This window comes from Hymenobacter terrigena (assembly GCF_054776515.1).
In genome coordinates this window covers 1031562-1146904 of sequence record NZ_BAAHBU010000002.1, presented here as the reverse complement: position 1 = coordinate 1146904, position 115343 = coordinate 1031562, and the positions used below count along the sequence as shown (strand labels likewise).

The following is a 115343-nucleotide window of genomic DNA, read 5'->3' as shown; positions in this document are numbered from 1 at the left end:
AATAATAATTAATTAACAGATAATCAGATGATTGAATCCCGACAGGGGGTTCATTTGGTACCTGATGTAAATCATGGTTTTTCGCCCGAAACCGGTGCAGTTTTACATCCTTGCTGCCCACCAATGCTGCACCGGCGCAGCCTCGGTAGCGCTCCGCACATCGGCCTTTTGCCCGCTTGCAATCTGGTTTTTAATACCGGCCGGCCTTAGCCATTTTCCCTGCCCCTATGCAACCCACGTTCGTCGTAATGACCGATTTTTCGGCGGCGGCGGAAGTCGCCCTGGCCTACACCACCCGCCTGGCCAAGCTGGTGGGTGGGCAGGTGCTGCTGCTGCATGTTTTTGAAGACCATGAGCTTGGCCCCACAAATTACCCCCCGGGACCAGCCTTCGGCCAGCCCGGGATGCACGCCCGGCCCCATGCCAGCCGTGAGGCCGTGCTGACCGAGCTGGCCCGGGAGGCCCGGGAGCTGCCCGTGCCCGCCGAGGCCGAGCTGATGGAAGCCCCGATGGGCGAGGCGCTCCACCACCTGCTGGCCCACCGCTACCCGCAGCTGCTGGTGCTGGGCCGGGCGCACGCCCACGCCTGGTTTGCGCATTTGCTCACGCAGTCGCATAAGGCCGCGACCCTGGAGGCCACCCACATTCCGGTGCTGCTGGTGCCCGAGGACTGGCCCCGGCTAGAGCTTCCTCGCCACCTGGTGGTAGCGGCCGATGGCGCGCCCCTGGCCCTGACCGCCGCCACCCAGGACCTGGCCCCGCTGCTAACCAAGCTGCGGCCCACCACCACGGTGGTACACATCGCGGCCCATGCCCACGGCCCTTCCCTCGCCGCCGAAGCCCTGCAGGCCGTGCAGGAAACCGGCCTGTTTGGGCCGCTGGACGGCAACAGCGTGTACGACCTGCGCGAAATGGCCCCGGTGGCAGGCCTGCTGCACGCCGTGAATGAGCTGGCCGCCGACCTGCTCGTGGTCATGCCCCGGCCCCATTTCTTCCCCGGCAGCCTGTTTCACCACGACGTGACGGCGGAGCTGCTGCGCACCAGCCAGGTGCCCGTGCTGGTGCTGCCCGCCGTGGCGTAGCGCCCGTGGGGCCCTGTCAGCACCGCCCACGGGCGCGGCTTTCTGACCCCCTTTTCTCCCACTTTTCAATCTTTCAACCATGAAAACGACCCTGATTGCTGTACTGCTGTCCGGTGCTTCGCTGAGCGCCGCCTGGGCCCAGGAGCCCACCGAAGCCGAAGCCGTGACCATTATCCACGTCAAGAAAGGCGAAGAGCCGCAGAAGGTGATGTCGGCCCTCCAGAAGGATTTTCCCGGCTCCATCGTCAAGGACGTGTCCACCATTCCGGGCACGCTATACGGCCAGGAATGGTCGATAAATGAGGAAAAACCTGCCGCCGGCCAGGCCAACGCAACGTATTACCAGGTAAATGCCAGCAGCAAGGGCATGGCCTACACGGCCGTCTACGACAAGAACGGCAACCTGCTCAGCTCGCGCAAAGTCCTCAAAAACACAGCGCTGCCCATCGATGCCGCGAAAAACGTGGCCACCCAGTTTCCCGGCTGGCTGATAGTGGGCGACCAGGAAAAGCTCACCGTGCACAACCAGCACGACAAGGTGGCTTACCGGGTGATAATCAAAAAAGGCCAGGAAGAGAAGAAGGTGTTTCTCGACGGCGACGGCCACATCACCCGCGTGGTGAAGAAAAACCGGATTCGGGTGTAACGTACTTCTTTGGGTAGCCCGCGCTACTTCCGGCTGATGGCTGCACTTCCCCCTCCGGCGCTGGCTGACGACGGGCTTTCGGCCTACTGGGCGCAGCCCGCCGCCGAGGTGCTGGCCCGGCTGCATACCCGCGAAACCGGCCTGAGCGAGGCCCAGGCGCAGCAAATCCGACAAACAACGGGCCCCAATACCCTCAAGCCCCACGCGGCCCCCTCGGCGTGGGGCTTGTTTTTTCGGCAGTTTCAGAGCCCGATTTCGCTCATTTTGATTGGGGCAGCGGGGCTGTCGTTGTTTCTGCGCGACGTAGTGGACGCCAGCATCATCCTGGGTATCATTTTGGTGAGTGGCCTGCTCAGCTTCAGCCAGGAATACGGGGCATCCACCGCCATGCAGCAGCTGCTGGCCCTCGTGCGGGTGACGACGACCGTGTGGCGCGACGGCCGCCCCCAGCCGCTGCCCGAGGAGGCGCTGGTGCCCGGCGACGTGCTCACGCTCAGCGCAGGCGATTTGGTGCCGGCCGACTGCCTGCTGCTCACCAGCAACGAGCTGTTCCTCAACGAGGCCACGCTCACCGGCGAAACCTTTCCGGTGGCCAAGCTGCCCGGCGTGCTGCCCGCCGAGGCCCCGCTGGCCGCCCGCCCCAACACGCTGCTGATGGGCGCCAGCGTGGTGAGCGGCAGCGGCACGGCCGTGGTGGTGCGCACCGGCCGCGCCACCGAGCTGGGCCACCTGGCTGCCCGCATCGAAATGGCCCCGCCGGAAACCGATTTCGAGCGCGGCATCCGCCGGTTTGGCTACCTGCTGCTGGAGCTGACGCTGGTGCTCGTGCTGCTCATCTTTGCCAGCAACGTGCTGCTGCACAAGCCCGCGCTGGAAGCATTTTTGTTTTCGCTGGCCATTGCCGTGGGGCTCACGCCGCAGCTGCTGCCGGCCATCATCAGCATCAACCTGGCCCAGGGGGCGCGCCGCATGGCCCGGCAGCAGGTGGTGGTGAAACGGCTTTCCTCGATTGAAAACCTGGGCAGCATGACCGTGCTCTGCACCGACAAAACCGGCACCCTCACCGACGGCACCGTGCGCGTGGCCCGCATCGTCGACCTGCACGGGCAGCCCGCGCCGGCGGTGCAGCGGCTGGCCAAAATCAACGCCCAACTGCAACAGGGCTTCCACAATCCGCTCGATGCCGCCATCCTGGCCTTTGCGCCCGACGACGTGGCCGCCTGCCCGCGCCTCGACGAAATTCCCTACGATTTCCTCCGCAAGCGCCTCACCATCCTCACCGAGCTCGACGGCCAGCCCCTGATGATAACCAAGGGCGCACTGCCCAACGTGCTGGCCGTGTGCGCGTGGGCCGATGCCGGCGGCCCCGCCCCCGAGCCGCTGGCCAAGTACGCCGACGAGATTCAGCGCCTGTTTCAGGAGCTGAGCACACAGGGGTTTCGCACGCTGGGGCTGGCCACCAAGGCCCCCGACGGCCGGCGCGACATTACCGCGGCCGACGAAGCAGGCATGACTTTCCGGGGCTTCATCACCCTGTTTGATTCGCCCAAGGCGGGCATCCGCCACACCCTCGACCAACTGGAGGAGCTGGGCATTCAGCTGAAAATGATAACCGGCGACAACGCCCTGGTGGCCGCCGCCGTGGCCAAAACCGTGGACATCAACGGGGCCGGCGAGGTGCTGACCGGTGCGGCCCTGCGCCAGCTGAGCCCGGAGGCGCTGCGCCATCAGGTGGCCCGCGTGCATCTGTTTGCCGAAATCGAGCCCAACCAGAAGGAAACCCTGATTCGGGCCCTGCAACAGGCCGGCTACGTGGTGGGCTATCTCGGCGACGGCATCAACGACGCCAGCGCGCTGCACGCGGCCGACGTGGGCATTTCTGTCGATTCGGCCGTGAACGTAGCCAAGGAATCGGCCGATATCGTGCTGCTGGAGCACGACCTGCGCGTGCTGGTGCAGGGCGTGCGCGAGGGCCGCCGCACCTTTGCCAATACCATGAAATACCTCTTCATGGCCACCAGCGCCAATTTCGGCAACATGCTGAGCATGGCCGGGGCCTCGCTGTTTCTGGCGTTTCTGCCGCTGCTGCCGGGCCAGATTCTGCTCACCAACCTATTCACCGACCTGCCGGAAATGACGATTTCGTCGGACAACGTGGAGCCGGCCGCCGTGTGCGCCCCCGCGCGGTGGGATTTGGCCTTCATCCGGCGCTTCATGCTTACGTTTGGCGTACTCAGCTCGGTGTTTGATTTCGTGAGCTTCGGGCTGCTGCTGTGGGGGTTCGGGGCCGGGCCGGTGCTGTTTCGCACGGGCTGGTTTGTCGAGTCGGTGCTCTCGGCTTCCGTCATCGTGCTAGTGGTGCGCACGCGCCGCGTGTTTTTCCGCAGCCCGCCGGGCAAGTGGTTGGTGCTGAGCACGGCGGCTGTCGGGCTGGTGGTGCTACTGCTGCCGCTGAGCCCGCTGGCGCGGGTGCTGGGCTTTGCGCCGCTGCCGCTGGCTTTGTACGGGGCCATTCTCGGCATTGTGGCCACCTACGTGCTGGCCGCCGAAACGCTGAAGCAGTGGTTTTATCGCCGCTATTCCCACCGGCCAGCCCATGCGGCACGAGCTACCGCATCCACGCTGCTTCCCGCGGCAGACGAAAAGCCAGCAGGTACCGCCCCACTGCCCAGCCAACCAGCCAGCACATCGCTCGGATAGGGCGCCCCGGAATATACCGTCCAAAATGGCCTAAATACCGCAACTGGGGTTAATCAATGCCCAGAATGGTGCTTATCTGCACGGTCAGCAAATCGAGCACGAAGACGACGAGCGATGCCACGACCACGGCAGAATTGGCCGCCCGGCCCACGCCTTCGGTGCCCTCCGTCGCATGGTAGCCTTTGTAGCAGCCTATCAGGCCAATGGCGAAGCCGAAGCAGACGCATTTTACCAGGGACTCCACCACCGCGGCCAGGGTGAGCTTGTTCAGAATGTCGTTGATAAACAGGGGCACGGAGGTGTCGCCGTGCAGCCGGACTCCCAGATAAGCCCCGCTCAGGCTGATGGCATCGGCCAGGATGGAGAGCACCGGCACCATGAGCGTGGCAGCCACCACCCGCGTCACCACCAGGTACTTAAACGGGTTGGTGCCCGAAACTTCCATGGCGTCAATCTGCTCGGTCACGCGCATCGAGCCCAGCTCGGCCCCAATGTTGGAGCTGACCTTGCCGGCCACCATCAGGCCCGTGATGATGGGCCCCATCTCGCGAATGATGGTGATGCCCACCATGGTCGGAATCCACGACTCGGCCCCGAACTGCACCATGGTCGGCCGCAGCCGCATGGTGATGACCAGGCCCATAATAAAGCCCGTGACGCCCACCAGCAGCAGCGACTGATACCCGACCGCGAAGCACTGGCGCACCAGCTCGGCCCACTCGAAATGCGGCCGGAACAGCTCGCGGAAGAACCGCCCGGCAAAGCGGGTCAACAAGCCGGTCTGGTTCAGCAACGAGTCTTCATTCACGGCTAACTGCACGCGGCGTGCCGGCTAGTACACAAGGGAAAGGGCTTTGCCCCAACCCTGGTTTTACGGGCGCGCGCCGGGGTTGTTCGGCTAGAACCGCTTGCTTATAAGCTCGTTTGCTCGTTTTTTAGGTCGAATACATCACCGCCGGCATAGCGCGGGTCTTCGGCAGCATAGGCGGCGTGAAGCTTGGCTTCGGGGCCGCCCTCCGCGATGAGGGCGGCGGCGGCATCGCGGGCCGGGTCGGTGGTTGTCGCTGGTTTATCGGTCTCCTTGCCGAAGGTGGCGTAGTGGGGAGTGCCGACATGGGGTTTGGTGGCCGGCTCACTGGTGGCGGGCTTGACGAATTTGCGTTTCGTTTTCATGATAGATAGAAATAACAAGAGGGTGGATAATGCAGGCTAAATCAATTGGAAATAAGGTCGGGGGCTAGTCCGATTCCTCGGCGGGGAGCAGCAGCACCGGTTTCTGGCTGCGGCTGATGACCTGGGCCGTAACGCTGCGGTGAAACAGCCGCCCCAAAAAGCTGCGCGGCCGGGCAATGAGCACCACCAAATCGGCCTGGGTATCGAAGCTGGCTTGCAGAATGCCGTCGGCGGGCGACTGGTGCGCTATCTGGTACAGCTCGACCGGGGCGTTTTCGGGCAGGAGCATGCTGGCCCTCAGTTCGGCCCGCACCAGCTGGTTGGAGAATTCGAGCGGCTCGTCCTCTTCGGCCAGGTGCGCGAGGGTGTAGGTGGCCGGGCAAGCGGCCAGCAGCGGGGCCAGGTGCCGGGCGGCCGCATTGGGCGTGAAGGGGTCGGCATCGAGCGCTACCAGCACGCGCCGGGGCAGAGTGGGGGGCGGTGCGGCCTCGGGCACCAGCAGCAGGGGCAGGTGCGTGGCGCGCAGCACGGGCAAAATCTGGTTGTGCAGCAGGTGGTCGAGCAGGCCGTGCTCGGCGCTCAGGCCCATCACCAGCAGCTGGGCCTGGTGCTGGCGCACGGCCGTCGTCACGGCATCAAACATGGGGCCGGCTGCTTCCTCTACCACGGCCAGGCCGGGCAACTGCCGCGCAATCGACCACAGTCCCTCAAGCCGCTCATTTCGTTCCTGGACGGCTTCGCGGGTTTCTATTTCGGCCAGCTCCGGCGTTAGTAATACCGGATAGGTGTTGAGCGTGAGTAGGTTGAGTAATACGATGTTGGCGTGCAGGGGCGCGCCCAGCTTGGCGGCGTAGCGGGCTGCCCGCTCGGCGGTGGCCGATACGTTGGCGAGTACCAGAATGGAGGGTGCCATGGGAGGAAATCAACAGAAAAAAGGTGAGGGTAGGAGTAGGCGTAAAAAGCTTCGGCTCAGTCTTCGGCGGGCAGCACCAGCACCGGAATAGGGCTTTCCTGAATGAGCTGGGCCGTGACGCTGCGATGAAACAGGCCGCTCATGAAGCTGTGGTGCCGGGCCACCACCACCAGGATATCGGCTTCCAGCTGGGCGGCTTCGGCCAGCGCGCCGCTGGCCACGCGGGCGTGGTGCCGCTCGTGCAGGTGCAGGGGCGCCTCCGTGGGGTCTTCCACGAGGTCGTTCTGGGTCACGGTTTCGAGGAGGGCGCTGGCGGTGGGGCGCGGGTGCTCATCGTCGGTGATGTGCACCACTTCCAGGGTGCCCCGCAGGGCGCGCAGCAGGCGGTAGATGGTGCGGTGCTGCGGGCCGAGGTTGAACGGGGCGCCATCGACGGCCAGCAGCAGGCGGCGGGGCGGAAACTGGTCCCAGCCCATGGCCGGCACCACCAGCAGCGGGCAAGCCGCCTGGCGCAGCAGCCCCATGGCCGTGCGGGCCACCAGCCCGCGCGGTGCCCCATCGAAACCGGGCTGGCCCAGCACCACCGCCAGCAGCTCCCGCTCGCCCATGACTTCGCGCACGGTTTCGGAAATGGAGTCGTCGGAAAACTCTACTTCGGTGGGCACGGCCTGGGCGGCGGCCATCTTCCGCAGCTCGTGAAGCGTTTTTTCTTTGCCGGCCCAGGTGTAGAAGGCCCCGAATGCGTCGGGGGCCAGCAGGCGGTGGTGCTGGGCGTGCAGCAGCAGCAGATGCGCTTTCAGGGGCACCGCCAGCCCCGCCGCGTACGACAGCGCCCGGTTAGAAACAGCGAAAAAATCGGTGAGAACAACCAGGCAAGGCGACATGGCAAGGGGGGGAAAGAAGCGTGAAAACCCGGGGCTACCCGTGCACGGCCGTGCGCACCTGCAGCTCGTTGTTCACGAAGCGGGCGCCCGCCTCGTAGGCCTCAAAGCCGGCCTGCTCGCGGTCGAACCAGGTATCGACCGTGCCGGAGAGGGTGGCCACGCCGTTTTCCACCTTCACTTTCACATCTTGGTGGTAAAGGCCGGCCGACCAGTAGTGGCGCCGCCGGATGCGCTCAGCCAGGGCGTGGTCGGGGTCGGCGAGGGGGGAGTGGTGCAGGCCGGTGGCCGGGTGGCCGTAGGGCCGCACCCCGGTGGCGCAGGTGGTGCCGGTTACTTCGAGGCGGTTGGCCACCTCGGCCACGCCGGTGATGCCGGCGGCCACGTCGGCGGCGTGCGCCTGCTCGAAGTGGTTGCCCACGCGCCCATCCAGGTACACTTTGCCGTTGTAAACCATCACCATAAAGTCGAAATCGCCCACGTAGGGGTCGCGGGCCAGCGCATCCTTCACGTTTTGCCGGATTACCGCATCGGGCAGGGGATGGGGCGGGCGCACTTTCAGACGGTTCTGCACGTCCCATACGCCCACCACGTGGCGGGCGTCCTCTTCGGCGTCGAGCTTGGCGCGCAGGTTGCTCACGGTGCCGGTGAGGGTGACGTAGCCGTGGTGCACGGTTACAGTGGGCTCGTAGGACAGCACGCGCGGGTCGTAGCGGAAGGTGTCGTGCACGGCTTTGGCAATGTCCTCGTCGGGCCGGTGGGCAAACTTCTCGCGCCGCAAATCGCCCACCACGGCCCAGTAGGCCACAAACAGGTCGTGCGCATCCACGCGGGCGGCCCCGGCCTGGTAAGCCACGTCGATGATGCGCTCCTTCTCGGCCGCCGAGCCCACCGTGCCCGACAGGTGCACCACTTTATCGGTGGTGTGCACTTCCACCAGCGCACTATTTACCCGAACGTCCCAGTCGAGCACCTCCCGGATTTCGGTGGAGATTTCCTCGTCGGAGTTCATGATTTCACCGCCGCGCACCTTTAGGTTGTCGGTTTCGATGCGGCGCACGCCGCGCACGCCGCGCAGCACGCGCAGCACCAGCTGCTTTTCCTGCCAGGTTTGCACCACGCCGCTCACCGTCACGGTGCCGTTGGCTACGGCGCAGCTCAGCTTGTAGTCGTTGGTGGCGGGGTCGTGGGCCAGAGCGCGCTCCACGTCGCGGCGCAGCTCAGCATCGGACAGCTCCGGCGTGCGGATTTCCAACTCGTCCACCACGCTGCGCACGCCCCGCACGGCCAGGGCAATGTCCTTGGCGCGCTGCTTGGAAAGCAGGCTGTCGGTGAAGCCGGTCAGCTCCACCACGCCGTGCAGGGTGGTCACATCGATGAGGTGCGGCGTGACTCCGCGGCTGCTGAGAAACAGCGTTTCGATGGCCGCCGTGATGTCGGCGTCCGCTACGTTTTCCTGCGTGCTGGCTGGGGTCGGGTGTTCGATGGTTTCCATGAGCTTACGGGAATTAGAAGAAGAGAAAAACGCCGGCCCGGGCGGCGGGCGGCCGGGCCGGAATGTCCGGCGCGCCGCAGCTTGGACGAGCAGGGCCGGCGCGGCCGTGCGCGGCAAGCGCTTCGTAAAGTTCCGTCCCTACAGCGGGCAGGGCATTGAATACAATCAGCTTACTGTTTGATTTTTATCACATCATCGGGCACGGCGGAAGAAAGACCCGCCCGGTTCAGGCGGCCTCCACCACCTGCACCAGCTGCGCTACCTGGGCCGGCTTGCCGAAAACGTAAAGCGTGTCGTGCAGCAGAATGACCGTTTCGTTCGTCACCGGTTCCAGCATCGCGCCGCCGCGCCGGATGGCCAGCAGGCACAGGCCGAAGCGCCGCCGCAACGCGGCCTCCGACAGGACCTGGCCGGCCAGGCAGGTTTGCGGGTCGGCCTCGACGGGCACGGCGGCCAGTTCGGCCCCCGTCAGCCCCAGGTGAATGCCGGCCCAGGCCGCCCGGGTGAGCGAGTGGGGCCGCAGCATGGCGTGGCTGCCGTGCCGCAGCTCGCCGATGAGCTTTTCGATGTCGGCCTGAGGCACCAGAAAGCGGGCCAGCACGTGGGCCAGCACCTCCATGCTGGTTTCCTGCTCCTGCGCAATGACCTCGGTAGCGCCCACGTGGTAGAGGTTTTTGCGCTCGTACACGTACAGGGTGCGCACCAGAATGCACCCCACGGGGTTGAGCCGCCGGATGGCGGCCACGGCCCGCAGCGCGGCGGCCGGGTCCGAAATGGCCACCACCACCACCCGGGCCCGCACCACGCCCAGGTGCTCCAGCACGTGCTCGTGGGTCACGTCGCCGTACATGATGCGCTCGCCGCGTTTCAGGCCCCGGTGCACCTTGTCGGCATCGGCTTCGAGGATGATGTAGGGGAGCTTGGCAAATTTGGCGGCCCGTACGAGGTTGCGCCCGTTCAGGCCGTACCCCACGATGACGAGGTGGTCGGTGAGGGCGGGCCCGGCCGTGGCCACGGCCGGCGGGGGCGGGTCTTTGCTCACGTGCAGGCGCTGTTCCAGCTCCAGGGGCCAGGGCAGGCGCATCACCCACGCCACCACGGGGTGCGCCAGGGCCATCACGCCGGGCGTGCAACACATGGTGAGCACCGAAATGGCCAGAAAAACCTGGTAGCTGTCGGGCTTGATGAGGCCGGCCCGCAGCCCCTCCCGCGAGAGCACAAACGCGAACTCGCCCACCTGCGCGAGGGCCAGGCCGGTAAACAGGATTTCGCCCACCGGCGCGCGCAAAAAGGCCGTAGCCACCGGCGTCAGCAACATTTTTAGCAAGATGACCCCGATGGTGAGCAGCACGATTTCAATCGGGTGGGCCAGCAGCACGTGCACGTCGAACAGCATGCCGATGGACACGAAAAAGAAGCTCGCAAACACCTCCCGAAACGGCAGCACGCTGCTCACGGCCTCGTAGCTGTATTCGGATTCCGAGATTATCAGCCCCGCCAAAAAAGCCCCCAGCGCCAACGACAGCCCCGCCTGCTCCGTGAGCACGGCCACGCCCAGGCAGGTGCCGATGATGGTGAGCAGAAACAGCTCGCGGCTGCGGGTGCGCGCTACGGCCAGCAGCAGGCGCGGCATGAGGTAGCGCGCGCCCAGCCCCACCAGGGCCACCACGCCCAGGATTTTGACCACCATCAGGCCCAGCACCAGCAATTGGTTGCCGCCGTTCTGCCCGCTCAGCAGCGGAATGAGCAGCATCATGGGCACCACCGCCAGGTCCTGAAACAGCAGGATGGCCAGCACAATCTGCCCGTGCACCGACTCTACTTCCATGCGCTCCTGCATCAGCTTGAGCACGATGGCCGTGCTGCTGAGCGACAGCAGAAAGCCCCAGAACACGGCCGTGCCCAGCGAGCTGCCCATGGCCATGCTCAGCACCGCCACGGCCGTCACCGTGAGGCCCACCTGCAGGGTGCCCCCCAGAAAAACCGCCCGCCGAATCCGGCCCAGATTCTGCACCGAAAAATCCAGCCCGATGGTGAACATGAGCATGATAATGCCCATTTCGGCCACCTGGTCCACCTTGGCCGGCAGCTTCACCAGGCCCAGCGCGTAGGGGCCGGCCAGCATGCCCGTCACCAGAAACCCGATGATGGACGGCAGCCGGATGCGGTTGAACAGCAGCGTCACGCCCACCGACAGCAGCAGGATAACCAGCAAATCGTAGAGTAGGGAGTGGTTCATGGCGCGCAGCAGGGCGGCGTGCGCCACCACGGCAGGCGCGCCCACATCTGGGTGAGTCAGGCCATTGCCAGGTACCCATTAAACTACCCACCGCTTGCACCTCCGAAGCGGTAATCAACAGCCCACCCGGTTTTATCTGATAACTGGAATCATACTCAGCAATATTTTTACGTTACCGGCCTTTGTGGTCAGGCCGGGCACGGGGCCGGGCCCGCCCCGAGGCGCTCGAAGGATTTATACAGCCGCTTTACCAGAAACCGGGCCGCCTCGCGGGTAGCCTTGCGGGTGGATTTATTGTTCTTGTCCAGTAGCTTGCTGAGCTTGCGGTTGAGCTTCATCAAGGTGTTTGCCAAGGGCTTTTCCAGCTTGCGGGCGTATCTGGCACTCGGCCCGGCCAGGTTGGCCGGAGCATTCCCGGCCAGGTTGTGCGGTAGTTGGTGCGCGGCGGTTTTCATCGGGAAGCTGGCGTTGAAAGAAGGTGGAAATCTGCCGCTACGCAAGGGCCTGCCGGAGGGCCCGCCAGCAGCTTCTTAAAAGTAGAAAAACCGTTCGACCCGGAGTATGAGAAGAATCAGGCCCGGGGCTGATTTCAGTCTTGGTCTTTCCAGGAGGCACGACAACAGCCGAAAGTTCAGCTGATTAAGGTTATTCTTTGAGGCGCAGCGCCGGGAGAAATTGCCGCCCAACCACGGCACCCAGCGGGGCCGGCCGCATCCGCAACGGCCTCAGTAGGTGATGGTGCGGGCCAGCTTTGCGAGGTTGAGACTGCGGGCCGAGGCATCGAAAATGCGGCGGTAGGCCCCGTTCTGGTCGTACAGCTCCTGGTGAACGCCGGTTTCCACCACGCGGCCCTGTTCGAGGACGTAGGTGCGGTCGGCTTCCACAATCTGGGCGAGGCTGTGCGAGATGATGACCACCGTGCGGCCCCGCTTCAGGGCATCGAGGCTGGCTTTGATTTGCTCAGTGGTCACGGCGTCGAGGCTGGCGGTGGGCTCGTCGAGGAAGATGATGGGCGGGTTTTTGAGGAAGAGCCGGGCAATGGCGATGCGCTGCTGCTGCCCGCCCGAGAGCTGCTGGGCATCGGTTTCGTAGCCGCCGGGCAGCTGCATTAGCTGGTCGTGCAGGTGGGCCTGGCGGGCGGCGGCCTGCACCTGGGCCGGGGTGGCCTGCAGGTTGCCGTAGCGAATGTTTTCGTCCACGGTGCCCTTGAAAATGTGGTTTTTCTGGAGCACCAGGCCAATGTGCTGGCGCAGGGCGTGGGTATCGTAGTCGGCCAGGGGGCGGCCGTCGAGCAGGATTTCGCCGCTTTGGGGCTCGTAGAACTTGCAGAGCAAGTTCACCACCGTGCTCTTGCCGGCCCCGCTCAGGCCCATGAGGGCGGTGGTGCGGCCGGCTTCAATGGTCAGGCTCACGTCGCGCAGGGCCTGGGTGCCGCTGGGGTAGGTGAAATCGACGTGGCGCAGCTCAAACGTGCCGCGCAGGTTGGTGGGCGGCACCGCGCCGGTGGGCTCCACGGCATTGTCGGCATCCAGCATCTCGAAGAAGGCTTCGGAATAGGTGTGCACCTCGTTCAGCTCGTCGTACATCTGGTGGAGCTGCCGAATGGGCGCCGACACGTTGTGGAACAGCATGCTGTTGAACATGATGGTGCCGATGGACAGCTCGTGCGAGAGCACCAGGTAAGCCGTAAACACGATGATGGCCACCAGCCCCACCTGCTCGACCAGCGACTTCAGGCCGTTGAAGAAGAAGTTGGTCTTGCGCATCCGCAGCTGGGTTTCGCGCAGCTCGTGCTGGAGGCGGCCCTGCTTTTCTTCCTCGTACGGCTCGCGCACGAAGCTTTTGATGACCACGGCCGAGTCCATGAGGTTGAGCAAGCCGTGGTTTTTGTCTTCCTTGAGCTGGCGCATGCCGCGCCGCACGCCGCTCAGGCGCACGGCCTGCCGGTAGCTCAGCCAGAAATACACCGGCAGCACGGCCAGCGCCACCAGCCCAATGCGCCAGCTGGCCGCAAACATGACCACCAGCGACACCGCCGCGGCCGCCAGCAGCGGCAGGATGTCGATGAACAAGTCCTGCACCAGCTTCATGAGGGCGTCCACGCCCTTGTCGAGGCGGGTTTGCAGCTTGCCCGTCTGGTTGCTGCCGGCCGCGTAAAACCCTAGCCGATAAGACAGGATGCGCCGCACTGCGTCCTGGCTCAGCGCGCTGGATACGTACACCCGGATTTCCTCCCCGAAGTAGCTCTGGCCAAAATCCAGGGCCGCGTTCAGTACCTCTTTGCCCAGCAAAATGCCGCTGATGCCCAGCAGCAGCGGCATTCCTACTTTCAGGCTTTGCCCGTGGTGCAGCAGCGCCTGTACCTTGTCGACGGTGTAGCGCAGCACGAAGGGGTTGACCTGCGCCGTGAGCGAGCCAATAAGCGTGAGCCCCAGCGTGCTGACCACCAAAAACCGGTAGGGCCGCACATACGGAACCAAGCGCTTAATAATCTGCCAGATGCTCATGGCAGGCGGGCCGGGGGAGTTCATGCTGGCATGAGGCAGAAAAAATGACACTGACTAACCCGCCCAACCGCGCTAGCGGCTCGGCAGCAGCCGGGGCACCGTGCGCAGCAACAGCAGCGCCATCAGCCCGCTCACGGCCACCAGCGGCACCACCGAGCGCCGGATGGGCCGGAAGCGGCTGCGTCCCTTTTTCAATTCGATGAAGCCCACCGGCTTGAGGCGCACGCCCCCGCCGCCTCCCGTGCCGCCCTGCGCGTTGGGGCCGGTGCCGGTGCCCCCGCCAAAGCCATAGGCCGCCTGCGCCACGGGAATCACCGTCACGCCGTCGCGCTCCACGGGGGTGCCGTAGATGGTCGAGGCGTGGACCGAGGTGCTCAGGAGCTGCGCCAGCCGCTCGGCCACCGAAGACGTGAGCGCCGGAGCGGGTGAGGCGGCCGTCGATTCGGCTATCGCCATCGTGGGGGCGGATGTTGTGATTGATTCCATTTTTTAAGGTGTTTAATATCAGGGTGCTAATTGCTTTGCTGCGAATCTTAAATCAGAAAGCCGTTGTCCAGCGGGGTAGGCCGTTTGGGGCCCCGGCTGCGGGCCGCCTGGGAGGGCACCACCAGCACCGGCACCGGGCTCCAGAGCAGCATGCGCTTCGTGATGCTGTGGTGCAGCAGCTGGTCGAGGTAGCGGCGCGGGTGGGCCAGCAGCACCAGCCAGTCGGCCTGCGTCGTGGCAATGGCGTGCAACAGGCCCTGTTCGGTTTGGGTGGCATAAAACCCTTCCACGGTGGGAACGGGGCCCGGGGTAGGCAGCAGGCCGCTGGTGCGCACGTGGTGTAGGGCGGCGGCGCACACATTGTCGTCCTGCAAGGGCGAAGCGGCCACCACCGTTACCTGGCCGGGCATTAGCTGCCGCAGCAGGAGCCGCGCGGCCTCGGCACCGGCGTGCAGGGCAAAGGGCTCGTCGTCGGCGGCCACGGCCAGGTGCTGGGGCAGGTCGGGGCCGGCGTACACTTCGGGTACTAGCAGCAGGGGCAGGCGGGCGGTGCGCAGCTCGGCCGCTATTGCCTGGCTCAACTCGAAATCGGCCTGCTCGTCGGCGGGGCGGCCCAGAACGAACAGCGCCGGGGCGTGGCGGTGGGCCGCGTCGGTCAGCACACGGCTCAACATCCCGCTGGCCAACTCGATGGTGGCCGGCCGGTGCAGCTCATCGGCAAGCTGCTGCAAGTCGTGCCGCAGCTCGCGGCTGTCGGCGGGCGCGGTTTCCATCGGCACGTTGGGGTATTGCGCGGCCATCGCGTCGATGTGCAGCAGCACCAGCGGGGCTGCCAGCGCGCCGGCCAGCTCGGCGGCAAACCGCAGGGCCCGGCGGCTCTCCGGAAAGAAGCTGGTCAGGACAATGAGCGTGGGAGCCGGGGCTTTCGCCCCGGGCGACGCCGTGGGCTGCGGCTGATGGTGGGAGGGCGTTACGGGCGTAAGCATGAGGCAAAGCGAAACGTTAGGGTGGCACGGCGTCAGGCCAGGGTGGGCAGCACCAGCACGGGCACCGAGCTGCGGCCCAGCACCTGCGCCGTCACGCTGCGATGAAAAACCCCGCCGAGGAAGGTGTGGGGCCGGGCCAGCATCACAATCAACTGGCTGTTAAGCTCAGCCGCCGCGTGCAGAATGCCGTCGGCCGGGGCTTCCTCGCGCACCTCGTACAAGCTATTATTGGTGATGGGCCCGAATAGCTGCGTGCTCTGCACCGATTTTAAGGCTACATCGCCGTGCGAGGGGCCGTGCGTTTCGTGGGCTACGTGGGCCACGGCGGTGGTGGGCTGCAAGGCCAGTAGCAGCTCTCGCAGGGCCAGGGCCGGGGTGGCCAGGGCGAAGGCCCGCCCATCGGCGGCCACGAGTACGCGCTGCGGCAGCTCGGTTTCGGCCCAGCCCTCGGGCACCACCAGCAGGGGGTAGTGCGCGGCCTGGAGCACGGGCTCCACCTCGTGGGGCAGCAGGCGCGCGAGCCGGCCGGGATGCGCGGCGCGGCCCATGGCCAGCAGCAGCGGCTGGTGGCGGCGCACCGCATCGGCCACGGCCGAGGCCAGTGGGTCGAACGAGAGCTCCGCCTCGGCGGGCACGGGCAGCTGGCGCACCTGCTGCTGCAAGTCGGCCTGGATTTTTTGGCGGCCGGCCAGCTCCGCGGCGGTGGTCAGCACCAGTTCCTCGGGGTCGCGCAGCGGGTCCAGGCTCAGGTACACGTGCAGCAGCACCAGCCGGCCGTGCAAGCGGGCCGCCAGGCGGGCGGTGTAAGCCTGCGCATTTCCGGCGGCAGCCGACAAATCGGTGAGAACAACAAAAGCCGGTTTCATGGCAATGGAGCGTTGGGCCGGGAATGGGCGGCGGGTGAAGAGTTTTTTAATGCACTGATTTAAAGCTGGTACTAAACCAGTATGGCTTGATTCAGCGCTTCCCGAGCCCGTTCCAGTTCGGCAGCGGTGCCGTGGGCCATCAGCAGAAACTTGCCGGCTTTGAGCTCCACTTCGTAGCGCAGGGCGTCGTGCTCGGGCACGCCCATGCTCACCAGCGCCGCGCCCAGGGCACTCACGCCGCCCACCACCACGGCCCCTTCCAGCGCGCCCACCAGGGCACTCACCACCGGGCCCGCCAGCAGCAGCGGCCCGATGCCGGGCAGCATAAACATGGCCGAGCCCAGCAGCAGCCCCCAGATGCCGCCCCAGAAGGCCCCGATTCCGCCCCAGGTTTTCATGCGCTCGCCGGTGGTATAAAAGCCCAGCACCTTCTCTTCAACTTCATAGTCGGCCCCGACGATGGACAGCTTGCGCATGTCGTAGCCGGCTTGCTGGAGCTCTTTCACGGCCGCTTCGGCGGCCTGATGGGTGTCGTATACGGCCACCACGGTTTCGTTGCGTTTCATAATACAAGCGCGTTAAATGCAGAAAAGAGGGAGAAAAGCCAAGGGCTTATTTGCCGAAAGCCAGGGAGGACCGGGAGGGTGTGACGGCCCTTTGGCGCACCGGCGCTGCGGTAATTGCCGGAGGGCGGGCAGCCATCGCAGACTGCCCGTCCATTCCGGATTAGTGGCCGTTGTGGCCGCTTTAAAATCGATAGAAAGAGGGTAGACGGCAGAAGTAGAATATCGGGATACCGGGCGCAGCCAGGTTTCAATCCTCCGTCAGCAAGCGGTTGGGCTGCATGGAGAGGTCGGGGGCGGGGCGCGGAACGTTGGACATGCGGTGCCGGGTGGGCCGGGCCGGGGGCCAGGGCTGCCACAGGCTCCAGCGGCTGGCCAAGCTGCGCGACCAGTCCCGGAAGCGGGCCGCCAGCCGGCCCCGCGAGTACTGCCCCGGAGCCGGAGCCCACAGCACCCCCGCCGTGAGCCCGGCCAGAAGGCTCGTCCCAAAGGCCGACCATTGCGTGAGGGCCGGCTTTCGCATTCGCAACGGTTTGGTGGTCGTTTTCATAACGGCTGAGAAAAGGGGGAGTGGGTGAAAGCCATTGCGCATCAGCTGGGCTGTGCCCGGCGGGTGCTGATGCCCAGCAGCCCATAGAGGGGGCTGTATCCGAAGGCGCCGGTGCCCACCAGCGCCGCTGCCGTCAGCAGCCAGCGCAGCAGCGGCGGCCCGATTACTTGCCGCTGCAACAGCACGCCCACAATGATGGCCGCCAGCAGAAGGCGCAGGGCCCGGTCGAAAGAACCAATATTCTGTCGCATGATTGACAGGTGCTTACGTAAAGGATGACCTCGGTTCTGCCAGCGTCGGGCGGCCCGCTATGCTCCGTTCAAGTTGCCACTATGCTGCCGCGCCACCAACCTTAGCACCACCCGGCTTGCCGACTATCGCAGGTATGCCAAAGTTCCTGTTATAGCCGGTTGGCGGGCATGATGCCAATCAGTTTAACCCCCTGATTCTGGTCATGGAACCCGGCGACGGACCGGGCGTGCTGCTTCAGCTGATGCAGGGTGCGCGCAGGTCGACGAACACCAGGTACCAGCGCCCGCCTGCGCCCGGCGCCTGGGCAAAATGAAACCGCCAGCCGCTGCGCGTATGGAGCACCGTGCGCTGCACCTGCGCCTGCGCCGCCCGTCCCTGGGTCGCGGTGCCGCCCGTTAGCCGGGCGCGGGGCCACATATCCAGGGCCTGAAAATCGGTGGCCGGGCCGGCAAAGCAGCCATCCCGCGCAAAGCCGGAGCGCCCGTGGCCGTAATCGCCGCAGTCAATTTCCGGAAACTGGGCCACGGCCAGCAGCGCCGTGCACGCCTGGAGCTGCTGCTCCAGGCGCAACAGCGGTTCGCGGGCGTTGGCCTTCCGAAGGGCCGCCCCCGCCGCCACCCGCGTGATAGCCAGGCCCGTGTTGCCATCCTCCACCACCCACAGGCCCAGCGCGGGGTCGATGAGTTGGTTGAGCTGTGCGGCATCGTGCCGCCGCAGGGCACTTTGCAGGCGCGTCCAGGCACTGGCCACCTCCGTGTCGAGGGGCAGCGCCGGCGGGAGCGGGCGGCGGGCCCGGCCGCTCGTATCAGGGGGCAGCGGGGTGGCCACGGGCACGGCTCGGCTGGGGGCATCGGTTTCTTCACCACTCCGAGGGCTTTCGCAGCCGGTGCAGAATAGGGCGGCGACCAGCAACCAGGATAACCAAATTTGCGCGCGCATGGCAGGAGGAAAATAAGGCGGGTTAAGAACCAAAACGCAGGCCTTCCGGCGGCTCCGGGTTTGGGGCGAGCCAGTTCACGCCGGGGTGCAGCCACAGTTGGGTCTGGGCTTCGGTGGAGGTGGGGCCGATGTGCAGCTGGGCGGGCCATTCGGCCTGGGGCGGCAGGCTCAGCAGGATGCTTTCGAGCGGAACGCCGGTGGCCAGCCCGAGGCGGGTATCGCGGTCGAGCAGGAGGCTGAATTCGGCGCAATGGCCCCAGCGCACCACTTGCCAGCTTTTGTTGTGCGGGTGATAGGGCCGGTCGGCATTTTGGTGCATCAGCACGCCATATAGCCGGGGGTAGGTGAGGCCCAGCTGCCGCACAAACGTGAAGAGCTGGGCAAAAGAACCGTCTTTATCCACCATGAGGTGGTCGAAATACAGGCCGCCAATGCCCAGCGTTGCCTGCCGGTGGGGCAGGTAGAAATAGTTATCGGCCGCGGCCTTGAACCGGGCGTAATAGCCGGCATTGTGGGCCTGGCACAGGGCCGCCAGCTGGGCATGAAACCAGTGGGCCTGCGCCCGGTCCACATATACGGGCGTCAAATCCAGGCTGCCGCCAAACCAGGCTTCCCCGTTTTCCGCCTCCACATAGTGCATGCTCAAATGCGCAATGGGCACCCACGGGTTGCGCGGAAACTGCACCGCGTGCATGCGCACCAGGAAGTAAGCGGTGGGCAGGCTCAGTTGCCGCGCGGTTGCCGCCTCCAGCTCGTTCCGAACCGCCGAAAAGGCCACCCCACCTTTCTCCAGCACATCGCCGTGCTGAAGCACCCGGATGCAGCCGTGCCCGTTGGCCTGCTGCCAGTCCTGCCGCTCAAATGCCTGACCACTCCCATCCAGCAGGGCTAGTTGACGGCAAACTTCGTCCTGTAGCTGCTGCATCCAGCGTTCGGCAACCACCCGTGGCGGGGCACTGAGCAGGAAATCGGGGGCGGCCATGGACTGAAGCAGTGAACAGAAACCAGCAGGCAGGCGGATGGGTGGCGGGTGCGGTAACTTCTTTGCCAATCAAAAACCGGCGACCAAAATGCCTCACCGAATCACCACGGGCAGCAACGGAATGCCATCAGCCCGGCAGGCTAAAATTCACTGCCAGCCTCTTCTGTTAAAATGACCAGTATCATGGCGTGGCATGATGTAATTCATGTCCGTGAGATAGTTAGCTTAAGCGCTGCACCGTAATCGGGCAGTGGGGTGTTGGCGTACAAGGCGGCCCATTTCCACTGCGCTACTTTTCATCTCCTAAAAGTCCGCGCTACATCAGCCGCCGGCTACGGGCGGGATAAGGGCAATTTCGTCCACCGTGTGCAGTGGCTGGTCATCGGCGGCGTACTCGTTGTTCACGGCTACAGCGCAGCTGCGCAGGTCGCCCAGGGCGGGGTACTGGCGGCGCATTTCGGCCAGCAGCTCGCCCACGGTGGCGGGGGCGGGGGCCGGCAGTTCGATTACGGATGTGCCCACGATGTCGCGGGTGATGCCAAAGAGGGAGACTTTTAATGACATATCTTTCGACGTAAATTTTGGGGCGAAACCCAGCCGCAGGCCGCGCTTGAGGCTGTGGCCTGAACACCTTTCTGCCGTCCGGGGTTTACCACAAGCCGGCTGTCTTACGTACAGCCGGGCAAAATTGGTGATAAACGTGCTTCCATCTGTCCTTGCCCCGGCCGCGCCGGCCGTCACGCCCCTTTTCGACCAGCATGGCCGCCCGCTGGAATACCTGCGCCTGGCCGTGACGGACCGCTGCAACCTGCGCTGCTTCTACTGCATGCCCGAAGAAGGCATCAAATACATGCCCAAGCACGAACTGCTGAGCTACGAGGAAATGCTGCGCCTCACGGGCCTGCTTGCTGGCTTGGGCGTGCGCAAAGTTCGCCTGACGGGTGGTGAGCCCTTCGTGCGGCGCGACCTGGTGCCTTTCATGGAGCAGCTGGCCCAACTGCCGGGTATTGAGGACATCAGCCTGACTACTAACGGCGTGCTCACCGCGCCGCACGTGCCTGCCCTGGCCCGCCTGGGCGTGAAGGCCGTAAATCTCAGCCTCGATACGCTGGACCGGGAGCGGTTCTTCCAAATCACCCGCCGCGATGAGCTGCCCAAGGTGATGGCAACCTTTCACGCCTTGCTCGATGCCGGCATTCAGGTGAAAATCAACGCCGTGGTAATGGACGGCCAGAACATCGACGACCTCATTCCACTCGCCGGCCTCAGCCGCGACCTGCCCGTGGACGTGCGCTTCATCGAAGAAATGCCCTTCAACGGCGGCAGCCACGAAGCCGGCCCCGCCTCCCTGCCCTGGAACCACGTCCGCATCCGCCAGCACCTGGAGGACCATTTTGGCGCGCTCACGCCGGTAAGCATGGCGGCCGGCGCTACTGCCTCGGAATACACCATAGCGGGGCACCGGGGCACAGTGGGCATCATCGCGGCCTACTCGCGCACCTTCTGCGGCACCTGCAACCGCCTGCGCCTCACCGCCGAGGGCGGCATCAAAACCTGCCTCTACGACCAGGGCGTGCTCGATACCCGCGCCCTGCTGCGCGGCGGCAAATCGGATGAGGAAATTGTAGCGGCGCTGTCGGCCGCTTTCCGCCACCGGGCCGCCAATGGCTTCGAGGCCGAGCGGCAGCGGCCCTTGCACCAGCTTAGTTTCGAGAGCATGGCCACGATTGGGGGTTAGCCGGATGGGAAGAACTGGGTCAGGCGGAAACAGCTAGCGGCTACCGGCCGATTGATGCCGCGCCAATTCCCCGGCCCAGGCCGGTGCAAAGCGTCGTTGCACGTAGCGCGGCACCGGTTGGCCCTGTTCGAGTCGATGCACTACCGCCTCTTCGTGGGCGTGGTTGAACCGCACCCAATCAATAATACTCATAGCAAGGCCGGCGGAACTGGCACTGATGCCCAGTGCCGCAATTGGCTTACGAAGTCCTTCACCTGAATTTATGTGCGAGGCATTGGTGCCGAGTAAGAAAACAAAGAGCGCCGTGCTGAACTGCTCGGTTTTCCGGCAGTGGTGAAACAGGTGCCGGAGTACGGCTACGCTATCGGCACGGGAGGCCGTCGTCAGGTGCTGGTCGGGGCTGCTTTGCGCAAAAACCGGACTAAAGCCAAAGAGCAGCACCAAGCCAGCTAGCAGAAGTGTTTTCATGCGGGATGAGGGTTGAGCGTAGTTGATTATAAAGGTGTTGAACGACAAACCAAGATGCAATCTCCAAAGTGAATCTCTTGTGAAATTCAAGTGCTTGGTGCCGGCTGCTCCCTTCGGGGCGGGGCTGGCACGGCCCGAAGGGAGCCCTAACGGTATCGCCGACACCCCGCAGCCCTGCCCGGAACAGACGAAAGTATTGAAGTTGCATTTACTCCGGTGGGATGGCTATTGGATGCGTGAGGCATAATTATGGTAATCAGGGAGTTTTGCTTTGTCGTTAGGGCGTAATGAAGGTGGAAACGTTTGTTGACGGAGAAGTACTGCTTTTGCAAACCGGGCAACTTCGCGGCGCTGGCCGGCGTTGGCAAAGCTTGTAATTTGCCGAAACCGGAACCCCGGTGCCGGCTGATTGCCGACTAGTTTTTGGATTATGGACATGATTTCGCTGCCGCCGGCCGCCGGCTATATTTCTCGCAAAACCCACCGCCTGGCCGTGGGGGCGCTGTTTTTTCTGTTGGGTTTGTGCTTTGCCAGCTGGGCCTCGCGCATTCCGAGCGTGCAGCAAAAGATGGGCATTTCGGAAGCCGCGCTGGGCGGCGTGCTGCTGACCATTCCGCTGGGGCAATTGCTGTCGCTGCCATTGGCAGGGTGGCTGGTGGCCAAGTATGGCAGCCGCCGGGTGGTGCTGTGGGCGGTGGCGCTCTACGCCACCGCCCTGCTGGGGCTGGGCTGGGCCAGCAGCCTCTGGCAGCTGCTCCCGTGTCTGATTATATTCGGCGTGGGCGGCAACCTCACCAATATTTCGGTGAACACCCAGGCTGTGGGCGTGGAGCGGCTGTATCAGCACAAGCCCATTATGGCTTCGTTTCACGGGTTGTGGAGCCTGGCGGGGTTTGTGGCGGCGGCCGTGGGCTCGTTCATGATTGGACACGCGGTGCCGCCGGGCATCCATTTCATTTTCATTTCCCTGTTTATCCTGACCGGGTTGGCCGTGAGCGCGGGCTCCACCGTGCGCGAAGATTCGGGCGTCGACCCCGACCAGCCCATCTTCGTGAAGCCCGACAAGGAATTGCTGGGGCTGGGGGCCATTGCCTTTTGTGCGCTCATCTGCGAGGGGGCCATGTTCGACTGGAGCGGGGTGTATTTCAGGAAAGTCATTCAGGCCGATAAGGACTGGGTGGGGGCGGGCTACACGGCTTTTATGAGTACGATGGCGGCCGGGCGTTTCGGGGCCGACTGGCTGGCGCACCGCCTCGGTTCGAAACGCGTGATTCAGCTTAGCGGCCTGCTCACCGCTACTGGCCTGAGCATTGCCGTGGCCTGGCCCATGCTGCCCACGGCAATGCTGGGGTTTCTGCTGGTGGGGTTTGGCACGTCGGCGGTGGTGCCGCTGGTGTACTCAGCGGCGGGGAAATCCACGCATATGTCGGCCGGGATGGCGCTGGCGGCGGTGTCCACCATTGGCTTCTTCGGGTTTCTGCTGGGGCCGCCGATTATTGGCTTCATCGCCGGGGCCACGAGTTTGCGGGTGTCGTTTGCGCTGATTGCCGTTATGGGGTTGTGCGTGTCGGCGGTGGCAAGCCGGGTGCGGGTGTAAGTTTTAGGGGAGTGGTAAGCTAGGAGTAAGCAGAGGAAAACAGAACGTCATGCAGAGCGCAGCGAAGCATCTTTACTGCAGCAGTAATCCTAACATTTGGGTTAGTTATTCGGTAAAGATGCTTCGCTGCGCTCTGCATGACGTGCCATGTAAAAACCGCTCAACCCAAAAACCACCAAATGGAAAACCCCACCGCCACCAAATACACCTGGGATGCCATGCCCGTCGAACAGGTGACCGACCAGCTCTCGCGTCGCCTCATCACCGGCGACAAGATGATGCTGGCCCACGTCTACCTCAAAAAAGGCTGCATCGTGCCCCTGCACCAGCACCACAACGAGCAGATTACCTACATTCTGGAAGGTGCGCTGCGCTTCTGGATTGGCTCCGAAGACGCCGAGCCCATCGTGGTGGGTGTGGGCGAGGTGCTGCACATTCCGTCCAACGTCTGGCATAAGGCCGAGGCCATTGAGGACACGCTTGACGTGGACATTTTCAGCCCGCCCCGCCAGGACTGGTTGGATAAATCGGATGACTACCTGCGCCTGAAATAGCCTGATTATGGACCTCGGACTGAAAGGAAAAGTGGCGCTGGTGGCCGCCGCCAGCCAGGGCCTGGGCCGCGCCGTGGCCGAAGAGCTGGCCGCCGAAGGCGCGTCGCTCATCCTCTGCGCCCGCCACGACGCGGCCCTGCAGGAAACGTGCGCCGCCATCGAAAGAACCTACGGCACGCCCGTGCTGGGCTTGGCCACCGACGTGGCCGACCCCGCCGCCGTGGCCCGCCTCGTAGAAGCCGGCCAGGCCCGCTTCGGCCGCATCGACATTCTGGTGACCAATGCCGGCGGCCCGCCCGCCGGCACCTTCGATACTTTGAGCACCGACCAGTGGCAGGCCGCCACCAGCCTGCTGCTCACCAGCGTGGTGGAGCTGACCCGCGCCGTGCTGCCCGGCATGAAAGCGCAGGGCTGGGGCCGCATCCTCAACATCACGTCCATTTCGGTGAAACAGCCGGTGGCCAACCTGATGCTCTCCAACAGCCTGCGGGCGGCCGTGACGGGCATGGCCCGCACCCTGGCCACCGAAGTAGCCGCCCAGGGCATCACCGTCAACAACATTCTGCCCGGCTACACCCGCACCGAGCGCGTGGTGGGCCTGGCCGATGCTACCGCTGCCCGCGAAGGCATCTCGTCGGCCGAAGCCACGGCGCGCTGGGAGGCTGAAATCCCCATGCGCCGGCTGGGCGAGCCGCGCGAGTTTGCAGCGCTGGCGGCGTTTCTGTGCTCGGAGCGGGCCAGCTACATCACGGGCACTTCGATACCGGTGGATGGCGGCTGGATTCGCTCCCTGCTGTAGCGTGGACGCTGTGAGTCCGCGCCCTCCAAGTCCAAGCAAACAGCCTGCGGTTCTTTTCCTATAAGCGCGGACTTGCAGAGTCCACGCTACAAGTCACTATGGCCTCTTGCCTGAAGCCTCAATCCTTCCTGTTTTGACCGAGCTCCTCACCCACCGCCAGAAGATGCTCACCTTCGCCGGCATCCTGCTGGCCATGTTTCTGGGCTCGCTCGACCAGACCATTGTGAGCACGGCCCTGCCGCGCATCGTGGCCGATTTGCACGGGCTCGACCGGTTTACGTGGGTGGCCACGGCCTACCTGGTGGCCAGTACGGCGCTGGTGCCTATTTATGGTAAGCTGGCCGATATGTACTCGCGGCGCATCATTGAGATTGTGGCCGTGAGCGTGTTTTTGGTCGGCTCGGGCTTGTGCGGGCTGGCGGGCGAGTTCGGGACGCTGCCCGTGCTGGGCGACGGCATGACGCAGCTGGTGGCGTTTCGGGCCATTCAGGGATTTGGCGGCGCGGGGCTGTTTGCGATGGCCTTCATCATCATTGCCGACTTGTTTGCGCCGGCCGAGCGGGGGCGCTACCAGGGCTTTACGGGGGCGGTGTTCGGCACGTCGTCGGTGCTGGGGCCGCTGCTGGGCGGGTTTCTCACGGATAAGGGCACCGACCTCATTCCCGGCGTGGCGGGCTGGCGGCTGGTGTTCTACGTGAACCTGCCGCTGGGTGCGCTGGCCCTCTGGTTCATCATCACCCAAATGCCGCCGCTGCGCCCGCGCACCGCACCCAAGCCGTTCGATTTTGTCTCGGCCGCGCTGCTGATGGCCGGGCTGGGGCCGCTGGTGGTGGCCCTGCAGCTCAATCGGGCGCTCTACCCGTGGTCGGGCGCGCTCACGCTGGGGCTGCTGGCCGGGGCGGCGGTGGCCCTGGCGCTGTTTGTGGTGCGCAGCCTGCGGCACGAGAATCCCATTCTCAACTTTGGCCTGTTCAAAAATCCGGTGTTCCGCACGGCCAATGCGGCGCTGTTCTGCATGGGCGGGGCTTTTCTGGGCGTCATCATTTTCGAGCCGCTCTTTATGGTGAACGTGCTGGGCGAGTCGGCCACGCGGGCCGGGGCCAGCCTCATGCCGCTGTCGCTGGGCGTGGTTACGGGCTCAATGCTGGCTGGCCAGATGGTGTCGCGCTTCGGCCACTACAAGCGCTGGATGCTGGGCGGCCTCTCCTTGCTGCTCGTGGGCCTCACGCTGCTGGCCACCATGCCGCCCACGGTGCAGTATTATCAGGTGCTCATTTACCTGGCGGTGTGCGGCCTGGGCCTTGGGCCCACCATGCCGCTCTACACCCTGGCCGTGCAAAATGCTACCGAACCCTCGCTGATGGGCCAGGCTACTTCGGCCAGCCAGTTTTTCCGGCAGATTGGTGGTGCGCTGGCCGCTTCGGCCCTGGGTGCCGTACTCACCTTTACGTTGGCTCACAGCTTGCCCGCCGCCGCGCAAACTACCACTACGGCCCACCCAGCCGTGGCAGCGGAAGGACCGGCCGTGCCCGCCACCACTGCCGGCGCGGCCGACCCAGCGGTGCGGGCCGCCTTCGCCACGGCCATCCGACGGGTGTATATGGTGGATATTCTGCTCGTCGTGGGCGGCTTTCTGCTCACGCTGCTGGTGCCGGAGCTGCCGCTGCGCAAGGCCAATGAAAAGGTGCCGGTGATGGCAGAGTAGGGGCGGGGTCGTACCTTCGCCGCGTTGGTTCTCGGTTTGATTTCCTTCAATCAGCGGACGGTTTTTAGTCCTGGTTTCGGCCAGGGTAAAGATTAAAAGGGAATCGGGTGCAACTCCCGAACAGACGCGCTACTGTGAGTTTCCCGGCCCCGATGGGCCGGAGCCGGTGGCCCCATTGCAAGCCCATTGGTCCGCGGAAAGCGGGCTGAGAAGGGCGGGGCCGGCCCGAAACAAGTCAGGAGACCTGCCGGCCGCCGAGTGATGCTGCCCCCGCGCTTTGGGGCTGGCATCGGCGGTGCCGTGCCGCTGCGCCTGGGGCGCGGCCGGGGCGTGGTGTGGCCGGTGGCTGGCTTTTCTAAAACGGGGCTTGAATGCAAACGGAGGCCGTTTATCACCTCTTATCCCCCTGCCCATGCTTCTTGCCGACCGCATTGCCCGCGCCGAAACGCGCATTTTCAAAGCCGTATTTCCCAACACCACCAACCACTACGATACCCTGTTCGGGGGCACCACGCTGCTGCTCATGGACGAGGTGGCCTTCATCGCCGCCACCCGCTTCTCGCGCCTGAAAATGGTGACGGTGTCCTCCGAGCGGGTCGATTTCACGCACCCCATTCCCGGCGGCTCGCTGGTGGAGCTGGTGGCCAACATCGAGCACGTGGGCCGCACCAGCCTCAAAGTGCGCGTGGAGCTATTCGTGGAGCAGATGTACTCGGAAGACCGTCACAAGGCCGTCACCGGCCTCTTCACCTTCGTGGCCGTTGATGAGCACAAACGGCCCGTCCGCATTCTGGCCGAAGAACCACCGTTGCCAACGATGGTAACGCCACCTTTGACCTCGTAGCAGGCCCTGCCAACGTTGGTAAGGCAGGGGCGGGGGCAGTCGGTGGCTTAGTGCTTTCCCAACCCTACCCAGCCGCGCTGCATGGCGTAGTAGATGGCCGTGCCCACAACCAAACCCACCAGGTAGCCATACGGCAGCCCGGCGCAGAGCAGGCCCACCAGCAACGACACCAGCAAGTCGGCCCGGCTGCCGCTCACATCGCGCAGCAGCGTGGCCAACGACAGCGCCTCAAACAGCAGCAGAACGCCCAGCACCGGCAGAGGGAAAATCTGCACCACCTCGGCAAAGCCCTGGCTGAAAAACAACCCCATCACCAGAAAAATACTGCCGTAAATGACCACCGAACCGCCCGTGCGCGCCCCAAACGCATAGTGCCCCACCATCCCGCCCGAGCCGTGACACACCGGAAACCCCCCGAAAAATGGGTTCACCAAATTCATCAAAGCATAAGTGAAGCTGATTTTTTTGATGGTGAGCGGCTCGCGCTCGGGGAATAAATCGTGCGCCACCTGCTTGGTTGCCAGGATGGAATTGCCGAGCGAAAGCGGAATCTGGGGCAGCGCCAGCAGCACCGCGCCGGTCAGGATATCGGCCGACTGCGGCAGGTACCAGGCGGGCAGGTGCAGGCCCACGGCCCGCTGCGCCGTGGCCAAATCGAGCTTGAACACCAGCGCATACGCCACGCCCAGGGCAATGACGATGAGCGCTGCCGGCCAGCGCCGGTTGCCAAACAGCACCACCGTCACGGCAAAGGCCGCCGCCGCCAGCGCGTAGCCCGCCGCGCCATCGGCCCCCACGTACTTGGTGAGGGCCAGCGTGGCCAGCTGCAAGGCCAGCCCAAACTGAATGCCGCGCACCACGGCCTTGGGCACCAGCCGCGCCAGCCCATCAATCAGCCCGGTTATCGACAGGAAAAACATGCTGATGCCAATGGCCAGCCCCCCGCCAAAAATGACGCGCCCCGGGATTTTTTGGGCGATGACCAGCGCCGCGAAGGCCTTGAGCGGCTGCACCGGCATGGGCATGCGGTACCACAGCCCAGTAAATACCTGCATCAGCCCGAACAGAATGAGCACGCTCGCGCTGTCGATGCCCGACGCGGCAATGACCCCGATGAGCAGCGGCAGGTCGGTGCCGAGGTCGCCGAACGCGCCGGCCAGCTCGTTGCGGTCGAAGCGGATGGGCGGGCGCGTGGGGGTGAGCGGTGAAAGTGTGGGCTGCATAAGGGCAAAGGTCGGGAGGTAGCGTGGACTCTGCGAGTCCGCGCCGGTGCGCACCGTTCAACGGCATCAGGCAAGCGCGGACTCGCAGAGTCTACGCTACAGGCTACTCGGCGGCCTTTTCGGCTACTTCGCCCAAGTACTCACCGCTAGTCAAATCCCGCCGGAACCGCAGCGGCCGCAGCCGTTTGCCCAGCGCTTCCACGGCCATTTCGTGGTCGAGGGCGTCTTCGGTATGGGCCAGGAAAATAGTGGCTACGCCGTTGCCGATGAAGTTGGTGATGGAGCGGGCTTCCGACATAAACCTGTCCACGCCCAGCAGCAGGGCCAGGCCCTCCACCGGAATCACCTTCATGGCCGTGAGCGTGCTGGCCAGCACCACAAAGCCGCTGCCCGCTACGCCCGCCGCGCCCTTGCTGGTCACCATAAGAATGCCCATCATCGTCAGAATCTGCGCGCCCGAAAGCTCGATGTGAAATACCTGGGCCAGAAACAGGGTCGAAAGTGACAGGTAAATCGTGGTGCCGTCGAGGTTGAAGGAATAGCCCGTGGGCACCACCAGCCCCACCACCGGCTGCGCACAGCCCATGCCCTCCAGCTTTTCCATGAGGCCCGGCAGGCCGGCTTCGGAAGAAGAAGTGCCGAGCACAATCAGCAATTCGGCCTTGATGTATTTCAGAAACGACCACATCCCGATATGGCAGTAGCGCAGAATGGCCCCGAGCACCAGAAAAACGAACAAGCCCATGGTCAGATAAACCGTCACCATGAGCTTGCCCAGCGGCAGCAGCGTGGCAATGCCGTACTTCCCAATTGTGAAAGCCATGCCGCCAAATGCCCCAATTGGGGCCAGCATCATCACCAGGTGCAGCCCCCGGAAAACGTATTTCGAGCATTCCTTCAGGAAGTGAATGATGGGCCGGCGGCCGCCGTATTTGCTCAGCACAATGCCCAGGATGATGGCCACGATGAGCACCTGCAAGGTCAGGTTATCGGCCAGAAAATGGCCCCACGAGAACTCCGAGGCGCGTTTCGTGAACTCGCCCACTTTCCCGGTATCGAGCTTGCCGGTGCTCACGCCCGCACCCGGCCGCACCAGCGCCGCCACGCCCACCCCAATGAGCAGCGCCAGTGTGGTGACGATTTCAAAGTACAGCAGCGCCTTGCCCCCAATACGCCCCACCTTCTTCAAATCCCCCATCGTGCTGATGCCGAGCGTGATGGTCAGGAAGATAATCGGGTTGATGAACAGCTTCACCACGTCGATGAAGCGCTTGCCCAGCGGCTCCATTTGCACGGCCAGGGCCGGCCGGAAGTGGCCCAGCAGCGCCCCGGCCACAATGGCCAGCAGCACCCAAAAGGTAAGGTTGCGGGTGAGGCGTTTAAGTTTCATAGGCAGGGCAGGATAGACGGACAGTTGAAAGAGCATCGCAAGAACGTCATGCCGAAAAGAATGGCGGGCTGAAAGGCCGTCATGCAGAGCGAAGCATCTTGCCCGTCACCACTAATCCTTTTCGTTTAAGGATTGGTTTACTAACTGCGGGCAAGATGCTTCGCTACGCTCTGCATGACGTTTCAGAATTGACTCACCCATGGACCCCGCCATTCTCCTCCCCGCCGCCAGCTACGAATTTGCCACCATCCAGAAGGTGAGCGGCAGTGGCCCGGCCGTGCCCGCCTCCGACCAGCTCGCCGCCGAAGAGCCGCTCGAAATCCGCCTGGGCTACGAAACCGACGGCCAACGCCAGCACCGCACGCTTTCCGTGACCATGCGCACGCCCGGCCACGACGAAGAGCTGGCCGCCGGTTTCTTGCTCACCGAAGGCATCATCCACGATAAAGCGGACCTGCTCGGCATCATTCCCTGCCCCGACGTGCAGAAGGCTGAAGAAGCCGGCAACGTGGTCCGGGCCGAGTTGGCCGCCCATGTAAAAGTCGATTTTGCGGCCATGGAGCGGCATTTCTACACCAGCTCCAGCTGCGGCGTGTGCGGCAAAACCAGCATCGACGCCGTGCGCACGGCCTCCTGCCCCGTGTTGCCCACGGCTGGCCCGCACCTGCGCTACGCCGTGGTGCACCAACTACCCGAGAAGCTGCGCGCCGCCCAAGCCGGCTTCGAGCAAACCGGCGGGCAGCACGCTTCGGCGTTGTTTTCGCCGGAAGGGGAGCTGCTGCTGCTGCGCGAAGACGTGGGCCGCCACAATGCCCTGGACAAAGTAATCGGCGCGGCCCTGCTGGCCGGGTGGCTGCCGTTGCACCAGCATATTTTGCTGGTGAGCGGCCGCGTCAGCTTCGAGCTGGTGCAGAAAGCGGCGGCAGCTGGCATTGGGATTTTAGCAGCGGTGGGCGCCCCCAGCAGCCTGGCCATCCAAGCCGCCGAAAGCTTCGGAATGACGGTGGTGGGGTTCGTGCGCAACGAGCGGTTCAACATCTACAGCCACGGCTGGCGGTTGGGTGCGTAGGTGATTCGCAGCGTGCACGCGCCTTCCGCAGCGAAGAAATCCTGTGAAGAAAATTGCTCAACAGCTATAGTTTGGCAACGGCTTGCGATACCAGCCGTTTAACTTTCAACTACAATTCCGCGCTATGAAACTCCGCATCGAGGACGATACCCTGCGCCTGCGCGTCTCCCAAGGCGAGCTAGGCGAATTTGCTGAAAAAGGCCGCGTGGAAGGGGCCGTGCACTTTGGCCCCAATCCCGCTCAGCGCCTCACCTATGCGCTGGAGCGCGGTTCCGAACCGGCCCAAACGCTTCCCAACGAAGAGCCCGTGCAGGTGCATTACGAGCCGGGTGCGCTCACCGTACTGGTGCCGTTTGCATTGGCCAAAAACTGGGTCGAAACCGACCAGAATGGTTTTTCGCACGACTTGCCACTCGCTGAAAACCAGCGTCTCCATATTTTGGTTGAGAAGGACTTGGATTGCCGCCACTAGCGCATCAAGCCACTTCTGAAGCCACTAAAAATCCCACCTTTCTGTTTCGATGAGCGCCATGGAAGACTCCCCTAAAACTGACCCCAGCAAAGCCGGCAAAGCCCACGAGCAGAAAGCCGAGAATGCTCCCAAAAGCGGCGAGCGCCCCGACCAGGGCGCCGCCCCTGCCCCCGACCACTACCGCACCGAGCCGCAGGACACGCACATTCACGCCCATATTCCAGCGCCCGACGTGGCCAACGCCAAATACGAGCATCCCATTCTGGCCCAGCCGCCCGAAGCCCTCACCGGCCTCAAGCTGGAAGAGCGCGCCCGCGTGGCGGCCGGCGTCACGGCCGTTATCAAGTCCATGCAGTTCAGCTGGACGGAAGGTGGCGTGGGGCGCGGCACCAAGGCCCTGCTCGGCCTGAACCAGAAGGACGGCTTCGACTGCTCCAGCTGTGCCTGGCCCGACCCCGACGAGCACCGCTCGGTGGCCGAATTCTGCGAGAACGGCGCCAAAGCCACCGCGTCGGATGCCGACGACAAAGCCGCCGGCCCCGAGTTTTTCGCCAAATACAGCCTGGCCGAACTCTCGCGCATGACCGACCGCGACCAGAACAACGCCGGCCGCCTCACGCACCCCATGGTGAAGCGCCCCGGCGACAACCACTACTCGCCCATTGCCTGGCCCGATGCCTTCGACATCATCGCCAAAGAGCTGAACGCCTGCGCGTCGCCCAACGAGGCCGTGTTCTACACCTCGGGCAAAGTGCCCAATGAGCCGGCCTTCCTGTTCCAGCTTTTCGCCCGCGAATTTGGCACCAACAACCTGCCCGATTGCTCCAACATGTGCCACGAGAGCAGCGGCTCGGCCCTGAGCCCTACCCTGGGCTTGGGCAAAGGGTCTGTGACGCTCAACGACTTGCACGAGGCCGAAGTCATCATCATCATCGGCCAGAACCCGGGCACCAACCACCCGCGCATGCTCACGGCCCTGCAAAAGGCCAAGCGCAACGGCGCCAAAATCATCGCCGTGAACCCGCTGATTGAAGCCGGCCTCGTCGCCTTCAAAAATCCGCAGGATTTCATGAACCCGCTCCGCGCCCTCGGCGCGCTCATGGGCGACGGCACCCCGCTCACCGACGTATTCCTGCAAGTGAAGGTGGACGGCGACATGGCCCTGCTGCGCGGCATCATGAAGCACCTGTTCGAGGCCGAGGACCTGAACCCCGGCCAGGTGGTCGATAAGAAATTTATCGACGAATTCACCGTTGGCTTTGCCGATTTTGAGCAGAATATCCGCAGCACCAGCTGGGAAGAAATCGAGGAGATTAGCGGTATTTCGCGGGCTCAGCTGCTCGAAGCGGCCAACCTCATTGCCACCAAGCAGAAAATCATCACCTGCTGGGCCATGGGCGTCACGCAGCAGCGCCAGGGCGTGCAGACGATTCAGGAAATCGTGAACCTGCAACTCATGAAGGGCGCCATCGGCAAGCCCGGTGCGGGCACCTGCCCGGTGCGCGGCCACTCCAACGTGCAGGGCGACCGCACCATGGGCATCTGGGAGCGCATGCCGAAATCGTTTATGGACGCGCTGCAAAAAGAATTCGGCTTCACGCCGCCCACCAAAGATGGGTTTGATGTGGTGGAAGCCATCAAGGCCATGCACCTGGGCATGACCAGGGTGTACTTCAGCCTGGGCGGCAACCTGCTGGCCGCCGGCCCCGACACCGAGCTCATTGCCGAAGCCATGCGCAGACAGAAGCTCACCGTGTTTGTGGGCACCAAGCTCAACCGCGGCCACCTCACCACCGGCGAAACCAGCCTGCTGCTGCCCTGCTTCGCCCACGTCGACATCGACATGCAGAAGAGCGGCCACCAGATGACCAGCTGCGAAAACTCGATGGGCGTAGTGAGCCAGAACAAGGGCATTCTGGTGCCGCTGGCCGGCGACCAGCTCAGCGAAATAGCCATTATCTGCGGCACGGCCATTGCCACGCTCGGCGACAAAACCAAGACCGACTGGGTAGCCATGACGGAGAACTACGACGTCATCCGCGACCATATTTCGCGCGTCATCCCCGGCTTCGAGGACTTCAACGAAAAGCTGCGCCGGCCCGGCGGTTTCTACCTGCCCAACGGCCCGCGCGAACGCAAATTCACTACCCCCGACGGCAAGGCCCACTTCACCAAAACCGTGCTGGAGAAGTACGACGTAGCGCCCGACCAGCTCATTTTGATGACCGTGCGCTCGCACGACCAGTTCAACACCACCATCTACGAGTACAACGACCGGTACCGGGGCATCCACGGCGAGCGCCGCGTGCTGTTTATGAACCCGGACGATATGGCGTCGCGCGGCATCAAGGCCAAAGACCTCATCGACATCACCAGCCACTACAAAGGCGAAAAGCGCCGGGTGGAGAAATTCGTGGCCGTGCCCTACGACATCCCGAAAGGCAACGTCTGCGCTTATTTCCCGGAGGCGAACCCGCTGGTTCCCATCAGCAGCGTGGCCAAGGTGAGCAACACGCCCACTTCGAAATACGTGGTGGTGACGGTGGTGCCCACCGCTGTGAACAATGATGTACGCATCAAGGAGCGGGAGAATATGATGGCACAAGCGTAAGCTGTCTGCCGTTGCGAGCGGAGCGTGGCAATCTTCCCGCTCGATTTGCACAGCCCTGAGATATAAAAAGCCCCGACACTGGGAAGTGTCGGGGCTTTTTAGTGAATTGCCTTCGTCAAAAAGGCTTTGTCACGTTATTAGGTTTGTCGTTTGGAGAGGACGGTTTGCCGCGCTCCGCTCGCAACGACAGGCGGGCTTAAACAGCCGACTCGTTCTGCTTCTCCAGGTCGAACAATTCGCCCAGTAACTCCACCAATTGCCCGCCATCGTCGCGGCGGCAGGCGGCTTTGAGCTGAAGCACGTGCTGCTTGAGAATCTTCTGCATCAGCGAGCGGGTGGCTTCGTCGAGGAGCTTGCTTTCGGCCGGGGTGGCTTTCTTCTGGAAGCGGTCCAGCTCTTCCTGACGTAGTTGCTCCAGGCTGGCTTTCATGCGCTGGATGAGGGGCGACACCATCATTTCCTTCGCCCAATCGTTCAGCCCGGCAATGCTTTCGGCGATGATGGCGCGCACCTGTGGCACGGCTTCGAGACGGGTTTGTAGCGCGGCCGAGGCCTTGCTCTGGATGGTGTCGATGTTGTAGACCAGCACACCGGGCACCTGCTCCACATCGGCGGCAATGCTGCGCGGAACGCTCAAATCAATCAAAAACTTGAAGCTGAGCACGTCGAGGTTTTCGGCCAACTCTTTGGTGAAGAACGGCTCCGCGCGGTTGATAGAAGAAATTACCACGTCGGCTTCTTTCAAAGCGGGCACGAGGTCTTCGAACTCCACGATGCGCATGTTGCACTCGGCAGCTAATTCCTCGGCCTTGGCGCGGGTGCGGTTGCAGATGGTGACTTCGCCAAACGCCTTGCTGGCGGCCAGGTGGCGGCACACATCGGCTCCGATTTCACCCAGGCCCACCACCAATACCTTGGGATTGGCCACGTCGGCGGTCAGCTCTTCCACCAGTTCCAGGGCGGCGTAGCTCACCGAAGCGGCCCCGTCGCGGAAGCTGGTTTCGGTCTGGACGCGCTTGTTGGTAAAGAAAACGGTGTGCAGCAGGCGGTGCAGGAAGGGGCCGGCAGCGTCGGCATCGGCGGCCCACTGGTAGGCCATTTTCACCTGATTGCTGATTTGCAGGTCGCCTACTACCTGGGCATCGAGGCCCATGGCGACTTCGAATAGATGCTGCACGGCCGCATCGGCGTCGGGCAGCAGGTCGAAGTAGGGCAGGAACTGGCCGATGTCGGCGCGGTCCTTCAGGTGGCCCAGGGCGAGGATGATTTCGCGGCTGCGGTCATCCTCGGCGGCGTAGTACACCTCGGTGCGGTTACAGGTGCTCAGCACGAGCAGGTCGTTAAGGCCCAGCTCATTGTGCAGCGTATTCAGGAAGCGGCGACAGGCGGCCTCGTCCAGCGAAAGCAGCTCGCGGATGGCGAGCGGGGCTTTCTTAAAGGAGAGGCTGACGGCCTTGAACGGATGCGACATAGACTAAATTGGCACGAAACCAGACGACAAAATTACGGCAGGAATCGGCAAGTACGAAACAGCCGATGCAAGTCTCCGGTTCGGGCAAGTGCGCAATAATCCGGAAGTCCGCCCTGCGGTGGCCACGTACCTTTGTACCATGTTGCCCAAACTCCCACCCGCTGCTCATTCCTCACTCGTGCCAACGCCCGCCCAGGTTGCCTCACCGGCTGCGCCGGCCGTTGCGGACCTGCCCGTTTCGGGCGCGGCCGAGGAAACGGCCTCCCTCGAAGCCACCGAGGCCCTGGCTACTCCCGCGCCGGCCGTAACCTCGCCCGTGGCGTGGATGCTGCTGCTCGTTCTGGCGTCCATCTGGGGCACCTCATTTATTCTGATGAAGAAAGGATTGGTGGTGTTTTCGGCCATGGAGCTGGGTGCTACCCGCGTGAGCGTGGCGGCGCTGCTGCTATTGCCGTTTGCCCTGCGGCATGTAGGGAAGGTAGAGCGCAGCCGCTTCAAGTGGCTGGCGCTGAGCGGCGTGGTGGGTACGCTGATTCCGGCATTCCTATTTGCCTATGCCGAAACCCGGCTGGCCTCGGGGCTGGCGGGCGTGCTCAATGCCCTTACGGTGGTGTTCACGCTGCTGGTGGGGGCCTTGCTGTTCCGGCAGCGGCTGACGGGCCTGCGGGTGCTGGGCATCACGCTGGGCCTGGTGGGCACGGTAGTGATGCTGCAGCTCGGCGGCAGCGGCGGCGATGCCACACCTGCCGGCGAGGGCAACGCCTGGTACGGTATCTATATTCTGATTGCCACCATGGGCTACGGCCTGAGCGTGAACGTTATCAAGCACAAGCTGGGCGGCCTGACGCCGGTAGCCGTGACATCGGTGCTGTTGCTGCTCATTGGCGGGCCGGCGCTGGCGTACCTGCTGCTGGGCACGGAGTTTCTGCACAAGCTGGCTACTGTGCCGGGGGCTTGGGTGGCGTTCGGCTACATCGCGCTGCTGGCCACCATGAGCACGGCCGTGGCCATGGTGTTATTCAATAGGCTGATTCAGCAATCGACGGCGCTGTTTGCTTCATCAAGCACCTACCTGATTCCCATCGTGGCCCTGGCCTGGGGCGCGCTCGATGGCGAGGCGTTTAACCTGTGGCACTTTGCCGGCATGGTGGTGATTCTGGCGGGCGTGCTCATTATTCACCGGGCGAAGTAGCGAGGGGGCGCCCCTCTAAAAGGCTGCTGTGACCCCCAGTTGCCCCCAGCGGTGCGTGCGGCCGCCCACAAATTCCGGCGAAACCCAAGTGGCCGTAGCGGCAAAGCCCAGCCCGCCGTGGGCCAGCACCACGCCGCCGGAACTGCGCAAAACAGCCCGGCGCACGTCGCCAACGGCTAGTGTGTACGGGTCGTGGTTGGTAAAAGGGCTGCCTTGTAAGGTGGCATCGTAGCCAATAAGGCGGCCTTCCAGCGTGGCTTCGCCATAAAACTGCCATGATTTGGTTTCGGCGCTATGACCCGGCCCGGTCACATTCAGATTGGCGAAATAGGGACTTAACCTTCCGGCGCGCAGGAGCAGGCCGGTGCCGCCGTAGGTGTACAGCGTGCCCAGCGAGGCTTCGGCATTGCCCCGTAAATCGAGGTGCTGGCTGGCGGCCAGTTGCTTCTCAAACGCCACGCGGTAGCCGATAATGGGCGCGTTTCGAATCTGATAATCCCAGCCGCGCGGCTCAGCGTTGCCCGTGACGCGGTGGATAGCGGTTTGCAGCTCCTTGCCGCCCGCCGCCGGGCCAATGAAGCCGATTTCCAGCGCCGTGGTGAGGCGCTGGTGTCGCGTTGGCTGGTTGCTGATGCGGAAAAACGACCCGTATAAATACGCCGCATAGGGCCGGTCGCCCACCCGAATAAACGCATCCTGGATGCGCAACGGGGTAAATCCATCGTAGCGCAGCGTGAGGCCGTGATACTGCGTGCTATTGCGGGTGCCAGCCACCAGCAGGTGCCGCACCGGCAGTCGCGCCAGCAGTGGGTGTACAAGCGTAAGCGTCATGCCCTGCGTGAAGTAATAATCGGTGCGAAAAAACAGGTCGTTGGCGTAAGTGTAGCGCAGCATCCGGGCCGGGCTGACGGGGCGCAGGGTATCGGCCGGCGCCGGCGCCGCTTGCAGCAGCCGGGGCAACGATGATAGCAACATGATTAACAGCGGGCGCATGAGTGGCCGGAGGTACGCGCTGACGAGTGGGGAGGATTGAAGCTGCTGGGAAAAGGCTGTCATCCTTCGCTTCTGCCTGATTCGCAGCATGCTCAGCATGACAGGCGCCAGCCGGAATTTACGCCAACTCACTCATTCACATACGGCCACTCCTGGAAGCGGGCGGGCAAGCCGGCCTGCCGGGCGTTGCCGCCCACGTAGGCCAGCAGGCGGGTGAGCTCGGCCTCATCCTGCACCTCATAGGCAAACCAGCCGACCTGCCAGAATTCAGCTTCGGGCGGGAGCCTGGGGCGCACCAGGCGGCGGCAGGCGGTGCCGGTGCGCAGGTGCAGCAGGTCGATGGCCTGAGCAAAGGAGAGGGGGCTGCTGGCGGGCAAATGCACCACGAAATGCGCGTGGTTGGGCAGAATGGCGAAGCCGTGCACCACAAAGCCAATTTCCTCCAGCATCATGATTTCGCCGGCCAGTACCTCGGCCATTTTCTCATTCTCGAAATAACCCGCGCCGGTGGGTGCGCGGTCCAGCACGGCATCGAACTTGGCGAAAAACTGCTTTTGGGCGCGGCGGTGGTCGGTCCCGGCTTCGCGGGCCTGGCGCAGCTCGGCGGCCAGCGCGCGGCCGGTGGCGGCGGGGATGGTGCCGTGCAGGCGGAAGGTGAGAAAGGAAGTTTGAACCACGGGACTGCCCGCCGCTACCCCGCCGCCACATCCGTGGCCGGCAGCTTGATGTAAAACGTCGTCCCCACGTTCTCCCGGCTCTCGACCCAGATGTGGCCGTGGTGCAGCCGCACAATGGTTTCGATGATGTGCATGCCCAGGCCGGTGGTTTTTTCGCCGCGCAGGCCGGGCCGGCGGGCCGGCGTGAAGCGGTCGAACAACACCGGCAGCAGGTGCGCCGGAATGCCAATGCCGTCGTCGGCCACGGTCACCAGCACGTGGTCGGGGTGCTGGGTGAGGCCCACGGTGATGTGGCCGCCCTCGCGGGTAAACTTGATGGCGTTCGACATCAGGTTGTTAATCACCTGCAAAAACTTGTTGTTGTCGATGTCGACAAACAGCGTGGGCTGCGCAGGCCGAAACTCGAAACGCTTGGCAACCAGATGCTCGCCCAACTGGTACATTTCCACCACCTGGCGCAGGGCCAAAACCAGGTCGACGCGCTGGCGCTTGAGCTGCACGGCAGCCGAGTCCATAAACTCGCCGTCTACAAAATCGCGGATGAGGTTAATGCTGTCGCGGCAGGTGTCGCGCATCACGCGCAGCAATTTTTGCACTTGCGCGTCTTGCAGGGTCTGGGTTTTTTCCTCCAGAAATTCGGCCACCTGCTGCAGCATGTTGAATGGCCCGGCCAGGTCGTGCGACAATATTTCGAGCGTGGTGTTCTTCTTGGCCATGTACTTGTCGGCGTTGCGCAGGTATTCCTGCTCCACCGTCACGTCCTGAATGGTGCCCGCGAGCAGCGCGCGGCCGTCGGGGGCGGTGCTGCGCTGGGCCTGCACCGCCAGCCAGCGCAGGGGCATATCGGGGCGGGGCTGGTGGCGCAACAGCAGGTCGTCGCAGAGGTGGCCGGCGGCCAGCTGCCCAAAGCAGTGCCGGGCATACGTCTGGTCATCGGCCGGCAGGCAGCTCAGCAGCTGGGGCAGGTCGGCGTTCACGTTTTCGCGCCGAAAGCCGGGAAAGAGCTGCTCGTAGGCCGCGTTCACGTAGCATACCTGGCCGCTGGCCACGTCGAAGGCAAAAAACGTCTGGGGGTTGCTGTCGAGCAGGTGCTGAAAAGTGTCGGCCGAAAGGTGCATGAGGTTGGGGCAAAAAAACCGGTAAAAAACTTCTCGGTTGCCCGGCAACCAATTACGCCGCTATCCGGTTCAGCTTCGAATTTTTGTAGCCGTAACCGAAATATACGGCCAAGCCAATCAGCAGCCACACGAAAAACAGTGTCCAGTTGCTAATGCCCAGCTCGGTCATCAGGTACAGGTTGATGAGCAGGCCGAGGGTGGGCAGCAGCGAGAGTTTTTTGCGGAACGAGAGCACCGACAAGCCGACGCAGAACAGGAAAAACACCAGCGTCGGAATCTGGTGGGCGAAACCGCCCGTGACCTTGCCGCTCAGCGCATCGTGGGCAATCCAGCCGCGCGTGCCGGTGATGTCGAGCATGAACTCATGGTTGCTGACGGCGTTGTAGCGCACAATTAGGAAGGCGCCCACCGCCAGAATGAGCGGCACCAGCCACTGCCCGTTGATGTACGGCACCTTAAAACGCGCCTCCGAACGGCCGTAAGGGTCGATGATAAGAATGCCGCCGCACACCAGCGCAAACGCGAACAGCGTGCCGATGCTGGTGAGGTCGACCACCAAATCCATGTTCAAAATGAGCGCCGGTACCGCCACGAAAAAGCCCGTGACGATGGTGGCGAATGAAGGGGTGTGGAAACGTGGGTGAATCTTCGAAAATACCGTGGGCAGCAGGCCGTCACGGCTCATGGTCAGCCAGATGCGCGGCTGGCCCAGCTGAAACACCAGCAGCACCGAGGCCATGGCAAACACCGCGCTCACGGCCACCAGGCCCGAGAGGCGCGACAAGCCCACCTTAGCAAATACGAACGAAAGCGGGTCGCCTACGCCCAGCTCTTTGTAGGAAACCATGCCCGTAAGTACCAGCGTAATAATTACATACAGCACCGTGCAGATGATGAGGGCGTACATCATGGCCTTGGGCAAGTCGCGCTGCGGGTTCTTGCATTCCTCGGCCGTGGTCGAGATGGCATCGAAGCCGATGTAGGCAAAGAACACCGCCGATACGCCCTTGAGCACGCCGCCCACGCCGTTGGGGGCGAAGGGCGTCCAGTTGGCCGGCTGCACGTAGAACGCACCCACCACAATTACAATAAAAACAATTATCAACTTCAACAATACCAGTAGGTTGCTGGCATTTTTACTTTCCTTGATGCCCACGTACACCAGCGCCGTGATGGCCACGGTGATGAGGAAGGCGGGCAGGTCGACCACCAGATGGAAGCCGTCGGACAAGGCCGGGGCCTGCATCCAGGCCTTGTAGCCGTCGAGCTGGGCCGGCGATACGGCCGCCGTGGCCTCGGCCAGCGTCTTGCCGCTTTGCACCAGCGTCTGCACGGCCTCGTAGCCGGCGTGGCCGGTTTGGGTACCCATCGTGAGCCAGAGCGGGATATGAATTCCTACGCCGTCCAGCAAGCCCGTGAAGTAATCCGACCACGAAATGGCCACCACGATGTTGCCCACCGCGTATTCCATTATCAACGCCCAGCCGATAATCCAGGCTGCCAGCTCGCCAAACGAGGCGTAGGCATACGTATAAGCCGAGCCGCTAACGGGAATAGTTGCCGCAAACTGCGCGTAGCACAGCGCCGAAAACGCGCAGGCAATGGCCGTAAAAACAAACAGCAGCGACACCGCCGGGCCACCGTCGAGACTGGCCTTGCCGATGGTGCTGAAAATGCCGGCCCCGATGATGGCCGCGATGCCCAGCGCCGTGAGGTCGCGCACGGTGAGGTGGCGGGCCAAGCCCCCCTCGGCGGCGTGGCCTTCGTGGTCGGCGGGTGGGTTTTGCAGAATGGCCGCGATGGTTTTGCGGCGGAAAAGCGACTTTTCAGAACTCATGTTAAGGTGGGAGGGGCGGGTTTGAAGGGCAAAAGATAACGCCCCGGCGCGGGTTGCGGCCCGCGCGGCCCCAACTACCTCGGGTGTAGCGACTGCATGAACGCGCTTTCGACCAGCGAGCCGCCGATGTTCAGCACGGCCGAGCCGCGCCCAATCTGCATTGGAATTCCCACCGAAAAAGCGCCCAGCCTGCCGTAGCTATTGTAGCCCGGATAAGGGCCGTAGGGAACGTTGCGCGCGGCCAGCGGTGCAAACCCCGCGCTAGCTGGGAGACCCGCGCCATCGGGGCCGTAGAACGCGCCGGTACCGTAAGCCGGCACGCGATATGGTGCGAAGCTGTACTGCACGAAGGGCCGCAAACGCCCAGTGGGGCTGCTGCCCAGTTGGTAGCGCAGGTAGGGCTGCATGGCGTAGCCATAGCCTGGAGCGGTAGGGAGCGGCGTGTAGTTGCCCACCACGTAAGCTCCGGCCAGGAAATGGCCCTTACTGGGCGGCGCCGGGGCCGGAATCTCCAGCCCAAGCGCGGCGGCAGTGCGCGTCTGAGCGTGGCCCAGATGGGGAAAAAGCGTTAGCACCAGGGGCGCGAGTCGTAGCGTGCGGAACATGGCCAGGGTAGTAAGTGGAAGGTGGTTGCGAGGAACGATGACTAAGATACTAGGTTTTGGGCACCGGCGTGTGCAATGCCGCCAAGGCAGGCATCGGGTAAAAAACCGCTTTCACCCGCTCGCCTATGCGTTCTGCCCAATCCATCCACATTCCGCAGCCCTGCTCCGAAAGCTGGGCCTCTATGACACCCACTGCCACCGGCCGCCATTGCGCCGCATGCCAGCACACGGTGGTCGACTTCACCCTAAAAACCGATGCCGAAATTCTGGCCTACTTGGCCGGAGCCGCTGGCACCCGCACCTGCGGGCGCTTCGCGGTGGGGCAGCTGGAGCGGCCGTTGCAGCGCGCCGCTGCGGTTGCCCCAACGGCGCGGTGGCGGGCCTGGCTGGCGGCGGCCGTGGCGCTGTGGGCCGTGCGCGAAGGCAACGGACTGGTGGCCCACGCGCAAGCTCCGGCCGAGTGGCGCGCCCGCTACTGGGGCGGTCCGGTGCCGTCGGCACCAGTGGCTGATGTGCCCGTTCCGGCATCCGACGGTTCAGCAGTTGCGGTGGCTGCTCCAGAAGCCCGGGCCGCTGGCTATGTCATCCGGGGCGTGGTGCGCGACTCGTCCGCGCATCTGGGACTGCCCGGCGTGACGGTATTGCTGAAGCATACCCAAATCGGAGTACCCACTGATGAGCATGGGGCCTTCGCACTCACCGTGCCGGCCCAGTATGTGGTGAATGGTACCGCCGAAATTCAATTGAATTACGTCGGCTACGTGTCGCAATTCCATCGATTAGCCGTGGGCCAACCCGCGCCCGCCAATCGGTTTTATCTGGAAACCGACGTGAAAGGAATGCTGCTGGGCGAGGTCGTTTACATTGCTCCCCGCAAGCTGCCGCCCGTACCCTGGCACCCGCGCCGCTTCTACTACTGGGGCAAATACTGGCTCACCCGGCCCTTCCGCCCCAGCTGATATTGGGACTGCCTGCCCGTTGCTTTCCCCAAAACCGCTACTTTAGCCGCATGGCCACTCTCCAAAGCATCTCCATTCCGCAGCCCTGCGCCCAGCCCTGGGCTGCTATGTCGCCCACCGCCGCCGGCCGCCATTGCGCTGCCTGCGCCACCGAAGTGGTGGACTTCACCCGCATGAGCGACGCTGAAATTCTGGCTTTTATGACCCGGCAAGGCGGCCGGCCGGTGTGTGCCCTGGCCCATTCGGCACAGCTGGCCCCGGCGGCCCCGGCCACGCGCTGGCGGCGCTGGCTGCTGGCCGGGCTCGCGTTGCTGGGCTGGCAGTCGGCCACTTCGTGCGCTACCAAGCCGCCCCAGCAGCCGCCCGTGCCCACTACCGCCACCGTGGCAACCGACCCGGCCATGACCCCGGCGCGCCAAATCATCATTCGCGGCCAGGTGCTGGACGGCGCCAGCGGCCCCGCCGTGGCCGGCGTGCGCGTACTCATCAACGACACCCAATTTGGCACCACCACCGACGAGAAAGGCAACTTCGAGCTGATAATGGCCCGCGATTGGGCTCCCATTGCCGGGGGCAGTGTAACGCTCAAATTTCTGGGCAACCCGTTTGATTTTCAGCCTAAGGATGTGGTGCTGGACCTGAAGGCCACACCCCAGCCCGCCGCGCTGGCCGTGCACCTGGACTCGGTGCCCAACCGGGGCAAGGTGATGGGCAAAATCCGCATGCCCGAGCCGCCTGTGGCCCCGCCGCAGAAGTAGCGTTAAGTTGATTTCGGCCAAACCTTTCTGCCCCAAAATGCCTTCTGAGAGGGTATGAAAGTTTTGCGTTTTGCCCTCCTTTGCCTGCTGGCGGCGTGTGCTGCTCCGCGTCCCACCACCCGCTTCAATCCCACTGCTACCCGCGCCGAGCTGCCCCACGAGGAAGCCGTGCACCCCAAAAACTCGCTGGAATGGTGGTACCTCACCGGCCACCTGCGCGACCAGGCCACCGGCGAGGATTTCGGCGTGGAGTACGTTTTCTTTCACTTCAACCTGAAAGACGGCCGCCAAGACTGGCAGATGGTGAACGTGGCCCTGACCGACCCGCAAGGCCAGAAATTTCACTTCGACTACAAGCTGGGCCGGCTGCCCGTGCTGCTTACCGACTCGTTGCCACTGCGGCTGCGCGAGCAGCAGCGTGGCGAAGTCTGGAAATTTGATGGGCAGGAGGGAGCTTACCACCTGCAAGCCGCCCTCACCGGCAAGGCCAATGCCGGCTACGCCCTCGACCTCACCACCCAGCCCAGCCGCGCCGTGGTGCTACACAGCGGCACCGGCTACGAAAACTACGGCAACGGCATCCTGGCCGGCTACTATTCCTTCCCGCGCCTCAGCACCACCGGCACGCTCACGGTAGCCGGCAAAACCCGCCAGGTAGCCGGCGAGCTGTGGTACGACCGGCAGTGGAACTGCACCAGCATCGTGGACAAAAATGTGGGCTGGGATTGGCTCAGCATCCAGCTCGACCAGCCGCAGGAGGAGTTTATGCTGAACACCCTGCGCAACTCCGCCACCGGCCAAAACCTCAACAATGGGACCTTCAGCGGCGCCACCGGCCCCAGCGTACATCTTTCCGGTCCCGATTTCCAGCTCACGCCCCTCACGTACTGGACCAGCCCCGCCTCCAAAAAGAAATACCCCGCCACCTGGCGCGTACAGGTGCCGGGCAAGGGCTACGACCTCACCGTGGAACCGCTGGTGCCCCAGCAGGAGCTGGCGCTGCGGTTTTTCCACGCCTTCACCATGTATTACTGGGAGGGAATGTGCCGCGTGAAAGGCACCCACAACGGCCAGCCCGTAACGGGCAAGGCGTATGTGGAAATTACGAATCGGTAGTCATTTAACAGGTATCAATTAACATTTAACAGCCGTTCTACTTGCTCAATTCGGGCAGTTAGAACGGCTGTTAAATGTTAATTGATACCTGTTAAATGAAATCACTGGTTCAGCACCACCCTAAAAGTCGTGCCGCGCCCCACTTCGCTCCATTTCACGAAGAGCTTGCCCTCGTGGTAGTTCTCGATAATGCGCTTGGCCAGGGCCAGGCCCAGGCCCCAGCCGCGCTTTTTGGTGGTGAAACCGGGCATGAACACGTTTTCGAGCTTGTTTTTGGGAATGCCCTTGCCCGTATCGGTGATGTCGATGGCTACCTGGCGGGGCGGGGCACCGCGCCGATACCAGCTGCGGCGGGTGCGCACGCGGCGCAGGTGCAGCGTGATGGAGCCGCGGCCTTCCATGGCATCCACCGCGTTTTTGCAGATGTTTTCGATGACCCAGTCGAACAGCGGCACATTGATGCGGGCGGGGGTGTCCATCGGCAGGTCGGTTTCAATCTTGAAGACGACCTTTTTTGACACCCGGCTTTGCAGGTATTCGATGGCGTTGCGCGTGGTCTGGTACAGGTTTTCGTCCTTGAGCACCGGCACCGAGCCGATATTGGAGAAGCGCTCCGTGATGATTTCCAGCCGCCGGATGTCCTTGCCCAGCTCATCCACGATGGGCTCGTTTTTGAAGCGGTCGGAGTCGCGCAGGTAGTTTTGCCAGCCCACCAGGCTGCTGAGCGGCGTGCCCAATTGGTGGGCCGTTTCCTTGGCCAAACCCACCCACACGCGGTTTTGCTCGGCCCGGCGCGACGAGCTGAACGCGAAATACGCAATAACGGCCAGGCAGCCAATCACCACCAGCTGCACCAGCGGGTAGGTGCGTAGCTGCCGCAGCAGCTGCGAGTCGCGGTAGAAAATGTAGTTCACCTGCCCCGCCCCAAACTTCACGATGATGGGCGGGTGCTGCTTCTTCATCAGCAGCAGCTCGCTTTCGAGCAGCGTCACCGAATCGGCCGGCGTGATATGGGCCGGCATCGGGATGTTCTTAGCATTGGTAATATCCTTGCCATCGCTACTAAGGATGACTGGAATGGTCGTGTTGTTGCTAATTATCTCGTTGAAAACAAACGTATTCGTTTCGGATTCTGAGTTAATAATAAACTGCAGCGCCTTGGCATACAGCTGAATCTGCTGCTGCTCCCGCTCCGACACACGCTGCACCAGTAGGTTGGTGTAGATGACCGTGGCCGCCCCGATGAGCAGCGCCAGCACAGCCACCAGGATTTTGATGCGGGTTTTTTGACTGTAAATCGGAATCATGAACGGGAATACGGGGCAGGCAAAGGAACGCCGGAAGCGGCAGCGGCATTATCAGGCGTCAAAGAAAAAAACGTCATGCAGAGCGTAGCGAAGCATCTTTACCGCAGTAGTAAATGATTACTGGGGCGGGCAAGATGCTTCGCTGCGCTCTGCATGACGTTCCGTGGGGCTGTTCTAATAAATCAATACTACCCCACCAGTACGGCGTTGCTGCTGGCAATTTCCTGCAAAATCTCCAGCACGTCGGCCGGCGTTTCGGCATTTACCAGGCTGGTGCGCCAGTTTTTGGCGCCTTCCAGGCCCCGGAAATAGTGCGCGTAGTGGCGGCGCATTTCGAAGATGCCCACTTTCGGGCCTTTCCACTCAATGCTGCGGTCGAAGTGCATCTGGCAGGCGACCACGCGCTCTTCCAGCGTGGGCGGAGCCAAGAGCTGGCCGGTGGCCACGTAGTGCTTCACCTCGCGGAAAATCCAGGGGTAGCCGATGCTGGCCCGGCCAATCATCACACCATCCACGCCGTAGCGGTTTTTATACTCCACAGCTTTCTCGGGTGAGTCGATGTCGCCGTTGCCGAAGATGGGAATTTTGATGCGCGGGTTGTTTTTGATGCTGGCGATGAGGCGCCAGTCGGCCTCGCCCTTGTAGAGCTGGGCGCGGGTGCGGCCGTGCACGGTGAGCGCGGCAATGCCCACGTCCTGCAGGCGTTCGGCCACTTCTTCCACGTTTTTGGTGCCTTCGTCCCAGCCCAGGCGGGTTTTTACGGTTACGGGCAGGTGGGTGTGCTTCACCACCGAGGCCGTCATGGCCACCATTTTGGGGATGTCCTGGAGCAGGGCTGCGCCCGCGCCGCGGCAGGCCACCTGCTTCACCGGGCAGCCGTAGTTGATGTCAATCAAATCGGGCCCGGCCTCGGTGCTGATGGCGGCGCACTCGCCCATCGTCTCCACGTCGGAGCCGAAGAGCTGGATGCCGATGGGCCGCTCGTAATCGAAGATGTCCAGCTTCTTGCGGCTCTTGGCGGCCGCCCGAATCAGGCCCTCCGAGGAGATGAATTCGGTGTACATCAAATCGGCCCCGTGGGCCTTGCACACGGCGCGGAAGGGCGGGTCGCTCACGTCCTCCATGGGCGCGAGCAGGAGCGGGAAATCGGGAAGCTGGATATTGCCTATGTTGACCACGAGGATGCAATAGTTGTCATTCCGACCGAAGGGAGGAATCCGAGCTTGGCCACTGGCAGATTTCTCAGATTCCTCCCTTCGGTCGGAATGACACGTTAGATTTACGCAAATTTACGCCTTCCCAACTTGCGCCCCGCTATGAAAGGTTTCCTACCCCGCACGCTGCACCCCGGCCTGCAAATACTGCTGCTGCTGGCCTTCATGGTGGCAGGGGCCTGTGTGGGCTACGCCATTATCTTCGCCTGGGCGCAGTGGGGCTTCGGTCTGTCGATACCCGCAATGCAGCAAGCCGTGCTGCAGCCGGCCACCTACCCACAGGGCTGGGGCTTGCTGATGATGATGCAGGGCGTGCTGCTGTTCTGCGCGCTGGCGGGCGGGGCGCTGGGGCTGGCTTCGGCGCTGGGCTACGGCTGGGCCGAGTATTTCAGCCCGCGCCGGCTGGGGGCGGCGTGGTGGCTGCTGGTGGTGGCGGTGCTGATTATCGTGACGCTGCCGTTCATGTCCACCATCATTGCCTGGAACGCGGGGGCACATTTCCCGGCCTCGCTCCACGGGTTTGAAGTGTGGGCGCGGGCCAGCGAGGACAAGGCGGCCGTGCTCACCAAGTTCCTCACCAAGTTCAACACGCCCGCGCGGTTTTGGGCGGGCGTGCTGGTGATTGGGCTGGTGCCGGCCGTGGCCGAGGAGCTGGTGTTTCGGGGCGTGATTCAGCGCAACCTGGTGCGCTGGTTTTCGCCGCACGTGGGCGTGTGGCTGGGGGCGGCTATTTTTTCGGCCATTCACTTTCAGTTTTTTGGGTTCGTGCCGCGCTTTGTGCTGGGGCTGGTGCTGGGGTACTTGTACCTCTGGAGCGGCAATATCCTGGTGAGCATGGCCGCGCACTTCACTCAGAATGCCTTCCAGCTGTTCATCCTCTATCTGGCCCAGCGCGGCCAGTTCGGCTGGGGCTTCGACCCCGATTCCACCGACGCCCTACCCTGGATGCTGGTGATTCCGTCGGCGCTGCTCTCGGCCGGCTTGCTCTACGTGCTGCACCGGCACTTCACGGCCCCGGCTCCGCCCACCGCCATGCTCACCCTGAGCAGCGAGGGCGTGGCCGTGCGCGGTAGAGACGCCTGATTGCGTCTCGGATTTGAACGGCTTGCGTTGAACGTTCGTAACCGCACCTTTTTAAACAACACCCCTTAACGACGAGACGCAATTAGGCGTCTCTACAGCTCTCCCAACTTGCCCGACTCTACGCCTCCGATTCCTTCCGTTACTACCGAAGCTCCTGCCGCACCCGCCGGCCCCAGCAACCTGCGCCTGCGCGTCATCTGGGGCGTCATCGGGGCCGTGCTGCTGCTGGGCAGCGTTTGGTTCAGCCCCTTCACGTTCGGGCTGTTCTTCGCCGCCGTGCAGGCCATCATGCTGTGGGAGTTTTACCGCATGATGCGGGCGGGCGGCTACGCGCCGGCTATGTGGATTGGGGTCGCGGCAAGTTTAGCGCTATTTTGTGGTACGTCATGGGTGGTTTTTCATGATTTGGTTAGTGCTTCCAATGAACCCAATGGCTTTTCTGCCTTTTTTGGAGCAATTGGAGCAGTTGTTAATATCGAATTTCTGTGGCGTAGCATAGCCATCTTACTACCCGTAATATTGTTAGTCCGTGAGATGGTTGTGTGGCCTCGCTATTCACAACCGTTTGGTAATGCGGCTGCAGTCGTTTTTGGCCTGATGTATATCAGCGTGCCAATGACGCTTTTGAATGTCATTGCCTACAGTGCTGGTCAGTACAACCCGCGCCGCATTTTCGCCCTGCTCTTCCTCATCTGGGCTTCCGATATCGGCGCGTATGCCGTGGGCCGCGCCATCGGCAAGCACAAGCTGGCCCCCCAAATCTCGCCCGGCAAAACCTGGGAAGGTTGGGCCGGCGGCTTCGTGCTGACGCTGGTAGTGGGTTGGGCCATTGGCTACATGCTGCCCGACATGCCGCTCACGCACCGCCTCGTGGCGGCCGGCGTGGTGGCCGTGTTCGCGCCCCTCGGCGATTTGGCCGAGTCCATGCTCAAGCGCAGCGTGGGGGTGAAGGACTCCGGCAGCATCATGCCCGGCCACGGTGGCTTGCTGGATAGGTTCGATGCGTTTCTGCTGGTGCTGCCGGTGCTGGCGCTGCTGCAATTGCTGGTGGGGTAGAAGGCTGTCGTCGCGCTTCGCCCGCAAAGACAGGCGGTTAAAGTTTTCCCCAAACGTTTGCGGCATTTGGCTTCCTCTTCCTGCCAAAAGCAATACCTTTGCGGCGCGAAACCGTACCCGTATTCCCACCCAATCCACATCCTAAATCCCATCCCGAATGGCAGCTCACACTGTGTACAAGGAGCCGGCTCCGATAATGGACCGCGAAAACCCGCTCGAATCCATGATGTCGCGTTTCAACATCGCGGCCGAAATCCTCGGCCTTGATGACGAAACCTACAACGTTCTCAAAGCGCCCGATAAGCAGGTCATCGTGAACCTGCCCGTGACGATGGACGACGGCAAGCTGCGCGTTTTCGAAGGTTACCGCGTGATTCACAACACCATCCTCGGCCCCTCGAAAGGCGGCATCCGCTACGACAAGCATGTGCACATCGACGAGGTGAAGGCCCTCGCGGCCTGGATGACCTGGAAATGCGCTGTGGTCGACATCCCCTACGGCGGTGCCAAGGGCGGCATCATCTGCGACCCCACCACCATGAGCCCCGGTGAATTGGAGCGCCTCACCCGCGCCTACACCATGGCCCTGAAAGACGTATTTGGCCCCGACCGCGACATTCCGGCCCCCGACATGGGCACCGGCCCCCGCGAAATGGCCTGGCTGATGGACGAGTTCTCCAAAACCGTGGGCGCTACTTCGCCCGCTGTGGTAACCGGCAAGCCCCTTGTAATGGGCGGGTCGCTGGGCCGCACCGAGGCCACCGGCCGCGGCGTAATGGTGTCGACCCTGGCCGCGCTGAAAAAGCTGAACCTGAAGCCGACCGAAGTATCGGCCGCCGTGCAGGGCTTTGGCAACGTGGGCTCTTGGGCTGCCAAGCTGCTCTTCGACAAAGGCTTGAAAATTAAAGCCGTGAGCGACATTTCGGGCGCTTACTGGAACGCCGACGGCATCAACATTGACGAAGCCATTGCCTACAAAAATGCCCACAACGGCCGCCTCGAAGGCTTCACCGGCGCTACCACCATGGATGCCGACGACCTGCTGACGTCTGACGTGGACGTGCTGGTACCTGCTGCTGTGGAGGATGTGATTACCGAGCACAACGCCCGCGACATCAAGGCCAAGCTCATCGTGGAGGGCGCCAACGGCCCCACCTCGGCCTCGGCCGACCCGATTATCAACGAGAAAGGCATCATGGTAGTGCCGGACATTCTGGCCAACTCGGGTGGCGTCACGGTGTCGTACTTCGAGTGGGTGCAGAACCGCCAGGGCTTCAAGTGGACCGAGGAAATGGTGACCGAGCGCGCCGACCGCATCATGTCCGATGCCTTCGAGAAGGTGTACCAGACCAGCCAGAAATATAAAATCCCGATGCGCATCGCGGCCTACGTGGTGAGCATCGACAAAGTAGCCCAAACGTATAAGTTCCGCGGCGGCTTCTAATCAAATAGTTAGCGTGATTTTGCGGATTGCACAGATTTTTTCTGCGTTCTTCCGTACTTGCTTCCTGGAAAGGCACGGGCCGCTCGGTTCGTGCCTTTCTGATTTCTGTAGCGACCTTTGCCCGGATATTCCGTTTACACCGTTTACCTCATCAGTCGGCCCGGTTCTGCGCGGCTGAGTAGCTTTTTCATCTGAAACCGAATTCCTGAACCGCAGGACGGCGCAAGCCACGCCGGGGAGTTCGTTTCAAGCCGTGCCATATGAAGATTCATAAAGAAGGACGACGCATCCTGTTCGTTACGCTGCTGATTTTGCTGGCGCTCAATTTGCTCATGTTTCAGTTCAATCGGGGCCAGGACTTGGTGAACCGGCTCTTTGCCGGGGCCACGGTCATCATCTTTCTGCTGATTCTGCAGTTCTTCCGGAGTCCGTTCCGGCACCTGTTCACCCACGAAGACCTGCTGCTGGCCCCGGCCGACGGCAAGGTGGTGGTGATTGAAAACGTGTTTGAGCCCGAATATTTTGAGGATGAGCGCAAGCAAATCAGCATCTTCATGTCGCCCATCAACGTGCACGTGACGCGCAACCCCATTTCGGGCCTGGTGAAATACTTCAAGTACCACCCCGGCAACTACCTGGTGGCCTGGCACCCCAAAAGCAGCACCCAAAACGAGCGCACCACCGTGGTGGTGGAGTCCGATGCCGGCCCGCTGGTGCTTTTCCGGCAGATTGCCGGGGCCATGGCCCGCCGCATCGTGTGGTACGTGAACGAAGGCGATGAAGTGAGCCAGGGCGAGGAATTTGGCTTCATCAAATTCGGCTCGCGCGTCGATGTATTCGTGCCGATTGATACCGAAGTGAAAGTGGAACTGGGCCAGAAGGTGAAGGGCGGCGAGACCGTGATTTGCCAGTTGAAAGTCTGAACCGGTTGTTAGCTTATAAAAAAAGGCTGCTCAATGAGCGGCCTTTTTTTATAAGCTAACAACCGGTTAAAACCAGGTGGTGGCCAGCTGCATCAGCTGCTCCAGTGCGGTTTGGTCGTCGTGGTCAAAGTCGTTGAGTTGGTCGCTGTCGACATCAAGTACGGCCACGACCTGGCCGTTTTTGAGGATGGGCACCACGATTTCCGATTTCGACTCGGAGCTGCAGGCGATGTGGCCGGGGAAGGCTTCCACGTCGGGCACCAAGATGGTTTCGGCCCGGGCCCAACTAGCGCCGCACACGCCCTTGCCATGGCGGATGCGCGTGCAGGCAATTGGCCCCTGGAACGGGCCGAGCACCAATTCTTCGCCTTTCACGAGATAGAAGCCGACCCAGAAAAAGCCGAATGCCTGCCGCAGTGCAGCGGCGGTGTTGGCGAGGTTGGCGGTGAGGTCGGGCTCGCCGGTGGTGAGGGCTTCAATTTGGGGCAGTAGCTGCTGGTATTGCTCGGATTTGGTGAGCGTGGTGTCGAGGGCGAGGGTTTCGGCCATAATTGTAGCGCGGACTTTCAGTCCGCGAGTAGATTGTTAGACAGATTTATGGTTAAAGCGTGGTCGCGGACTAAAAGTCCCTCCGGGTAGGACCGCGCTACGGATTCACGTACCAGAACAGCTCATCGGCCCCAACGTTTTCGACGGAGTGCAGGCCACCGTGGCCCTGCTTCGGGGCAGCAATGCCCTGGTTCAGCTTCATGGGCGAGCGGAAAATGCGAATTTCATCCCACATACCGGCGTTTATCAGCGCATTGAGCACCGTGGGGCCGCCTTCCACCAGCACCGATTGCACCTGGCGCTGGTAGAGGTCGGCCATTACCTGGGGCATAAGGTCGTCGGCTTCGGACAGGTGCACGAGGTCGAGGTTGGCCTTGTGGTAGGGCTGGCGGTAGGTGTAGATGAAGGTGGGCTGCGAGCCGTCGAGCAAGTGGTGGGTGGGCGGCAGGCTCAGGTTTTTGTCGATGACGAGGCGCGTGGGCTGGGCGCCGGGCCAGTCGCGGGCACTCAGGCGGGGGTTGTCGTGCAAGGCCGTACGTGTGCCCACCAGAATGCCCTGCTCCTCGGTGCGCCATTTGTGGGTGAGCAGCCCCGCCTGCGGCCCGCTGATTTGGACCGGCTGAAAGTAGCGCCCGGCCAGAAAACCGTCGGCCGTTTCGGCCCATTTCAGCACCAGATAAGGGCGTTTTTTTTCGTGAAACGTGAAGAAGCGCCGGTTCAGCCAGCGGCCTTCTTCAGCCAGCAGGCCGGTTTCGACGTGCACGCCGGCGGCGCGCAGCTTCTCGATGCCACGCCCTGCCACCAGCGGGAAGGGGTCCTCGTTGCAAATCACCACCTCGGGCACGCCTTTGGCAATGAGCAAATCGGCGCAGGGCGGGGTTTTGCCGTGGTGGGCGCAGGGCTCCAGCGTGACGTAGACGCGGCTTTTTTTCAGCAGTTTCTGGTCGTCTACCGAAGCCAGGGCGTTTACTTCGGCGTGGGGGCCACCGTATTGCTGGTGCCAGCCCTCGCTGATGATGCGGCCTTCGTGCGTTACTACGCAGCCTACCAATGGGTTGGGCCGAGCGTGGCCGGTGCCGAGCAGCGCCAAATCGAGGGCGCGGCGCATGAACAGGGCATCATCGTTTTCCATGGGCGCGAAGGTAAGCGCCGGGCTGCCGCTGGACCGCGGCGCTACCTTTGCCGCAATGAATGTCCGCCAATTTACCACCTCGGTCGCCACGGCGCTGCAAGCCATTTACCCCCAGCCGGAAGCGCAGGCCATTGCCGCTTTGGTTGTGGAGCACCTGCTGCAACTCGATGCCCTGGCGCGCATGATGCAAGCCCAACAGCCTGTTGCCGAAGGTGCCGCAGCCGCGCTGGAACCACTATTAACGCGTCTGCTGGCCCACGAGCCGGTGCAGTACGTGCTGGGCACCGCCCACTTCGCCGATATGGAACTGGAGGTGACGCCCGCCACCCTCATCCCGCGCCCCGAAACCGAGGAACTGGTGTATCTCATCAAGCAGGAACAGGCGGCCCGGGCGGGCCTGCGCGTGCTCGACGTGGGCACGGGTTCGGGCTGCCTGGCGCTGGCGCTGGCCCGCCTGCTGCCCGCTGCCGAGGTGCTGGCCGTGGATATCTCGACCGAAGCTTTGGCCGTGGCCCAGCGCAATGCGGCCCGCTTTGCGCCTCAGGTAGCGTTTGAGCAGGTTGATATTCTGAATAGTTTGCCCAAGGGAATTGCTCCCCGCTCGCTGGATGTATTGGTTAGCAACCCGCCCTACGTGCGCGAAAGCGAGCGACCGGAAATGCGCGCCAATGTGCTGGTTTGGGAGCCCGCCACCGCCCTGTTCGTGCCCGATGCGGACCCGCTGCTGTTCTATCGTCGGCTGGCCGAAGTTGGGCGTGAACTGCTGCGCGCCGGTGGCAGTATTTATTTAGAAATCAACGAAGCACTGGGCGCTGAAACGGCGGCGTTGCTCGTGCCGGATGATTTTGAGGACGTGCGCGTACTGCCCGATATGTTCGGGAAGGCGCGGGTGGTGCGTGGCACCCGTCGGTAAGTCTATTACCATCCCGAGCAAGCTCAGATTCGGTAGAGTGTTTTCGGCTGAGGCTCGCTGCGGAGTAAAGTAATAGGGTAATTCCCGGTTCATTCTTATCAGATGGCCAAAAGAAAAGCCTTGGCTTATGAGCCAGGGCTTTTCAAAGTAAGGCGTAATGTTATGTTCAGGGCAGTCTTACTTCTGCACCTCAATCCGGAGCGAGCGGGCTTGGGTGCCATTCTCTACGCGCACCAGGTAGAGGCCTTTCACCATATCGGGGCGGTTAATAGTGAAGTCGCGCTCCTCACCAAGGACCATGCGGCCGTTGTAGAGCTGGCTGACGAGGTGGCCTTGCATATCAAATAGGTTTACCTGCACTGGGCCGGTCGAGGCTGCCTGCATGTGTACCTGAAACTGGCCATCGGTGGTGGGGTTAGGCGAAGCCTGCACCACCATGTCGGCGGCGGAAGCCGCAACCTTAGCCGTAGCAGGGGAGAAGTTTGTGCGGCATGCTCCGTAGCTGTCTCCATGAGCCAAGTGATAAGGTACGTCCACTTCTCCTATGCAAATTTGCTGGCCGCTGTGGCACAGGTTAACCTTGTCATTCTTGTTGCCGCACCGGGCATCTATTACGGTTACTGTAGCCCGGGCGATGCTCGTGCCACAGCCATCCTGTACGACCAGCACCACAGGGTAAGTACCCGCCGCAGTGAAGGTGAGTGAGCTTACAGGCGTACCATTAATGTACGAAGCTTTTGCGTAAAGCCGTTTGGCTACGCCACAAGGGTCGATGCCGAAAGTAGCATTGACAGCCGGAATGGTTGCGCTATTTTGACCAAGTAGGTACGAGCCTACAACGGCCACACTGTTAGCGGCATTGCAGGAACCAAGAGCATAGCCAGTAGTAGGTAGCCCAAAATTCTCATCGAGCCCAGGGATTGGCAGTCCGTAGCTGGCAAAGTCGATGGAAGTAAACGTCGTGCCAGCAGGGGCCGTCATGGAGAGCGTGTAATACTCATAGGCTGCACCGTAAACCGAGCCGGCTACGGGCCCATCTTTTAGCATCCGATAGGATGGTGCGCCGCAAGTGATAGAACTGCCGTTATTGACTTGCTGAGCATTCACTACCGCCACAGGTTGGGACGGGGTAATGATTACAGTCAGATTTTTTGCTGCAGCTGAAACAGATGGAGCAACCGGAGTCTGAGCGAACACAGAGGCAACCGTGCTCACAGCAATTCCGATTAGTAAAAGGGTGTTGATGTAAGAGTGTCGCATAATAGTAAGAGTTAAGAGGTTAGGAGTATAAAGCCCTTAATCATTGGGCTTCGTGTTTTAGAATACTCAAATTTATATAAATTTTTTATTAAAAAATTGTCTTAATTGTATCATGTTAGAAAATTTATATAAATAAAATTATTTAATTTATTGCTATGGCAATAATATGGGCTTGATTATTGAATAATTTGATTTCATGTGTCTGCCAACCAGCACAGTGGGATAGGGACAGGGATTTATGCTATTAAATAAAATAATTAAAAAATGCAAAATGGCTTATGCCATTTCTTATGTTCGTATAAATACAAAAAGGCCGGCCTGATATTTCAGGTCGGCCTTTAGTATAGGATGAGCAGAACCAGTACTATAGATTCTGCAGCACGAAATTGGTCATCTGGCGGTAGAGGTGCAGGCGGGTGTTGCCGCCCGAGATGCCGTGGTTGCGATTGGGATAATACAGCGTTTGGTAGTCCTTGTTGGCCTTGATGAGGGCATCGACGAAGGCGATGGAGTTCTGGAAGTGCACGTTGTCGTCGCCGGTACCGTGCACGAGCAGGAACTTGCCGCGCAGGTTCTGGGCGAATTGCACGGGCGAGTTGTCGTCGTATCCGCCCGGGTTTTCCTGCGGAGTTTTCAGGTAGCGCTCGGTGTACACGGTGTCGTAGTAGCGCCAGTTTGTGACCGGGGCCACGGCGATGCCCATCTTGAAGAGGTCGGCGTTTTTGGTCATGGCCAGCGAGGTCATGTAGCCGCCGTAGCTCCAGCCCCAGATGCCGATTCGTGACTTGTCTACGTAGGGCAGCGTGGCCAGGTACTTGGCGCCCTCGCCTTGGTCAATGGTTTCGAGCTTGCCCATGTTGGCGTAGGTAGCCTTGCGGAAGGCCGAGCCCCGGCCCGAGGTGCCCCGGTTTTCCACCGAAACCACGATGTAGCCCTTCTCGGCCAGCATCTGGTGCCAGAGGTAGTTGGTGAGGGCCGTGCCGCCGCCGGTGTTGTCGAGTACGGTTTGGGTGCTGCTGCTACCGAAGCTGGGGCCGCCGTACACGTGCATCAGCACGGGGTATTTCTTGGCGGGGTCGAAGTTGCTGGGCTTAATCATCCAGGCGTTCAACTCCACGCCTTCGCTGGTTTTGAAGGTCAGGAATTCGAGCTTGCCCAGGTCATACTGCGTCAGGGTTTGCTTGAGTTTGGCGTTGTCTTCCAGGGTTTTCACCAGCTTGCCGGTGCTGCCCTCGCGTAGGCTGCTCACGGCCGGCACGCCCGCCGAGGAGTGCACGTTCAGGAAATACTTGGTGTCGGGGCTCATGTTCACCACGTCGGTGCCCGGGCCGGCTTCGCTGATGCGCTTTTTGTCGCCGCCTTTCAGGTTCACGCGGTACAAGTGGCGTTGCAGGGCCGAGCCCTCGGTGCTGGTGTAGTACACGTAGCCGGTTTTCGGGTCGAAGCCGTTGATGGCCGAAATCTCCCAATTGCCCTTCGTGAGCTGGCGCACCTGCTTGCCGTCCATGTCGTGCAGGTAGAGGTGCTGGTAGCCGTCCTTCTCGCTGGTGAAGAGGAATTGCTTGCCGCCTTCGAGGTAGTTCAAATCGTCGTTGATTTCAACGTAGGCAGGGTTGGTATCCGTCAGCACCACCTTAGTTTGGCCGGTGGTCACGTCGCCGTGCAGGATTTCGAGCTTGTTCTGCAAGCGGTTCAGGCGCTGAATGCTGACCGTGTTGGGCACACGCGTCCACATCAGGCGTGGTATGTACTGGTCGGCCACCGGGCCCACGTCCATTTTCGTGGTTTTGCTGCTGGCCACGTCGTAGCTGCTCACGCTCACCACGGAGTTTTTCTCGCCCGCTTTGGGGTATTTGAAACGGTACTCCTTCGGATAAAGTCCGCCCCATTCCTGCATGTCGTACTCGGGCACCTGGCTTTCATCGAAGGTATAGAAGGCAATCTGCCGACTGTCTGGCGACCAGAAAAAGCCCTGCGCAAAGCCAAATTCCTCCTCGTACACCCAGTCGGCCGAGCCGTTGATGATGTTGTTCTTCAAGCCGTTGGTCGTCACGGCGGTTTCCTGCATCGTGGCCAGGTCGGTCACAAACACGTTGTTGTCGCGGGTGAAGGCCACGCGCTGGCCATCGGGCGAAAATGTGGCGTAGCCCTGCTTGCCGCCGGTGCTCAGCGGCGTCAGCTTCTTGGTGGCGCGGTCGAATACGTAGTAGCTGGCGCGGGCGCTGCGGCGGTAAATGGGCTCGGTTCCCGTCGTGAACAGGATTTTCTGCTCGTTGGCATTGAAGGAGTAACCGTCCACATTCAGCGGCGCGCCGGCCAGTTGCAATTCGGCGGCGGATGCCAGGGTTTGCACGTCTTTGCCGGTGGTCACCTCGTACTGCACCAAGCTGCCGTTTTCCAGGGCCGAGTAGTAGCGGCCGTCATTCATCCAGTTAAAGCCCGGCACAGAGGCCGAACGGAACGTGGGCTTGGTCCAGATATCTTCTAAGGTCAGGGGCAGCTTCTGCTGCGCGTGCAGGAGGGTGGGAGTGAGGCCCGGCACCAGGGCCGGGCCATTGGCAGCCAGCAGGGCCGCCAGCGCGAAAAACCGTAAACGCATAGCGAATAAGAACAAAATCGAAATAAGGACAGGTGTCGAACGTTAAAGGTAACACGGGCCGGCAGCACGGTTGCAGGCCACAGCACCCGTTACCTTTGCGCTATGCGTTTTCGCCTCCTGTTGCTTTGCCTGCCCGTGCTGCTGGCCGCCTGCTCCAAAACCGACCGGCCGGTTCGGCTCGACTTTGTTGGTATTTCCACGCTGACTTCCAGCAACAAGACGGTGCAGCCGAACGATACCCTCACCTCCCGGGTGTACGCCGTGGGCAACGACAATGCCCTCAAGCGCCTGAAAATTACAGTTACCTACGCCCCCGACATTACGCCCATCATCTACCCGTCGCCTCTCTCCTCCTTCGACCCCAAAAACGCGCCTAAACCGAGGGAAATCGTCTACCTCGACTCCCTGATTCAGCCCAAGCCCGGCAGCAGCAACGGCCACGACATCAGCGAACTGCTGTTTGTCAATCAGTTTGCGGCGCGTGCCACGTCCGGCACCGAGCTGTGGCAATACACGGCCACCGATGTGAAGGAGGTGTCGGCCAGCCGCGCCTACCGCCTCACGGTGCGCAAATCCGATTCGGCCGCCGTCGTGCACAGCTTCACGGCAGTGTTGCGGCCGGTGCCGCGCCGGGCCGCAGTGGCCCCGGACGTGCGCGACCGCAGCCGCGTATTTCTCAACCTGCAATACGGCATGGTGCTGCCCAAATACGCGGTGCTGAACCAGGAACGCTCCGTTGCGGCCAACCAGGATTTGGTGGACCTGATTTGTGTGGCTGGCGTCGGGGGCTCTCCCGTAAGATTGGTAGCGCCCGCTAATACCGATACCATCTGCATACTGCCTGCCGTGTGGACCACCCGCCACGCCACCGGCCTGCGCCTGACTGCGCTCAACAGCGACCAGTTCAGCAAGGCACTTGCCGCTGACTTCACTACGGGCTACGACAGCAGCCCGGCGCTCACACCCAACGTATTCGCCACCGGTGCCCTCGCCAAAGGGCAGGTGCTGGCCTTCAAAATCAGCGACGGCACCACGGACCGCTACGGCTTGCTGCTCATTTCCGACCTTGTGCTGGGTTCGTCCCCGGTGCTGACTTGCTCCGTCAGGGTGCAGAAATAGCCCGAATGCCGGCTGCACAAAAAAGCCTTCCCGAACCCGGGAAGGCTTTTTTGTGGTAATAACGCAGTGCTTTTATTAGAACGTAAAGCCCGCCGTGATGCTGGTGGTGAAGCGTGAGTTGTCCACCTTCACCAGCGGCTCGTCGCCGCCCAGGTCGTAGGGCGTGTAGTATTGGTTGTAAGACATATACACGCCGGCTAGGTCCAGGAAGAAATTGCCTTGGCGCAGGCCGGCGCCCAGGGTGTAGAAGTTCTGGGCGCGCTCGTTGCTGTTGTCAATTTTATACGGGTCGCCGTAGCGGGCGTAGCCGGCCCGCACCCGGAAAATGTCGAAGCGGCCCTCGGCCCCAAAGCGCAGGTTGACGGTGTTGCGGTACCTGGCCTGGATGTCGCTGTTTTCAACGGTAAAGGAATAATCGTCGCCGTTGCTGTTCTGCGCGTCGTTGTGCAGGCGGGCCTGGCTATAGCCCACGTACTCCACATCGCCCGTAACAAAGCCGTGCTTGCCTATGGTGTATGCCACGCCGCCATTGGCCCGAAACGGCGTGGTGATGGTGTAGGCGTAGAGCGGGAATTCCTGGTCAAGCACCTTCACACCCACCGGACCCGTGGGCAGCGAAGTTGCCACCACGTCGTTGCCCTGCGCCGTAAACGTTGTGGTAAAGGCCGCATTATAAGTGTCGGTCATGCGCATGAACGTGGGCGTCTGGATGGACGCGCCGAAGCGCAGCGCGTCCGTGGCCCGGTAGATGGCCCCAAGGCGGGCGTTGATGCCGGTACCGTTGGTTTTCAACTCATCGTGCAGTGTATAGTCGCTGAGGTGAGTGGTGGCGTCGGTTTCGGTTTCCGTGTAGTTGCGGGTCTGGGTAAAGTTCGAGCTCACAATGCCCACGCCTATGCCCAGGTAAAGCCGGTCGCGATAATTGGCCCCGTAGCCCAGGTCGAACTGCGAAACCGAGCCCTTCGAAATCACGCTTTCCGCCTGCCCGATTGGCCCCTTGCGGGTGGTAGAAGCCACCCCGATGTCGTTGCCGTTGCGGTCTTTGGCAATGGTGGTCAGGTAGGCTCCGTAGGCCAATCCATTGAGAGAGGTATAGTCGCCGGATTGTCCCTGGGCCCGCAGCCGGTCGATGTTGGCTTGAGTATAGCCATTGTATCCTACCGTGCGGCGCAGCGAAGCCAGATACGACTGGTCGTCGCCAGTCAGAGTGTAGCCGCCCGACGTGCGGGTGTCGAGGGTGTTGCCGTATTGCAAGGCCGTGTTAAAATCGGCCAGCCGGGTGAAGCCCAGCGCAAAGGCTCCGCCCCGCCAGTTGGTGGTTTGGTCGTCATCGGGCCGGCGGCTGGCAAAAACTGCCCCGACGCTGCCTATGTGAAAACTGTTCTTGGTGTCGTTCTGGGCCGCGCCCGAACCGCCGTCAACGCGGCTGTCGGCCTGGCCAATGCCAATGCCGGGTGTGAGATGCACCTCTGATTTCTGAAACAGGCCCAGCCCGGCGGGATTGCTGGTGAGGTTGCCAAAATCGGCCCCCAAGGCCACGTTGGCACCCCCAATGGCTTGGGTGCGGGCCGTGCCGCCAAACTGCAGCCGGGAATAGCGCAGAGCATCGGTGGCATCCTGGGCAAAGGCGTGGCCGGCCTGCCCTGCTACGAGGGCCAGGCTAAGCCAGTAAATCCGTTTTTTCATAGGGTGGGAAGAAAAAGAGCCGGCCGTTCGGCCGGCTCGCTGGAAAAGTATTTTGCAGAAACCTTGGTTTATACCTTATTCGCCGCGACCACGGCCCCGGCCACCGCCGCCACCTCCTCCGCCCCCGCCCGAAGGCGCGGAATAGGAAGGCTGTGAGTAGGAGGGCTGGCTGTAAGAGCGCTGCTGCGGCTGCTCATAGGTGCGCTGTTGGGGTTGCTCGTAGGCCCGCTGCTGCGGCTGCTCGTAGGTACGCTGCTGACGAGGTTGGTCGTAAGTGCGTTGACGAGTTTGCTCGCTGGCCTGGCCGCTGTTCATGGGTTCCCCCAGAATATTCTGAAAGAAGCCACCGCGGCGGCGCTGGCCCTCCTGGGGCATGGCGGCCGGCTGCATCTGGCCGTTGCCTTGTGGCTGGGCATCCATGGTGCGCGTGCGGCCGCGGCTGTCGTCCCGCATAATCTGGCCCTGCTCCGTGGCAGCGCCAACTGCTGGACGGTCATTCGAGAGCGGGTCCATGTTGCGGTAGCGCGGATTGGCACCATCCTGCATCTGTCCGGGCTTGTTGTAAGCGTCATTAGAGCGCATCGGCTGGGTAGCGGGCGAAGCCGAAACGGCATCGCCACGGGTGCGGCCCACGGCATCGGCCGCGCCCATGGGCATCGACTCGGGCACGTTCGATATCACGCGCTCATCGCGGGTGCGGCCGCTGCCATTGGGCATGGTCGGGTTGCCGGCGCCCGGCATATTGCCAGCCCGCCCCGACGAGTACCGGCCGTCGGAAGCGCGGTCGGTGCGGTGGCTGCCGTAGTTGCGTACGCCACGGTCGCCGCCGTTGCTGTAGTAGCCGCTGTTGTAAGCGCCGCCGTAATAGCTGCTGCCGTAATAGCCTCCCCGGCCATAGTAGCCGCCATAGAAGGGGCTGCTGTAGTAGAATGGGTCATAATAGCCGCCGTAGCCATACCCGTAGGGGCTGTACCCGTAGTAGCCGCCATACCCAAACGAGCGGCCAAAGCCAAAGCTGATGCTTAGGCCCGAGCCGTAGCCATATCCATAGCCAAACGGGCTATACAGCGAGCTGTAAAACGGGTCGCACCAGCCAAAGGCATACGGTGAAAAGCCGCAGGCGCCACCACCGTAGGCATAGCCGCCACCGTAGCTCAGGCTGGTGTAGGGGCTGTAAGGGGAGTAGGAACTCAGGCCCGGGCCATAGTAGCTCGACGAGCCGTAGCCCGGTACGCCGCGCATGTAGGTGTACGTGTTGTCGTAATACTGGTCGGAACCGGAATTATTCTGCCGGGTTGAGGAATTTGTGGAACCGCCATTGTAGTCCGGGTTGGCCTCCTCGCTGGTGGCGGCCGGGGCCGGAGCGGTGCTTACCACGGCCGTGGTGCGGTCCTTGGAAGAATAATAGACCCCGTCGTCTTCCGACGAAACAAGGCCTGAGGTGCTCGCGCAGCCGCCCAGTGCAAATAGGGCCAAAGCGGGCAAACAGGCGGTGAGCAGGTTTCTCATGATTGAAAAAAGTAAGGATGGGAAGGCTTTCTGTAAAGTAACGGACTATACGATGGAAGCGGGGTGAAGCAGCTAAAAATCAGAAGTAGACCGGCAAAATATGCAGGAAAATAAGCCGGGCGCTGCCGCCGCCCGCGCAAAGCAGTTTCGCAAGGAGGTCCGCACTTTAATAACGTAATTTGACCCCGAAACGGTGCCCCAAGGTCATTTCAAATCCTGTACCAAAACCGGGAACTTTTTCGATTATCCCTAAGATGCCTCCCATGAGTAAAAAGTTGCCTACCCGCCAGGAAGATTATTCGCTTTGGTACAATGAGTTAGTGAAGCGTGCCGGCCTGGCCGAAAACTCGGCCGTGCGCGGTTGCATGGTCATCAAACCCTACGGCTACGCCATCTGGGAAAAAATGCAGCGCCAGCTGGACGATATGTTCAAGCGCACCGGCCACGAAAATGCTTATTTTCCGCTCTTCGTACCCAAAAGCTTGTTTGAAGCCGAAGAAAAAAACGCCGAAGGCTTTGCCAAAGAGTGCGCCGTGGTGACCCACTACCGCCTCCAGACCGACCCCGACAAGCCGGGCAAGCTGCGCGTCGACCCCAACGCCAAGCTCGAAGAAGAGCTGGTGGTGCGCCCCACCTCAGAGGCCATCATCTGGAGCACGTATAAAAACTGGGTGCAGAGCTACCGCGACCTGCCGCTGCTCATCAACCAGTGGGCCAACGTGGTGCGCTGGGAAATGCGCACCCGCCTGTTTTTGCGCACCGCCGAGTTTCTGTGGCAGGAGGGACACACCGCCCACGCCACTGCCGAAGAGGCTGTGGCCGAAACCCGCCAGATGCTCGACGTGTACGCCGAGTTTGCCGAGGAGCACATGGCCCTGCCCGTGGTGAAAGGCGTGAAAACCCCCAACGAGCGTTTCGCCGGAGCCGAGGACACGTATTGCATCGAAGCGTTGATGCAGGACGGCAAGGCGCTGCAAGCCGGCACCAGCCACTTCCTGGGCCAGAACTTTGCCAAGGCGTTTGATGTGCAGTTTGCCAACAAAGAAGGTGTGCGCGAGCACGTGTGGGGCACCAGCTGGGGCGTGAGCACCCGCCTGATGGGCGCCCTCGTGATGGCCCACTCCGACGACGAAGGCCTGGTGCTGCCACCCAAATTGGCTCCTATCCAGGTGGTTATCGTGCCCATCTACAAAACCGGTGAGTTGGATGCCCTGCTGGAGCGCATCAAACCCATTCAGATGGGGCTGATTGCGCGGGGCATTTCGGTGAAGCTGGACGCGCGCGATACCGAGCGCCCCGGCTTCAAGTTTGCCGAGTGGGAGCTGAAGGGCGTGCCCGTGCGCCTGGCCATCGGCGCGCGCGACCTCGACGCCGGCATGGTGGAAGTGGTGCGCCGCGACACCAAAGAGAAAATGAGCCTGCCGCTGGCCGACATCGTGGCCAGCGTAGACCAGCTGCTCACCGATATCCAGACCAATATCTACGAGCGCGCCAAGAGCTTCCGCGCCGCCCACACCACCCGAGTGGACAGCTATGACGAGTTCAAGCGGATGCTGGACGAAGAGCCCGGCTTCCTGCTGGCCCACTACGACGGCACTTCCGAAACCGAGGAGCGCATCAAAGAAGAAACCAAGGCCACCGTGCGCTGCCTGCCTCTGAACGAGGCCGACGAAGAAGGCGTTTGCATGGTGACGGGCAAGCCCAGCCCGCGCCGCGCCTACTTCGCCCGCGCCTACTAGGCCGGGGTAGCGGCTATTCCTGAGTTGTCATTCCGACGCAGGAGGAATCGGAGAAAGTCGTTGAACAACGCTCTTCCACCGATTCTTCCTGCGTCGGAATGACAATTTTTTGCGCCTGGTGGTCGGCATGAAGAGGATAGTATGCCTGTCCGCTAGTACCTTCGGAGAGAATTATCCTGCCTGGTAGCTTCGATTTAGCCATTTCATCGTCTTTCCATAGCATTTTACCACATTATATGAAATACGCCATACTAGCTGGCCTGCTGACGCTGGGCTCCCTGGCCGCCAATGCCCAGACGAGCAAAATCCAGGTGCCCGCCCAGGCCATCACCCAGCTCGAAGACCTGAAAGAACTCACCAAAGCCGAAGTGGCCAAGGCCGGCAAAACCACCAAAGCCCACGCCGAAGTGCGCCCCGACCTCAACCGCTACCTCGTTATCTCGGCCGATGATTTCCTGCGCGTGACCAAAGAGCAGCCCACCAAAGAGGCCTACCTCAAGTGCCTGGACAACGGCCTGGCCCGCATAGCCCCGCTCGCCGAGACTGTCACCGACCGCCAGCAGGTGGCCGAATACTTTCAGGACCTCATGGAAATTGTGGGCTTGGAAAGCTCCGAAGGCCGGCTCGATTCCTTCGTGGGCGCGGCCGGCAAGGCGCGGCAATAGTCAGCGTCCATATCACATAAAAAAAGCCCCGACGCAGTGCGCGTCGGGGCTTTTTTATGTTCTGGCGGGGCAGGGGTTACTTCTTGGTGATGGTGAATTCGACGCGGCGGTTCTTGGCGCGCGTTTCTTCCTGGTCGTTGCTGGCAATGGGCTTGGTGTCGCCGAAACCTTCGGTGGTCACCCGCTCGGCCTTGATGCCGTGGGCGCCGAGGTATTTCTTCACCTCGTTCACACGGTCGAGGCTGAGCTTGAGGTTCAGCGCCGGGTCGCCCTGGTTGTCGGTGTGGCCCGAGAGCTTGATTTCCACCGTCGGGTAGTCCTTCATGATGCGGATTAGGCGCAACAATTCGGGGTAAGAGTTGGTGGTGAGGTAGTACTTGCTTTGCTGGAAGAAGATGTTGTTCAGCTTCACCGTCTGGCCCACGTTGAAGGGCACGAGAAACAGGTCCTGCTTCTGCTCGGAGTACTTGTCCTTGGCCGTCACGTCGAGGTTGGCGTTTTCGGCGATGTAGCCTTTGGCCTCGGCGCGGTAGCCGTATTGCACGCCGCTGGGCAGCACGATGGTGTAGGAACCATCCACCGGGTCGGTTTCGGCCACGCCGATTTCCTCACCCGTGAGCAGGTTTTCGTAGTGAATGATGGCCCGGATGGGCTTACCGGTGTTCACGTCGAGCACCTTGCCGGTCACCAGCGTCACCACTTCGGGCTGGAAGGCGGGGGCCAGCGAGATGCGAAAAATGTCCTTGGAACCGTTCGTGCCGTTGCGCGACGACACCAGATAAGCATCCTGGCCAGCGGCCGAGATGGTGTAGTAGGCGTCGAAATCGGGCGAGTTCACCACCGGGCCCAGGTTGCGGGGCGGGCTCCAGTTGGTCCAGGTATCGTCGAGGCGCTTGCTGTAGAAGATGTCCGACTTGCCGTAGCCGCCCCGGCCTTCGCTAGCGAAGTACAGGGTCTTTTCGTCGGCGGCGAGGAAGGGGGCGAAGTCCGATTTCGCGGTGTTCACGTTCGGGCCCAGGTTCTTAGGCTTGGTCCAGGTGTTGTTCGTTTCGGGCACCGGGAAGCTCACGAAAAGGTCTTGCCCGCCCATGCCGTCCGGCCGCTCCACGGCCATGAGCAGGGCCTTGCCCGAAGTGGCCAGGAAGAAGTCGACGTGCTCCTTATCGAGGTTCACGAAGTCCTTGATAACCTGCGGCACGGGCTGCGTCCAGCCCATGCGGGTGTGCTTGGTGAGGCTGCACCCGAGCGGGTCCATGGTGCCGTCGCGGTTGTAGATATTTATAAGGATGGCGCTCTGGCCGTTGGCCGATACCGAGGCGATGCCGTTGGGGTCGTCGGGGGTGTTCACGGGGCTGCCTACGTTCTTGGCCGGGCCCCAGGTCTTGTTTTTGCCGCTTAGCAGGGCCGAGGCGAAGACGTCCTGCGGGTCGCGGTTGCCGCCCACGTTGTCGGGGTTGCTTTCGCGGGCGAAGTACAGCGTGCGGCCGTTGGGCGAGATGACCGGGTGGGTTTCCACGTAGCGGGTGTTCACGTTCGGGCCCAGGTTCACCAGCGAAGAATCGAACTGGGTCGATTTCACGGCATCGGGACCTTTCTCGCCGGTGAAGGCCTGCTTCACCATCGTCGACGCCACGTCGGCGATGCCGATGGCGTCAATCTGGTTGATGCCTTCGACTTTGGCCGTGTTCATGCGCACCACCACGCCCAGGGTGCGGTACTCGGCGGCCGGAAACTTCACTTCCAGCGTGCGGGAGGGCTCGGGCAGGGGGCCGGGGTTGTCGTTGGAATACACTTCGTGGTGCACGCCCTTGGTGTCTACCAGTTCGACTTTTGTGATGGAGCCGGGGTTGAAGTTCTCGACGATAGTCACCTGCTGGGCCGCCACCGAGCGCGCAAAGCGCACTTCAATGAACTCATTGGGCCCTTCCTTGCGCGGAATCCAGGCATCGTTGCTGATTTGGCCCAGCGGCAGGGCATTGGGCACGCCCAGCACCTGCGAGGGAGAGAACGGGTCTTTGCCCTCGGATTTCTGCGACGATACGGCCACCAGGCGGGCGGCCCACTGCACGTGCTGCGCCTGGGCCGAAGTAGCCGCGAGCAGGCCCAGCGCCACTGGCGTGGCTGTGAGCAGGCGCTTGATAAGATAACTATTCATAGTAACGATAGCAGAAAAGCAGAAGTGGCAATAGGGCCCCGGGCAAATTTACATCAGCGCGGCCGGGGACGGGCCCGCGTTTCGACAGCTAACCTAACGAAAAACTATTTTCGGGGCCTCCCCCTGCCGTGTATTACCTTCCCGCTACGGCCCGCCGGGGGAATAAGTCGGGGGCCGGGCAAACGTGGTAATGCGATGGCTTTCGGCGGGTAAGGCAACCGTAGCGCGGGGCGCGGCGGCTGGCCGGCGCGTGGCCGGGCTGCTGCTATTGCTGGTGCTGTTGCCGCTACTGGGCCGGGCGCAGGTATTGGTGGGCGCTACCGCGTTTGGGCCAGTATTTCGGGGACTGCGGCCGGCCGGGGCCGATACGGCGCTGCTGCTGGTGGCCCGGGCGCGGCGGGTGGGCGTGAGCACCTTCGTGCAAACCAGCGGGGCGCGGGGCTACCTGCAACTCGGGGCGCGCCAGCAGCTGCGCTACCGCGTGGGTACCGACATGATTTACGACTCGCGGGGCACGCCGCCCTTCGTGCGGGAGGACTACGGCGCCGATGTGGCCGACGTATTCACCCTCGACGCGGCCAACCACTGGCAGCTGGGCCAGCAGTTGCACTACGACCAAAGCCGGGCCAATGCCACCCGCACCGGCCTCTGGCTGGGCCGCCTGGGCTACCAGCGCCGCCTGCGGGCCGCTTCCGGCACCGACACGCTGAGCCAGATGCGCCTCACGGTGCTGGGCGGCTTGGCCACCGACCGCCGCAACGGCCGTGAAGACGCCGGCTTCGCCCTCGGCTTCGATGCGGCGGCGCTTTACTTCCTGAATGGCCCCACGACCGCGCCGCTGGCCGTGCGCGTGCTGGGCACCCGCGCCAGCCTGGGCCCCCGCACCATGCAGCGACTAGTAGCCGAGGCCGCCGGCGAACAGGCCTTTCTGAAAGGTGCGCCGCTGGTGGTGCAGGGCCGCGTGGGCTACCGCACCAACCGGGCTGAGGACTACCTACTGGGTTCGGTGCAGCGCATTCAGTCCGATACGGTGGCGGTGCAGGCGGGCGCTTCGTACCGCATCAACGAGTTTGCCACGCTGCGCTCGGATAATAGCCTGCTGCTGCCCAACCGGGCCTTCCGGTACCGGCGGCTGGGCGAGCGGGCCGATACGTTGCAGGACGTGGGCTACCGCCAGCGCGAGCTCGACACCCGGCAGGAACTGCGCTTTGCCCGGCCCAAGCTGCAATCGTCCCTCACCTTCAATTACCGCGAGCGCACGCGGTCGTATTACCTCGATAATTCCCGGTTGCTATCGGTGCCGCTCTTGGCGGCCGCCCTGGCCCGCGAGCAGGTGAAGGATATCCAGGAGCAAACCATTCTGTGGCTGGGCAATCTGACCTGGCTGCCCAGTCCGCGTCACGCACTGGCGCTACTGGGCACGGCCCAACTGCTGCGCGTGGACGCCCCCAGCAAGGACAACCAGCAAACCCGCGACGAAGCCCAGCACCTGCTGCGCCTGACCTGGACGGGCCGTTGGGCCGGGGCCTTCCGCACCACGCTGGGGGTGGCCGGCGAATACCGCCAGACGGTTTTCATCCGGGCCAGTCAGAGCGCGGAGAACTACGGCGACCATCTGTTGCACTGGGAGCCGGGCTTCACCTGGGCCCCCGGCAAGTGGAGCATTCGCTCCAATTATCACCTCTGGGTGAGCTACCAGGTGCGCGACCAGGCCGCCGAGCAGGCCCGCAACCGCGCCAGCCGCGTGCTGGAACAATCCCAGAGCCTCACCTATCAGCTGCTGCCCCGCCTGCTGCTGCTGGCCGACTACCAGCGCCGCGAAAACCGCGTGGGGCAGCTCGACTGGACGCGCTTCCGCGAGAGCCCGCTCGATACCAGCGTGACGCACGACCTGTCCATTGGGGGGCGGCAGAGCTGGACCGGCCGCCGGGGCAGCACCAGCCTGCGCCTGGGCTACCGCCTGCTGGAACAGCGCAACTACGGCCGCGCCGCCCTGCTGCTCGACAACCCCACCGGGCCGGCCTCACAGCTTATTTACCTACATAGCATCACGCGGCAGCAGGGGCCGGAAGTGGCGGTGGAGCGAAGGGCCACGGCCGGCTTCAACCTCACGGCCAGCATTTGGCTGCAGTGGCTGCGCACGTATTCGGCGTATTCGATGGGCAAGGGAAGCTTTTCGGGCAGCAGCTACACGGCCGTGGATTTGGCGCAGGAGACGCAGCGGGTGCTGCCATATTTCGAGCTGGCGGCCGAGTGGCGGGTGGGGCGACGGTAGATGGCTCTGCACCAACAAGCCGGCCTATAACTCAGATGCCCCCGCTACGGAAGTAGCGGGGGCATCTGAGTTAAGCTTCAGACGGCGGGCACTGCCGTGGGCAGGGCGGCCAGCAGTTCGGTGAGGCCGGTGGCCAGGGCCATGGTGGCTTCCTGGCGTTCGGCTTCGGAGCCGGTTTTGCTTTCCAAAGCTTCCATCCAAGGCACCAGTTGCTCGGCACCGATGAGCTTGAGCGACGGCCGCAGTTTGTGGGCCACGGCGGCGGCGGCGTGCCAGTTGGAACAGGCCCAGGCGGTGTGCAGCTCCTCCACGCTGCCGGGGGTGTTGGTATGGAAAGAGGTCAGGATGCGGTTGATGAACGTGGCATTGCCGTGGGCCGTCTGGTGCAGCAGGGCCAGGTCGAAGAGTGCGGCGGGTGCCGGGGCAGTGCTCGGAGGAGCGGCGGCCGGCACCGGCTCCGGGGCGGCAGGGGGCTTTACCTCCACCAGCGGCCCTGGCACGCCGGCCATCAGCGAGGCCAGCTTGCTTAGCAGCTCGGCTTCGTCGAAGGGCTTGGGCAGCGTGTCGTTCATGCCGGCGGCGAAGTACTTCTCGGCATCGGCCCGGAAAGCGTTGGCCGTGAGGGCCAGGATGGGCGTAGCCGCCCGCCGCGCATCGGCGTGGGCCCGGATGCGGGCCGTGGCCTCCAGGCCGTTCATGCCGGGCATCTGGATGTCCATCAGGATAACATCGTAGCGGTTTAGCTCGAATAGTTCCAGGGCTTCGATGCCGCTGGCGGCCTCGTCCACCACCACGCCGTGGGCCTCCAGCAGCAGCTGGGCCACTTCGCGGTTCACGGCATTGTCCTCCACCAGCAGCACCCGGGCCCCGCGCACGGCTGCTTCCTGCACCGGGGGCAGGGGAGCCTGGGCGGCCTGCCGGGCCTCGGGGCTGGCCTTGGGCAGGGTGGTGCGGAAGGCAAAGGAGCTGCCCTTGCCAGGCTCGCTCTGCACCGTGAGCTGGCCGCCCATCTGGGCCACCAGTGCCCGGCTTATGCTCAGGCCCAGCCCCGTGCCGCCAAACTGCCGGGTGGTATCGGCATAGGCCTGGGTGAATTCCTGGAAGATGCTCTCCAGCTTGTCCTCGGCAATGCCGATGCCGGTATCCGTCACCCGAAACTCGGTGGTGAGCGTGTCTTCGGTTTCGCTCACGTAGTAGCCGCCCACCGTCACGGTGCCGCCCGCTGGCGTGAACTTGATGGCGTTGGAAAGCAGGTTGATGAGCACCTGGTTCAAGCGGTAGGAGTCGCCCAGCACCCAGGGGTGGGGGCAGGAATCCCGCAGCATGGTGCCCACCACCCGAATGCCCTTCTCCTCGGCCTGCATCACCAGGGGCTGGCTGGCGCTGGCCATCGAGTCGCAGAGGTTGAAGGCCGTTTGTTCCAGCTCCAGGTTGCCGGAGGTGATTTTGGCCATGTCGAGCACGTCGTTCACCACGTTCAGCAAGTGCCGGCCCGAGTGCTGAATGACGGCCGTGTAGTTGCGCTGCTGCTCGTTGAGGCCGGTTTTGGCCAGCAGGCTGGTCATGCCCAGCACGCCATTGAGCGGCGTACGGATTTCGTGGCTCATGTTGGCCAGGAAATTTTCGCGGGCCGTGGCGGCGGCTTCGGCCGCGTGCTGGGCATTTTTTAGGGCGGAGATGTCGGTGCTCACGCCCAGCACCTGGGCCGTGCCGTCGGCCAGCACCAGCGGGCAGCGCACGGTTTGCAGCCAGCGCACCTCGCCGTTGGCCAGCGTGATGGACGTTTGAATGGTGAGCGGCTGGCCGGTGCGCAGCACCTGCTGGTCGGCCATCATCGAGGTCTGGATTTCCTCCTTGCTCATGCCCGCCTCCATGCTGGGCGCGCCGGCCAGTTCCGCAATAAGGCGGCGCCAGGCTTGCATTTCGGCGTTCTCGAACACGGTATAGCCCTCGGCATCGCGCACCCAGATGAGGTTGGGGTTGAGGTCGAGCACCAGATTGGTAAACGACTGCTGGGCCAGGGCGGCGGCCTCGCTCTCGCGGGTGCGGGCCTCGGCTTCGCGCAGGTTGGTGATGTCGAGGCCGTAGCACATCACCTGGCGCAGCACCCCCTCGGGCCCGAACACGGGCTGGTAGTAGCACAGCCAGTGGCGGTGAGCGTCGGTGCCGGTATCGGGCCAGCGCTCTTCCCAATTCACCAGAGAGCGGGTTTGCACGGCCCGCTCGAACAGGCGGTGGCGGCGCACGGCCAGCTCCTGGGGCAGGCCGTGCTTGGTGCAGTGGTCGGCAAAAGTGAGGCCGATGCGGGCCCGGCGCCGGGCGGGGTCGGGCTCGGCGTAGGCGTTCACGTAGCGGTAGCGCTGGTCGGGGTCGAGCACCGTGACCACGGCCGGCAGGTGGGCCATGATGGACTCATAAAACGTGTGCTGCTGTCGGATTTGCTCCTCCGCCTGACGTTGCGCCGTGATGTCGGTGAGGTAGAGCATGGCGCAGCCCTCTTCCACCAGCGGCACCGTGAAAAGCAGGTAGTAGCGCTCATTGGCCATTATTTCCCGCTGCGCCATTTCGTTGGTGCGCAGCGCCTGGATGGCGGCGTTCAACAGCTGCGGCCGTACCCGCGAAGGGCCGGTGCCCGTCATTTCTTCGGCCAACTGGCCGGCGGCGGGGTTGGCCATCAGCAGCTGGCCCGTGGCGCTCAGGCGCAGTACGGGGTTGGGGTTGAGCTTGGGAGTGCGGCTGGCAAAGCGCAGGCGGTCGGCCGTGGCCTCGGCCTGCTCGCGGCGGGCGCGCTCGGCTAGCAGCAGTTCCCGCAACGCGGCAGGGTCGGTGGGAAGTTCGGTCTTCAAGTAGCAGGGAGCGGTTGTGAGCGGACTGTTCGCGCGAATCGGCCCGGTTTTACACCCGCCTTTAGTGTGTGCCTGCCAAAGATAAAGCCCGCGGCCTCGAACGCCGTCGGTAAGCTGCGCACTGCCCGTTGCTGCTGCCGGCGCTGCTACAGCTCCTTGCGCAGCCGGGCCACCGGAATGTTCAGCTGCTCGCGGTACTTGGCCACCGTGCGGCGGGCAATGTTGTAGCCCCGGGCGTTGAGCATTTTCTCCAGTTTGTCGTCGCTCAGCGGCCGCTCCTTGCTCTCCTTGCCGATGAGGTCTTTCAGGATGCTCTTCACCTCGCGGCTCGACGCATCCTCGCCCGAATCGGTGGCAATGCCCTCGGAGAAGAAGTATTTCAAGGGATAAATCCCAAACTCGGTCTGAATGGATTTCGAGTTCGCCACCCGGCTCACCGTCGAGATGTCCATACCGATGCGCGTGGCAATATCCTTCAGAATCATTGGCTTAAGCTTGCCCTCGTCGCCTTCGGCAAAGAAGTCGCGCTGCAATTCCACAATGGCGTTCATGGTGCGCAGCAGCGTGTTCTGCCGCTGCCGGATGGCGTCGATAAACCACTTGGCCGAGTCCAGCTTCTGCTTCACGAAGGTTACAGCCTCCTTCATCTTGGCGTCCTTTTTCGACGCCTTGTCGTAGGTGCGGAACATCTCGGTGTAAGCCGGGCTCACGCGCAGCTCGGGGGCATTGCGGGCGTTCAGGGTCAGGTTGAAGATGCCGTTATCGTTGGTCAGAATGAAGTCGGGCATCAGGTACTGCGTCTTGCCCAGGCCGCTGGGGCCACTGCCGCCCGGCTTGGGGTTCAGCTTGAGAATGACGTTGATGGCCTCTTTTAATTCATCATCCTCCAAATCCAGCTTCTGCTGAATGCGCGGGTAGTGCTTCTTGCTGAACTCCTCAAACGTGTCGGTCAGAATGCGTTCGGCGTTCACCGTGTTCTCGTCCTGCGGCCGGCGCTCCAGCTGGAGCAGCAGGCACTCGGGCAGGTCGCGCGCCGCAATGCCGGGCGGGTCGAACTGCTGCACCACGCGCAGCACGGCCTCAATCTCGGGCACCGTCACCTCCAGGTTCTGCGAAAAAGCCAAGTCGTTGGCAATGGCCGATAGGTCGCGCCGGATGTAGCCGTCGCCGTCAATCGAACCGATGAGCTGCTGGCCAATGGCCTCCTGGCGTTCGTCCAAATCGGCAAAATGCAGCTGGTCGAGCAGCGAATCCAGCAGCGAGCCGCTGGTGTCGGCCAGGGGCGTGTCGCGCTCCTCTTCCTCGCCGGGGCCGTCGCCCTGCATCTTGTAACCCGCTATTTCATCGTCGTTGAGGTAGTCGCTCAGGTCGAGGTCGGTGTTGTCAGGGGCCGTGTCGTCGGTCGAAGCCAAGTCTTCCTTAGCCGCCAGGTCCGGCTCTGGCATCTCGTCGGCCATTTCCGAATCGTTGCTGCTGCGGTCGTCAAAGTCCTCATCCAGCGTGTTTTCGTCGTTGTCGAGGCTGGCGTCGGGGTCGTCGCTGTCATCGTCGGCATCGTCGTCGCGGTCAAGCTCTTCGGTGTCATCGGGCTCGTCTTCTTCCAGCGCCGGGTTCACCTCCATTTCTTCCTTGATGCGCGTCTCCAGCTCCGCCGTAGGGATTTGCAGCAGCTTGATAAACTGAATCTGCTGCGGGCTAAGCTTTTGCGAAAGGAGCTGTTTTAAGTCGAGGCGTTGCATAATAACGAAAGTACGGAAAGCGGAGGGCGGAGGTCAATTTTACTAAAGTTTGGCATGAAAAGTTGGTGTAGCATGGCCTCTGTGAGTCCGCGCCGGGGCTGGTAACATTCAAACGCGGACTCGCAGAGTCCACGTTACGGTTCTACCTTTGCCGATTCATCCGCTTCCCCGCAAGTTATGTCCCTCAAACGGTCCACCGTCAAAGAACTCCTGGCCAGCCAGGACCTTGACCGCGAAGTTCTCGTCAAAGGCTGGGTTCGCTCCCGCCGCGGCAACAAATACGTGCAGTTCATCATCGTCAACGACGGCTCCACGATTCACACCATTCAAGCCGTGGCCGACGCCGGGAATTTCCCCGAGGAAAGCCTCAAAGACGTGAGCAACGGCGCCGCCGTGGCCATCCGGGGCAAGCTGGTGGCTTCGCAGGGCAAAGGCCAGGCCGTGGAAATCCAGGCCACCGAAGTAACGGTGCTGGGCGCGGCCGATGCCGAAGCCTACCCGCTGCAAAAGAAAGCCACCTCGCTGGAGCACCTGCGCGACATTGCGCACCTGCGCCCCCGCACCAACACCTTTGGCGCGGTGCTGCGCGTGCGCCACGCCCTGGCTTTCGCTGTGCACCAGTACTTCAACGACCACGGCTTCTACTACGTTCACACGCCCATCATCACCGGTTCCGATGCCGAGGGCGCGGGCCAGATGTTCCGCGTAACCACGCTGCCCCCCGAGCACCCGCCCCGCACCGAAGATGGCTCCGTAGACTTCACCCAGGACTTTTTCGGCAAGCAAACCAACCTCACCGTGTCGGGCCAGCTCGAAGGTGAGCTGGCCGCCATGGCCTTGGGCAGTATCTACACCTTCGGCCCCACGTTCCGGGCCGAAAACTCCAACACCGCCCGCCACCTGGCCGAGTTCTGGATGATTGAGCCCGAAGTGGCCTTCAACGAGCTCGAAGAAAACATGGACCTGGCCGAGGACTTTCTCCAAAGCCTGGTGAAGTACGCGCTGGCCAACTGCGCCGACGACCTGGCTTTCCTCAACGAGCAGTACGACAAGGAATTGCTCAGCCGCCTCAACTTCGTGGTCGACAATGCCTTTCAGCGCCTCACCTACACCGAGGCCGTGGAAATCCTGAAATCAGCCAAGCAGAAGTTTGAATTCCCCGTCGACTGGGGCACTGATTTGCAGTCGGAGCACGAGCGGTATCTGGTCGAGAAGCACTTCAAGAAGCCCGTCATTCTTACCAACTATCCGAAGGAAATCAAGGCTTTCTACATGAAGCTGGACGACGACGGCCGCACCGTGCGCGCCATGGACGTGCTGTTTCCCGGCATCGGCGAAATCATCGGCGGCTCGCAGCGCGAGGAGGACTACACCAAACTCACCACCCGCATGGCCGAAATGCACGTACCTGCCGAAGACCTCGACTGGTACCTCGACACCCGCCGCTTCGGCACCGCGCCGCACGCCGGCTTCGGCTTGGGCTTCGAGCGCCTCGTGCTGTTCGTGACGGGCATGAGCAACATCCGCGACGTGATTCCCTTCCCGCGTTACCCCAAGAACGCAGCGTTTTAAGCTGATGAAGGCATAAAAAAACCGGCCCCGAAAGAGGCCGGTTTTTTTATGCCTTTGAGAATCTAGTCACGGCCGTGGCCGCGTCCATTACCGTGGCCACGGTCATCCTGCCGGCCTTCACGGTAGCCTTCCCGATAAAGCTTTTTCGCCTGGCCGGGGGGCAGGCCGCGCTGGCGCACTATTACGGGGCGGGGCTGCACCACCACTACGCGGCGCGGGTAACGGTCGCGGTGCGCGCCCACGTACACCCACGGCTGGCGGCCCCGGTAGTCGAGCACCACGGGGTGAAACTGGTAGGGGTCGTAGCCATCCACCACGGCCACGGGCACCCACTGGCCGTTGCGGAACACGATGTACTGCTGGGCATACAGGTCGTAGTAGCCGTCGATTTCGGGGATGTAGTAGAACTGCGTGCCCTGGGGTACGGGTGGCCCCCAGGCGGGCCGTCCTACGTTCACATTGACCTGCGCTTTGGCCGCCGGGGCCAGGGCCAGCGCAACCACGCTGACCAGCACTACGCACAGGGTTTTGGGGAGGGATTTCATGGCGTTTTACGAAGTGGAATAATGGGGTATTACGCTTCTGTTTACAAGGAAGATGCCAAAGGCTACCGCAGCAAAAAGCCCCGCCGGTGGGGCTGGGCCTGGTTGCCGTGATGCCGGCGCTTAGTGCTTGCCTTTGCCGTGGCCCTTGCCTTGGTCGTCGTCATGGTCTCTGCCGTGTTCATCGTCGCGGTCTCGGCCGTGGTCATCATCGTAGCGGCCCTGCATTTTCTTGGCCTGGCCGGGGGGCAGGCCGCCGTTGCTGGGATTGGCGCGGTAGCCCATTTTCTTGGCCTGACCGGGCGGCAGCGCTCCATTGCTAGGGTTGCCGCCGCGAGGGTAGCGGGCGCGGTACTCGTCGTAGCGCGACCACGGCTCGGCCCCTACATAATCAACCACTACCGGATGGAAATTGGCCGTGTTGTAGCCCGAGATAGTGCGGGTGCGCACCCAGCGGCCAGCACGCCGCACCAAGTACTCGCGGGCCGGCACGTCGTAGAAGCCATCGGTTTCGGGAATGTAATAATACTGCGAGCCTTGCGGCACGGCCGGTCCCCAGCTGGGCGGGGTGATATTGATATTGACCTGGGCCTGAGCGGCCGGTGCGGCCATAAGGGCCATGCCCCCAACCAAGACGGCACAGAGCACGGTGGGAATGAGTTTCATAAGAAAGACTTTAAAGGAAAAAGCAAAGCGCCCGGCCCACCAATTGGGCCGGGCGCTTTATACTATAGTTGGCACCAACAAGTTGGACACGCTATAGTGCCAGCTTAGTCGCGGCCGTGGCCGCGTCCGCCACCGCCGTTGCCGCGCCAGCCGCCATTGTTGCCCTGGCCACCGCCGGGCTGGCCTTGGTTGCCGCCGAAACCGCCGTGGTTGCCTTGGCCCTGGCCGGGGTTGTAGCCCCCGCCGCCCTGTTGCGGTTGCTGGGGCATGGGGTTGCCGCGCGGGGTATTGTAGCCGCCGCTGGGATACTGGCCGCGGTTGTCACGGTCGCCACCGCGGTTGTCGTTACCACGGTAGCCGCCGCGGTCATCCCGGTCCCGGTCGCCGTAGTTGCGGCCGTTGGAGTAGCCGCCGCGGTTGTCGTAGCGGGAGCGGCCGTAGCTGGGGCCGTAGCCATAGCCGCCGTTGTAGTAGCCGGCGCGGCTGGGGCCGTAGTTGCGGTAGGGCTGGTAAGCGTAGCGCTGGCGGTAGTAATCGACCCGCAGCCAGGGCTGGGCGCCCCGGTAATCCACAATGACGGGATGGAACTGGTAGGGGTCGTAGCCGTACAGCTCGGGCAGGGGCACCCAGTAGCCGTCCTGGTACACGATGTACTGCTGGTTGTAGAGGTCGTAGTAACCGTCAATCTCGGGGATGTAGTAATACTGCGTGCCGTAGGGAACCTGCGGCCCCCAAGGCGGGGTGCCAATATTAATATTCACCCCCACCTGGGCCTGGGCGGCCGGAGCCGCGAACAGCGCAAACGCGCCCACCAAGGCCGCGCCAATAAATTTTGCGAGGGGTTTCATATAAGGAGTTGATAAAAAATAAGCTAGCCCCGTAACGGCGCTGCCGTTTTAATAGATGCAAGGCAAATGCCAAGATGCCCTGCCAACCGCTGGTTGGCCCAAAACATTCGCCCAATAGCCCGAAATCAACGCCGATTTATTTTCCGTAGGATTGCCGGGGACAAATGCCCCCCGTTTGGGGTTATACCCCGACGCCACGCGGCGTCCTTCCTCGTCTTATCTCGCGGCCCGGGCTAGCTATCGGGCGGCGCTTTCCGTAGTTTTGCGAACTTATTCGCTGCGTTTCTGAATGGCCAAAAAATCCACTGCTTCTCCGGTTGCCAAAGCCCCAAAAGCACCTAAGACCACCACTGCCACGCTGAAAAGGCAGTTGGCTGGTGCCCTCACCGAACCGGACGCTGCGGCCGCCAGCCAGCCCAATCCGGCCAGTCTGAAGGTCGCCCTCCAGCACCAGACCCCCGAGACGCTGCCGCCTTCTGCCCCCCACGATGCTACCCACGCCTCGCAGCACTTGGAGGCGCAGTACATCGAGGTGTACGGTGCGCGCGAGCACAACCTGAAAAACGTGAGCGTGCAGATTCCGCGCAACCGGCTGGTGGTGTTCACGGGCATCTCGGGCTCGGGCAAGTCGAGCCTGGCGTTCGATACCATTTATGCCGAGGGACAGCGGCGGTACATGGAGACGTTTTCGGCCTATGCTCGCTCGTTTATGGGCGGGCTGGAGCGGCCCGACGTGGACAAGATTGAGGGCCTGTCGCCGGTTATCAGCATCGAGCAGAAGACGACCTCGCGCAATCCGCGTTCCACGGTGGGCACCATCACGGAGATTTACGATTTCCTGCGTTTGCTCTACGCCCGCACGGCCGAAGCCTTCAGCTACGCCACCGGCAAGAAGATGATTCGGCAGAGCGATGACCAGATTATCAACTATATCCTCAAGCACTTCGATGGCAAGAAGCTGGTGGTGCTGGCGCCCGTGGTGAAGGGCCGCAAAGGCCACTACCGCGAAGATTTCCAGAAGATTGCCAAGCTGGGCTTCACCAAAGTGCGGGTTGATGGCGAAATCCTCGACATCACGCCCAAGATGCAGGTGGACCGCTACAAAATTCACGACATCGAAATCGTGATTGACCGGCTGCTGGTGAAGGAGGAGGACCGGTTTCGCCTCTCCGGCTCGGTGCAGAATGCCCTCACGCACGGCAAAGGCACCATGCTGGTGCTCGACCCCGACGCCAAAAAGGCCGCGCCGCAGTTCTTCTCGCGCTTCCTGATGGACCCGGCCACCGGCATTGCCTACGACGACCCGGCGCCTAACACGTTCTCGTTCAACTCGCCCTACGGCGCTTGCCCGACGTGCAATGGCCTGGGCGAGGTGCAGGAAATTACCGAGGAAGCCGTGCTGCCCGACCGCAAGCTGAGCATCAGCCGGGGCGGCATTGCACCGCTGGGCGAGTACCGCGATATCTGGATTTTCCAGCAGCTCCAGCTCATTCTAAAGAAAAACAAGGCCACCCTCAACACGCCCATTGATAAGCTGCCCGAGGAGCTGCTGAAGCGCCTGCTGCACGGCATCTCGGAGGATGAGGCCGACAGCGGCAAAGGCATGTATTCGGAGCCGTTCGAGGGCATTATTCCCTTCCTGCGCCGGCAGATGGATTCGGAGTCGGACAACATCCGCGAGTGGATTGCGCAGTACGCGCAGGCCCAGCCCTGCCCCGAGTGCCAGGGCTTCCGCCTCAAAAAGGAAAGCCTGCACTTTAAGATGGACGGCAAGCACATCGGCGAATTGTCGGTGATGGATTTGAACGAGCTGGCCCAGTGGTTTGTGGGGCTGGAAGACCGGCTGAGCGAGCGCCAGAACGTGATTGCGCGCGAGCTGCTGAAGGAAATCCGCAAGCGCATTGGCTTCCTGCTCGAAGTGGGCCTCGACTACCTGAGCCTGCACCGCCCGGTGCGCACGCTGAGCGGCGGCGAAAGCCAGCGCATCCGCCTCGCCACCCAGATTGGTACCCAGCTCGTGGGCGTGCTCTACATCATGGACGAGCCCAGCATCGGCCTGCATCAGCGCGACAACGAGCGGCTCATCAAGGCCTTGCAGCACCTGCGCGACATCGGTAACTCGGTGATAGTGGTGGAGCACGACAAGGACATGATTCTGCACGCCGACCACGTGCTCGACATTGGCCCCGGCGCGGGCATCCACGGCGGCCACATCGTGGCCTCGGGCACGCCGCAGGAGATTTTCAACTCCGGCTCGCTCACCTCGCAGTACCTCAGCGGCCAGAAGCACATTGAAATTCAGAAGAAGAAGCGCAAGGGCGAAGGCGCCGAGCTGGTACTGAAAGGCGCGAAGGGCAACAACCTCAAAAACGTGACCCTGAAAGTGCCGCTGGGCAAGCTGGTGGCAGTCACTGGCGTGTCGGGCTCGGGCAAGTCCACGCTCATCCACGACACGCTGTACCCCATTCTCAACCAGCATTTCTTCAACGCCAAGAAGGAACCGCTGGCTTACGGCAGCATCGAAGGGCTGGACTTGGTGGACAAGGTGATTGAGGTGGACCAGTCGCCCATTGGCCGCACGCCGCGCTCGAACCCGGCCACTTACACCGGTGTGTTCACCGAAATCCGCCAGCTGTTTGGCGAGATGGCGGAGGCGAAAATCCGCGGCTACGGTCCCGGCCGCTTCTCCTTCAACGTGAAGGGTGGGCGCTGCGAAACCTGTGAGGGCGCGGGCATCCGCACCATTGAGATGAATTTCCTGCCCGACGTGCACGTGCCCTGCGAAACCTGCAAAGGCCGCCGCTACAACCGCGAAACGCTGGAAGTCCGCTTCAAAGGCAAGTCTATCACCGACATTCTCGACATGACGGTGGAGAAGGCCGTGGAGTTCTTCGAATTTCAGCCCCGCATCCTGCGCAAAATCAAGACGCTGAATGAGGTGGGCCTCGGCTACCTCACCCTGGGCCAGCAAGCTACCACGCTTTCGGGCGGCGAGGCCCAGCGCGTGAAGCTGGCCACCGAGCTCAGCAAAAAGGACACTGGCAAGACCTTCTACATCCTCGACGAGCCCACCACGGGCCTGCACTTCGAGGACATCAACCACCTCGCCGACGTGCTTCAGAAGCTGGCCGATAAAGGCAACACCGTCCTCATCATCGAGCACAACCTCGACCTGATTAAGGTGGCCGACCACGTCATCGACATCGGCCCCGAGGGCGGCGCGGGCGGCGGCACCATTGTGGCCCAGGGCACGCCCGAGCAGGTAGCCAAAGCCGGCAAAGGCCACACCGCCCGCTTCCTGGCCGAGGAATTGCGGACCAGCAAGTACGCGACGGCGTAGCTGAGGCGGGAAGTTGCGAAAGAGGCCGGAAAAATCTATTTTTCCGGCCTCTTTCTTTTCTGCTTATGCGCACACTGTTACTATTCCCGTTGCTGCTGGGCCTAACGGCTGGCACTCCACCCAAAGCGCCCAAGCCGGGCACGCTGTTCAAGGGTAAATTCCTCAACGGCATGAAAGGCGACTCCCTGAGTTTCGTGCTCGCGCCCGACGGCAAAACCGTGAGCAACTTCACCTTCAATGGCTACTGGCGCTGCGACGGCAAACTGGAACGGCAGCGCGCCGCCGGCCCCACCAAGGGCAGTTTCACCGTCACCAATGGCACCATTGCCGGCCGCCTCTGCGAGCCGCCGAATGGGGGAGCCACGGCGTGGTGCTTCGATGTTGGCGGACAGATTGCCGGCAAAAACGCCACGGGACGCTTTCGGATGAACATCAACGCCCTGCGCTGCGATTCCTACGAGCTGAAATGGGAAGCCGTGGCCGTGGGCGCCGCTAAATAGGAAGGCATAAGGGCATAAAGAAGCCGCTACAGAACTATGCAGCGGCTTCTTTGATAAGAGCTTCGTCCGATTATTGCCGGGCTACATTTTCATCTCGTTGCCCTTCTGGGCCATGGCCAGGTGCTGCTGCACCACGGGCAGCGTCTTGCCAATGAAGGCTTTCAGGTCGGCATCCTTCGTCATTTTTTCGTGGGCCATCATCGTGTTGGCCGTTTTCTGGTGGTCGGCCTGCATCTGCGCTAGGTACTTGGCCTCGAAGGCTTTGCCCGACAGCTTCTCCATGGCGGGGGCCATGGCTTTGTGCTCGGCGTCCATGTCGGTGGGCAACGTGATGCCCTTTTTGGCGGCAATCTTCTTCAGGTCAGCCGTCGACTTGGTGTGGTCGGCAATCATCTTGTTGGCCATTTCCTTGGCCATGCCGGTCACGCCCTTGGCCAGGGCCATTTTGCTTTGCTGAATCTCGTTCTGGTCGCTGTGGGCGGCCGTCATCATAAACTCTTTGTCGTCTTTATGCGGGCCGGTGGGGCCGTTGGCGTCGCCCATGGCAGTACCGCTGCTAGCCTGAGCGCTGCTGTCGCCCGCCATGGCGCCCGAGGTGGCAGCCGTATCGGCTCCGGCGGCGGGGGTGTTGGCCATGTTGCTGTCGGTGGCGGCGGTATCAGCGGTTTTAGTGTCGTGGCCGCAAGACGTGAGGGCGAGCAGGCCCGAGGCCAGCAGCGGAAGAAGGAAGCGTTTCATAAGAGTGAGGAGAAAGGTGATTGGAACGTGAAAAGGAAAGACAGGCAAGCACTAAGAAGCCCAATAATACAGGCAGTACGCAAGACTCTGGAAAAGATGTTGCGCGGCACGAGTTATTTCGTGAATAAGCTCATCCGTTGATTGTCAATATATTGAACGGGATACAAAACCAAAGAGCCCGCTCCGTAAAGTAGGAGCGGGCTCATGCCAGAAACCAATACCGGCTTGGAGGCTACTTGGCCGCCTCCACGGTAGGGCGCATCTTGGTCACCATGTCGAGGTGCATTTTCAGCATCGGCAGGGTTTTGGCGGCGAAGGCTTTGATGTCAGGGTCGGAGGCTTTGATGGATGCGTCGGTGTATTCCTTCACGTCCTCCTGATGGTCCTTCAGCATCTCCTTCATGTACTCCTTATCCATTTTCACGCCCTTTTCTTCCACCACGTCCTTCAGCACTTTCTGGTGGTCGTCGCCGAGAGCGGTGGGCAGGGTGATGTTCTTTTTGGCGGCCAGAGCCATCAACTCGGCATTGCCTTTGGTGTGGTCCGATACCATTTTCTCCGCAAATTTCTTCGCTTCTGGCGTCACGGCGCGGGCTGCCACCTGCTTGCCCAGTTCTACTTCGAGCATGCCGCCGCTGGCCGCTTTGGTCATAAATTCCGAATCGTAGTCCATGCTTTTTTTCTCGACTTTGCCCATGTCGGTGTTGGCCGTGGCACTGTCGGCTTTCACTTCGTTCACTTTTTGGGCCTCTTTCACAGAGTCATTGGTGTTGCAGCCGGCAGCGGCAATGAGCAGCGTGGCGGCACCTAGCAGGGTGATGAACGAGCGTTTCATGGCGAGAGAATGGGTTGGTGAAGTGGAAGTGGTAAAATGAATCCGCATACATGAAAAACTGCTGAAGCACTACAGCTTACGGCAGTTTTTTGGCTACGTCGGCCGTTTCTTTGGCCGCATCGAGCTGCTCCTTTACGGGGTCATGGAACTTGGCTGCGAAGCCGCGAATGTCGCCGTCGTACGCATCATCGCTCATATCGTCGAAGGCATTCTCGTCTTGCTTTTGGGCTTTTACCAGCAAGGCCATCAGGTGTTTGTCGAGCTGGGTGCCGGCTTGGGTGCTGGCCTCGTGGTAAGCCTCCTGCTCATCATTGCCGAGGGCGGCGGGCACGGTCAGGCCCTTGGCGGCGGCCAGGGCGCGGAGAGTGCCCAGCAGTTCCAGCCGCTGTGGCACCAGGCGCGCTCCGTAGCTGCGCACAGTGGGCGAAGTGGCGCGGGCCTGGGCCAGCTTGCCCAACTCCACTTCGAGCAGGGCGTTGCTGGTGCTTTTCACCAGAAATTTGGCGTCGGCCTCCTGCTTTTTGGTAATGTCGGCGGCGTCAATCTTCTTTTCGTTCTGGGCCATGGCCGCGTCTACGGCATCGGCCTTGCCGCCCCCCGATGAGCAGGCCGCCAGCAGCGGCAGCGCCACGGCTGCCCATTTAAACCGCCGCAATGACATCAAAAGAAAACGAACAGTGGAGGATCGCATGGTAAATAAGTTGATAATAAGCCAGATGGGCCTATATGCTAGCTATACGATGCCCTCCGGACTGGGTTCTTCGCGGGCCGGGAGAAGTTTTTTCACGGTCGGGTTAAACCCGCACGGTACCTTGGCTTCCAACCGACCACAACCGCAGTTCAACATTCCCATTCATATACATTCTCTCACCGTCATGCGTACCCTTTCTCTCCGTTCCCTGGCCTTTGCCTGCCTCGCCAGCGGCGCGCTGCTCACTACCAGCTGCAACCGCAACAACGACGCCACGCCCACCGACGACATCACCACGGCCGAGGACCGCAGCGAGGACAACATCGAAACCGCCATCAGCTCCGACGCTTACCAGGTTTCAACGCCGCAGAACGTGGACAACTCCGCGGCTGGCTTCACCACCACCGAAGCGGAATTCAAGGCCAAATTCGGTCCCTGCGTCACGCGTACTTACACGGCCCAGAACCGTACGCTCATCATCGACTTCCACAACGGCTGCCTGTGCGCCGATGGCCGTTTCCGCAGCGGCCAGATTGTGGTGCAGTTCACCACCGATGTCACCCGGCGCATTGCCGGGGCCGTGGTGCGCCGCCGCAACTACTTCGTTAATTACAACCAGCACATTGCCCGCCGCACCTTCACCGACCTCGGCAATGGCTCCTTCAACGTAGCCGTCGATAGCGCCAGCATCATCCGGGCCAACAACGGCGGCACCCACTCCTGGACCGCCAACTGGACTTTTGCCCCCACAGCCAATACAACTGCCACCGTGCGCGAATACAGCGTGACCGGCATGGCCGCCGGTACCAACCGCAAGGGCGTCAGCTACACCACCACCATCCAGAACCCGCTTATCAAGAGCTCTACCTGCTTCAAATACTTCACGGCCGGTACCGTTAACATCACCAATTCCAACAACAAAACCATGACCCTGGACTACGGCAGCGGTGCCTGCGACAACGTTGCCACCGTGACCGTGAATGGCCACACCCGCACCATTACCCTGCGTTAGTATCCGGTTTTGGTTTTCAAGCTTCATAAAAAAAGCCGTCCTCACAGGGGCGGCTTTTTTGCGTTTAACTCCCCGCTGCCAGCAGCGCCTCCGCCACCACCAAATCCTCGGGCGTGGTGATTTTCAGGTTGCGGTAGTCGCCGTCCACCAGCTGCACGCGGCACAGGTCATCCACCACCGTCGCATCGTCGGTGAAGGAGGCCAATTCAGGCATGGCGTAGGCGCGGCGCAGCAGGTCGATTTCAAACGTCTGGGGCGTTTGCATCAGGCGCAGGCGGCTGCGGTTCTGCGCTGCCGAGCCGTGCGCCGATACCAGCCGCACCGAGTCCTTAGGCATCACGGCGGCGGCAGCGGCGGCGTGCGTGGCGGCGGCGGCGTAGGTACGCTCCACCACCTGCCGCGACACCAGCGGCCGCACGCCATCGTGCACCGCCACCAGGCCCTCGGCGTGGGGTTTCAAAGAAGCCAGACCCGCCTTCACCGAGGCCCAGCGCGTGGCTCCGCCCGCCACCAGCCGGTGCGGAATATCCACGCTAAACTGTGCGCACAGCGCCTGCCAGGTGTCGAGCTGGTCGGCCGGCAGCACCACCACAATGTCGCTCACGCCCAGCGCCGGCTCGGCAAAGCGGCGCAGCGTGTGCAGCAGCACGGGCTCGCCGCGCAGCAGCAGGAACTGCTTGGGACGGTCGGCCCCCATGCGGGTGCCGCTGCCGCCGGCCACTAGGATGGCATAGCGGTGCGTGAGCGACTGGGAGGACGAGTGAATGGAAGGACGGGGCAAAGCCATGAGCAGAGGGGATGTAAAAAGCAAATATTCAACAAAGCAAAAGGCCCGGCTGCAAACAGCCGAGCCTTCCCTCATTTACTCATTCATCAATTCGCTCTACAGAATCAGCATTGCGTCACCGTAGCTGAAGAACTTATACTTCTCCTTGATGGCCTCCTTGTAGGCTTCCATCAGCAGCGGGTAGCCGGTGAAGGCCGCCGCCAGCATGATGAGCGTGCTCTCCGGCATGTGGAAGTTGGTGAGCAGGCAGTTGGCGATTTTAAAATCGTGGGGCGGGAAGATGAACCGGTCAATCCAGCCCTGCGTGGGCTTCATGCGGGCATTGGCCGACACCGACGCCTCCATGGCGCGGATGGTGGTGGTGCCCACGGCGCACACCTTCTTCTTGGCGTCAAGGGCCTTGTTCACCACTTCGCAGGCCGGAGCCGTCACGATGAAGTTCTCCGAGTCCATCTTGTGCTTGGTCAAGTCTTCCACGTCCACCGTGCGGAAGGTGCCCAGGCCCACGTGCAGCGTCACAAACGCCGGCTCCACGCCCTTGATTTCCATGCGCTTCATCACCTCGCGGGTGAAGTGCAGGCCGGCCGAAGGGGCCGCCACCGCGCCAATGTGCTCGGCGTAGATGGTCTGGTACCGCTCCTTATCGGCCGGCTCGGTTTCGCGGTTGATAACCTCTTTCGGGATGGGAGTTTCGCCCAGCTCGTAGAGCGCCTTGCGGAACTCCTCATCGGTGCCATCAAACAGGAATTTGATGGTGCGGCCGCGCGACGTGGTGTTGTCAATCACCTCGGCCACCATGTCCGATTCGCCAAAATAGAGCTTGTTGCCCACGCGGATTTTGCGGGCGGGGTCCACCAGCACGTCCCACAGGCGCAGCTCCTTGTTCAGCTCGCGCAACAGGAAAACCTCGATTTTGGCGCCGGTTTTTTCCTTGTTGCCGTACAGACGGGCCGGGAAAACTTTGGTGTCGTTAAACACCATTACATCGCCCTCGTTGAAATAGTCGAGAATATCCTTAAAGTTGCGGTGCTCAATTTGGCCGGTGGCGCGGTGCACCACCATCAGGCGGCTTTCGTCACGGTTGCGGGCGGGGTGCAATGCCACCAGCTCCTCAGGGAGTTCAAATTTGAACTCGTGCAATTTCATCGCCATAGGGCAGTATTTGGGGGAATATACGGAAATTTGGGGAGGCAAAAGTACGGCTTTTATTTGGTTTTCGTTTTTTTGAGCGAAAAAGGAGCCTACTTATTGCGCTCAGGATGACAGAGGAACGCAACTTCCCCGCCGGTTTCCGTCTTTTGGGGCCGGAAGCAGCTTTATTCGTGTCCGCCCGCCCTTATGTTGAACCTGCGCCTCACCCTCGAAAGTTTTATTTTCGCCTGGGATGCCCTAAAATCCAACCTGTTGCGCACCATCCTGTCGCTGCTGGGCGTCACGGTTGGCATCTTTGCCATTATCGCCGTTTTCACCATCGTCGATTCGCTGGAGGCCAACGTGCGCAGCAGCCTCGACTTTGTGGGCGACAAGATTATCTACGTCTCGAAGTGGCCCTTCGCCTTCGATTCGGACTTTCCGTGGTGGAAGTATTTCCAGCGCCCCGTGCCCACGCCGCGCGAGTACCAGCAGCTGCGCCGGCAGCTCGGCCCGAACAATAAAGGCATTGCCATCTTCGCCGCCAACAGCGGCAATACCCTAAAAGCCGGCTCCAACTCGGTGGCCGACTGCGTGCTCCAGGGCGTGAGCTACGATTTTCGGGTGGTGAGCAACGTGCCCATCAAGGAAGGCCGCTACTTTACGGTGCAGGAAATGGACGCCGCCCGGCCCGTGGCCATCATCGGGGCCACCATCGCCGAAAACCTGTTTCCGCACGGCAATGCGCTGGGCGCGCAATTCAAGGCGCGCGGCCAGACCTTTACCGTGATTGGCGTGATGGAAAAGGAGGGTAAAAAGCTCATCACCATTTCCAGCAACGACGCTAACTGCATCATCCCGTTTGGGATGTTTACCAAGATGTTTGCGCTCAGCACCACTGGTTTCGGCGGTGGCCCCAGCGCCACCATCGCCGTGAAGGGCCGCGACGAGGACGTGGGCCTGCTCGACCTGGAATACGAAATGCGTGGCGTAATGCGCAATATCCGTGGCCTGAAGCCCCGTGAGGAAGACAACTTCGCCCTGAACCGCCCCGAAATGATTGCCTCGGCTATCGGCAAGCTGTTCAGTGTCATTGGCCTGGTGGGCGGCGTCATTGGCTCGTTTGCCATCCTGGTGGGCGGCTTCGGCATTGCCAACATCATGTTTGTGAGCGTGCGTGAGCGCACCAACATCATCGGAATTCAGAAGTCATTGGGAGCAAAGAACTTCTTCATTCTATTCCAATTCCTGTTTGAAGCCGTATTTCTGTGCCTGATTGGAGGGGCCGCCGGCATATTTCTGGTCTGGCTCGTGACCCTGATTCCGCAGGATGCGCTGCCGCTCACCATGTCGGCCGCGCGGGTGGTGCTGGGGTTGCTTATTTCGGTGGGCATCGGCATCATTGCCGGCATTGTGCCCGCCGTGCTGGCGGCCAATCTGGACCCCGTGATTGCCATCCGGGCCAAGTAGAGGAGGGATTGGCGGCCGCCGCACGAACTTTGTCGTTCGCGCTACGATTCATCGCTACCCATGACGCTTCCCGCTTTTCTCGATTACCAAATCCTGGGCAATACCCTCGGGCAATACCTCATTGCGATACTTATCCTGTTGGTAGGTAGTGCTTTCCGGCGGTTGTTTTCGCGGCTGCTCAGCAAGCTGCTGTTTTCCCTCACCAAGCGCTACACCGCCGGCGTCACAGAAGAAGAACTGCACAACCTGCTCATCCAGCCGCTCTCCACGCTGCTGCTGCTCGTTACGCTGGAGCTGGCCGGCGCTACGCTCACCTACCCGCACAGCCCCACGGCCGGCCCCGGCGAACTGCCGTGGCACGAGGTAGTGCTGTTGCGAACCCTGACGCTGGCCTTCATTGTGGCGGCGGCGCGGGTGGCCCTGCGCCTCGTCGATTTTGCCCTGCTGGTGATGGCCCGCCGGGCCGCCCTGCGCGAAACCACCAGCGGCCCCACGCGCCTCGACAACCAGTTCCTGCCCTTCGCTAAGGACCTGCTGAAGGTGTTTTTCATCATCATCGCGGTGCTGGTGGCGTTGGGGCAGGTGTTTGGGGTGAACGTGACGGCGCTCATCGGCGGCTTGGGCATTGGCGGGCTGGCGGTGGCCTTTGCGGCCAAGGAAAGCCTCGAAAACCTCATCGCCTCGTTCACCATCTTCCTCGACCAGCCCTTCGGCGTGGGCGACCTCGTGACGGCCGGCGACGTGAGCGGCACCGTAGAGAAAATCGGTTTCCGCAGCACCCGCCTACGCACCGCCGAGAAAAGCTACGTCACCGTGCCCAACAAAAGCATGATTGACAAGCCCCTGGATAATCTCTCGCTACGCACCTCGCGCCGCGTGGGCTTCACCCTCACCTTTGACCAGAAAACCACCAGCGCCCAGCTGCACGCCATCATTGCGGATGCCGTGGCGGCCATGCAAGCCCACCCGCTCGTGACCCAGGACGTGCAGATGAAGTTCAACGCCCTCACGCCCGCCGGCAAGGAAGTAACCGTGCAATACTTCGTGGAAACTACCAGCTACGACGAATACCTCAACGTGAAGGAAGACCTCAACTACAGCATCATCGAAGTGGTGGAGCAGCACGGCGGCGCCTTCGCCGGCGCGCCCGTAGTGGCCGCCCCCGTAGCTAAAGTCTGACCACGGATTCGCTTGGATTTGACGGATTCCACGGATTTTGTGGATGGCTATATTGACAGAATAAGGTTAAAAAAAGGCCACCTGTTGAGGTGGCCTTTTTTACTATGGGTTTTGAAGACATCCACGAAATCCGTGGAATCCGTCTAATCCGAGCGAATCCGTGGTCCTAGCGGCCGCCGAATAAGCCACCGAGCATCCCGCCCAGGCCGCCGTTTAGCAAGCCGCCCAGGCCAGAGCCGCCCGCACTGGCCGGCTGCGAACCTGCCCGGCCACCCAGGCCGCCCAGAATGGACATCATCGAGCCCAAACCACCGCTACCGATGGCCGAACCCTGCTGCGGCATATTGGCCGTGGCGTTGGAATTGCCACCACCTAGCAGGCCACCCAGCATGCCGCTGCCCAGCAAGCCGCCGAGCAGGCTGCCCATGCCGCTATGCGCCGCGCCGCCCAGCAAGCCGCCCATGCTGCCGCCCAGCAAGCCGCCGCCGGAGTTGCTTTGGCCGCCGTAGCCGCTTTGGCTCTGGCTGCCGCCGCTCATCACTTTCGAAATCACCATTGGGGCCACCACGCCCAGCAGGCCGGCCATGAGCGCGCCTTTGGGAATGCCCACGTTGGATAGTTTGTCGCCGATGCTGCTCAGGAAGCCGGTTTTAGCCGGGTCCTGCGGGTCGTGGGGAACGGTGGCAGCCTGGTCTACTACGGTTTCGAGGGTTTGCTTCTGCTCGGGGTTGATGCCGAGGTACTGGGCCATTTTGCTAATCATGGCCTCCTCATCGTTGGCGTACGAGCCATCGGCACGAGCGAAGCTGATGAGGTCGGTAACCAGCGAAAAGCGCAGGTCGCTATTTTTGAGAATGTCCAGGTTTTGCTGGATGCTTTGGTTGCTGGCATCCTGTGCGGCGGCCAGCACTTGCTGAGTGGCGCCGCCCGATAAGCCGGCCTGTTGGGCCAGTGCTTGCAGAAACTGGACTTCGGCGCCCGAGGCCTGCCGGTCGGCGGTGGCCAGGCTGGCAATGGCACTCAGGTAAGCGGTTTTTTCTTGTTCCGAATAATTCTGGAGGAGTTGGGTATCCATCGGGGGGAGCGTTGAGTGAGAATTCTGTTTCCACCCCCTTAACGGGGCAGCCCCGAATACGTTGCTTGTCTTGGTTGGGGCCGGCTAAACCGACTTTTTCTAAAATTTAGCGAAAATTTCTTGCGCTGAAAATGAATTTGTTGCTGCCAGATTAGGTCAAAAAACGAAAAAATATGCGCCCAAATGCAGCAACAGGTTTTGTGTTTTCAAAAAGTCCCCCCATCTTTGCAATCCCAAACGGAAACAACCACCCGGGGGATTAGCTCAGCTGGTTCAGAGCATCTGCCTTACAAGCAGAGGGTCGTAGGTTCGAACCCTACATCCCCCACACTGATAAACAGCCACTTGGATTGACATCCGAGTGGCTGTTTTATTCTAAAGCCGGCCTCCTGGTTTGCCCCAAGGCCGCTGCAACTGCTGATAGAGCTTGCAGATTTTCTTAATGGGAGGTTAGCTCAGTTGGTTTAGAGCGCTTGCTTCACACGCAAGAGGTCGAAGGTTCGAATCCTTTACTTCCCACATTGATTAACAGCCACTTGGTAGCAATACCGAGTGGCTGTTTTGTTTTTAGCGTTTGGACAGGCAACTTGGAAGTAGGAACTGGTAAATCCATCGCCGGAACGGAATGACTGGCACCCATACCGCGTCAACTTCTGTTAAATTTGGCCTTTTCCCGCCCGACTAAACGCCTTGTCGCCTTCGTGAAGCTCTTTTTAGTTCTGTGTGGTCTGCTTATTGGCGCGGCCCCCGCTTTTGCCGCAGTGAGTACAGGCACGACCGACAGCTTATTAATCGAGCTAAACAAGGCACTGGACCACAAAAAGGAATACGACGCGCAACGCCTGAACCGCATTGCCGAGCTCACGGCCGAGTTTGCTTCGGCCGAGGTGAACGACGAGGCGAAATTTGACCTGGGTCTGCGTATTTACGATGAATACAAGGCGTTTAAGTATGATTCGGCTTTTGTGTACTGCCAGAAAGTTAGCCGGCTGGCCAGTCAGTTGAAGCAGCCGGAAAAGATAGAAGTAGCCAAGCTAAAGCTGGCCTTCGTGCTGCTCTCGTCGGGCCTGTTCAAGGAAACGTTTGACACGCTTGATAGCATCAATCCCGCCCTGCTTAAGGAGATGGATAAGCAGAGCTTCTATTTTCTGAAAGCACGGGCGTATAGTGACTTAGGCGATTTTAACCAGGACCAGACGTACCGGCCGACGTACTACACCAAGGCGCTGGCCTATGCCGATACGGCCCTGCAATACGCTCGCCCCGGCTCCTATGAGTACTTATCGGTGCAGGAGTTTCGGGCACAGAAAACCAATGATTTGAAGGCAGGCGCGGCCGTGTACCAGCAGATTTTGCGGCTGCCGCACCTCACGCTGCACCAACTGGCCGTGAGTGCCAGCACCACGGCCTACCTCTACGAGCTGGCCGGGCAGACCGATAAGGCTGTGGAATTGCTGTTGGTGTCGGCCATTGCCGACGTGAAAACGGCCACCAAGGAAACCACAGCCATCTTCAAGCTTTCGGACTACTGCTACCGGCAGGGCGACCTGAAAAACGCCTATACTTTCATCCGGGAGGCGCGGGAGGATGCCACGTTTTACAAGGCCCGGCAGCGGCAGCTTGAGATTAGTCACGTCTCGTCCGTCATCGAAGGGCAGAAGATTAACATTATCGAAAGTCAGCGTAAGTCGCTGAAAACGTATGCTGTTATCATGACGCTATTGGCGGGCGTGGTCATTGGGTTTGCCGTTATCAGCTTCAAGCAGCTGCGGAAGGTGCGCAAGGCCGACCGGGTAATTTTCGCTGCCAACCAGGAACTGCGCGAGCGCAACGAGGTGCTCCGGCAATTGAATGGCGACCTGAACGAAGCCAATAAGATTAAGGAAGAGTACATCGGTTTCTACTTCCACAACAATTCGCAGTACATCGACAAAATCGAGACACTGAAGAAGCGGCTCGATGCCCTGCTGGCCAGCAAGCAGTATGCCGCCGTGCAAAAACTGGTGGACGGCGTGAACATCAAAACTGAGCGTAACGAGCTGCTGAAGGGGTTTGACACGGTGTTTCTGCGGCTGTTTCCCAACTTCATCGCGCAGTTCAACGCGCTGTTTCACGAAGAGGAGCGAGTGAAACTGGCCGACGACCAACTACTGACTACGGAGCTGCGCATCTTCGCGCTCATCCGGCTGGGCATTGCTGATAGTGAGCAAATCAGCCGGCTGCTGGGGTATTCTATTAACACGATTTACACCTACAAAACCCGGGTGAAGAACCGGTCTTTCCTGCCCAACGAGGAGTTCGAGGCGCGCATTCAGGCCATTCAGGCCGTCTGAAAAATGCGGCCGATGAGTGAGGAATATTGGCGGCTATTGACCTAGCATTTGAACTGGTAAGTGGATACACACCGGGTGAAGTCGGGGAGTGGTATGCGGCTTGCAGCACGCTGCGACGGAGTGAATAGTAGGGATGGCAAAGCTCTTTTTGGGAAGAATGAATGTGTGCTGCCCGGAGGCTTTATAGGATGGTTAGAGTCCCTGTTATTGCTGGAAAAAGGAGGGGATTTGGCTATATGCGGCTAATATTTTGGCTGGGATTTTCTGCTGTAAGTGCTTGTGAGTGAATGGTGAGATTGTAAGATGGGTTAATATTTTTCATACTGCGGTTTGAAAAATTTCAGCAGGTGAGGGGTTGCTCTAGTTTTGTTTGGCAAGCTCCCCAAGCTCTGGACTGCTGCAGGCTATAACCTGCCACTATCTAACTATAAAACTGACTATAAAAGTCGCCGCTCCCACCGCAACCCGATTTACCCCCGAATGATAAGAACAACTCTGTTGGCTGCGCTGCTGGCCGGCGCCCAGGCGGCCCACGCGCAAGCCGCCGCGCCGCTCACCGCCCGCCTCGATAAAGTGAGCCTGACCGTGGCCCTGAGCCACGACGGCCGTCCGACTTACGCCGTCGCCTTCGGTCCGAAAACTGTGATTGCGCCCTCGAGCCTGGGCCTGAGCTTTGCTGATGGCAAGGGCTTTGAGGGCCCGTTGGTGCTCACGGGTAGCGAAACCAAGGACGTGGACGAAACCTGGCAGCCGGTGTGGGGCGAGGTTAAGAACATTCGCAACCACTACCAGCAGCTCACGGTGCACCTACGCCAGCCGGCCGCCGATGGCCGCAAGCTGGACGTGGTGTTTCGGGTGTTTGCCGATGGCGTGGGCTTTCGCTACGAGTTTCCGCGGCAGGCGCACCTGCAGTATTTCACGGTGCAGGACGAATTCACGGAGTTTCATCTGCCCGCCAACCACAAGGCATTCTGGATTCCGGGCGACTACGACTCGAACGAATACGCCTACACCACCAGCCGCGTGAGCGAGGTGAACACCACGCCGATTCACGCCATTCAGGAGAAGGCGCCCGCCAACCGCGTGCAAACGCCGCTGATGCTGAAATCGGACGACGGGCTGTACATCAACATCCACGAGGCGGCCTTGGTGAACTACCCGGCCCTGTACCTGAACGTGGACACCAAAACCTTTGACCTCACCAGCCAACTCGTGCCCGATGCCACTGGCACGGGCGCCAAGGCCTATTTGCAGGCCCCGGAGCACACGCCCTGGCGCACCATCGTGGTGAGCGACAAAGCGCCCGAGGTATTGGCCTCGAAGCTGATTCTGAACCTGAACGAGCCCAGCAAAATCGCCGACCCGAGCTGGATTAAGCCCCAGAAATTCGTGGGCGTGTGGTGGGAAATGCAGACCGGCCGCGGCAGCTGGAACTACGCCGATACCTTCAACATCAAGCTGGCCGGCACCGATTGGAGCAAGCTCAAGCCCAACGGCCGCCACATGGCCAACACGGCCCACGTGAAGCAGTACATCGACTTTGCCGCCGCGCACCACATCCCCGGCGTGTTGGTGGAGGGCTGGAACGTGGGCTGGGAGGACTGGGCCAATAACTGGAAGGAGGAAGTGTTCGACTTCGTGACGCCGTACCCGGATTTTGACGTGGACGAGCTGCAGCGCTACGCCGCCGGCAAGGGTGTCAACATCATCATGCACCACGAAACCAGCGGCGCGGCCACCAACTACGAGCGCCGCCAGGACAATGCCTACCGCTTCATGAATGCCCACGGCTACACTTCGGTGAAAACCGGCTACGTGGGCAAAATCATCCCGCGCGGCGAGCACCACGACGGCCAGTGGATGGTGAACCACTACGTGCAAACGGCCCAGAAAACGGCCGACTACCGCATCATGGTCGACATGCACGAGCCCGTGCGCCCGACAGGACTCAACCGCACCTACCCCAACTGGCTGGCATGCGAAGCTGCCCGCGGCAACGAGTTCAATGCCTTCAGCGAGGGCAACCAGCCCGAGCACGAAACCATTCTGCCCTTCACGCGCCTCATGGGCGGGCCGATGGACTACACGCCCGGCATCTTCAAGCTGCAGAATTTTGAGCCCACCGGCAAGCGCCTGGTGCACACCACGCTGGCCAAGCAGCTGGCCCTGTACGTGACGATGTACTCGCCCCTGCAAATGGCCGCCGACCTGCCCGAGAACTACAACCAGCACCTCGACGCCTTCCAGTTCATCGAGGACGTGCCCGTGGATTGGGACGATACTCGCATCCTGGCCGCCGAGCCCGGCGACTACCTCACCACCGTGCGCAAAGCCAAGGGCCGGGACGAGTGGTACCTCGGCAGCATCACCGACGAAAAAGCCCGCCAGCAACCCGTTAAGCTGGATTTCCTCACGCCTGGCCAGCGCTACGAGGCCACCATCTACGCCGACGGCAAAGGCGCCGACTGGCAGAAAAACCCCACGGCCTACCGCATCACCAAGCAGGTGGTCACCAGCAAATCGGCCCTCACGTTGCAGTTGGCCCCCGGCGGCGGCGCGGCAGTCAGCTTCAAGCCGGTTAAGAAATAATTCTTCGCGTTTCGGCGCGCTATTCTCCTGTCCATTTTAAGAATTTCCTCAATGTCTATTCGTCGTATTTTAGCCAAGAACAGCCTGGTGCTGCTGCTGGCCGCCAGCTTCCTGGCCGGTTGCAAAAAGGAGATGACCACTGCCCCGACGGCCGTTACGCCGCCCTCCACGCCTACTACGCCTACTACTCCGACCACGCCCACCACGGCCCAGTACGGCACGCCCTTCGCTGGGGTGCCCAACCGCGAGGATGCTGTGATTTACCAGGTGAACATGCGGGCCTTTAGCCAGAGCGCCAACTTTGCGGGCGTTACGGCCCGGCTCGATTCCATTAAGAATCTGGGGGCGAACGTGGTGTACCTCATGCCGATATACCCGGTGGGCAAGGTGCGGGCCGTGAATTCGCCCTACGCCGTGCAGGACTACCGCGCCGTGAACCCGGAGTTCGGTACCCTCGCCGACCTGCGCACGCTGGTGGACGCCGCCCACGCCCGGGGCCTGACCGTGCTGCTGGACTGGGTGGCCAACCACACCAGCTGGGACAACGCCTGGGTGACCGACCATCCGGACTGGTACCTGAAAAGCAACGGCACCATCATCAGCCCGCCCACCACCACCTACACCGACGTGGCCCAGCTCGATTTCAGCAACGCGGCCATGCGCGCGGAGATGATTTCGGCCATGAAATCGTGGGTGTTCACGGCCAACGTTGACGGCTTCCGCTGCGACTACGCCGACGCGCCCACCATCAGCGCCTCCACTTTCTGGAAGCAGGCCGTGGACACGCTGCGCACCATCAAAACCCACAAGCTGCTGCTGCTGGCCGAGGGCTCCCGCAACAGCCATTTCGCCTCGGGCTTCGACTACATTTTCGGCTTTAATTTCTACGGCGGCATTCGCGGCGTGTACCGCACCAGCAACCCCGCTTCGGCCACTACGCTCGACGACTTCAACAACAGCGAATACATGGGCGCCAATGGCACGCAGCAGGTAGTGCGCTACATCACCAACCACGACGTGAACGACTCCGACGGAACGCCGGTGGCGCTGTTTGGCGGCGATGCGGGCGCGATGTCGGCCTTCGTCATTGCCGCGCTCTACAAGGGCGTGCCCATGATTTACAACGGCCAGGAAGTGGGCATGAGCACGGCCATCAAATTCCCCTTCACCGGCGTGAAAGTGAACTGGAACACCCACCCCGAGGTAACGCGCCTCTACCGCCAGCTGCTGAAAGCCCGCGCCGCCAGCCCGGCCCTGCAGCACGGCACGCCCACCGCTTCGTTGAGCACGGCCGATGTATGCGCCTTCACGAAAGCCTCGGGTGCCTCGCAGGCGCTGGTGGTGGTGAATACCCGCAACTCGGCCACCTCTTTTGCCCTGCCCCCCGCCTACGCCGGTACCGTTTGGACCAATGCCCTGCAGGCCAGCCCGGTCACGCTGGGCACCGCGCTGGCGCTGCCCGCCTACGGGTACGTCGTGCTGACGAAATAGGGGACTAAAGCTGATTAACAGATTTTAAACGCCTGTCATCCTTAGCGTAGCGAGGGGTGACAGGCGTTTTGCTAACTACCTATTCTACGGCAGCAGTCGGATGACAAAATTCTTCAGCGGGTTCTTCTTGATGAGCATTACCAGTTGGCCGTTGGCGTAATGGTACTCATCTTCGCGGCCGGCGCGGTGGGCGCGGTAGGTGCCATCGGCGGCGCGGGCCAGGGTGAAATAATCCCCGAAATACTCGGCAAAAGCGGTGGTGTGGCGGCCGGGCTCGCCAAAGAACATATCCGTCACGGTGTAGGTGATGGGCTGCTTTTCGGTGGCTTGATAATGGTGCTTGTACTGGTCGGCCCGGATGGCGTAATGGTCGCCCAGCCACTCGGCGCGGGACGAAAAATCGCCCTGATTGGTGTGGGCCTCCACCGTGGACAGCAGCAATTGACCGCCCCGCACGCGGTTGATGACCTTGTAGTAAATCTTCAGGTGATAAAACAGAAACGTGACCTGCACGTCGCTGACGAGGGTGGAAACCACCTCGGCGGTGCCGGGCTGGGACTGGCGCGTGGCCGTCATGGTGCCTACGCGCAGGCCGGCTACTTCAATGGCGTAGCGGCGAGTTTCGGCGGGGGCGGACTGGGAGCGCGCCCCGCCGGCCAGCCCCAATAGTATCAGCAGCGCCAGCCAATGGCGGGCGCGGGGTGGTACCCGGTAGGGCCTATTGCTCATTCAGGCTCCAGTTGTAATCGAGGTAGGAAATCTTGGTTTTGGCGTCGATTTTGGTGCTGGAATACTTATTCACCCACTTTTCCACCGACTGGCCATTCTTTTCCCAGTCGCCCTTGTACCAGTCGAAATACTTGGAAAGCTGGGCGCTGGCGGCGCTGATTTTATTCTTGGCGGGGTTGTTCAGGAAGTCGCGGCCCTGGTCGTCGAGCTGGCTTTCCAGCTTGGCCGCCGTGTAGGCCTCGTTGCGCAGGCGCGGGCACGACATCGAGGCGCACACCAGCGCGAAGTGAATGCGTGGGTCGTCGTACTTCTTGCGCAGCGTGCCGTGCTCAATGTTGTCGAGGCTCATCTTCTCTCCCCCGATGCTGAAAAACTTGATGGCCCAGGGCGTGGTCACGAAGGGAATCTTGATTTTCGAGCCAATATCCTTGATGCTCGTGACGGGGTAGTGGTCGAGTACCAGACGGATGGTGTAGGCGTTGTAGGCGTTAATCCAAAACGCCATTTGCTCGGCCTTGCTCCACGACGCAGCGGGCGCGTTCCTACTGAGCATGTCGAGGTAGCTATTGAGCGCCTGCTGGTCGGCCTTAAGGCCCTTGTAATTGACGAGGCCTTTGGCGCTCACGTATTTTTTCAGGAGCTTGTCGTAGCTGCTGTGGTCTACTGCGGTGAGGCTGGCCGCGGCCGTCGGTATGGTCAATAAACGGGGCGGTGAGGCGAAAGCAGTAGCTTTCATGAATATAGCTCCGAGCAGAGCGAGAAGAAGGGAACGGGTGATTTTCATGAAGACGGATTAGCGATGAAGCACTTGAGCGGCCTGGCTGCCGACCAATGGCAAACCGTTCGTTTACAGCATACGAGAAATAAAGCTGTGCCGATTGACGAGCTCGGGCAGCGGCCAGTGCTACTGCTGGCGGACAAAGTTTTTGCCCGTTCCAACCGGCGGCGGTGGCCCCTTCGTAAACTTGGAAAACTGCCTGTCGCGCGAATGCGGCGAAATGCAGAAATTGCCCCTGCGTCCCTTCCTTTGCTATGAAACTGAGCGTTATCATTCCCACTTTCAACGAAGCACCCAACATCGCCCGCCTGGTGGCCGAGCTGCGCCGCCACGACGCCAACGGCGCGGTAGAAATAGTGGTAGTAGACGCCCACAGCCCCGACGGCACGGCCGAGCTGGCCCGCCAGGCCGGGGCCACCGTGCTGCTGGCCCCCCAGGCCGGCCGCGCCGCCCAAATGAACCACGGCGCCGCTCACGCCACCGGCGACGTGCTCTACTTCGTGCACGCCGACGTAAGCATTCACCCCGACTACGTGGCCACCATCGGCCGGGCCGTGGCGCAGGGCCACGCGGCGGGCTGCTACCGGTTCCGGTTCGATTCGACGCATCCGCTGCTGCGCATCAATAGCTACGGCACCCGTTTTAAGGGAATTATGAGCCGGGGCGGGGACCAGACACTGTTCATCACGCGGGCGCTGTTTGAGCAGCTGGGCGGGTTCAACGAGCGGTTTGTGGTGATGGAGGACTTCGAGATTATCCAACGCATCCGCCGGGTGGCCTCGTTTCTGATTGTGCCGCAGGACGTGCTGGTGTCGGCCCGCAAATACCGGAACAACAGCTGGCTGCGCGTGCAGGTAGCCAACCTGACGGCCTTTTCGCTTTACTTCCTCAAGGTGCCCCCGGTGCGCATTGCCCGCACCTACAAAGCCATGCTTAACACCTACTAATGGCCGAAACCGTGCTCGTGACCGGTGCCAACGGCTTTCTGGGCCGGCACCTTGTGGCCGAACTGCGGCGGCGCGGCCACCCCGTGCGGGCGCTGCTGCGGCCCGGCACGCCCGCGCCATTCCCGGTCGATTGGAACATTGAATATCACGAAGCCAACCTCACCCAACCCGCCACGCTGGCCGGCGCGGCCAATGGCTGCGGGGCCATTATCCATGCCGCCGCGCTGGCCCAGGTGAACCCGGCCCGCAACCCGGCCGTGTGGGCCGCTAACCTGGGCGGCACCAAAGCTGTGCTGCGGCTGGCGCGGCGGGCAGGGGTGCGCCGGCTGGTGTACGTGGGCACGGCCAACGTCTTCGGCTTCGGCTCCAAAGCCAACCCCGGCGACGAAACCCGGCCCTACGCCGGCCGCCGCTACGGCCTTGACTACATGGACAGCAAGCGCGCGGCCACCGACCTCGTGCTGCGCACCGTGGCGCGGAAGCAGCTGCCCGCCGTGCTGGTGCACCCCACCTTCATGCTCGGCCCGCAGGATGCCAAGCCCACGTCCAACGCCCTGCTGCTGGAACTGCTGCGGGGCAAGCTGCCGGGCTATCCGCCGGGCGGCAAAAACTATGTGCACGTCCGCGACGTGGCTACGGCCACCGTCAATGCTCTCACGCAAGGCCGCGTGGGCGAATCTTACATCTTGGGCAATGAAAACCTGAGCTACCGCGAAGCCTTCGGGCTGATGGCGGGCGTGCTGGGCGTGCCGGCACCGCGTTGGCCTATTCTGCCAGGGCTGGCGACGCTTTATGGCGAGTTTTGCGATGTGAAAGCGTGGCTCACCGGCCGCCCGGCGCAGCTGAATTCGGCCATGACCTCTGTGGCCAACGACGGCCATTATTTCAATGTGCAGAAGGCCCGCCAAGAGCTGGTCCTGCCCCAAACTCCCATCGGGCAGGCCGTGGTCGAGGCGTTCGACTGGTTTAAAACCAATCATTATGTTTGATTCAAAGCCGGTGAGCAACGCTGGACTGACTGCCGTAGCGGTTCGGCTGCCCCAATTGCCGCGCACCGGGCCGTTGGCAGGCAAGGTGGCCATTGTCACTGGTTCGGAATCAGGCATTGGGCGCGAAACGGCCCGCACGCTGTGCGAAAGCGGTGCCGCCGTGGTCCTGAACGGCCGCAACGCTGAGCGGCTGGAGCATACGCGACAAACCCTGGCTGCGGCCGGCCACACCGTAGCCAGCTGCGTGGCCGATGTAACCGACTACGCGGCCTGCGAACGCCTCGTGCAAACGGCCATTGAGCACTTCGGCCAACTCGATATGCTGATAACCAACGCCAGCATTTCCATGCGCGCCTATTTCGCCGACATGGCCCCGGACGTGTTCCGGCAGGTGCTCGACAGCAATGTGTACGGCTCGGTGTATCCGCTCAAGGCGGCGCTGCCGCACCTGGTGCGCACGCGGGGCAGCGTCACGTTCATTTCTTCCATCTCGGCCCTGAATGGCATGCCCAGCGGTTCGGCTTACTGCGCCGGCAAGGCGGCCGTGGCCAACCTGGCCCACACCCTGCGGCTGGAACTGGCCGATACCGGTATCCATTTTGGCGTGGTCCACATCGGCTTCACTCAAAACGACCCCGAAAAGCGCGTGCTTGATGCCCACGGCCAGCCCGTGCCCATTGCGCACCGCCCGCCGCGCTGGCAAAAATCGCAGGCCGAAGTAGCCGCCATCATCGTGCGGCACGTGCGGAAGCGGCGGCAGCGCACCGTTATTTCGGCCCTGGGCCGAATTATCGTGCTGGTGCACTCCTACCTGCCGCGGCTCGGCGACTGGGTGGTGCTGGCCACCATCCGGCGGATGCGGCATTTCTACGAGTAGCCGCCGGAAAGTGCCGTTGTGCCGGTAGCAAGGGTTGCATTCCGGAATAGTATGTGCTGTTGCTGCTCTCACGGTGCGGCGCTGGCCCCGAACGGCGGCGCGCATGTTTCTTTGCGGCCCCGTTGGGCCTTTTTCGTTTGGGTTTTGTTGGCCAGCGTTGCTTTTATTGTCTTAGTCTATGCCGCTGCTTGAAGTTACGGATGCCCGCCTGGCGCGGCAGTTTGTGGAGTTGCCCGCCCGCCTGCATCAGGCGGTGCCGCAATACATTGGAATTCTGGAAAACGAGATTGAGGCCGTTTTCGACCCCATCAAAAACCCAAAATTTGCCAACGGCGAGGCCATTCGCTGGGTGCTGACCGATGCCACGGGCACGGTCATCGGCCGGGTGGCGGCCTTCCTCAACCGCGACGCGCCCGACGTGCAGAACCCCGACCTGCCCACCGGCGGCCTGGGTTTTTTCGAGTGCATCGACAATCAGTCGGCGGCCAACGAGCTGTTTGATGCCGCTCGGCAGTGGCTGGCCGTGCGCGGGATGCAGGCCATGGACGGCCCCATCAACTTCGGCGAGCGCGACCGCCTGTGGGGCCTGCTGATTGACGGCTTCGACCGTCCGCCAAACTACGGCATGTTCTGGCACCCGCCATATTATCAGCAATTGTTTGAGCAGTACGGTTTTCAGCTCTACTTCAAGCAGTATACCTGCTACCGCACCACGGCTGCGCCGCTGCACGCCCGTTTTGCGCAGCAGGCGAAGGAGCACGCGGCCGAATTCCGCTTTGAGCATGCCCGCAAGGCCGATGCCGAGAAGCTGGCTTATGACTTCCACCACGTATATAACCTGGCCTGGGCCAGGCACTCGGGCGTGAAGCCGATGACGCTGGACCAGGCCCGCAACATCGTGAAGGAGATGAAGCCCGTGGTGGATGAGCGCCTGCTCTGGTTCGCCTACCACGGCTCCGAGCCGGTGGCGTTTTTCATCAGCCTGCCCGAGCTGAACCAGATTTTCCGGCACGTGGGCCGGCGGCTGAACCTCATGGGCAAGCTGCGCTTCCTGTGGGCGCGCTGGCGCTTCATGCGCCGCCGCGATAAGCGCCTGTTCGGCATCATCTACGGCGTGGTGCCCGAGTACCAGGGCAAGGGCGTGGACGCCGCCATGCTGGTGTATGCCCGGCAGGCGTTCATCGACGCGGGCTACGCCGATATTGAGATGAACTGGATTGGCGATTTCAACCCGCGCATGCTGGTTACCACGCGCTCCATCGGGGCCACCATCGTGAAAACCCACGCCACCTTCCGCTACCTGTTCGACCGCGAGCGGCCGTTTGAGCGGATGCCGATAATTCGGTAAATAAACGAGTGACTGAGGGAGGGAGTGGCTGAGTGACGTTCTAAACAATCACTCAGCCACTCCCTCCCTCAGTCACTCGTTTAGAACGGATAGCCGATGGCCAGATTGAAGCGGCCGGTGGTGCTGGTAGGCGTGCCGTAGGGCGCTTGCAGCGGAATGGCGTAATCGAAGCGGATGACGAAAAACTGCACGTCGACCCGCAGGCCCACGCCCGCACCCACGGCCAGCTCCTTGAGGAACGTGCTGGCGTTGAACTGCCCATTTTTGCCATCGGGCTCACCGTTGGCGTCCACGGTTGGGCGGCTGGCGTCGGGGTTGGCCAGCCAGATGTTGCCGGCATCGAGAAACACGGCCCCTTTGAGGTAAGGAATCAGGTCCTGCCGGTACTCCACGTTGCCTTCGAGCCGAATGTCGCCCACCTGGTCGTAGAAGCTGTTGAGGCTTTGGGTGGCAGTTTGGGGGCGGTAGGTGCCGGGCCCTACGCCCCGGGCGGCAAAGGCGCGCACCGAGTTTGGCCCGCCAATGCCGTACTGCTTGGGATAGGGCAGCACGTCGGAATTGCCGTAGGGCATGCCCACGCCGGCCTGAAAGCGCGCCACAATGCGGTTGCCGGAGGCCGGGTTCGGGCTGATGCGGTAATATTCGCGGAACTCGAAATCGAATTTCAGGTACTGGCTATACTCCTGGCCGCCAATGGTGTACTTGCCGTTCGCATTCTTGCTGCCGCCAAAGGAGCTGACCAGGCCCTGGGCCAGGTTGCCACTGCCTTCGACCTGCCCGCTGAGATAAATCTGCTGGCGGCGCTGCTCCAGCACCTGCTGGTTGTAGGTGTAGCGGTAGGAGCTGGCCAGAATGAACTGCTGCTGAAACGCGCTGCGCAGAAAAGGCCGCTTGTCCAGAATGTGGGTAAACGTGTCGGTGGGCGCAAACTGAACGTAAGTGATGTCGATGGGCCGGATTTCCTGTTCGTTGGTAATCTTGGTTTTCCAGGAGTAACCGTAGTTCAGGTTGAAGAAGTTCTGGGTGAAGTAGCTTGCGCGGGTCACCAGCCGAACCCCGGCCCCGATGGTGGTGCGCGGCTGAAAATCAGAGTTGGGCAGGTGCACGTCGAGCAGCGGCAAATCGGGCACTACGAGGCGCGGAATGAGCAGCTGCGCGTTCAGGCCCAACTCGTAGCTGGTGAGGCCCACGCCGCCGCTGCCGCTGCCGGTCTGGGTTTCGGTGCTGGCCACGGCGTTGACGAGCAGCTGCTCGCCGCCGCGCAAGGCCGAGCGGTTGCGGAACGACACCGTGAGGCCCGGCCCCGTGAAGCCGTTGCTCTTGGACACCAATTGCAAATCGGCCCGGAGGCTTTTCTTTTTGAGCTGCGTCATCAGCACATCGGCGTCGAGGCGGCCGCGGCCGGCCGAGTCGCCGGCGACGGCCGGCTTCAGGCGGATTTCCACGAACTTGAACGTGTTCAGGCTCATCAGGCGGCTGATGGTCTGGTCGCGCCGCCGGCGCCGGAACAGGCTGTCCGGATACAGAAAGGTGGCGCGCGTAATGGCGCTGACCTTGAATACTTTCTCGTCGGGGTAATACTCGTATTTGCGGTACAGCACCGGCGGGCGCCGGGTGGTATCGGTCAGGATGTAGTTGGTGTTCAGCTTCACCACATCGAGCCAGTAGGGGCGCACGGCAATGGCCGGCGCGCTGCTTTTCACGCGCAGGTACACGTTCACCTTATCGTGCAGCGTGCTATCCACCTGGTACAGAATGTAGTCGGGGTTGAAGTAGAAGTAGCCCTCGTTTTTCAGCACGTTGTCGATGCGCACCCGCTCGTTGGTGAGCACGCTCAGATTATACGGGTCGCCTGCTTTGAGCAGGGTGCCGGCTTGAGCAGCGCGCACGGCGGCGTTCACGGCGGTGTCGCCTTCCGGAAAATGGATTTCCTTGATGGTGTAGACTTTGCCGGTGGTGGCCGTGTAGTCTACCTGCGCCGTTTTGCCCTTGGTTTTTACCTCGTGGGCCACCGTGCCTTTGAAGAAGCCGTTGTTGTAGAGCCGGTTGGTAATCAGGCCCTCGGTGGCGCTGATTTTCACGTCCTTCAGCAGCACCGGGGCCTCGCCAAACTTCGTGGCGAGGAACTTGCCCAGGCCCTTTTTCTTGCCCACGCCCAGGTGCCAGAAGTACAGCTTCGGCCGCTGGCCCAGAATGGAGCGGTTGGGCTTGGGCGCTATCACCGATTCCAGCTCGGTTTGCAGCACCGACTTGTTGGAGAGCTTTTCGGGCGATTTGATGATGACCTTGCTGCCGGTGTAGAGTTTCTGGCCCTCCGGGATGTAGCGCAGGCCCGAGCAGGAGGATAGAAGCAGGAACAGGGCCAGGCTGAGCAGGCGACGCACCAACCCCCTCTTTCCCGTCCCCTCATCCCCCACGCCAGGGACAGTAGGTATGCCCCGACAAACGCCATCGGGCGCCCCCAGTGGGTATGGTAAGAAGGTTTCGGTATGCCAATTACACATGCTACTGTCGTTCACTACCAACTGAATTTTTATTTCTTGAGGGCCTGCTTTGTCGTGTCTGTCCGTGCCGTAGGCTGGCTCTGGACGGAATCCTTCTCGGCTTTCTTGTCGGCTTTTTCCTGCTTGCGGTTGGCCTTGCGCTCGGTTTTAATAGCCTTCGGTACTTTCGAGAACAGTTCGTGCAGGTCGCGGTAGTCGCGTTGGAATACCAGGGCCGCGCCGGTCCGCACAATGGCGCCGTCGATGTCCTCGTAGCTGTTTTGGCGGAACACGCGCACCCGCAGGCGGCCGTCGGCCAGCAGGGTGTATTCCAGGCTCACATCGCCGGCCAGGTTGCTGGGGCTGTTCTGGCCCTGGGTGCTTTGGGTGCCGGTGTTGCCGCTCAGGGCAATGTCGGTGCCCACGCGCACGGTCAGGCGGTTGTTGAGGAGCTGGCGGCGCAGGGCCACGTTCAGGTCGGTGCGGCTGCCCTGGCTGCCGTCGGCCCCGTAGGCGGCCTGGTTGGTTACGCCCAGGTCGAGGCCGAGTCCGGCGAGGTACTTGCCAGTCAGATTGTTGAGCTGGTCGGTGAGCACGGCGCTGGCGCTGCCGCGCAGCTGCGTGGCCACCAAGCCCTCGCCGCTGCTGGTCTGGAAGGGGTTCTGGGCCACAAACCGCCCCAGAATCAGCAGCGAGAATACCTGCTTGCTGAGCTCGGAAGTCTGGTTGGGCTGGCGCAGCTGGGCCAGCTTGGCCTCCACCTGGCCATTCAGCGCGCCCCGCTGGTTTTCGGGCAGCGTGATGTCGAAGCCGATGGTGGGCTTGCTCATCTGGTCGGTCACGTTCAGCAATACATTGAATGGCAGTCGGTTGCGCGCAACCGTGGCGCTGGTAAGGTCGTCGGCGCCTTGGCCGGCCAGCAGTTCGGCCGGGGCCGCCTGCACCCTGTACACGGCTGTGATGTTGAGCGTGGCATTGTACGGGTCGCCATCCCAGACAATGGTGGAGCCCCGGCGGATGATAAAATCCCGCTGCGCCAGGCTGTAGAGCGACATGTGGTACAGCCCGCGCCCCACTTCCAGCCGTCCGCTGAGCGTGATGGTGCCATCCGGCGCAATGTTGGTGTTGAGCGTGCCGGCGGCCCGCACTTTCAGGTTGTCGCCGCTCACCGGGTCGATGACGATGGTGAACGGCGTGCGGTCCGTAATCGTGACCACGGCCGTCACGTCGTAGCCGGAGGCCGCCATTTTCACCGTATCCACGGCCACTTTTCTGGCCAGCATGGTATCGAGCGGGGCGCTTTTGTCCACAAATTCCACGATGCCCGCGCGCTCCACCGTGGTGGGCGTGGCCGTGGGCGATTCCACCGTAAGGTTGGAGCCTTCCACCACCGTCACGTTGGTATTCACTTTAATGAGTGAAACTGGCCCCGTGAGGCGGGTATCGGAGTCGAGTACCAGGCGGCCGTAGAAGAGTTGGTTGTCCTCACGGGTGCTGCGCACGGCCATGAAATCCTTGGTCGTGGCCCGCATGTCGAAGGAATAGTTGATAAAGTCCTTGCTCAGCAGGTAGCCGTTGATAACCGCTTTGTTCGAGGCCGAGTCCAGCACCGTAAAGTTGTTGAAGGCAATGCCCCGGTCATCAAACGTGAGCGACTGGTTGGGCAGGCGGAAGGGTGAGCCCAGCTGCGGCACCACAAAGCCGGCATCGTCGGAGGTGTTGAGGGTGCCGCGCACCACCGGCGCGCTCGGTGCGCCCGTCACCGTGAGCTGGCCGCGCACGTAGCCGTTGGCCTGGCGCACCTGGCCCACCGAGAAAGGCTCGATAAGTTTCAGGTTGAGGCGGTTGGCGTCCACGGTCAGGTTGAGTGGGGTAGCGCTGCTGGCGAGGTAGGTGCCGCGCACCTGCACGTCGTTGCCCGCGCCGCCCACGGTGCCAGCCGCGCCGCCGGTCAGGCGGGCGTCCACGTCGTAGCGGCTGGGCGCGGGGTTGGTGGCCCGGAAAGCAATGTCGCCAATCTGCGCCTTCTGGAACACCAGGTTTTTGATGGTGGCATCGGCCGTAAAGGCCTGATTTTTCTTGCCCAGGTTGTCGATGCGGGCCGTGCCGTTCAGGTTGCCGGCCACCAGCGAATCCTGCTGTTGCACGATGCGGGCCAGCTCGGCCAGTTCGAAATTGGTGAACGTGACGCCCAGCGGCGAGGTGCGCACCTGCGGGTTCTGGCTTTGCAAGGCCAGCGTGCTGCGGCCGTTGGTCAGGTTCAGGCCGTCGGCCACCACCTCGCCGGTGGGGTAGTAGCGCACGAAGTTGTTGGCGCCCGCCGTCCAGTTCTCGTAGTTGATAACCTGCTGCGGCGCAGCCACAAATTCATATACCACGCTGCTGTTTTTGCCGCCGCCCTGGGCCAGCGCCTGCAAAGTGCCGGCCACCGCCAGCCGCTCGCGGTTGGCCGAGTCGCCGAGGATGGCCACGCGGCTAAACAGCTTGTTATTCGCCACGTTGCCGATGATGCTGGGGCGGCGCAGCTTCAGGGTCGTGTCCTGGGCGGCCTGGGCCAGGCGCAGGCTGTAATCCAGCTTCGCGGGGTCCGAATCAACGTTCAGGCGCAGCGAATCGAGCTTGTAGTTATTATACCGAATGACGGGAATGCTGGTGTTGGCCGTGAGACGGGCCGCCTGCCGCGAGTAGTCGCCGGCCAGCGTGAAAGGCGAGATTTTCTTCAAGCCCGGCACCAGCTTGGTAGCCAGCTTCGGGTCTTTCAATTGCAGCGAGTAAGTGAAATGCCGGTCGGCTGAACTGGGCACGTATTTCACGCCGGGCACGTCGAAGTAGCGGTCCAGGTGCTGCTGCAATTCAGTAGCAATATCGCCCAGGTGCACGTTGCCATCGAGGTTCACATTGGCGATATCTGAGCTGATGACGGCCAGCGTGCGGCGGTCATTCTGCACGATGCGGCCGTTGAGCGAATCGAGCGGGAAGGGCTGGTTGTCGCGCACAATCACAATGTGCCGGCCGCTGAACGTGCCGTTCAGCGTATTCAGGTTCGAGCCGCGTAGGTTGGCCACCAGGTCGCCCTGCACCCGCAAATCGCCGCCGGTGTAGAAGCCCAGCGCCGTGAGGTTGGCCCCGCGCAGGTTCAGCTTCGTGACTTCGTAGGTCGGGTTTTTGGCGTCGCGCAGGTTCACCACGGCGCTCAGGTCAAGGTTCAGGTTGGGGTCGTTTTTGCTGCTCGCGTTGATGACGTAGCGGTTGCGGTCGAGGTCGACGGTGGCCACCACGCCGTGGTAGGTGTAGCCGTTGTAGCGGGCGCTTTGCACGGTGCTCTGCACGCGGCCCACCAGCGAGGCCGGGTTTTTCAAATCACCCGTGGCGTTGATGCGGCCCGTGGCCGTGACGCGCCCAATAGTTGGGTCCTTCAGCAGCTTGCCAAAATCGAACCCACCCACCGCGAAGGTGCCAATGAGCGGCTGCCGCCCGTTGGCCTGCGCCGCCCCCAGCTTCCCGCTGAAGGCGAGGTCGCCGTAAGTGGAGCGCAGCTTCAGGTTGGTATCGAACGCCAGCGTGGTGGGCCGGCCCCGAAAATTGCCGCTCAGCGCCAGGGTGGGCGGAATGCTGATGTTGTTCGGAATGCTACCCTTCGGCGCAAGGCTCAGGATATCGGCCCGCGAGGTGCTGAACTGCTGAATATCGAGGTCGGCATACAGCCGCGCATCCGTGTTCGGCAGGCCCTGAATCCGGCCGCGCCGGGCCTTGAGGACCGTGTTGCGCAGCCCCACAAACTCCAGGTTGCGCACCGAAAAATCGCCCACGCGCCCGGCAATCTGCCCGTTCAGCAGCACCGATTGGTTGGGCCCGGTATTAAAAGGAGAGGTGCCGGCCAGCTGCGGGGCCAGGTACAGAATGTCGCGGAAGCCCAGCCGCACGTTCCGCAAATTGCCCTCAATCTCCAGATTGGGCAGCTTTTTCACGTTGCCCAGCGCGGCCAGGCTCTCGTAGCCGATGGCCAGCGTGCGCCGGATGCGGGTGTGCGGCGTAATCAAATCGAGGCTATCCAGGCGAATCTGCACCGAGTCGTACACCACATTGGCCTTCCACGAATCGACGCGGAAGCCGCTCTGTTCCTGGCCGGCCAGATTGTCGACTTTGCCCGTGGTACGGTTTTCAGAGTAGCTCAAATCGTGCGTGTTGAGCACGAGGTCGGTGAAATTGAGGTGATTGTAGTCGAGCGCCGGAAGGCGGGTGCGTTGCTTCGGCTGGTTGAAGTTGTCGAACTTCACCGCCAGCCCGCTGATATCGGACTCATCCAGCAGCACGCGCCAGCCCGGCGAAGCGGCAGCCTGGCCTGTAATGGCCTTGGCCTTGTCGGTGGCCTCGTCCAGCTTGCGCACGGCCTCGGCGGGGTTCACCACGCGTTCGGCCACGGGCACGGCCTCATTCTGGGCGTAGGCGAAGGTGGTGTTTTTGAGCGTCAGCTTGCTCAGGTTCACGCGCTGCTTTTGCAGGTCGATGTTCTTGGCGGTGATGTCGGCCAGGCCGATATTGGTGCTGATGAACTGCGCCGCCGGGGCATTCTTATAGGTAAACTGCACGCTGTCGAGCGCGGCGTGGTTCAAGCCAAACTGTAACGTGAGTGGCTTGGTGGGGCCCGGGTGTGCCACCTCCGGGGCCGTTTTGGTTTGCACGATGCTGATGGCCGAGCGGTGCAACGCCGCGTTATCCACTTTGTAGATGGACTTATCCACATCTACCTCGTCCATATTCGCTGTGAACTCGCCAACGCGGGCCCGAATGTCGGAACCCGTTACCTGGTCATTCTGCGTGAAGTAGATGTTGGTGAGCCGCGCCTTGCCGATGTCGTATTTCAGGGCCGAGGCGGTGGTGTCCACCGGCGCATTGGGGTCGACGAAAGCATCGATGATGAAGTCGTAGTTGTTCACCGAATCGGGTTCGGTGCGCGTGAGGCGCACGCGGCCGTCGTTGAGCTCCACGTTGGAAATATTGACCTGGCTGTGCAGCAGCGCCCAGATATCGAGGTCGACGCCGAGGTGGCCAACCGACAGCAGCGTGTCGCGCTTCTGGTCTTCCAGGTACACGCCGTCGAGGTTGATGGCGTGGCGGAAATCGGTCCGGAATTTCCCGATGCGGACTTCCGTTTTGAGCTTGCTGCGCAGGTAGCTTTCGGCTTTGCCGGCCACAAAGTCCTGCCCCGAAGGGAATTGCAAGAACACCACCACTCCGATGACGAGGAGCAGGACCAGGGCTATTAACCCCAGAATTCCGTAGAGGGCACGACGCAGAAAAGTGGACAAGGCGGAGGGTAATTAGCAGCAACACAATGCAGGGGCAGCTTCCCAAACGCAAAACGCACGGCTGGGGTTGGCCGTTGGCCAGTTGTCCCGCCAGTCGAACGCGAGCCCGCTTCGCTGCGTAAGCCCCCGCCCGGACGGCCATCTGTGCGCAACCGTTTGAGCATCCCAAGGCTATTCCGGCTTTATAAATCCTCCCTTGGCGAGTCCCTATCTTGCGCATCCCAAACCCCACCGCTTGCCCATGACCCTACGTTTTTCTCTTCCCTACCGCACCGTATTCGGCCAGCGCCTGGCCGTGTGCGGCTCTCACCCTGACCTAGGCAGCTGGCAGCCCAATGCCGCCGCCGACATGAACTACGACGAGGCCAGCACTTGCTGGAGCATCGAGCTGACCATGCCCGATGCCGCCGGCGAGCTTACCTATAAGTATTTGCTGCGCGATGCCAACACCGGTGCCGAGCACTGGGAAGCCGGTCCGAACCGCAGCATCGCCTATGATGCCGCCCGCACGCAGCACCTGCACCTGGCCGACTACTGGCGCGCCCCCGCCCAGCCCGAAAACGAGCTGCTGACCGCCGCTTTCACCAAAGCCCTGTTCCGCCGTCCGGCCAAAGCCACGGCCGCCGAAACTCCGGCTGCGCCCGCCAAAAAAGCCAAAGCTCCCGCCGCGGCCAAAGGCACGAAAGCCGCCAAAGCCACGGCCGAAGCTGCCCTGGCATCAACCCCGGATTCCCAAACAACCAAAACGGCCGCCGGCGAAACCACTTTCCGCCTCCTGGCCCCGCGCGTAGCCCCGCAGCACGGTCTCTGCATCCTCGGCTCCGACCCCGCGCTGGGGGCCTGGGACAACACCAAAGCCCTCGTGCTTTCGGATGCTGACTATCCCACCTGGAGTGGCACCGTGACGTTGACGAACCCCGGCGAAAACTGCTACTATAAATACGCCATGTGGGACGCCGCCGGCCACGCCCTCGACATGGAAGGCGGTGAAAACCGCGTGGTGCCCGCCACGCAGGACCGCACCGTGGCCCGCGTTTTCAACGATGAAGCCTACCAGTACCTCGACGCCTGGCGCGGGGCCGGCGTGGCCCTGCCCGTGTTTGCCATGCGCAGCGCCGTCGGCCTCGGGGTAGGGGAGTTCTCCGATTTGAAGCTGCTGACCGATTGGGCCGTGCAAACCGGCCTCAAGCTGGTCCAGATTCTCCCCATCAACGACACCACGGCTACCCACACCTGGGTCGACTCGTACCCCTACGCCGCCATTTCGGTGTTTGCGCTGCACCCGCAGTTCATTCACCTCGAAGGCATTGCCGCGCTCAAGGACAAGAAAGCCGCCAAAGAGCTGGCCGAGCTGAAAGCCGAGTTCAACGCCAAGGATTTCGTGGATTACGAGCCGATGATGAACGCCAAGTGGAAGTTTCTCAAGCTGCTCTATAAGCAGGAGAAAGCCGCCTTCCTGGCCGACCCCGAGTACCGCGAATTCTACACTAGCCAGGCCGACTGGTTGGTGCCCTACGCCGCCTTCTCGGCCCTACGCGACCGGTACCACACCGCCGATTTTCAGCAGTGGCCCGAGCAGTTCCGCACCCCGAAAAACCTGGCCGAACTCACCGCCGAAACCGCGCCCGACTACGACGACTACGGCCTGTTTTTCTTCACCCAGTACCACCTCGACAAGCAGTTGCGCGCCGCCGTGGACTACGCCCGCTCGCGTGGCGTGGTGCTCAAAGGCGACCTGCCCATCGGCATCTACCGCCACTCGGTAGACGCCTGGACCCAGCCCGAGCTCTACCACATGGACAGCCAGGCCGGCGCCCCGCCCGATGACTTCTCGACCACCGGCCAGAACTGGCGCTTCCCCACCTACAACTGGCAGCGCATGGCCGAAGACGGCTACCTGTGGTGGAAGCAGCGCATGGGCCACCTTGCCCGCTACTTCGACACCCTGCGCATTGACCACATCCTCGGCTTCTTCCGCATCTGGGAGATGCCCATTGAGTCGGTGGAAGGCTTGCTGGGGCACTTCGCGCCGGCCCTGCCGCTGCACCGCCACGAGATTGAACGCCGCCTGGGCTGGTTCGATTCCTCGCGCCTTTGCGAGCCGTATATCCGCTGGCACATGCTCCAGGATATTTTCCAGGGCGAGGCTCAGAACGTGTTTGACGAGTACCTGGACGATGCCAGCTACGGCCGCATCCACCTGAAGGAGCACGTCGACAACCAGCGCAAAATCGAAGCCTACATCGCCCAAAAAATCGCCACCTACCCCGAGCACGCCGAGTATTTCGCCTGGCTGCAAAAGGGCCTGTTTGCCTTGGTGAATGAAGTTCTCTTCGTGCCCGCCGGCAACGACTTCTACCACCCGCGCATCACCCTGAATAAGAGCTACTCGTTCCGCGAGCTGGACTCTGACGAAGACCGCCGCCGCCTCTACGACGACATTTACGTGGACTTCTTCTTCCGCCGCCACGAGGAGTTCTGGCGGCAGCAGGGCCTCGTGAAGCTGCCGCCCGTGCGCTACGCCACCGACATGCTCATCTGCGGCGAAGACCTGGGCATGGTGCCCGCCTCGGTGCCCGGCGTGATGAAGGAGCTCGGCATTCTGGGCCTCAACATCCAGCGCATGCCCTCGAACCCCGAAACCGAGTTCGGTCACCCCGATACCGCGCCTTACCTGAGCGTGGTCACGACCAGCAGCCACGACATGAGCACCATCCGCGGCTGGTGGGAGGAAGACCGGGTGCGCACCCAGCGTTTCTTCGAAACCATCCTCGGCCACTGGCGCGAGGTGGCTCCGTTCTACTGCGAGCCCTGGGTGGCGCGCGAAATCCTGGTGCAGCACCTGCACTCGCCGGCCATGTGGGCCATTTTCCCGCTCCAGGACTTGCTGGCCATCGACGGTCACCTGCGCCGTGCCAACCCGCACGACGAGCAAATCAACGTGCCCAGCAACCCCACCCATTTCTGGAAATACCGCCTGCATCTCCCACTGGAAGAACTGGTGGACGCCGTGGGCTTCAACGTGCCGCTACGGGAATTGGTGAGCGCCAGCGGGCGCGGGTAGCACCTATCTAAATGGCAACGCCCACAAACGGGGCAAAAAGAAACGGCCAGTCGGATTTCGACTGGCCGTTTCTTTTTGCCCGTTTGCTAGCCGATATACAGTCCGTTTTACTGCCATTTGATAGCACAGAAAAGGATGAAATTTCGAGTCGAACTGCGGTCGAAATATATAACTTATTTTATAATAAACTTATTTTTATAAAGCTCGTCAGTACTGAGCTATTTCCTGTAGTCTAGTACAAATTTTACTCATGCAATCCGATAAGGATGTTGATTTCGTATGCACAAAAACCCGTTAAATACAATATTTAAAGCATGTAATGGCATCTTATTGATATGGGAAGGAGAAAAAATAACTTTGCATGCAGACATCAAAGCAAAGAAAAACACTGCTTGATGAGGGTGAATTGCTGCATTTGTACGCCTGTTGTTGATTATGCTATTCCCAATTATGGAAAATTATTTAGGATTTTATTTAGTAATAATTGTTTCGCCTGGTCGGTTGTCTGATGCTGCCCATTTTGGTAGGTGTGAAACCGGTCTTTCGTCCGGAATGATGCCCCTTTTGTCGAAGTTCACTTCCCTGCCTCTGCCTTACGGATAGTTTTGTAGCCGATTTAAAAGGTGTGTTACGCACTGATTAATGCTGCCTTTTGCTTTAGAAACAACGACTTACTAATAATAAATTTTTCTCTTACCATTCTGCGTATTTTTATGAAACAAAGCTTACCACTCGCAGCGGTGCTGTGGCTGTGCATAGGCAGTGTATGGCAAGCCGAGGCCCAGTGCACTAGTACCAGTTCGGTAGCTTACACGACGGCCCCGGCTACTAATCCAACGCCAAAGAAGACGGCAACGGAGACGGCCCAGGGCATTAGCTTCACATACAGTGGCTATAACCTGGCAAATGCCGCGAGCTCCAGTCTCGACCTATTTGAACACTCAACGCTCAACGCCGCGCAAATTTCCGGCCCGGCCCTTATCTGGCGGCAACAGCGGGCGTCGACCGTGCCGGCAGGTACTGCTAACTCGGAATACGACCCCAACAGCCCTTACAACGCCTACGTGACGTTGACGTTTGACCGGGAAGTGTCGAACCTGACGTTTGTGGTGCAGGACATTGACAAGGGGCTGCAGGGATTCACTCCGGACGGCGGCAGCACTTATACCGACGAGTTTATTCTCTCGGCCAAGAACGCCGCTGGCACGGCCGTTACCTTGCCGAGCACCGGCGTTACATGGGGCCCCAACAAGACCAGTGACTACATTTCTTACGCCTCAGGCGCTATCAGCGTCGCGGGCATTACGGCCGCTTGGCAGGGCGCGCGGGGCAACTCGTTGAACGGTACCTCGAATGCAGCCGATGCTAACGGAACCACTACGTTTACTTTTGCCAGCCCGGTAAAGACGGTGGTGCTGAGCTTCCGCAACCTCAACACGCAGATGACTACTTATAGTGGCGCTAATAACCCTACACGTCTGCAAACCATCGGCATCCAGAGCATTTCGTGGTGCGGGCAGGCCGATGTGACGACGACCCTGGCGGCCCCGGCCACGTTATCGGCCGGCGTACAGTCGGGCAACTACACGGCTACCTACACCAACAACGGCCCCGGCATAGCGGCCAGCACCACGCGCACGGTAACCGTGCCCGCTAACACCGCTTCGGCGGTGACCACGGCCGTGGCCGGTGCCAACGTAGCAGGCAGCCAGGCGGCGGGCTGGACCATTACTTTCCCAGCCGGTACCAACGTGGCTGCCGGCGCAGGCGGCGCTGTAAGCTACAGCTTCACCGTAACGCCCCTTGCAGTTGCCAGCATCGCTGTTACCAGTGCCACAACCACGACCGACGACGAAGGCGCCAATACGGCGACCAACACGGCCAGTGTCACGACTGCCGTGACCCCCATTGCTGACCTGACTACCACCCTTGCCGGGCCAGGCTCGCTGACGGCGGGCCTGCAATCAGGCAACTACACGGTAACTTATACCAACAACGGACCATCGGTAGCTGCCAGCACCACGCGCACCGTAACGATTCCGAACACTTACGTAACAGCTGTCACCCCTTCGGCGGGTTCGGTGTCAAATACGGGAGGCAACTTCGTAATTACCTTCCCGGACGGCACCAACGTGGCTGCCGGTGCGGCCGGTACGGTGAGCTACACCTTCACCGTAACGCCTTCGCTTACGGCGACCGGCAACCCCATTGCGGCCACTAGCACCACAGCCCCGGGCACCGGTGGCACTAGCGAGGGTGCCAATGCTGCCACCAACTCGGCCAGCGTGAGCTATACGCCGGGCGCTGTGGCCGACGTATCGGCTTCCTTCAGCAGCGGCCAGGCCGACAAC

General features: G+C 62.0%; 90 protein-coding genes, 2 tRNA genes and 1 riboswitch (1 of these 93 only partly in view). Of the genes, 42 read left to right on the top strand and 50 right to left on the bottom strand.

Annotated elements, in window-relative coordinates; all coding sequences use genetic code 11:
* Positions 1–227: 227 nt before the first annotated feature.
* From ACYU7Q_RS11670 to mgtA, 3 genes are all read left to right on the top strand, one after another.
* Positions 228–1082, top strand: coding sequence for a universal stress protein (locus tag ACYU7Q_RS11670; RefSeq protein ID WP_460609597.1), 855 nt, complete (start codon positions 228–230; stop codon positions 1080–1082).
* Between the two features lie 79 nt (positions 1083–1161).
* Positions 1162–1728: a hypothetical protein gene (locus ACYU7Q_RS11665; protein ID WP_460609596.1), complete on the top strand. Its 567-nt coding sequence runs from the start codon at positions 1162–1164 to the stop codon at positions 1726–1728.
* A gap of 36 nt (positions 1729–1764) precedes the next feature.
* The gene (gene mgtA / locus ACYU7Q_RS11660) at positions 1765–4428 is read left to right on the top strand and encodes a magnesium-translocating P-type ATPase (RefSeq protein ID WP_460609595.1); all 2664 of its coding nucleotides are present in this window, start codon (positions 1765–1767) and stop codon (positions 4426–4428) included.
* 49 nt (positions 4429–4477) lie between these two features.
* Here mgtA and ACYU7Q_RS11655 read toward each other — a convergent pair whose 3' ends face one another.
* From ACYU7Q_RS11655 to ACYU7Q_RS11575, 17 genes are all read right to left on the bottom strand, one after another.
* On the bottom strand, positions 4478–5236 hold the full coding sequence (locus tag ACYU7Q_RS11655; RefSeq protein WP_460609594.1) for an MlaE family ABC transporter permease: 759 nt from the start codon (positions 5234–5236) through the stop codon (positions 4478–4480).
* Between the two features lie 104 nt (positions 5237–5340).
* The gene (locus ACYU7Q_RS11650; protein ID WP_460609593.1) at positions 5341–5601 is read right to left on the bottom strand and encodes a hypothetical protein; all 261 of its coding nucleotides are present in this window, start codon (positions 5599–5601) and stop codon (positions 5341–5343) included.
* 64 nt (positions 5602–5665) lie between these two features.
* The gene (locus tag ACYU7Q_RS11645) at positions 5666–6514 is read right to left on the bottom strand and encodes a universal stress protein (protein WP_460609592.1); all 849 of its coding nucleotides are present in this window, start codon (positions 6512–6514) and stop codon (positions 5666–5668) included.
* Between the two features lie 56 nt (positions 6515–6570).
* Entirely contained in the window at positions 6571–7398 is an 828-nt protein-coding gene (locus ACYU7Q_RS11640; RefSeq protein ID WP_460609591.1) for a universal stress protein, read from the bottom strand.
* A 34-nt stretch (positions 7399–7432) separates the two neighbouring features.
* The gene (locus ACYU7Q_RS11635) at positions 7433–8890 is read right to left on the bottom strand and encodes a BON domain-containing protein (protein ID WP_460609590.1); all 1458 of its coding nucleotides are present in this window, start codon (positions 8888–8890) and stop codon (positions 7433–7435) included.
* A 226-nt stretch (positions 8891–9116) separates the two neighbouring features.
* A complete protein-coding gene (locus tag ACYU7Q_RS11630; protein WP_460609589.1) occupies positions 9117–11174 on the bottom strand; it encodes a cation:proton antiporter domain-containing protein in 2058 nt (685 codons plus the stop codon).
* 143 nt (positions 11175–11317) lie between these two features.
* On the bottom strand, positions 11318–11584 hold the full coding sequence (locus ACYU7Q_RS11625) for a hypothetical protein (RefSeq protein WP_460609588.1): 267 nt from the start codon (positions 11582–11584) through the stop codon (positions 11318–11320).
* Positions 11585–11854: 270 nt separating this feature from the next.
* Positions 11855–13660: an ABC transporter ATP-binding protein gene (locus ACYU7Q_RS11620; protein ID WP_460609587.1), complete on the bottom strand. Its 1806-nt coding sequence runs from the start codon at positions 13658–13660 to the stop codon at positions 11855–11857.
* A gap of 48 nt (positions 13661–13708) precedes the next feature.
* Complete coding sequence (locus tag ACYU7Q_RS11615) at positions 13709–14092, bottom strand: spore germination protein GerW family protein (RefSeq protein ID WP_460609586.1); 384 nt, start codon at positions 14090–14092, stop codon at positions 13709–13711.
* A 77-nt stretch (positions 14093–14169) separates the two neighbouring features.
* Positions 14170–15108 carry a universal stress protein gene (locus ACYU7Q_RS11610; protein WP_460609585.1) on the bottom strand — a complete coding sequence of 313 codons (939 nt, stop codon included), beginning with the start codon at positions 15106–15108 and terminating at the stop codon, positions 14170–14172.
* A 32-nt stretch (positions 15109–15140) separates the two neighbouring features.
* On the bottom strand, positions 15141–15974 hold the full coding sequence (locus tag ACYU7Q_RS11605) for a universal stress protein (RefSeq protein ID WP_460609584.1): 834 nt from the start codon (positions 15972–15974) through the stop codon (positions 15141–15143).
* Positions 15975–16045: 71 nt separating this feature from the next.
* Complete coding sequence (locus ACYU7Q_RS11600; protein ID WP_460609583.1) at positions 16046–16540, bottom strand: general stress protein; 495 nt, start codon at positions 16538–16540, stop codon at positions 16046–16048.
* Positions 16541–16787: 247 nt separating this feature from the next.
* Positions 16788–17087 carry a hypothetical protein gene (locus ACYU7Q_RS11595; protein WP_460609582.1) on the bottom strand — a complete coding sequence of 100 codons (300 nt, stop codon included), beginning with the start codon at positions 17085–17087 and terminating at the stop codon, positions 16788–16790.
* Between the two features lie 41 nt (positions 17088–17128).
* The gene (locus tag ACYU7Q_RS11590; protein ID WP_460609581.1) at positions 17129–17338 is read right to left on the bottom strand and encodes a YgaP family membrane protein; all 210 of its coding nucleotides are present in this window, start codon (positions 17336–17338) and stop codon (positions 17129–17131) included.
* Between the two features lie 235 nt (positions 17339–17573).
* Positions 17574–18278, bottom strand: a complete 705-nt coding sequence (locus tag ACYU7Q_RS11585; RefSeq protein WP_460609580.1) for a hypothetical protein — start codon at positions 18276–18278, stop codon at positions 17574–17576.
* Between the two features lie 22 nt (positions 18279–18300).
* On the bottom strand, positions 18301–19260 hold the full coding sequence (locus ACYU7Q_RS11580; RefSeq protein WP_460609579.1) for a coproporphyrinogen III oxidase: 960 nt from the start codon (positions 19258–19260) through the stop codon (positions 18301–18303).
* A gap of 321 nt (positions 19261–19581) precedes the next feature.
* Positions 19582–19824, bottom strand: coding sequence for a MoaD/ThiS family protein (locus ACYU7Q_RS11575; RefSeq protein WP_460609578.1), 243 nt, complete (start codon positions 19822–19824; stop codon positions 19582–19584).
* A 136-nt stretch (positions 19825–19960) separates the two neighbouring features.
* Here ACYU7Q_RS11575 and moaA point away from each other — a divergent pair, with 136 nt between their 5' ends.
* Positions 19961–20998, top strand: a complete 1038-nt coding sequence (gene moaA, locus ACYU7Q_RS11570) for a GTP 3',8-cyclase MoaA (protein WP_460609577.1) — start codon at positions 19961–19963, stop codon at positions 20996–20998.
* A 33-nt stretch (positions 20999–21031) separates the two neighbouring features.
* Here moaA and ACYU7Q_RS11565 read toward each other — a convergent pair whose 3' ends face one another.
* Entirely contained in the window at positions 21032–21514 is a 483-nt protein-coding gene (locus ACYU7Q_RS11565; protein WP_460609576.1) for a hypothetical protein, read from the bottom strand.
* Between the two features lie 382 nt (positions 21515–21896).
* On the opposite strand from ACYU7Q_RS11565, the gene ACYU7Q_RS11560 reads away from it, so the two are divergent.
* The 5 genes from ACYU7Q_RS11560 (at position 21897) to ACYU7Q_RS11540 (ending at position 26965) form a co-directional block, all read left to right on the top strand.
* On the top strand, positions 21897–23063 hold the full coding sequence (locus ACYU7Q_RS11560; protein WP_460609575.1) for an MFS transporter: 1167 nt from the start codon (positions 21897–21899) through the stop codon (positions 23061–23063).
* Positions 23064–23242: 179 nt separating this feature from the next.
* Entirely contained in the window at positions 23243–23617 is a 375-nt protein-coding gene (locus ACYU7Q_RS11555) for a cupin domain-containing protein (protein WP_460609574.1), read from the top strand.
* Positions 23618–23624: 7 nt separating this feature from the next.
* Positions 23625–24416 (top strand): SDR family oxidoreductase, encoded by a 792-nt coding sequence (locus ACYU7Q_RS11550; protein WP_460609573.1) that lies wholly within the window; start codon positions 23625–23627, stop codon positions 24414–24416.
* Positions 24417–24549: 133 nt separating this feature from the next.
* On the top strand, positions 24550–26121 hold the full coding sequence (locus ACYU7Q_RS11545) for an MDR family MFS transporter (protein ID WP_460609572.1): 1572 nt from the start codon (positions 24550–24552) through the stop codon (positions 26119–26121).
* A 41-nt stretch (positions 26122–26162) separates the two neighbouring features.
* A riboswitch (cobalamin riboswitch) is annotated at positions 26163–26387 on the top strand.
* Positions 26388–26533: 146 nt separating this feature from the next.
* Complete coding sequence (locus ACYU7Q_RS11540; protein WP_460609571.1) at positions 26534–26965, top strand: acyl-CoA thioesterase; 432 nt, start codon at positions 26534–26536, stop codon at positions 26963–26965.
* 47 nt (positions 26966–27012) lie between these two features.
* On the opposite strand, the gene ACYU7Q_RS11535 is transcribed toward ACYU7Q_RS11540, so the two are convergent.
* Positions 27013–28188: a putative sulfate/molybdate transporter gene (locus tag ACYU7Q_RS11535; protein WP_460609570.1), complete on the bottom strand. Its 1176-nt coding sequence runs from the start codon at positions 28186–28188 to the stop codon at positions 27013–27015.
* A gap of 103 nt (positions 28189–28291) precedes the next feature.
* Positions 28292–29578 (bottom strand): cation:dicarboxylate symporter family transporter, encoded by a 1287-nt coding sequence (locus ACYU7Q_RS11530; RefSeq protein WP_460609569.1) that lies wholly within the window; start codon positions 29576–29578, stop codon positions 28292–28294.
* 199 nt (positions 29579–29777) lie between these two features.
* On the opposite strand from ACYU7Q_RS11530, the gene fdhD reads away from it, so the two are divergent.
* From fdhD to ACYU7Q_RS11515, 3 genes are all read left to right on the top strand, one after another.
* Positions 29778–30647: a formate dehydrogenase accessory sulfurtransferase FdhD gene (gene fdhD / locus ACYU7Q_RS11525; RefSeq protein WP_460609568.1), complete on the top strand. Its 870-nt coding sequence runs from the start codon at positions 29778–29780 to the stop codon at positions 30645–30647.
* A 124-nt stretch (positions 30648–30771) separates the two neighbouring features.
* Positions 30772–31119, top strand: coding sequence for a DUF7009 family protein (locus ACYU7Q_RS11520; protein WP_460609567.1), 348 nt, complete (start codon positions 30772–30774; stop codon positions 31117–31119).
* A gap of 58 nt (positions 31120–31177) precedes the next feature.
* The gene (locus ACYU7Q_RS11515; protein WP_460609566.1) at positions 31178–33730 is read left to right on the top strand and encodes an FdhF/YdeP family oxidoreductase; all 2553 of its coding nucleotides are present in this window, start codon (positions 31178–31180) and stop codon (positions 33728–33730) included.
* A gap of 196 nt (positions 33731–33926) precedes the next feature.
* Here the strand turns inward: ACYU7Q_RS11515 and hemA are convergent, their stop codons facing one another.
* Positions 33927–35201 (bottom strand): glutamyl-tRNA reductase, encoded by a 1275-nt coding sequence (gene hemA / locus ACYU7Q_RS11510; RefSeq protein WP_460609565.1) that lies wholly within the window; start codon positions 35199–35201, stop codon positions 33927–33929.
* Positions 35202–35340: 139 nt separating this feature from the next.
* Here hemA and ACYU7Q_RS11505 point away from each other — a divergent pair, with 139 nt between their 5' ends.
* Complete coding sequence (locus ACYU7Q_RS11505; protein ID WP_460609564.1) at positions 35341–36393, top strand: DMT family transporter; 1053 nt, start codon at positions 35341–35343, stop codon at positions 36391–36393.
* A gap of 15 nt (positions 36394–36408) precedes the next feature.
* Here the strand turns inward: ACYU7Q_RS11505 and ACYU7Q_RS11500 are convergent, their stop codons facing one another.
* The 5 genes from ACYU7Q_RS11500 to ACYU7Q_RS11480 form a co-directional block, all read right to left on the bottom strand.
* Positions 36409–37386, bottom strand: a complete 978-nt coding sequence (locus tag ACYU7Q_RS11500; protein WP_460609563.1) for a lipid A deacylase LpxR family protein — start codon at positions 37384–37386, stop codon at positions 36409–36411.
* A 128-nt stretch (positions 37387–37514) separates the two neighbouring features.
* Positions 37515–38063 carry a transposase gene (locus ACYU7Q_RS11495; protein ID WP_460609562.1) on the bottom strand — a complete coding sequence of 183 codons (549 nt, stop codon included), beginning with the start codon at positions 38061–38063 and terminating at the stop codon, positions 37515–37517.
* A gap of 14 nt (positions 38064–38077) precedes the next feature.
* Positions 38078–39181 carry a sensor histidine kinase gene (locus tag ACYU7Q_RS11490; RefSeq protein ID WP_460609561.1) on the bottom strand — a complete coding sequence of 368 codons (1104 nt, stop codon included), beginning with the start codon at positions 39179–39181 and terminating at the stop codon, positions 38078–38080.
* 52 nt (positions 39182–39233) lie between these two features.
* The gene (locus ACYU7Q_RS11485; RefSeq protein ID WP_460609560.1) at positions 39234–41018 is read right to left on the bottom strand and encodes an amino acid permease; all 1785 of its coding nucleotides are present in this window, start codon (positions 41016–41018) and stop codon (positions 39234–39236) included.
* 74 nt (positions 41019–41092) lie between these two features.
* A complete protein-coding gene (locus ACYU7Q_RS11480; RefSeq protein WP_460609559.1) occupies positions 41093–41623 on the bottom strand; it encodes a hypothetical protein in 531 nt (176 codons plus the stop codon).
* A 125-nt stretch (positions 41624–41748) separates the two neighbouring features.
* Between ACYU7Q_RS11480 and ACYU7Q_RS11475 the strand changes: the two genes are divergently transcribed.
* Genes ACYU7Q_RS11475 through ACYU7Q_RS11465 form a run of 3 tightly spaced genes read left to right on the top strand, consistent with a single transcriptional unit; the run spans position 41749 to position 44456 of the window.
* Positions 41749–42582: a carboxypeptidase-like regulatory domain-containing protein gene (locus ACYU7Q_RS11475; protein WP_460609558.1), complete on the top strand. Its 834-nt coding sequence runs from the start codon at positions 41749–41751 to the stop codon at positions 42580–42582.
* Between the two features lie 50 nt (positions 42583–42632).
* Positions 42633–43340, top strand: a complete 708-nt coding sequence (locus tag ACYU7Q_RS11470) for a carboxypeptidase-like regulatory domain-containing protein (protein WP_460609557.1) — start codon at positions 42633–42635, stop codon at positions 43338–43340.
* Between the two features lie 54 nt (positions 43341–43394).
* Entirely contained in the window at positions 43395–44456 is a 1062-nt protein-coding gene (locus ACYU7Q_RS11465) for a lipocalin family protein (protein WP_460609556.1), read from the top strand.
* Between the two features lie 101 nt (positions 44457–44557).
* Here ACYU7Q_RS11465 and ACYU7Q_RS11460 read toward each other — a convergent pair whose 3' ends face one another.
* Complete coding sequence (locus tag ACYU7Q_RS11460) at positions 44558–45763, bottom strand: nitrogen regulation protein NR(II) (RefSeq protein ID WP_460609555.1); 1206 nt, start codon at positions 45761–45763, stop codon at positions 44558–44560.
* A 188-nt stretch (positions 45764–45951) separates the two neighbouring features.
* The gene (dusB, locus tag ACYU7Q_RS11455; protein ID WP_460609554.1) at positions 45952–46941 is read right to left on the bottom strand and encodes a tRNA dihydrouridine synthase; all 990 of its coding nucleotides are present in this window, start codon (positions 46939–46941) and stop codon (positions 45952–45954) included.
* Between the two features lie 138 nt (positions 46942–47079).
* Here dusB and ACYU7Q_RS11450 point away from each other — a divergent pair, with 138 nt between their 5' ends.
* The 4 genes from ACYU7Q_RS11450 to ACYU7Q_RS11435 all read left to right on the top strand — a co-directional run bounded on the left by ACYU7Q_RS11450 (position 47080) and on the right by ACYU7Q_RS11435 (position 51483).
* The gene (locus ACYU7Q_RS11450) at positions 47080–48060 is read left to right on the top strand and encodes a CPBP family intramembrane glutamic endopeptidase (protein WP_460609553.1); all 981 of its coding nucleotides are present in this window, start codon (positions 47080–47082) and stop codon (positions 48058–48060) included.
* 108 nt (positions 48061–48168) lie between these two features.
* A complete protein-coding gene (locus ACYU7Q_RS11445) occupies positions 48169–49116 on the top strand; it encodes a phosphatidate cytidylyltransferase (RefSeq protein WP_460609552.1) in 948 nt (315 codons plus the stop codon).
* A 157-nt stretch (positions 49117–49273) separates the two neighbouring features.
* The gene (locus ACYU7Q_RS11440; RefSeq protein WP_460609551.1) at positions 49274–50560 is read left to right on the top strand and encodes a Glu/Leu/Phe/Val family dehydrogenase; all 1287 of its coding nucleotides are present in this window, start codon (positions 49274–49276) and stop codon (positions 50558–50560) included.
* Between the two features lie 260 nt (positions 50561–50820).
* Positions 50821–51483 carry a phosphatidylserine decarboxylase gene (locus tag ACYU7Q_RS11435; RefSeq protein ID WP_460609550.1) on the top strand — a complete coding sequence of 221 codons (663 nt, stop codon included), beginning with the start codon at positions 50821–50823 and terminating at the stop codon, positions 51481–51483.
* Between the two features lie 66 nt (positions 51484–51549).
* Here the strand turns inward: ACYU7Q_RS11435 and ACYU7Q_RS11430 are convergent, their stop codons facing one another.
* Positions 51550–52032 carry a GAF domain-containing protein gene (locus tag ACYU7Q_RS11430; RefSeq protein WP_460609549.1) on the bottom strand — a complete coding sequence of 161 codons (483 nt, stop codon included), beginning with the start codon at positions 52030–52032 and terminating at the stop codon, positions 51550–51552.
* Positions 52033–52129: 97 nt separating this feature from the next.
* Complete coding sequence (gene ribD / locus ACYU7Q_RS11425) at positions 52130–53164, bottom strand: bifunctional diaminohydroxyphosphoribosylaminopyrimidine deaminase/5-amino-6-(5-phosphoribosylamino)uracil reductase RibD (protein WP_460609548.1); 1035 nt, start codon at positions 53162–53164, stop codon at positions 52130–52132.
* 55 nt (positions 53165–53219) lie between these two features.
* Here ribD and prmC point away from each other — a divergent pair, with 55 nt between their 5' ends.
* On the top strand, positions 53220–54077 hold the full coding sequence (gene prmC, locus ACYU7Q_RS11420) for a peptide chain release factor N(5)-glutamine methyltransferase (RefSeq protein ID WP_460609547.1): 858 nt from the start codon (positions 53220–53222) through the stop codon (positions 54075–54077).
* Between the two features lie 177 nt (positions 54078–54254).
* Here prmC and ACYU7Q_RS11415 read toward each other — a convergent pair whose 3' ends face one another.
* A complete protein-coding gene (locus ACYU7Q_RS11415; RefSeq protein ID WP_460609546.1) occupies positions 54255–55337 on the bottom strand; it encodes a T9SS type A sorting domain-containing protein in 1083 nt (360 codons plus the stop codon).
* Positions 55338–55701: 364 nt separating this feature from the next.
* Positions 55702–57936, bottom strand: a complete 2235-nt coding sequence (locus tag ACYU7Q_RS11410) for a S9 family peptidase (protein ID WP_460609545.1) — start codon at positions 57934–57936, stop codon at positions 55702–55704.
* 102 nt (positions 57937–58038) lie between these two features.
* Between ACYU7Q_RS11410 and ACYU7Q_RS11405 the strand changes: the two genes are divergently transcribed.
* The gene (locus tag ACYU7Q_RS11405; protein WP_460609544.1) at positions 58039–59055 is read left to right on the top strand and encodes a hypothetical protein; all 1017 of its coding nucleotides are present in this window, start codon (positions 58039–58041) and stop codon (positions 59053–59055) included.
* 75 nt (positions 59056–59130) lie between these two features.
* On the opposite strand, the gene ACYU7Q_RS11400 is transcribed toward ACYU7Q_RS11405, so the two are convergent.
* Complete coding sequence (locus ACYU7Q_RS11400; RefSeq protein WP_460609543.1) at positions 59131–60741, bottom strand: OmpP1/FadL family transporter; 1611 nt, start codon at positions 60739–60741, stop codon at positions 59131–59133.
* A 75-nt stretch (positions 60742–60816) separates the two neighbouring features.
* Entirely contained in the window at positions 60817–62250 is a 1434-nt protein-coding gene (locus ACYU7Q_RS11395) for a hypothetical protein (RefSeq protein ID WP_460609542.1), read from the bottom strand.
* Positions 62251–62513: 263 nt separating this feature from the next.
* On the opposite strand from ACYU7Q_RS11395, the gene proS reads away from it, so the two are divergent.
* Together proS and ACYU7Q_RS11385 are read left to right on the top strand one after the other, a co-directional pair.
* The gene (gene proS / locus ACYU7Q_RS11390) at positions 62514–63989 is read left to right on the top strand and encodes a proline--tRNA ligase (protein ID WP_460609541.1); all 1476 of its coding nucleotides are present in this window, start codon (positions 62514–62516) and stop codon (positions 63987–63989) included.
* Positions 63990–64225: 236 nt separating this feature from the next.
* Complete coding sequence (locus ACYU7Q_RS11385) at positions 64226–64654, top strand: DUF4844 domain-containing protein (RefSeq protein ID WP_460609540.1); 429 nt, start codon at positions 64226–64228, stop codon at positions 64652–64654.
* A gap of 76 nt (positions 64655–64730) precedes the next feature.
* Here ACYU7Q_RS11385 and ACYU7Q_RS11380 read toward each other — a convergent pair whose 3' ends face one another.
* Positions 64731–66809 carry an OmpA family protein gene (locus ACYU7Q_RS11380; RefSeq protein WP_460609539.1) on the bottom strand — a complete coding sequence of 693 codons (2079 nt, stop codon included), beginning with the start codon at positions 66807–66809 and terminating at the stop codon, positions 64731–64733.
* Positions 66810–66999: 190 nt separating this feature from the next.
* Between ACYU7Q_RS11380 and ACYU7Q_RS11375 the strand changes: the two genes are divergently transcribed.
* The gene (locus tag ACYU7Q_RS11375) at positions 67000–69084 is read left to right on the top strand and encodes a hypothetical protein (protein WP_460609538.1); all 2085 of its coding nucleotides are present in this window, start codon (positions 67000–67002) and stop codon (positions 69082–69084) included.
* Between the two features lie 77 nt (positions 69085–69161).
* Here ACYU7Q_RS11375 and ACYU7Q_RS11370 read toward each other — a convergent pair whose 3' ends face one another.
* Both ACYU7Q_RS11370 and rpoN read right to left on the bottom strand, forming a co-directional pair.
* On the bottom strand, positions 69162–71930 hold the full coding sequence (locus ACYU7Q_RS11370; protein WP_460609537.1) for a response regulator: 2769 nt from the start codon (positions 71928–71930) through the stop codon (positions 69162–69164).
* A 146-nt stretch (positions 71931–72076) separates the two neighbouring features.
* Positions 72077–73669: an RNA polymerase factor sigma-54 gene (rpoN, locus tag ACYU7Q_RS11365; RefSeq protein ID WP_460609536.1), complete on the bottom strand. Its 1593-nt coding sequence runs from the start codon at positions 73667–73669 to the stop codon at positions 72077–72079.
* Between the two features lie 177 nt (positions 73670–73846).
* On the opposite strand from rpoN, the gene asnS reads away from it, so the two are divergent.
* Positions 73847–75241, top strand: a complete 1395-nt coding sequence (gene asnS / locus ACYU7Q_RS11360; protein ID WP_460609535.1) for an asparagine--tRNA ligase — start codon at positions 73847–73849, stop codon at positions 75239–75241.
* A 62-nt stretch (positions 75242–75303) separates the two neighbouring features.
* Here the strand turns inward: asnS and ACYU7Q_RS11355 are convergent, their stop codons facing one another.
* From ACYU7Q_RS11355 to ACYU7Q_RS11345, 3 genes are all read right to left on the bottom strand, one after another.
* Positions 75304–75786 carry a hypothetical protein gene (locus tag ACYU7Q_RS11355; RefSeq protein WP_460609534.1) on the bottom strand — a complete coding sequence of 161 codons (483 nt, stop codon included), beginning with the start codon at positions 75784–75786 and terminating at the stop codon, positions 75304–75306.
* A 120-nt stretch (positions 75787–75906) separates the two neighbouring features.
* Positions 75907–76449: a hypothetical protein gene (locus tag ACYU7Q_RS11350; protein ID WP_460609533.1), complete on the bottom strand. Its 543-nt coding sequence runs from the start codon at positions 76447–76449 to the stop codon at positions 75907–75909.
* A gap of 104 nt (positions 76450–76553) precedes the next feature.
* Positions 76554–77297 carry a hypothetical protein gene (locus ACYU7Q_RS11345; protein ID WP_460609532.1) on the bottom strand — a complete coding sequence of 248 codons (744 nt, stop codon included), beginning with the start codon at positions 77295–77297 and terminating at the stop codon, positions 76554–76556.
* 289 nt (positions 77298–77586) lie between these two features.
* Between ACYU7Q_RS11345 and uvrA the strand changes: the two genes are divergently transcribed.
* Together uvrA and ACYU7Q_RS11335 are read left to right on the top strand one after the other, a co-directional pair.
* On the top strand, positions 77587–80637 hold the full coding sequence (uvrA, locus tag ACYU7Q_RS11340; protein ID WP_460609531.1) for an excinuclease ABC subunit UvrA: 3051 nt from the start codon (positions 77587–77589) through the stop codon (positions 80635–80637).
* 65 nt (positions 80638–80702) lie between these two features.
* Positions 80703–81137, top strand: a complete 435-nt coding sequence (locus tag ACYU7Q_RS11335) for a hypothetical protein (RefSeq protein WP_460609530.1) — start codon at positions 80703–80705, stop codon at positions 81135–81137.
* 81 nt (positions 81138–81218) lie between these two features.
* Here the strand turns inward: ACYU7Q_RS11335 and ACYU7Q_RS11330 are convergent, their stop codons facing one another.
* The 3 genes from ACYU7Q_RS11330 to ACYU7Q_RS11320 all read right to left on the bottom strand — a co-directional run bounded on the left by ACYU7Q_RS11330 (position 81219) and on the right by ACYU7Q_RS11320 (position 83401).
* Positions 81219–81875, bottom strand: a complete 657-nt coding sequence (locus tag ACYU7Q_RS11330) for a DUF4142 domain-containing protein (RefSeq protein WP_460609529.1) — start codon at positions 81873–81875, stop codon at positions 81219–81221.
* 232 nt (positions 81876–82107) lie between these two features.
* Positions 82108–82710 carry a DUF4142 domain-containing protein gene (locus ACYU7Q_RS11325; protein ID WP_460609528.1) on the bottom strand — a complete coding sequence of 201 codons (603 nt, stop codon included), beginning with the start codon at positions 82708–82710 and terminating at the stop codon, positions 82108–82110.
* A gap of 76 nt (positions 82711–82786) precedes the next feature.
* Entirely contained in the window at positions 82787–83401 is a 615-nt protein-coding gene (locus ACYU7Q_RS11320; protein ID WP_460609527.1) for a DUF4142 domain-containing protein, read from the bottom strand.
* A gap of 184 nt (positions 83402–83585) precedes the next feature.
* Between ACYU7Q_RS11320 and ACYU7Q_RS11315 the strand changes: the two genes are divergently transcribed.
* The gene (locus ACYU7Q_RS11315) at positions 83586–84413 is read left to right on the top strand and encodes a hypothetical protein (protein WP_460609526.1); all 828 of its coding nucleotides are present in this window, start codon (positions 83586–83588) and stop codon (positions 84411–84413) included.
* Positions 84414–84477: 64 nt separating this feature from the next.
* Here the strand turns inward: ACYU7Q_RS11315 and ACYU7Q_RS11310 are convergent, their stop codons facing one another.
* Both ACYU7Q_RS11310 and queA read right to left on the bottom strand, forming a co-directional pair.
* On the bottom strand, positions 84478–85200 hold the full coding sequence (locus tag ACYU7Q_RS11310) for an IspD/TarI family cytidylyltransferase (RefSeq protein WP_460609525.1): 723 nt from the start codon (positions 85198–85200) through the stop codon (positions 84478–84480).
* 96 nt (positions 85201–85296) lie between these two features.
* A complete protein-coding gene (gene queA / locus ACYU7Q_RS11305) occupies positions 85297–86346 on the bottom strand; it encodes an S-adenosylmethionine:tRNA ribosyltransferase-isomerase (RefSeq protein WP_460609887.1) in 1050 nt (349 codons plus the stop codon).
* Between the two features lie 192 nt (positions 86347–86538).
* Between queA and ACYU7Q_RS11300 the strand changes: the two genes are divergently transcribed.
* Both ACYU7Q_RS11300 and ACYU7Q_RS11295 read left to right on the top strand, forming a co-directional pair.
* Positions 86539–87801, top strand: a complete 1263-nt coding sequence (locus tag ACYU7Q_RS11300) for an ABC transporter permease (protein WP_460609524.1) — start codon at positions 86539–86541, stop codon at positions 87799–87801.
* 60 nt (positions 87802–87861) lie between these two features.
* Positions 87862–88980, top strand: coding sequence for a mechanosensitive ion channel family protein (locus tag ACYU7Q_RS11295; protein ID WP_460609523.1), 1119 nt, complete (start codon positions 87862–87864; stop codon positions 88978–88980).
* Positions 88981–89146: 166 nt separating this feature from the next.
* On the opposite strand, the gene ACYU7Q_RS11290 is transcribed toward ACYU7Q_RS11295, so the two are convergent.
* Positions 89147–90055 (bottom strand): tellurite resistance TerB family protein, encoded by a 909-nt coding sequence (locus tag ACYU7Q_RS11290; RefSeq protein WP_460609522.1) that lies wholly within the window; start codon positions 90053–90055, stop codon positions 89147–89149.
* 253 nt (positions 90056–90308) lie between these two features.
* On the opposite strand from ACYU7Q_RS11290, the gene ACYU7Q_RS11285 reads away from it, so the two are divergent.
* From ACYU7Q_RS11285 to ACYU7Q_RS11265, 5 genes are all read left to right on the top strand, one after another.
* A tRNA-Val gene (locus ACYU7Q_RS11285) sits at positions 90309–90383 on the top strand.
* 116 nt (positions 90384–90499) lie between these two features.
* Positions 90500–90574, top strand: a tRNA-Val gene (locus ACYU7Q_RS11280).
* Positions 90575–90816: 242 nt separating this feature from the next.
* Entirely contained in the window at positions 90817–92388 is a 1572-nt protein-coding gene (locus ACYU7Q_RS11275; RefSeq protein ID WP_460609521.1) for a DUF6377 domain-containing protein, read from the top strand.
* Between the two features lie 480 nt (positions 92389–92868).
* The gene (locus tag ACYU7Q_RS11270; RefSeq protein ID WP_460609520.1) at positions 92869–94977 is read left to right on the top strand and encodes a glycoside hydrolase family 97 protein; all 2109 of its coding nucleotides are present in this window, start codon (positions 92869–92871) and stop codon (positions 94975–94977) included.
* A 51-nt stretch (positions 94978–95028) separates the two neighbouring features.
* Complete coding sequence (locus ACYU7Q_RS11265) at positions 95029–96468, top strand: alpha-amylase family glycosyl hydrolase (RefSeq protein ID WP_460609519.1); 1440 nt, start codon at positions 95029–95031, stop codon at positions 96466–96468.
* Positions 96469–96552: 84 nt separating this feature from the next.
* Here the strand turns inward: ACYU7Q_RS11265 and ACYU7Q_RS11260 are convergent, their stop codons facing one another.
* A complete protein-coding gene (locus ACYU7Q_RS11260; RefSeq protein ID WP_460609518.1) occupies positions 96553–97197 on the bottom strand; it encodes a DUF6134 family protein in 645 nt (214 codons plus the stop codon).
* A complete protein-coding gene (locus ACYU7Q_RS11255) occupies positions 97187–97897 on the bottom strand; it encodes a DUF547 domain-containing protein (protein WP_460609517.1) in 711 nt (236 codons plus the stop codon). The genes ACYU7Q_RS11260 and ACYU7Q_RS11255 overlap by 11 nt, the downstream gene beginning before the upstream one ends.
* 332 nt (positions 97898–98229) lie before the next feature.
* On the opposite strand from ACYU7Q_RS11255, the gene ACYU7Q_RS11250 reads away from it, so the two are divergent.
* The 4 genes from ACYU7Q_RS11250 to ACYU7Q_RS11235 all read left to right on the top strand — a co-directional run bounded on the left by ACYU7Q_RS11250 (position 98230) and on the right by ACYU7Q_RS11235 (position 102136).
* Positions 98230–98922: a TIGR04283 family arsenosugar biosynthesis glycosyltransferase gene (locus ACYU7Q_RS11250; RefSeq protein ID WP_460609516.1), complete on the top strand. Its 693-nt coding sequence runs from the start codon at positions 98230–98232 to the stop codon at positions 98920–98922.
* The gene (locus ACYU7Q_RS11245) at positions 98922–99911 is read left to right on the top strand and encodes a Rossmann-fold NAD(P)-binding domain-containing protein (RefSeq protein ID WP_460609515.1); all 990 of its coding nucleotides are present in this window, start codon (positions 98922–98924) and stop codon (positions 99909–99911) included. The genes ACYU7Q_RS11250 and ACYU7Q_RS11245 overlap by 1 nt, the downstream gene beginning before the upstream one ends.
* A complete protein-coding gene (locus ACYU7Q_RS11240) occupies positions 99904–100788 on the top strand; it encodes an SDR family oxidoreductase (RefSeq protein WP_460609514.1) in 885 nt (294 codons plus the stop codon). Before ACYU7Q_RS11245 ends, ACYU7Q_RS11240 begins: the two co-directional genes overlap by 8 nt.
* A 178-nt stretch (positions 100789–100966) precedes the next feature.
* Positions 100967–102136, top strand: coding sequence for a hypothetical protein (locus ACYU7Q_RS11235; protein ID WP_460609513.1), 1170 nt, complete (start codon positions 100967–100969; stop codon positions 102134–102136).
* 80 nt (positions 102137–102216) lie between these two features.
* Here ACYU7Q_RS11235 and tamL read toward each other — a convergent pair whose 3' ends face one another.
* On the bottom strand, positions 102217–104520 hold the full coding sequence (gene tamL, locus ACYU7Q_RS11230) for a translocation and assembly module lipoprotein TamL (protein ID WP_460609512.1): 2304 nt from the start codon (positions 104518–104520) through the stop codon (positions 102217–102219).
* Between the two features lie 149 nt (positions 104521–104669).
* Complete coding sequence (locus ACYU7Q_RS11225) at positions 104670–109928, bottom strand: translocation/assembly module TamB domain-containing protein (RefSeq protein WP_460609511.1); 5259 nt, start codon at positions 109926–109928, stop codon at positions 104670–104672.
* Positions 109929–110169: 241 nt separating this feature from the next.
* Between ACYU7Q_RS11225 and ACYU7Q_RS11220 the strand changes: the two genes are divergently transcribed.
* Complete coding sequence (locus tag ACYU7Q_RS11220) at positions 110170–112992, top strand: 4-alpha-glucanotransferase (protein WP_460609510.1); 2823 nt, start codon at positions 110170–110172, stop codon at positions 112990–112992.
* Between the two features lie 713 nt (positions 112993–113705).
* A protein-coding gene (locus tag ACYU7Q_RS11215; protein ID WP_460609509.1) for a right-handed parallel beta-helix repeat-containing protein crosses the window boundary here: on the top strand, positions 113706–115343 show its start. It continues 7134 nt past the right edge of the window; 1638 of the gene's 8772 nt are visible here — the first part of the coding sequence; its start codon is at positions 113706–113708; its stop codon lies beyond the right edge, outside the window.

What these genes read in the sequence shown, in the direction of transcription:
- ACYU7Q_RS11670 (WP_460609597.1), top strand. Translation starts at nt 228, where the DNA reads ATGCAACCCACGTTCGTCGTAATGACCGATTTTTCGGCGGCGGCGGAA.
- ACYU7Q_RS11665 (WP_460609596.1), top strand. Translation starts at nt 1,162, where the DNA reads ATGAAAACGACCCTGATTGCTGTACTGCTGTCCGGTGCTTCGCTGAGC.
- mgtA (WP_460609595.1), top strand. Translation starts at nt 1,765, where the DNA reads ATGGCTGCACTTCCCCCTCCGGCGCTGGCTGACGACGGGCTTTCGGCC.
- ACYU7Q_RS11650 (WP_460609593.1), bottom strand. Translation starts at nt 5,601, where the DNA reads ATGAAAACGAAACGCAAATTCGTCAAGCCCGCCACCAGTGAGCCGGCC.
- ACYU7Q_RS11645 (WP_460609592.1), bottom strand. Translation starts at nt 6,514, where the DNA reads ATGGCACCCTCCATTCTGGTACTCGCCAACGTATCGGCCACCGCCGAG.
- ACYU7Q_RS11640 (WP_460609591.1), bottom strand. Translation starts at nt 7,398, where the DNA reads ATGTCGCCTTGCCTGGTTGTTCTCACCGATTTTTTCGCTGTTTCTAAC.
- ACYU7Q_RS11635 (WP_460609590.1), bottom strand. Translation starts at nt 8,890, where the DNA reads ATGGAAACCATCGAACACCCGACCCCAGCCAGCACGCAGGAAAACGTA.
- ACYU7Q_RS11625 (WP_460609588.1), bottom strand. Translation starts at nt 11,584, where the DNA reads ATGAAAACCGCCGCGCACCAACTACCGCACAACCTGGCCGGGAATGCT.
- ACYU7Q_RS11620 (WP_460609587.1), bottom strand. Translation starts at nt 13,660, where the DNA reads ATGAACTCCCCCGGCCCGCCTGCCATGAGCATCTGGCAGATTATTAAG.
- ACYU7Q_RS11615 (WP_460609586.1), bottom strand. Translation starts at nt 14,092, where the DNA reads ATGGCGATAGCCGAATCGACGGCCGCCTCACCCGCTCCGGCGCTCACG.
- ACYU7Q_RS11610 (WP_460609585.1), bottom strand. Translation starts at nt 15,108, where the DNA reads ATGCTTACGCCCGTAACGCCCTCCCACCATCAGCCGCAGCCCACGGCG.
- ACYU7Q_RS11605 (WP_460609584.1), bottom strand. Translation starts at nt 15,974, where the DNA reads ATGAAACCGGCTTTTGTTGTTCTCACCGATTTGTCGGCTGCCGCCGGA.
- ACYU7Q_RS11600 (WP_460609583.1), bottom strand. Translation starts at nt 16,540, where the DNA reads ATGAAACGCAACGAAACCGTGGTGGCCGTATACGACACCCATCAGGCC.
- ACYU7Q_RS11595 (WP_460609582.1), bottom strand. Translation starts at nt 17,087, where the DNA reads ATGAAAACGACCACCAAACCGTTGCGAATGCGAAAGCCGGCCCTCACG.
- ACYU7Q_RS11590 (WP_460609581.1), bottom strand. Translation starts at nt 17,338, where the DNA reads ATGCGACAGAATATTGGTTCTTTCGACCGGGCCCTGCGCCTTCTGCTG.
- ACYU7Q_RS11585 (WP_460609580.1), bottom strand. Translation starts at nt 18,278, where the DNA reads ATGCGCGCGCAAATTTGGTTATCCTGGTTGCTGGTCGCCGCCCTATTC.
- ACYU7Q_RS11580 (WP_460609579.1), bottom strand. Translation starts at nt 19,260, where the DNA reads ATGGCCGCCCCCGATTTCCTGCTCAGTGCCCCGCCACGGGTGGTTGCC.
- ACYU7Q_RS11575 (WP_460609578.1), bottom strand. Translation starts at nt 19,824, where the DNA reads ATGTCATTAAAAGTCTCCCTCTTTGGCATCACCCGCGACATCGTGGGC.
- ACYU7Q_RS11560 (WP_460609575.1), top strand. Translation starts at nt 21,897, where the DNA reads ATGGACATGATTTCGCTGCCGCCGGCCGCCGGCTATATTTCTCGCAAA.
- ACYU7Q_RS11555 (WP_460609574.1), top strand. Translation starts at nt 23,243, where the DNA reads ATGGAAAACCCCACCGCCACCAAATACACCTGGGATGCCATGCCCGTC.
- ACYU7Q_RS11550 (WP_460609573.1), top strand. Translation starts at nt 23,625, where the DNA reads ATGGACCTCGGACTGAAAGGAAAAGTGGCGCTGGTGGCCGCCGCCAGC.
- ACYU7Q_RS11540 (WP_460609571.1), top strand. Translation starts at nt 26,534, where the DNA reads ATGCTTCTTGCCGACCGCATTGCCCGCGCCGAAACGCGCATTTTCAAA.
- ACYU7Q_RS11535 (WP_460609570.1), bottom strand. Translation starts at nt 28,188, where the DNA reads ATGCAGCCCACACTTTCACCGCTCACCCCCACGCGCCCGCCCATCCGC.
- ACYU7Q_RS11530 (WP_460609569.1), bottom strand. Translation starts at nt 29,578, where the DNA reads ATGAAACTTAAACGCCTCACCCGCAACCTTACCTTTTGGGTGCTGCTG.
- fdhD (WP_460609568.1), top strand. Translation starts at nt 29,778, where the DNA reads ATGGACCCCGCCATTCTCCTCCCCGCCGCCAGCTACGAATTTGCCACC.
- ACYU7Q_RS11520 (WP_460609567.1), top strand. Translation starts at nt 30,772, where the DNA reads ATGAAACTCCGCATCGAGGACGATACCCTGCGCCTGCGCGTCTCCCAA.
- ACYU7Q_RS11515 (WP_460609566.1), top strand. Translation starts at nt 31,178, where the DNA reads ATGGAAGACTCCCCTAAAACTGACCCCAGCAAAGCCGGCAAAGCCCAC.
- hemA (WP_460609565.1), bottom strand. Translation starts at nt 35,201, where the DNA reads ATGTCGCATCCGTTCAAGGCCGTCAGCCTCTCCTTTAAGAAAGCCCCG.
- ACYU7Q_RS11505 (WP_460609564.1), top strand. Translation starts at nt 35,341, where the DNA reads ATGTTGCCCAAACTCCCACCCGCTGCTCATTCCTCACTCGTGCCAACG.
- ACYU7Q_RS11500 (WP_460609563.1), bottom strand. Translation starts at nt 37,386, where the DNA reads ATGCGCCCGCTGTTAATCATGTTGCTATCATCGTTGCCCCGGCTGCTG.
- ACYU7Q_RS11490 (WP_460609561.1), bottom strand. Translation starts at nt 39,181, where the DNA reads ATGCACCTTTCGGCCGACACTTTTCAGCACCTGCTCGACAGCAACCCC.
- ACYU7Q_RS11485 (WP_460609560.1), bottom strand. Translation starts at nt 41,018, where the DNA reads ATGAGTTCTGAAAAGTCGCTTTTCCGCCGCAAAACCATCGCGGCCATT.
- ACYU7Q_RS11480 (WP_460609559.1), bottom strand. Translation starts at nt 41,623, where the DNA reads ATGTTCCGCACGCTACGACTCGCGCCCCTGGTGCTAACGCTTTTTCCC.
- ACYU7Q_RS11475 (WP_460609558.1), top strand. Translation starts at nt 41,749, where the DNA reads ATGCGTTCTGCCCAATCCATCCACATTCCGCAGCCCTGCTCCGAAAGC.
- ACYU7Q_RS11470 (WP_460609557.1), top strand. Translation starts at nt 42,633, where the DNA reads ATGGCCACTCTCCAAAGCATCTCCATTCCGCAGCCCTGCGCCCAGCCC.
- ACYU7Q_RS11465 (WP_460609556.1), top strand. Translation starts at nt 43,395, where the DNA reads ATGAAAGTTTTGCGTTTTGCCCTCCTTTGCCTGCTGGCGGCGTGTGCT.
- ACYU7Q_RS11460 (WP_460609555.1), bottom strand. Translation starts at nt 45,763, where the DNA reads ATGATTCCGATTTACAGTCAAAAAACCCGCATCAAAATCCTGGTGGCT.
- ACYU7Q_RS11450 (WP_460609553.1), top strand. Translation starts at nt 47,080, where the DNA reads ATGAAAGGTTTCCTACCCCGCACGCTGCACCCCGGCCTGCAAATACTG.
- ACYU7Q_RS11440 (WP_460609551.1), top strand. Translation starts at nt 49,274, where the DNA reads ATGGCAGCTCACACTGTGTACAAGGAGCCGGCTCCGATAATGGACCGC.
- ACYU7Q_RS11435 (WP_460609550.1), top strand. Translation starts at nt 50,821, where the DNA reads ATGAAGATTCATAAAGAAGGACGACGCATCCTGTTCGTTACGCTGCTG.
- ACYU7Q_RS11430 (WP_460609549.1), bottom strand. Translation starts at nt 52,032, where the DNA reads ATGGCCGAAACCCTCGCCCTCGACACCACGCTCACCAAATCCGAGCAA.
- ribD (WP_460609548.1), bottom strand. Translation starts at nt 53,164, where the DNA reads ATGGAAAACGATGATGCCCTGTTCATGCGCCGCGCCCTCGATTTGGCG.
- prmC (WP_460609547.1), top strand. Translation starts at nt 53,220, where the DNA reads ATGAATGTCCGCCAATTTACCACCTCGGTCGCCACGGCGCTGCAAGCC.
- ACYU7Q_RS11415 (WP_460609546.1), bottom strand. Translation starts at nt 55,337, where the DNA reads ATGCGACACTCTTACATCAACACCCTTTTACTAATCGGAATTGCTGTG.
- ACYU7Q_RS11410 (WP_460609545.1), bottom strand. Translation starts at nt 57,936, where the DNA reads ATGCGTTTACGGTTTTTCGCGCTGGCGGCCCTGCTGGCTGCCAATGGC.
- ACYU7Q_RS11405 (WP_460609544.1), top strand. Translation starts at nt 58,039, where the DNA reads ATGCGTTTTCGCCTCCTGTTGCTTTGCCTGCCCGTGCTGCTGGCCGCC.
- ACYU7Q_RS11400 (WP_460609543.1), bottom strand. Translation starts at nt 60,741, where the DNA reads ATGAAAAAACGGATTTACTGGCTTAGCCTGGCCCTCGTAGCAGGGCAG.
- ACYU7Q_RS11395 (WP_460609542.1), bottom strand. Translation starts at nt 62,250, where the DNA reads ATGAGAAACCTGCTCACCGCCTGTTTGCCCGCTTTGGCCCTATTTGCA.
- proS (WP_460609541.1), top strand. Translation starts at nt 62,514, where the DNA reads ATGAGTAAAAAGTTGCCTACCCGCCAGGAAGATTATTCGCTTTGGTAC.
- ACYU7Q_RS11385 (WP_460609540.1), top strand. Translation starts at nt 64,226, where the DNA reads ATGAAATACGCCATACTAGCTGGCCTGCTGACGCTGGGCTCCCTGGCC.
- ACYU7Q_RS11380 (WP_460609539.1), bottom strand. Translation starts at nt 66,809, where the DNA reads ATGAATAGTTATCTTATCAAGCGCCTGCTCACAGCCACGCCAGTGGCG.
- ACYU7Q_RS11375 (WP_460609538.1), top strand. Translation starts at nt 67,000, where the DNA reads ATGCGATGGCTTTCGGCGGGTAAGGCAACCGTAGCGCGGGGCGCGGCG.
- rpoN (WP_460609536.1), bottom strand. Translation starts at nt 73,669, where the DNA reads ATGCAACGCCTCGACTTAAAACAGCTCCTTTCGCAAAAGCTTAGCCCG.
- asnS (WP_460609535.1), top strand. Translation starts at nt 73,847, where the DNA reads ATGTCCCTCAAACGGTCCACCGTCAAAGAACTCCTGGCCAGCCAGGAC.
- ACYU7Q_RS11355 (WP_460609534.1), bottom strand. Translation starts at nt 75,786, where the DNA reads ATGAAATCCCTCCCCAAAACCCTGTGCGTAGTGCTGGTCAGCGTGGTT.
- ACYU7Q_RS11350 (WP_460609533.1), bottom strand. Translation starts at nt 76,449, where the DNA reads ATGAAACTCATTCCCACCGTGCTCTGTGCCGTCTTGGTTGGGGGCATG.
- ACYU7Q_RS11345 (WP_460609532.1), bottom strand. Translation starts at nt 77,297, where the DNA reads ATGAAACCCCTCGCAAAATTTATTGGCGCGGCCTTGGTGGGCGCGTTT.
- uvrA (WP_460609531.1), top strand. Translation starts at nt 77,587, where the DNA reads ATGGCCAAAAAATCCACTGCTTCTCCGGTTGCCAAAGCCCCAAAAGCA.
- ACYU7Q_RS11335 (WP_460609530.1), top strand. Translation starts at nt 80,703, where the DNA reads ATGCGCACACTGTTACTATTCCCGTTGCTGCTGGGCCTAACGGCTGGC.
- ACYU7Q_RS11330 (WP_460609529.1), bottom strand. Translation starts at nt 81,875, where the DNA reads ATGAAACGCTTCCTTCTTCCGCTGCTGGCCTCGGGCCTGCTCGCCCTC.
- ACYU7Q_RS11325 (WP_460609528.1), bottom strand. Translation starts at nt 82,710, where the DNA reads ATGAAACGCTCGTTCATCACCCTGCTAGGTGCCGCCACGCTGCTCATT.
- ACYU7Q_RS11320 (WP_460609527.1), bottom strand. Translation starts at nt 83,401, where the DNA reads ATGCGATCCTCCACTGTTCGTTTTCTTTTGATGTCATTGCGGCGGTTT.
- ACYU7Q_RS11315 (WP_460609526.1), top strand. Translation starts at nt 83,586, where the DNA reads ATGCGTACCCTTTCTCTCCGTTCCCTGGCCTTTGCCTGCCTCGCCAGC.
- ACYU7Q_RS11310 (WP_460609525.1), bottom strand. Translation starts at nt 85,200, where the DNA reads ATGGCTTTGCCCCGTCCTTCCATTCACTCGTCCTCCCAGTCGCTCACG.
- queA (WP_460609887.1), bottom strand. Translation starts at nt 86,346, where the DNA reads ATGAAATTGCACGAGTTCAAATTTGAACTCCCTGAGGAGCTGGTGGCA.
- ACYU7Q_RS11300 (WP_460609524.1), top strand. Translation starts at nt 86,539, where the DNA reads ATGTTGAACCTGCGCCTCACCCTCGAAAGTTTTATTTTCGCCTGGGAT.
- ACYU7Q_RS11295 (WP_460609523.1), top strand. Translation starts at nt 87,862, where the DNA reads ATGACGCTTCCCGCTTTTCTCGATTACCAAATCCTGGGCAATACCCTC.
- ACYU7Q_RS11290 (WP_460609522.1), bottom strand. Translation starts at nt 90,055, where the DNA reads ATGGATACCCAACTCCTCCAGAATTATTCGGAACAAGAAAAAACCGCT.
- ACYU7Q_RS11270 (WP_460609520.1), top strand. Translation starts at nt 92,869, where the DNA reads ATGATAAGAACAACTCTGTTGGCTGCGCTGCTGGCCGGCGCCCAGGCG.
- ACYU7Q_RS11265 (WP_460609519.1), top strand. Translation starts at nt 95,029, where the DNA reads ATGTCTATTCGTCGTATTTTAGCCAAGAACAGCCTGGTGCTGCTGCTG.
- ACYU7Q_RS11260 (WP_460609518.1), bottom strand. Translation starts at nt 97,197, where the DNA reads ATGAGCAATAGGCCCTACCGGGTACCACCCCGCGCCCGCCATTGGCTG.
- ACYU7Q_RS11250 (WP_460609516.1), top strand. Translation starts at nt 98,230, where the DNA reads ATGAAACTGAGCGTTATCATTCCCACTTTCAACGAAGCACCCAACATC.
- ACYU7Q_RS11245 (WP_460609515.1), top strand. Translation starts at nt 98,922, where the DNA reads ATGGCCGAAACCGTGCTCGTGACCGGTGCCAACGGCTTTCTGGGCCGG.
- ACYU7Q_RS11240 (WP_460609514.1), top strand. Translation starts at nt 99,904, where the DNA reads ATGTTTGATTCAAAGCCGGTGAGCAACGCTGGACTGACTGCCGTAGCG.
- ACYU7Q_RS11235 (WP_460609513.1), top strand. Translation starts at nt 100,967, where the DNA reads ATGCCGCTGCTTGAAGTTACGGATGCCCGCCTGGCGCGGCAGTTTGTG.
- ACYU7Q_RS11220 (WP_460609510.1), top strand. Translation starts at nt 110,170, where the DNA reads ATGACCCTACGTTTTTCTCTTCCCTACCGCACCGTATTCGGCCAGCGC.